The 114,386-nt window shown below is 70.2% G+C and carries 103 protein-coding genes, 5 tRNA genes and 4 pseudogenes (1 of these 112 running past the window's edge); 35 read left to right on the top strand and 77 right to left on the bottom strand.

Annotation, left to right across the window (positions count from 1 at the left end):
- The 5 genes in view from AC068D_RS33660 to AC068D_RS33640 are tightly spaced (at most 49 nt apart) and all read right to left on the bottom strand, a layout consistent with a single transcriptional unit that may run on beyond the window.
- Positions 1-287, bottom strand: the start of a protein-coding gene (locus AC068D_RS33660; protein WP_478826925.1) for an ABC transporter permease. It extends 511 nt beyond the left edge of the window; only the first 287 of its 798 coding nucleotides appear in the window; its start codon is at positions 285-287; its stop codon lies off the left edge, out of view.
- Positions 287-1,222 carry an ABC transporter permease gene (locus AC068D_RS33655; RefSeq protein WP_478826924.1) on the bottom strand — a complete coding sequence of 312 codons (936 nt, stop codon included), beginning with the start codon at positions 1,220-1,222 and terminating at the stop codon, positions 287-289. Before AC068D_RS33655 ends, AC068D_RS33660 begins: the two co-directional genes overlap by 1 nt.
- Positions 1,219-2,370: an ABC transporter ATP-binding protein gene (locus tag AC068D_RS33650; protein WP_478826923.1), complete on the bottom strand. Its 1,152-nt coding sequence runs from the start codon at positions 2,368-2,370 to the stop codon at positions 1,219-1,221. Before AC068D_RS33650 ends, AC068D_RS33655 begins: the two co-directional genes overlap by 4 nt.
- Before the next feature lie 45 nt (positions 2,371-2,415).
- Positions 2,416-3,666, bottom strand: a complete 1,251-nt coding sequence (locus AC068D_RS33645) for a polyamine ABC transporter substrate-binding protein (protein ID WP_478826922.1) — start codon at positions 3,664-3,666, stop codon at positions 2,416-2,418.
- 49 nt (positions 3,667-3,715) lie between these two features.
- On the bottom strand, positions 3,716-5,230 hold the full coding sequence (locus tag AC068D_RS33640) for a gamma-aminobutyraldehyde dehydrogenase (RefSeq protein ID WP_478826921.1): 1,515 nt from the start codon (positions 5,228-5,230) through the stop codon (positions 3,716-3,718).
- Positions 5,231-5,405: 175 nt separating this feature from the next.
- Here AC068D_RS33640 and AC068D_RS33635 point away from each other — a divergent pair, with 175 nt between their 5' ends.
- Complete coding sequence (locus tag AC068D_RS33635; RefSeq protein WP_478826920.1) at positions 5,406-5,993, top strand: NADAR family protein; 588 nt, start codon at positions 5,406-5,408, stop codon at positions 5,991-5,993.
- Between the two features lie 115 nt (positions 5,994-6,108).
- Here AC068D_RS33635 and AC068D_RS33630 read toward each other — a convergent pair whose 3' ends face one another.
- Positions 6,109-6,888 carry a DUF4190 domain-containing protein gene (locus tag AC068D_RS33630; protein WP_478826919.1) on the bottom strand — a complete coding sequence of 260 codons (780 nt, stop codon included), beginning with the start codon at positions 6,886-6,888 and terminating at the stop codon, positions 6,109-6,111.
- A gap of 128 nt (positions 6,889-7,016) precedes the next feature.
- Between AC068D_RS33630 and AC068D_RS33625 the strand changes: the two genes are divergently transcribed.
- The 6 genes from AC068D_RS33625 (at position 7,017) to AC068D_RS33600 (ending at position 12,742) form a co-directional block, all read left to right on the top strand.
- On the top strand, positions 7,017-8,042 hold the full coding sequence (locus AC068D_RS33625) for an adenosine deaminase (protein ID WP_478826918.1): 1,026 nt from the start codon (positions 7,017-7,019) through the stop codon (positions 8,040-8,042).
- A gap of 12 nt (positions 8,043-8,054) precedes the next feature.
- On the top strand, positions 8,055-8,762 hold the full coding sequence (locus AC068D_RS33620; RefSeq protein ID WP_478826917.1) for a glycerophosphodiester phosphodiesterase: 708 nt from the start codon (positions 8,055-8,057) through the stop codon (positions 8,760-8,762).
- A complete protein-coding gene (locus AC068D_RS33615) occupies positions 8,750-9,544 on the top strand; it encodes an SAM-dependent methyltransferase (RefSeq protein ID WP_478826916.1) in 795 nt (264 codons plus the stop codon). The genes AC068D_RS33620 and AC068D_RS33615 overlap by 13 nt, the downstream gene beginning before the upstream one ends.
- A 56-nt stretch (positions 9,545-9,600) precedes the next feature.
- Positions 9,601-10,743 (top strand): sensor histidine kinase, encoded by a 1,143-nt coding sequence (locus AC068D_RS33610; protein WP_478826915.1) that lies wholly within the window; start codon positions 9,601-9,603, stop codon positions 10,741-10,743.
- Entirely contained in the window at positions 10,740-11,462 is a 723-nt protein-coding gene (locus AC068D_RS33605) for a response regulator transcription factor (RefSeq protein WP_478826914.1), read from the top strand. Before AC068D_RS33610 ends, AC068D_RS33605 begins: the two co-directional genes overlap by 4 nt.
- Positions 11,463-11,557: 95 nt before the next feature.
- Positions 11,558-12,742, top strand: coding sequence for a serine hydrolase domain-containing protein (locus AC068D_RS33600; protein ID WP_478826913.1), 1,185 nt, complete (start codon positions 11,558-11,560; stop codon positions 12,740-12,742).
- Between the two features lie 5 nt (positions 12,743-12,747).
- Here AC068D_RS33600 and AC068D_RS33595 read toward each other — a convergent pair whose 3' ends face one another.
- Genes AC068D_RS33595 through AC068D_RS33585 form a run of 3 tightly spaced genes read right to left on the bottom strand, consistent with a single transcriptional unit; the run spans position 12,748 to position 15,039 of the window.
- Positions 12,748-13,296: a hypothetical protein gene (locus tag AC068D_RS33595; RefSeq protein WP_478826912.1), complete on the bottom strand. Its 549-nt coding sequence runs from the start codon at positions 13,294-13,296 to the stop codon at positions 12,748-12,750.
- 32 nt (positions 13,297-13,328) lie between these two features.
- Positions 13,329-13,853, bottom strand: a complete 525-nt coding sequence (locus AC068D_RS33590) for an HXXEE domain-containing protein (RefSeq protein WP_478826911.1) — start codon at positions 13,851-13,853, stop codon at positions 13,329-13,331.
- A 13-nt stretch (positions 13,854-13,866) separates the two neighbouring features.
- Entirely contained in the window at positions 13,867-15,039 is a 1,173-nt protein-coding gene (locus AC068D_RS33585) for a polyamine ABC transporter substrate-binding protein (protein ID WP_478826910.1), read from the bottom strand.
- A 165-nt stretch (positions 15,040-15,204) separates the two neighbouring features.
- Between AC068D_RS33585 and AC068D_RS33580 the strand changes: the two genes are divergently transcribed.
- Both AC068D_RS33580 and AC068D_RS33575 read left to right on the top strand, forming a co-directional pair.
- A complete protein-coding gene (locus tag AC068D_RS33580; protein ID WP_478826909.1) occupies positions 15,205-15,567 on the top strand; it encodes a DUF1304 domain-containing protein in 363 nt (120 codons plus the stop codon).
- Positions 15,564-16,121, top strand: a complete 558-nt coding sequence (locus tag AC068D_RS33575; protein WP_478826908.1) for a TetR/AcrR family transcriptional regulator — start codon at positions 15,564-15,566, stop codon at positions 16,119-16,121. The genes AC068D_RS33580 and AC068D_RS33575 overlap by 4 nt, the downstream gene beginning before the upstream one ends.
- 370 nt (positions 16,122-16,491) lie before the next feature.
- Here AC068D_RS33575 and AC068D_RS33570 read toward each other — a convergent pair whose 3' ends face one another.
- A complete protein-coding gene (locus tag AC068D_RS33570; RefSeq protein WP_478826907.1) occupies positions 16,492-17,931 on the bottom strand; it encodes a gamma-aminobutyraldehyde dehydrogenase in 1,440 nt (479 codons plus the stop codon).
- Positions 17,932-18,132: 201 nt separating this feature from the next.
- On the opposite strand from AC068D_RS33570, the gene AC068D_RS33565 reads away from it, so the two are divergent.
- The 6 genes and pseudogenes from AC068D_RS33565 (at position 18,133) to AC068D_RS33540 (ending at position 24,331) form a co-directional block, all read left to right on the top strand.
- The gene (locus AC068D_RS33565) at positions 18,133-18,624 is read left to right on the top strand and encodes an Lrp/AsnC family transcriptional regulator (protein WP_478826906.1); all 492 of its coding nucleotides are present in this window, start codon (positions 18,133-18,135) and stop codon (positions 18,622-18,624) included.
- Positions 18,609-19,997, top strand: a complete 1,389-nt coding sequence (locus tag AC068D_RS33560) for an aspartate aminotransferase family protein (protein ID WP_478826905.1) — start codon at positions 18,609-18,611, stop codon at positions 19,995-19,997. Before AC068D_RS33565 ends, AC068D_RS33560 begins: the two co-directional genes overlap by 16 nt.
- 277 nt (positions 19,998-20,274) lie before the next feature.
- A pseudogene (locus tag AC068D_RS33555) lies at positions 20,275-20,919 on the top strand (ABC transporter ATP-binding protein); the annotation flags it as partial.
- Positions 20,901-22,055 (top strand): hypothetical protein, encoded by a 1,155-nt coding sequence (locus AC068D_RS33550; RefSeq protein WP_478826904.1) that lies wholly within the window; start codon positions 20,901-20,903, stop codon positions 22,053-22,055. The pseudogene AC068D_RS33555 and the gene AC068D_RS33550, both read left to right, overlap by 19 nt.
- A 42-nt stretch (positions 22,056-22,097) precedes the next feature.
- Positions 22,098-23,243 carry an LOG family protein gene (locus AC068D_RS33545; protein WP_478826903.1) on the top strand — a complete coding sequence of 382 codons (1,146 nt, stop codon included), beginning with the start codon at positions 22,098-22,100 and terminating at the stop codon, positions 23,241-23,243.
- Positions 23,244-23,401: 158 nt separating this feature from the next.
- Positions 23,402-24,331, top strand: coding sequence for a DMT family protein (locus tag AC068D_RS33540; protein ID WP_478826902.1), 930 nt, complete (start codon positions 23,402-23,404; stop codon positions 24,329-24,331).
- A gap of 45 nt (positions 24,332-24,376) precedes the next feature.
- Here the strand turns inward: AC068D_RS33540 and AC068D_RS33535 are convergent, their stop codons facing one another.
- From AC068D_RS33535 to rlmN, 4 genes are all read right to left on the bottom strand, one after another.
- Positions 24,377-25,402 (bottom strand): ABC transporter ATP-binding protein, encoded by a 1,026-nt coding sequence (locus AC068D_RS33535; RefSeq protein WP_478826901.1) that lies wholly within the window; start codon positions 25,400-25,402, stop codon positions 24,377-24,379.
- Positions 25,402-27,027 carry an ABC transporter permease gene (locus AC068D_RS33530; protein ID WP_478826900.1) on the bottom strand — a complete coding sequence of 542 codons (1,626 nt, stop codon included), beginning with the start codon at positions 27,025-27,027 and terminating at the stop codon, positions 25,402-25,404. Before AC068D_RS33530 ends, AC068D_RS33535 begins: the two co-directional genes overlap by 1 nt.
- Before the next feature lie 80 nt (positions 27,028-27,107).
- Positions 27,108-28,196: a thiamine ABC transporter substrate-binding protein gene (locus tag AC068D_RS33525; RefSeq protein ID WP_478826899.1), complete on the bottom strand. Its 1,089-nt coding sequence runs from the start codon at positions 28,194-28,196 to the stop codon at positions 27,108-27,110.
- A 241-nt stretch (positions 28,197-28,437) separates the two neighbouring features.
- Positions 28,438-29,544, bottom strand: a complete 1,107-nt coding sequence (gene rlmN, locus AC068D_RS33520) for a dual-specificity RNA methyltransferase RlmN (RefSeq protein WP_478826898.1) — start codon at positions 29,542-29,544, stop codon at positions 28,438-28,440.
- A gap of 492 nt (positions 29,545-30,036) precedes the next feature.
- Here rlmN and AC068D_RS33515 point away from each other — a divergent pair, with 492 nt between their 5' ends.
- On the top strand, positions 30,037-30,336 hold the full coding sequence (locus tag AC068D_RS33515) for a hypothetical protein (protein WP_478826897.1): 300 nt from the start codon (positions 30,037-30,039) through the stop codon (positions 30,334-30,336).
- A gap of 102 nt (positions 30,337-30,438) precedes the next feature.
- Here the strand turns inward: AC068D_RS33515 and AC068D_RS33510 are convergent, their stop codons facing one another.
- A complete protein-coding gene (locus AC068D_RS33510) occupies positions 30,439-31,038 on the bottom strand; it encodes a TetR/AcrR family transcriptional regulator (protein ID WP_478826896.1) in 600 nt (199 codons plus the stop codon).
- A 186-nt stretch (positions 31,039-31,224) separates the two neighbouring features.
- Here AC068D_RS33510 and AC068D_RS33505 point away from each other — a divergent pair, with 186 nt between their 5' ends.
- Together AC068D_RS33505 and AC068D_RS33500 are read left to right on the top strand one after the other, a co-directional pair.
- A complete protein-coding gene (locus AC068D_RS33505; protein ID WP_478826895.1) occupies positions 31,225-31,854 on the top strand; it encodes an ATP-binding protein in 630 nt (209 codons plus the stop codon).
- A gap of 128 nt (positions 31,855-31,982) precedes the next feature.
- Complete coding sequence (locus AC068D_RS33500; protein WP_478826894.1) at positions 31,983-32,792, top strand: hypothetical protein; 810 nt, start codon at positions 31,983-31,985, stop codon at positions 32,790-32,792.
- A gap of 148 nt (positions 32,793-32,940) precedes the next feature.
- Here AC068D_RS33500 and AC068D_RS33495 read toward each other — a convergent pair whose 3' ends face one another.
- From AC068D_RS33495 to rpsB, 5 genes are all read right to left on the bottom strand, one after another.
- Entirely contained in the window at positions 32,941-34,068 is a 1,128-nt protein-coding gene (locus AC068D_RS33495) for a phosphatidate cytidylyltransferase (RefSeq protein ID WP_478826893.1), read from the bottom strand.
- Positions 34,068-34,625 carry a ribosome recycling factor gene (gene frr, locus AC068D_RS33490; protein ID WP_478826892.1) on the bottom strand — a complete coding sequence of 186 codons (558 nt, stop codon included), beginning with the start codon at positions 34,623-34,625 and terminating at the stop codon, positions 34,068-34,070. The genes AC068D_RS33495 and frr overlap by 1 nt, the downstream gene beginning before the upstream one ends.
- A gap of 189 nt (positions 34,626-34,814) precedes the next feature.
- The gene (gene pyrH, locus AC068D_RS33485) at positions 34,815-35,597 is read right to left on the bottom strand and encodes a UMP kinase (protein ID WP_478826891.1); all 783 of its coding nucleotides are present in this window, start codon (positions 35,595-35,597) and stop codon (positions 34,815-34,817) included.
- A 159-nt stretch (positions 35,598-35,756) separates the two neighbouring features.
- Positions 35,757-36,593: a translation elongation factor Ts gene (gene tsf, locus AC068D_RS33480; RefSeq protein ID WP_478826890.1), complete on the bottom strand. Its 837-nt coding sequence runs from the start codon at positions 36,591-36,593 to the stop codon at positions 35,757-35,759.
- 100 nt (positions 36,594-36,693) lie between these two features.
- Positions 36,694-37,608, bottom strand: coding sequence for a 30S ribosomal protein S2 (gene rpsB / locus AC068D_RS33475; RefSeq protein WP_478826889.1), 915 nt, complete (start codon positions 37,606-37,608; stop codon positions 36,694-36,696).
- 256 nt (positions 37,609-37,864) lie between these two features.
- Here rpsB and AC068D_RS33470 point away from each other — a divergent pair.
- Positions 37,865-38,266 (top strand): annotated as a pseudogene (locus AC068D_RS33470) (peptidoglycan DD-metalloendopeptidase family protein); the annotation flags it as partial.
- A 571-nt stretch (positions 38,267-38,837) separates the two neighbouring features.
- Here the strand turns inward: AC068D_RS33470 and AC068D_RS33465 are convergent.
- From AC068D_RS33465 to proS, 18 genes and pseudogenes are all read right to left on the bottom strand, one after another.
- On the bottom strand, positions 38,838-39,398 hold the full coding sequence (locus tag AC068D_RS33465) for a TetR/AcrR family transcriptional regulator (protein ID WP_478826978.1): 561 nt from the start codon (positions 39,396-39,398) through the stop codon (positions 38,838-38,840).
- Between the two features lie 120 nt (positions 39,399-39,518).
- Entirely contained in the window at positions 39,519-40,355 is an 837-nt protein-coding gene (gene whiG, locus AC068D_RS33460) for an RNA polymerase sigma factor WhiG (RefSeq protein WP_478826888.1), read from the bottom strand.
- Between the two features lie 246 nt (positions 40,356-40,601).
- Positions 40,602-41,768 (bottom strand): DNA-processing protein DprA, encoded by a 1,167-nt coding sequence (dprA, locus tag AC068D_RS33455; protein WP_478826887.1) that lies wholly within the window; start codon positions 41,766-41,768, stop codon positions 40,602-40,604.
- Positions 41,769-41,841: 73 nt separating this feature from the next.
- A complete protein-coding gene (locus AC068D_RS33450) occupies positions 41,842-43,467 on the bottom strand; it encodes a YifB family Mg chelatase-like AAA ATPase (protein ID WP_478826886.1) in 1,626 nt (541 codons plus the stop codon).
- Positions 43,467-43,844, bottom strand: coding sequence for a YraN family protein (locus tag AC068D_RS33445; protein ID WP_478826885.1), 378 nt, complete (start codon positions 43,842-43,844; stop codon positions 43,467-43,469). The genes AC068D_RS33450 and AC068D_RS33445 overlap by 1 nt, the downstream gene beginning before the upstream one ends.
- An 84-nt stretch (positions 43,845-43,928) precedes the next feature.
- The gene (locus AC068D_RS33440; RefSeq protein WP_003965949.1) at positions 43,929-44,237 is read right to left on the bottom strand and encodes a DUF2469 domain-containing protein; all 309 of its coding nucleotides are present in this window, start codon (positions 44,235-44,237) and stop codon (positions 43,929-43,931) included.
- Between the two features lie 55 nt (positions 44,238-44,292).
- Positions 44,293-44,826 carry an NUDIX hydrolase gene (locus AC068D_RS33435; protein WP_478826884.1) on the bottom strand — a complete coding sequence of 178 codons (534 nt, stop codon included), beginning with the start codon at positions 44,824-44,826 and terminating at the stop codon, positions 44,293-44,295.
- Positions 44,827-44,832: 6 nt separating this feature from the next.
- The gene (gene lepB / locus AC068D_RS33430) at positions 44,833-45,585 is read right to left on the bottom strand and encodes a signal peptidase I (protein ID WP_478826883.1); all 753 of its coding nucleotides are present in this window, start codon (positions 45,583-45,585) and stop codon (positions 44,833-44,835) included.
- A 97-nt stretch (positions 45,586-45,682) separates the two neighbouring features.
- Positions 45,683-46,780: a signal peptidase I gene (lepB, locus tag AC068D_RS33425; protein ID WP_478826977.1), complete on the bottom strand. Its 1,098-nt coding sequence runs from the start codon at positions 46,778-46,780 to the stop codon at positions 45,683-45,685.
- Positions 46,725-47,756 (bottom strand): annotated as a pseudogene (lepB, locus tag AC068D_RS33420) (signal peptidase I); the annotation flags it as partial. The gene lepB (AC068D_RS33425) and the pseudogene lepB (AC068D_RS33420), both read right to left, overlap by 56 nt.
- Positions 47,749-48,525 carry a signal peptidase I gene (gene lepB, locus AC068D_RS33415; protein WP_478826882.1) on the bottom strand — a complete coding sequence of 259 codons (777 nt, stop codon included), beginning with the start codon at positions 48,523-48,525 and terminating at the stop codon, positions 47,749-47,751. The pseudogene lepB (AC068D_RS33420) and the gene lepB (AC068D_RS33415), both read right to left, overlap by 8 nt.
- A 72-nt stretch (positions 48,526-48,597) precedes the next feature.
- Positions 48,598-48,948 carry a 50S ribosomal protein L19 gene (rplS, locus tag AC068D_RS33410; RefSeq protein ID WP_269728163.1) on the bottom strand — a complete coding sequence of 117 codons (351 nt, stop codon included), beginning with the start codon at positions 48,946-48,948 and terminating at the stop codon, positions 48,598-48,600.
- Positions 48,949-49,079: 131 nt separating this feature from the next.
- On the bottom strand, positions 49,080-49,901 hold the full coding sequence (gene trmD, locus AC068D_RS33405; protein ID WP_478826881.1) for a tRNA (guanosine(37)-N1)-methyltransferase TrmD: 822 nt from the start codon (positions 49,899-49,901) through the stop codon (positions 49,080-49,082).
- The gene (rimM, locus tag AC068D_RS33400; RefSeq protein WP_478826880.1) at positions 49,898-50,449 is read right to left on the bottom strand and encodes a ribosome maturation factor RimM; all 552 of its coding nucleotides are present in this window, start codon (positions 50,447-50,449) and stop codon (positions 49,898-49,900) included. The genes trmD and rimM overlap by 4 nt, the downstream gene beginning before the upstream one ends.
- Before the next feature lie 102 nt (positions 50,450-50,551).
- Entirely contained in the window at positions 50,552-50,791 is a 240-nt protein-coding gene (locus tag AC068D_RS33395; RefSeq protein ID WP_018850017.1) for an RNA-binding protein, read from the bottom strand.
- 2 nt (positions 50,792-50,793) lie between these two features.
- Positions 50,794-51,234, bottom strand: coding sequence for a 30S ribosomal protein S16 (gene rpsP / locus AC068D_RS33390; protein WP_478826879.1), 441 nt, complete (start codon positions 51,232-51,234; stop codon positions 50,794-50,796).
- 230 nt (positions 51,235-51,464) lie between these two features.
- Complete coding sequence (locus tag AC068D_RS33385; protein ID WP_478826878.1) at positions 51,465-52,094, bottom strand: hypothetical protein; 630 nt, start codon at positions 52,092-52,094, stop codon at positions 51,465-51,467.
- A 235-nt stretch (positions 52,095-52,329) separates the two neighbouring features.
- Positions 52,330-53,745 carry a proline--tRNA ligase gene (gene proS, locus AC068D_RS33380; protein ID WP_478826877.1) on the bottom strand — a complete coding sequence of 472 codons (1,416 nt, stop codon included), beginning with the start codon at positions 53,743-53,745 and terminating at the stop codon, positions 52,330-52,332.
- 212 nt (positions 53,746-53,957) lie between these two features.
- On the opposite strand from proS, the gene AC068D_RS33375 reads away from it, so the two are divergent.
- Complete coding sequence (locus AC068D_RS33375; RefSeq protein WP_478826876.1) at positions 53,958-54,827, top strand: SAM-dependent methyltransferase; 870 nt, start codon at positions 53,958-53,960, stop codon at positions 54,825-54,827.
- 18 nt (positions 54,828-54,845) lie between these two features.
- Here AC068D_RS33375 and ftsH read toward each other — a convergent pair whose 3' ends face one another.
- The 6 genes from ftsH to nsdA form a co-directional block, all read right to left on the bottom strand.
- Complete coding sequence (ftsH, locus tag AC068D_RS33370; RefSeq protein ID WP_478826875.1) at positions 54,846-56,768, bottom strand: ATP-dependent zinc metalloprotease FtsH; 1,923 nt, start codon at positions 56,766-56,768, stop codon at positions 54,846-54,848.
- Positions 56,769-56,953: 185 nt separating this feature from the next.
- Positions 56,954-58,504: a signal recognition particle protein gene (gene ffh, locus AC068D_RS33365; RefSeq protein ID WP_478826874.1), complete on the bottom strand. Its 1,551-nt coding sequence runs from the start codon at positions 58,502-58,504 to the stop codon at positions 56,954-56,956.
- Positions 58,505-58,614: 110 nt separating this feature from the next.
- Positions 58,615-61,065 carry a [protein-PII] uridylyltransferase gene (locus AC068D_RS33360; RefSeq protein WP_478826873.1) on the bottom strand — a complete coding sequence of 817 codons (2,451 nt, stop codon included), beginning with the start codon at positions 61,063-61,065 and terminating at the stop codon, positions 58,615-58,617.
- A gap of 14 nt (positions 61,066-61,079) precedes the next feature.
- On the bottom strand, positions 61,080-61,418 hold the full coding sequence (locus AC068D_RS33355; RefSeq protein WP_338673182.1) for a P-II family nitrogen regulator: 339 nt from the start codon (positions 61,416-61,418) through the stop codon (positions 61,080-61,082).
- The gene (locus AC068D_RS33350) at positions 61,415-62,770 is read right to left on the bottom strand and encodes an ammonium transporter (RefSeq protein ID WP_478826872.1); all 1,356 of its coding nucleotides are present in this window, start codon (positions 62,768-62,770) and stop codon (positions 61,415-61,417) included. Before AC068D_RS33350 ends, AC068D_RS33355 begins: the two co-directional genes overlap by 4 nt.
- A 424-nt stretch (positions 62,771-63,194) precedes the next feature.
- Positions 63,195-64,670, bottom strand: a complete 1,476-nt coding sequence (gene nsdA / locus AC068D_RS33345) for a transcriptional repressor NsdA (RefSeq protein ID WP_478826871.1) — start codon at positions 64,668-64,670, stop codon at positions 63,195-63,197.
- Between the two features lie 444 nt (positions 64,671-65,114).
- Between nsdA and AC068D_RS33340 the strand changes: the two genes are divergently transcribed.
- Positions 65,115-65,816 (top strand): bifunctional DNA primase/polymerase, encoded by a 702-nt coding sequence (locus AC068D_RS33340; protein WP_478826870.1) that lies wholly within the window; start codon positions 65,115-65,117, stop codon positions 65,814-65,816.
- A 708-nt stretch (positions 65,817-66,524) separates the two neighbouring features.
- Here the strand turns inward: AC068D_RS33340 and ftsY are convergent.
- Entirely contained in the window at positions 66,525-67,739 is a 1,215-nt protein-coding gene (ftsY, locus tag AC068D_RS33335; protein WP_478826869.1) for a signal recognition particle-docking protein FtsY, read from the bottom strand.
- 209 nt (positions 67,740-67,948) lie between these two features.
- Here ftsY and AC068D_RS33330 point away from each other — a divergent pair, with 209 nt between their 5' ends.
- Positions 67,949-68,920 carry an LLM class flavin-dependent oxidoreductase gene (locus tag AC068D_RS33330; RefSeq protein WP_478826868.1) on the top strand — a complete coding sequence of 324 codons (972 nt, stop codon included), beginning with the start codon at positions 67,949-67,951 and terminating at the stop codon, positions 68,918-68,920.
- A gap of 40 nt (positions 68,921-68,960) precedes the next feature.
- On the opposite strand, the gene AC068D_RS33325 is transcribed toward AC068D_RS33330, so the two are convergent.
- The 4 genes from AC068D_RS33325 to AC068D_RS33310 form a co-directional block, all read right to left on the bottom strand.
- Complete coding sequence (locus AC068D_RS33325) at positions 68,961-70,388, bottom strand: sugar porter family MFS transporter (protein ID WP_478826867.1); 1,428 nt, start codon at positions 70,386-70,388, stop codon at positions 68,961-68,963.
- 236 nt (positions 70,389-70,624) lie between these two features.
- The gene (smc, locus tag AC068D_RS33320; RefSeq protein WP_478826866.1) at positions 70,625-74,215 is read right to left on the bottom strand and encodes a chromosome segregation protein SMC; all 3,591 of its coding nucleotides are present in this window, start codon (positions 74,213-74,215) and stop codon (positions 70,625-70,627) included.
- A gap of 191 nt (positions 74,216-74,406) precedes the next feature.
- A complete protein-coding gene (locus AC068D_RS33315) occupies positions 74,407-74,625 on the bottom strand; it encodes a hypothetical protein (RefSeq protein ID WP_474299335.1) in 219 nt (72 codons plus the stop codon).
- 391 nt (positions 74,626-75,016) lie between these two features.
- The gene (locus AC068D_RS33310) at positions 75,017-75,298 is read right to left on the bottom strand and encodes an acylphosphatase (protein ID WP_478826865.1); all 282 of its coding nucleotides are present in this window, start codon (positions 75,296-75,298) and stop codon (positions 75,017-75,019) included.
- A 177-nt stretch (positions 75,299-75,475) separates the two neighbouring features.
- On the opposite strand from AC068D_RS33310, the gene AC068D_RS33305 reads away from it, so the two are divergent.
- Positions 75,476-76,501 carry a CAP domain-containing protein gene (locus tag AC068D_RS33305; protein WP_478826864.1) on the top strand — a complete coding sequence of 342 codons (1,026 nt, stop codon included), beginning with the start codon at positions 75,476-75,478 and terminating at the stop codon, positions 76,499-76,501.
- Between the two features lie 277 nt (positions 76,502-76,778).
- Here AC068D_RS33305 and mutM read toward each other — a convergent pair whose 3' ends face one another.
- From mutM to recG, 8 genes are all read right to left on the bottom strand, one after another.
- Positions 76,779-77,651: a bifunctional DNA-formamidopyrimidine glycosylase/DNA-(apurinic or apyrimidinic site) lyase gene (gene mutM, locus AC068D_RS33300; protein ID WP_478826863.1), complete on the bottom strand. Its 873-nt coding sequence runs from the start codon at positions 77,649-77,651 to the stop codon at positions 76,779-76,781.
- 180 nt (positions 77,652-77,831) lie between these two features.
- Positions 77,832-78,632: a ribonuclease III gene (gene rnc, locus AC068D_RS33295; RefSeq protein ID WP_478826862.1), complete on the bottom strand. Its 801-nt coding sequence runs from the start codon at positions 78,630-78,632 to the stop codon at positions 77,832-77,834.
- Positions 78,633-78,651: 19 nt separating this feature from the next.
- Positions 78,652-78,825, bottom strand: a complete 174-nt coding sequence (rpmF, locus tag AC068D_RS33290; RefSeq protein ID WP_026165248.1) for a 50S ribosomal protein L32 — start codon at positions 78,823-78,825, stop codon at positions 78,652-78,654.
- 2 nt (positions 78,826-78,827) lie between these two features.
- On the bottom strand, positions 78,828-79,478 hold the full coding sequence (locus tag AC068D_RS33285; protein ID WP_478826976.1) for a YceD family protein: 651 nt from the start codon (positions 79,476-79,478) through the stop codon (positions 78,828-78,830).
- Between the two features lie 117 nt (positions 79,479-79,595).
- Positions 79,596-80,666, bottom strand: coding sequence for an ATP synthase F0 subunit B (locus AC068D_RS33280; RefSeq protein WP_478826975.1), 1,071 nt, complete (start codon positions 80,664-80,666; stop codon positions 79,596-79,598).
- A gap of 137 nt (positions 80,667-80,803) precedes the next feature.
- A complete protein-coding gene (gene coaD, locus AC068D_RS33275) occupies positions 80,804-81,313 on the bottom strand; it encodes a pantetheine-phosphate adenylyltransferase (RefSeq protein WP_478826861.1) in 510 nt (169 codons plus the stop codon).
- The gene (gene rsmD, locus AC068D_RS33270; RefSeq protein WP_478826860.1) at positions 81,310-81,894 is read right to left on the bottom strand and encodes a 16S rRNA (guanine(966)-N(2))-methyltransferase RsmD; all 585 of its coding nucleotides are present in this window, start codon (positions 81,892-81,894) and stop codon (positions 81,310-81,312) included. The genes coaD and rsmD overlap by 4 nt, the downstream gene beginning before the upstream one ends.
- 86 nt (positions 81,895-81,980) lie before the next feature.
- Positions 81,981-84,188, bottom strand: coding sequence for an ATP-dependent DNA helicase RecG (gene recG / locus AC068D_RS33265; RefSeq protein WP_478826859.1), 2,208 nt, complete (start codon positions 84,186-84,188; stop codon positions 81,981-81,983).
- A 169-nt stretch (positions 84,189-84,357) separates the two neighbouring features.
- On the opposite strand from recG, the gene AC068D_RS33260 reads away from it, so the two are divergent.
- Positions 84,358-86,193: an HSP90 family protein gene (locus tag AC068D_RS33260; protein ID WP_478826858.1), complete on the top strand. Its 1,836-nt coding sequence runs from the start codon at positions 84,358-84,360 to the stop codon at positions 86,191-86,193.
- Positions 86,190-89,051, top strand: a complete 2,862-nt coding sequence (locus AC068D_RS33255) for a tetratricopeptide repeat protein (RefSeq protein WP_478826857.1) — start codon at positions 86,190-86,192, stop codon at positions 89,049-89,051. The genes AC068D_RS33260 and AC068D_RS33255 overlap by 4 nt, the downstream gene beginning before the upstream one ends.
- A gap of 171 nt (positions 89,052-89,222) precedes the next feature.
- On the opposite strand, the gene AC068D_RS33250 is transcribed toward AC068D_RS33255, so the two are convergent.
- On the bottom strand, positions 89,223-90,890 hold the full coding sequence (locus AC068D_RS33250) for a DAK2 domain-containing protein (protein ID WP_478826856.1): 1,668 nt from the start codon (positions 90,888-90,890) through the stop codon (positions 89,223-89,225).
- A gap of 233 nt (positions 90,891-91,123) precedes the next feature.
- Here AC068D_RS33250 and rpmB point away from each other — a divergent pair, with 233 nt between their 5' ends.
- Entirely contained in the window at positions 91,124-91,309 is a 186-nt protein-coding gene (gene rpmB, locus AC068D_RS33245) for a 50S ribosomal protein L28 (protein WP_003957616.1), read from the top strand.
- A 403-nt stretch (positions 91,310-91,712) separates the two neighbouring features.
- On the opposite strand, the gene thiD is transcribed toward rpmB, so the two are convergent.
- Both thiD and AC068D_RS33235 read right to left on the bottom strand, forming a co-directional pair.
- Positions 91,713-92,531 carry a bifunctional hydroxymethylpyrimidine kinase/phosphomethylpyrimidine kinase gene (gene thiD, locus AC068D_RS33240; RefSeq protein WP_478826855.1) on the bottom strand — a complete coding sequence of 273 codons (819 nt, stop codon included), beginning with the start codon at positions 92,529-92,531 and terminating at the stop codon, positions 91,713-91,715.
- Entirely contained in the window at positions 92,528-93,490 is a 963-nt protein-coding gene (locus tag AC068D_RS33235) for a thiamine-phosphate kinase (RefSeq protein WP_478826854.1), read from the bottom strand. The genes thiD and AC068D_RS33235 overlap by 4 nt, the downstream gene beginning before the upstream one ends.
- Positions 93,491-93,702: 212 nt before the next feature.
- On the opposite strand from AC068D_RS33235, the gene AC068D_RS33230 reads away from it, so the two are divergent.
- Together AC068D_RS33230 and AC068D_RS33225 are read left to right on the top strand one after the other, a co-directional pair.
- On the top strand, positions 93,703-93,936 hold the full coding sequence (locus AC068D_RS33230; RefSeq protein ID WP_017947604.1) for an Lrp/AsnC family transcriptional regulator: 234 nt from the start codon (positions 93,703-93,705) through the stop codon (positions 93,934-93,936).
- Between the two features lie 23 nt (positions 93,937-93,959).
- The gene (locus tag AC068D_RS33225) at positions 93,960-94,442 is read left to right on the top strand and encodes a DUF3515 domain-containing protein (protein ID WP_478826853.1); all 483 of its coding nucleotides are present in this window, start codon (positions 93,960-93,962) and stop codon (positions 94,440-94,442) included.
- Between the two features lie 12 nt (positions 94,443-94,454).
- Here AC068D_RS33225 and AC068D_RS33220 read toward each other — a convergent pair whose 3' ends face one another.
- The 3 genes from AC068D_RS33220 to AC068D_RS33210 form a co-directional block, all read right to left on the bottom strand.
- Positions 94,455-95,627, bottom strand: coding sequence for a D-alanine--D-alanine ligase family protein (locus tag AC068D_RS33220; RefSeq protein WP_478826852.1), 1,173 nt, complete (start codon positions 95,625-95,627; stop codon positions 94,455-94,457).
- Positions 95,628-95,944: 317 nt separating this feature from the next.
- Positions 95,945-96,955 carry an NAD(P)H-dependent glycerol-3-phosphate dehydrogenase gene (locus AC068D_RS33215; RefSeq protein WP_478826851.1) on the bottom strand — a complete coding sequence of 337 codons (1,011 nt, stop codon included), beginning with the start codon at positions 96,953-96,955 and terminating at the stop codon, positions 95,945-95,947.
- Complete coding sequence (locus tag AC068D_RS33210; protein WP_478826850.1) at positions 96,952-97,704, bottom strand: lysophospholipid acyltransferase family protein; 753 nt, start codon at positions 97,702-97,704, stop codon at positions 96,952-96,954. The genes AC068D_RS33215 and AC068D_RS33210 overlap by 4 nt, the downstream gene beginning before the upstream one ends.
- A 154-nt stretch (positions 97,705-97,858) precedes the next feature.
- Here AC068D_RS33210 and cofC point away from each other — a divergent pair.
- Positions 97,859-98,476 (top strand): annotated as a pseudogene (cofC, locus tag AC068D_RS33205) (2-phospho-L-lactate guanylyltransferase); the annotation flags it as partial.
- Between the two features lie 451 nt (positions 98,477-98,927).
- On the opposite strand, the gene AC068D_RS33200 reads toward cofC, so the two are convergent.
- The 4 genes from AC068D_RS33200 to leuC form a co-directional block, all read right to left on the bottom strand.
- Complete coding sequence (locus AC068D_RS33200) at positions 98,928-99,563, bottom strand: HU family DNA-binding protein (protein ID WP_478826849.1); 636 nt, start codon at positions 99,561-99,563, stop codon at positions 98,928-98,930.
- 171 nt (positions 99,564-99,734) lie between these two features.
- Positions 99,735-99,962, bottom strand: coding sequence for an SCO5555 family protein (locus tag AC068D_RS33195; RefSeq protein ID WP_478826848.1), 228 nt, complete (start codon positions 99,960-99,962; stop codon positions 99,735-99,737).
- 104 nt (positions 99,963-100,066) lie between these two features.
- Positions 100,067-100,660: a 3-isopropylmalate dehydratase small subunit gene (gene leuD, locus AC068D_RS33190; protein WP_478826847.1), complete on the bottom strand. Its 594-nt coding sequence runs from the start codon at positions 100,658-100,660 to the stop codon at positions 100,067-100,069.
- 5 nt (positions 100,661-100,665) lie between these two features.
- Positions 100,666-102,090 (bottom strand): 3-isopropylmalate dehydratase large subunit, encoded by a 1,425-nt coding sequence (gene leuC, locus AC068D_RS33185; protein ID WP_478826846.1) that lies wholly within the window; start codon positions 102,088-102,090, stop codon positions 100,666-100,668.
- Positions 102,091-102,265: 175 nt separating this feature from the next.
- Here leuC and ndgR point away from each other — a divergent pair, with 175 nt between their 5' ends.
- On the top strand, positions 102,266-102,982 hold the full coding sequence (gene ndgR / locus AC068D_RS33180) for an IclR family transcriptional regulator NdgR (RefSeq protein WP_266383737.1): 717 nt from the start codon (positions 102,266-102,268) through the stop codon (positions 102,980-102,982).
- A gap of 462 nt (positions 102,983-103,444) precedes the next feature.
- Here ndgR and AC068D_RS33175 read toward each other — a convergent pair whose 3' ends face one another.
- Entirely contained in the window at positions 103,445-103,942 is a 498-nt protein-coding gene (locus AC068D_RS33175; RefSeq protein WP_478826845.1) for a DUF4188 domain-containing protein, read from the bottom strand.
- 85 nt (positions 103,943-104,027) lie between these two features.
- Between AC068D_RS33175 and AC068D_RS33170 the strand changes: the two genes are divergently transcribed.
- A complete protein-coding gene (locus AC068D_RS33170) occupies positions 104,028-104,666 on the top strand; it encodes a MerR family transcriptional regulator (protein WP_478826844.1) in 639 nt (212 codons plus the stop codon).
- Positions 104,667-104,724: 58 nt separating this feature from the next.
- Here AC068D_RS33170 and AC068D_RS33165 read toward each other — a convergent pair.
- The 9 genes from AC068D_RS33165 to AC068D_RS33125 all read right to left on the bottom strand — a co-directional run bounded on the left by AC068D_RS33165 (position 104,725) and on the right by AC068D_RS33125 (position 109,063).
- A tRNA-Glu gene (locus AC068D_RS33165) sits at positions 104,725-104,797 on the bottom strand.
- A gap of 28 nt (positions 104,798-104,825) precedes the next feature.
- Positions 104,826-104,897 (bottom strand) — tRNA-Gln (locus AC068D_RS33160).
- 18 nt (positions 104,898-104,915) lie between these two features.
- Positions 104,916-104,991, bottom strand: a tRNA-Glu gene (locus AC068D_RS33155).
- 62 nt (positions 104,992-105,053) lie between these two features.
- Positions 105,054-105,126, bottom strand: a tRNA-Glu gene (locus AC068D_RS33150).
- A gap of 21 nt (positions 105,127-105,147) precedes the next feature.
- Positions 105,148-105,219: transfer RNA gene (locus AC068D_RS33145), tRNA-Gln, on the bottom strand.
- Positions 105,220-105,311: 92 nt separating this feature from the next.
- Positions 105,312-106,031, bottom strand: a complete 720-nt coding sequence (locus tag AC068D_RS33140; protein ID WP_478826843.1) for an HAD family hydrolase — start codon at positions 106,029-106,031, stop codon at positions 105,312-105,314.
- Positions 106,032-106,438: 407 nt separating this feature from the next.
- Positions 106,439-107,914 carry a glutamate--tRNA ligase gene (gene gltX / locus AC068D_RS33135; protein WP_478826842.1) on the bottom strand — a complete coding sequence of 492 codons (1,476 nt, stop codon included), beginning with the start codon at positions 107,912-107,914 and terminating at the stop codon, positions 106,439-106,441.
- Positions 107,907-108,692: a fumarylacetoacetate hydrolase family protein gene (locus tag AC068D_RS33130; protein WP_478826841.1), complete on the bottom strand. Its 786-nt coding sequence runs from the start codon at positions 108,690-108,692 to the stop codon at positions 107,907-107,909. Before AC068D_RS33130 ends, gltX begins: the two co-directional genes overlap by 8 nt.
- Positions 108,693-108,889: 197 nt before the next feature.
- The gene (locus tag AC068D_RS33125) at positions 108,890-109,063 is read right to left on the bottom strand and encodes a hypothetical protein (protein ID WP_478826840.1); all 174 of its coding nucleotides are present in this window, start codon (positions 109,061-109,063) and stop codon (positions 108,890-108,892) included.
- Between the two features lie 549 nt (positions 109,064-109,612).
- Between AC068D_RS33125 and AC068D_RS33120 the strand changes: the two genes are divergently transcribed.
- The 4 genes from AC068D_RS33120 to AC068D_RS33105 all read left to right on the top strand — a co-directional run.
- A complete protein-coding gene (locus tag AC068D_RS33120; protein WP_478826839.1) occupies positions 109,613-113,137 on the top strand; it encodes a sensor histidine kinase in 3,525 nt (1,174 codons plus the stop codon).
- 9 nt (positions 113,138-113,146) lie between these two features.
- Positions 113,147-113,560: a roadblock/LC7 domain-containing protein gene (locus AC068D_RS33115; protein ID WP_478826838.1), complete on the top strand. Its 414-nt coding sequence runs from the start codon at positions 113,147-113,149 to the stop codon at positions 113,558-113,560.
- Positions 113,561-113,715: 155 nt separating this feature from the next.
- Positions 113,716-114,123: a DUF742 domain-containing protein gene (locus AC068D_RS33110; protein WP_478826837.1), complete on the top strand. Its 408-nt coding sequence runs from the start codon at positions 113,716-113,718 to the stop codon at positions 114,121-114,123.
- Positions 114,104-114,386: GTP-binding protein (locus tag AC068D_RS33105; protein ID WP_351189814.1), on the top strand; the 283-nt coding region annotated here is incomplete at its 3' end. The genes AC068D_RS33110 and AC068D_RS33105, both read left to right, overlap by 20 nt.

The following is a 114,386-nucleotide window of genomic DNA, read 5'->3' as shown; positions in this document are numbered from 1 at the left end:
GCCCGGAAGCGGTAGCGGACCAGCGCGAAGGCGATCATCGAGCCGAGGACGGTGGCGCCGATCGTCGCCCAGAGGGCGATCCACAGGGAGAGGCTGAGCGAGTCGCACATGCCGGCGACCCCGCACGGGTCCTTCCAGGCGTCGGTGGAGAACTCCCGCCAGGAGTAGTTGAACCGCCCGGCCGGCTTGTTGAAGGAGAACACCATCACGACGATGTTCGGCAGAATCAGATACGCGAGCGTGAGCAGACCCACGATCACGACAAGGTTGCGTCGTATCCAGCGCATCAGACGAGGTCCTCCGTCCCGGCCCGGCGGATGTAGACGGTCACCATGATCAGCACGACCGCCATCAGAATGAACGACAGCGCGGCCGCGGTCGGATAGTCGAGCACCCGCAGGAACTGCGACTGGATGACATTGCCGACCATCCGGGTGTCGGTGGAGCCGAGCAGTTCGGCGTTGACGTAGTCGCCGCTGGCCGGGATGAACGTCAGCAGCGTTCCGGAGACCACACCCGGCATCGACAGCGGGAACGTCACCTTGCGGAAGACGGTCGACGGCTTGGCGTACAGATCCCCGGCCGCCTCGTGGAGCCGCGGGTCGATCCGCTCCAGCGAGGTGTACAGCGGAAGGATCATGAACGGAAGGAAGTTGTACGTCAGACCGGTGACGACCGCGAGGGGGGTGGCCAGCACCCGGTTGCCCTCGGTCATCCCGAGCCAGCTGGTGACGTCCAGGAAGCCGACGGTGTTGAGGACCTCCACCACCGGTCCGCCGTCCGCCAGGATCGTCTTCCAGGCGAGCGTACGGATCAGGAAGCTGGTGAAGAACGGCGCGATGACCAGGACCAGCAGCAGATTGCGCCAGCGGCCCGCCCTGAACGCGATGAGGTACGCGAGCGGATAACCGAGCAGCAGACAGAGGACCGTGGCCGTGCCGGCGTACAGCACGGACCGCAGGAAGTGCGGGTAGTACTCGGTCAGCGCGTCCCAGTAGGTCTGGAAGTGCCAGGTGACCTCGAAGCCCTTCTCCAGGGAGCCGGTCTGCACCGATGTCGATGCCTGGTAGACCATCGGCAGCGCGAAGAAGACCAGCAGCCACAGGATGCCCGGCAGCAGCAGCCAGTACGGGACGAGCTTGCGTCGGACCGGTGGCTTGCGCAGGACCGGCTCCGGGCCGGTCGGCGCCGGCGAGGCGGGAGGTGCCTCGGTGACGGTCATGCTGCCTCCTCCACCGTCTCCACACCGGCGTCGATGTCCTGGGCGGCGTCGAGGCCGAAGGTGTGCTCCGGGTTCCAGTGCAGGACGACCTCGGCGCCCGGCACGAAGCGCGGGTCCCGCTCGATGTTCTGGACGTAGACCTCGAGCTCGGGGCAGACCGGGCTGTCGATGACGAACTGGGTGGAGACACCGATGAAACTGGAGTCGGCGATCTTCCCGGTGAACCGGTTGCGGCCCTCCGCGATGCTTCCCGCGTCGTCGGCGTGCGCGAGCGAGATCTTCTCGGGACGTACTCCGACCAGCAGCTTGCCGCCGGTGCGGGGCTGGGTGGCGACCCGGCCGGCCGGCAGCCGCAGCTTGGCGTCGGCGGCGGTGACGAGGATGTCGCTGCCACCGGCCTCGGCGACCTCGGCCTCGATGAGGTTCGACGTACCGAGGAAGTTCGCGACGAACGTGGTCTGCGGGTTCTCGTACAGCTCGGCGGGCGCGCCCAGCTGCTCGACCCGGCCGCCGTTCATCACCGCGACCGTGTCGGCCATCGTCATGGCCTCCTCCTGGTCGTGGGTGACATGGATGAAGGTGATGCCGACCTCGGTCTGGATGCGCTTCAGTTCGAGCTGCATCTGCCGGCGCAGCTTGAGGTCGAGGGCACCGAGCGGCTCGTCGAGCAGCAGCACCTGGGGGTGGTTGATCAGCGCGCGGGCGACGGCGACTCGCTGCTGCTGGCCGCCGGAGAGCTGGTGCGGCTTGCGATGGGCGAAGTCACCGAGCTGCACCAGGTCGAGCATGTCGCCGACCTGCTTCTTCACGGACTTCACGCCGCGGCGGCGCAGGCCGAAGGCGACGTTCTCGTGGATGCTGAGGTGCGGGAAGAGCGCGTAGCTCTGGAAGACCGTGTTGACCGGCCGCTTGTACGGGGGGAGGTCGGTGACGTCCTTGTCACCGAGGAAGACGGTGCCGGAGGTGGGGTCCTCCAGTCCTGCGATCATCCGCAGGGTGGTGGTCTTGCCACAGCCGGATGCGCCGAGCAGTGCGAAGAAGGAGCCCTGAGGCACGGTCAGGTCCAGCGGGTGTACGGCGGTGAACGAGCCGTAGGTCTTGCTGATCCCGGAGAGTCGGACGTCGCCGCCCGCTGTCTTGTCTGTCATGGGTTCGCGATCCCGGTTTCTAAGGGGGGCAGGGAAGCAGGGACGTCAGGCGCCGATGAGCTTGGCGAACTTCTCTTCGTACGCCGTCTCTTCCTCGCTGCTGAGCGAGCGGAAGGCGTGGGACTTGGCGGCCATGGCCTTGTCCGGGAGGATCAGCGTGTTCTTCGCGAGTTCCGGGTCGATCTTCGTGAGTTCGGGGCCCACGCCCTCGACCGGGCACACGTAGTTGATGTAGGCCGCGAGCTGGGCCGCCACCGGGAGCTCGTAGTAGTAGTCGATGAGCTTCTCGGCGTTGGACTTGTGCCGCGCCTTGGCCGGGACCAGCAGATTGTCGCTGGAGGTCATGTATCCGGCGTCGGGAATGACGAACCGGATGTCGGGGTTGTCGACCCGCAGCTGGACGAGGTCACCGGCCCAGGCCAGACAGGCCGCGATGTCGCCCTTGTCGAGGTCCGAGGTGTAGTCGTTGCCCGTGAAGCGCCGGATCTGCTTCTTGTCGACGGCCTTCTGGACCCGCGCGACGGCCGCGTTGTAGTCGTCGTCGGTGACCTTCGCCGGGTCCTTGCCCATGTCGAGCAGGGTCATGCCGATGGTGTCGCGCATCTCGGAGAGGAACGCGACGCGGCCCTTGAGCTGCGGGTCCTCCAGCAGCTGGGAGACACTCTCGATCTCTCGGCCGCCGGTCGCCTTGGAGTTGTACGCGATGACGGTGGAGATACCGGTCCAGGGGTACGAGTAGGCCCGGCCCGGGTCCCAGTCCGGGCTGCGGAACTGGGGCGAGAGGTGCGCGAAGGCGTTCGGCAGGTTGGACGGGTCCAGCTTCTGTGCCCAGCCGAGCCGGATGATGCGTGCTGCGAGCCAGTCGGTGACGCATATGAGGTCGCGCCCGGTGTCCTGGCCCGCCGCGAGCTGGGGCCTGATCTTGCCGAAGAACTCGACGTTGTCGTTGATGTCCTCGGTGTACTTGACCTGGATCCCGGTGCGCTTGGCGAACGCGTCGAGCGTGGGGTGGCTCTTCTCGTCCTCGCTGATGTCGATGTACTGCGTCCAGTTGGAGAAGGAGATCTGCTTCTCCTGGGCCGAGTGGTCGTCCGAGGCCGCGGCGCCTTCGCCCTCGCGCTTGGCGGGCGGGATCCCGCAGGCGTTCAGGGCGCCCATGCCGCCGATGGTGAGCGCGCCGACGCCGGACGCACGCAGTAGGGAACGGCGGGAGAGGGCGCCCCGGCCGTTCGTCATGCTGCGCCGTATCGCGGCTTCCTGTGCCGCGGAGAGGCGCTCGGGCTCGTACTGCTTCATGCGCTGTGCCCTTTCGGGGATGGTTCGCCGCCGTGGCTGCGGCGAGGGCCTATCGGTCTCCGAAGATCGTGCGGTGCCAGTCCTTCCTGGCAACCGCGGTGTTGTCGTACATCACATGCTTGACCTGCGTGTATTCCTCGAAGGAGTACGCCGACATGTCCTTGCCGAACCCGCTGGCCTTGTATCCGCCGTGGGGCATCTCGCTGATGATCGGGATGTGATCGTTGACCCAGACGCAGCCCGCCTTGATCTCGCGGGTGGCGCGGCCCGCGCGGTACACGTCGCGGCTCCATGCCGAGGCCGCGAGACCGTACGGGGTGTCGTTGGCCAGGGCAATACCCTCGTCGTCGGAGTCGAAGGGCAGGACGACGAGGACCGGGCCGAAGATCTCCGACTGGACGACCTCGCTGTCCTGCCCGGCACCCGAGATCAGGGTCGGCAGGTAGTACGCGCCGTCCTCGAGTGCGCCGCCGGGAGCCCGGCCGCCGGTGACGACGGTGGCGTACGAGCGGGCGCGGTCGACGAATCCGGCGACGCGGTCGCGCTGGGTGTGCGAGACGAGCGGGCCGAGGTCGGTGGACGGGTCGAAGGGGTCACCGAGCCGCACCGTCGCCATCACATCGGCGACTCCGGCGACGAACGCCTCGTACAGCGGACGCTGGACATAGGCGCGGGTGGCGGCGGTGCAGTCCTGGCCGCTGTTGATCAGCGCGCCCGCGACGGCGCCGTGCACGGCGGCGTCCAGGTCCGCGTCGTCGAAGACCAGGAAGGGGGCCTTGCCGCCGAGCTCGAGGTGGAGCCGCTTGACGGTGGCGGTGGCGACCTCGGCGACGCGCTTGCCCACCGGGGTCGAGCCGGTGAACGAGGTCATGGCCACGTCCGGGTGCCCCACCAGATGCTCGCCCGCCTCCCGGCCGGCGCCCGTCACGATGTTGATCACGCCGTGGGGGATGCCGGCCCCGGTGGCGGCCTCGGCGAACATCAGGGAGGTCAGCGGGGTGATCTCGGCAGGCTTGAGAACGATCGTGTTGCCCGCGGCGACGGCGGGGAGCACCTTCCAGGCGGCCATCTGGAGCGGATAGTTCCAGGGGGCGATGGAGCCGACGACTCCGATGGGCTCACGGCGTACGTAGGACGTGTGGTCGCCGCTGTACTCGCCCGCGGACTGGCCCTGGAGATGGCGCGCGGCTCCGGCGAAGAACGCGGTGTTGTCCACCGTGCCGGGCACGTCGAACTCACGGGTCAGCTTGATCGGCTTGCCACACTGCAGCGACTCGGCCTGGGCGAGGTCCTCCGCCTGCTCGGCGAGCACGGAGGCGAAGCGGTGCAGGGCGTCGGAACGCTCCCCAGGGGTCGCGCCCGCCCAGCCGGGGAACGCCTCGCGGGCGGCCGTGACGGCTGCATCGACGTCCGCCGTGCCGGCCAGCTCGTACTCGAGGACCTGCGCTCCGGTGGCGGGATCGACGATTGCGTGGTTACGTCCTGATGTGCCGGGCCGCAACTGGCCGCCGATGTACTGCGTGCCTTCCTTGAAACGGTCCTGCACCTGGAAGCGGTTGCCCATGACGCTCTCCGTTGCTCCAGCTCGAAGTGAGTGCCGATCCTGACAGAGGGATACTCCTCCAACAAGGGATTCCGTAGTTGCCTTTTGGTTACGCGACGGATTCGGTCGACCATGTGTCGCGCCAGCGCTGCGATACCGGTACGGAGTGTCAGTGGTGGCTGTCACACTCGCGTGCATGGCGATCACCAGCACGACCACCGAGGCCCTGATCGAGCAGATCAGAAGCGGGCAGCGGGTCAGATATCTGCACTTCTGGGGACACAGGCCACGGCCGGACGGCACCATCGGCGCCAGTTGTCTGAGTCAGTGGTGGCCGGCGCCGTTCACCGTGGATGGAATCGAGTATGCGACGGCCGAGCACTGGATGATGGCCGCAAAGGCACGTCTCTTCGGCGACACGGACGCCGAGCGCATGGCCGTGGAGGCGGCGAATCCGGCACTCGCGAAGAAGGCGGGCCGTCTGGTGCGCGGGTTCAGCGAGGAGATATGGGAGCGCGAGCGGTTCGGGATCGTGCTCGCCGGGAGTGTGCAGAAGTTCGCGCAGCATCCGGGGCTGCGGGACTTTCTGCTGACGACCGGTGACCGGGTGCTGGTGGAGGCCAGTCCGCTGGACCGGATCTGGGGGATCGGGCTCGCCGCGACCGATGCAGGAGCCCATGATCCGCGGCGCTGGCGCGGGCTGAATCTGCTGGGCTTCGCGCTGATGGAAGCGCGTGAGCGGCTTCGGAGCGGGGAAATCGAGGACCCGCGTACCGAGGCCTGAAAGGCCGAATGTGCCGCAGGCCGGGCCCCGCGCGCTCGCGGAGGAGGGACCCGGAGGCCGGGCGGCGCGGGGGGCCGCCCGGCCGGTCCGTCCCCGTCGGAGTCGGACCGGCCGCTCAGCGCGGAGCGGCGTCGACGACGAGCGTCGTCGCCCAGGGGTCCTCGTCGACACTGCTCTTCTCGTCCAGCTCGTCGGCGTGCGCGAAGAGCCAGGCGAGACCCACGATGAACAGCAGCCCCAGCACGATACCGATCGGACCGAGGATCATCCCCGCGAGGGCCTGGCCCTTGTTGGTCGCCTCGCCCCGCTGGTACCGCTTGCGGCCGATGATGCCGAAGATCAGGGCAAGCGTGCCGAGGACCACGCCCGGCAGGCCGTAGCACCAGCACATACAGACGGCGAGGATGCCGAGCACCATCGCGGCCGTGCCCATGCCGTTCTGCTGCGGGGTGCCACCCATGCCCCAGGTGTTGCCGTACCCCGGGTATCCGGGGTAGCCCGCCGCACCGGGGGCGCTCGGATAGCCGTACCCGGTACCCGCTCCGGCTGCGGCACCCGGAGCGGCCGGGTAACCGTAGGGACCGGGGACGGGCTGCTGCGGCCCGCCGGGGGCTATCGGCGGCGGCGGTACGGCAGCACCGGCGTCCCCGCCGGGAGTCACCGGTCCGGCACCCGGCCCGCCCGCGGGTCCCACACCCGGCATCGATGTCACCGTGAGCTGCTCATGGACGGACGGCCCGGAAGGCCCGGACGGCTGAGCACCCGGCGTGCCCGGCTGCGCGGTCTTGCCGAGCTCGACCCTGCCCTGCTGGTCCTGGGGCGCACTGCGCTCCGGCGGGGCCCACGGGTCGTTCGGCTCGTGTCCGCCGGGCGGCTGTTCGCTCTGGTCTGGCATGGGCCCTCCCCCATCGTGAACTGGTCATGCCCATCGTGAACTGGTCATGCTACGGGCTGCACACCACGTGGTACCCACCCCGCCTACGATGATCCCTGACCCGGTCGGCTCAGCACACGGAGGACCCGATGACCGATCTGAACCCCTTCATCGCGGGGCTCCCCAAGGCCGAACTGCATGTCCACCATGTGGGTTCGGCATCGCCGCGCATCGTGTCCGAGCTCGCCGCCCGCCACCCCGACTCCAAGGTCCCCGTCGACCCTGACGCCCTCGCCGACTACTTCACCTTCACGGACTTCGCGCACTTCATCGAGGTCTATCTCTCGGTCGTCGATCTGATCCGCACCCCGGAGGACGTCCGGCTGCTGACCTTCGAGGTCGCACGGGACATGGCCAGGCAGAACATCCGGTACGCGGAGCTGACCATCACGCCGTTCAGCTCGACCCGGCGGGGTGTCCCGGAACAGGGCTTCATGGAGGCGATCGAGGACGCCCGCAAGGCGGCCGAGGCCGAGCTCGGTGTCGTTCTGCGCTGGTGCTTCGACATCCCCGGTGAGGCAGGACTCGACGCGGCCGAGGAGACCGCGCGGCTCGCGGTCGATCTGCGCCCTGAGGGACTGGTCTCGTTCGGCCTCGGCGGGCCGGAGATCGGGGTGCCCCGGCCTCAGTTCAAGCCGTACTTCGACCGGGCCATCGCCGCCGGGCTGCGGTCCGTACCGCATGCGGGCGAGACGACCGGACCGGGCACCATCTGGGACGCCCTCAACGACCTCCGGGCCGAGCGCATCGGCCACGGCACCAGCGCCCCGCAGGACCCGAAGCTGCTGGCCCACCTCGCCGAGCACCGCATCGCCCTGGAGGTCTGTCCCACCTCCAACATCGCCACCCGGGCCGTCGCGAACCTCGACGAGCATCCGGTCAAGGAGATGGTCGAGGCGGGTGTTCTGGTGACCATCAACAGCGACGACCCCCCGATGTTCGGTACCGATCTCAACAACGAGTACGCGGTCGCCGCCCGGCTGCTGGACCTGGACGAGCGCGGTGTCGCCGCGCTGGCGAAGAACGCGGTGGAGGCATCGTTCCTCGACCCGGCGGGGAAAGCCCGCCTGTCCTCCGAGATCGACACGTACACCGAGCAGTGGCCGGCGAAGTGAGGACAGGCGCCCATGCGCACCGTCACGCTCGTAGGCCACCGCGGTGATCCGTACATCGCCCGCGAGAACACGATCCCGTCGTTGCGCGCCGCGATCGAGCGCGGCGCGGACGCCGTCGAGGTCGATGTCCGGCTGACCCGCGACGGGGTGCCGGTACTGCTCCACGACGACACGCTCAAAAGGCTGTGGGGCCACGACCGCCCGCTCGTCCGGCTCACCCATGCGCAGCTCACCGAGTTGACGTCCGGCGGAGTACCGACGCTGCGCGAGGCACTGGCCGCGGTGGACGGTCATCGGCTGATGCTCGATCTGCCCGGTGCCGACGGGGCCGCCGTGCACACCGTGGTCGGCACGGTCCGGGACTGCGGTGCGCAGGAGCGTGCCTACTACTGCGGCGGCCTGGCCGGGATGGTCGCGGTGCGGGAGGCCGATCCGGGCGCGGAGATCGCCCTGACCTGGACGACTCTCGCCCCGCCCCGGCCGGTCCTGCTGGACGTGGTGCGGCCGCGCTGGCTCAACTACCGCTTCGGGCTGGTGAGCCGGGAACTCACGGACCGGGTCCATGCCGACGGTCTCCTCGTTTCCGCCTGGACCGCAGACATGCGGCGTACGATGCGCAGACTCGTGAACCGGGGCGTCGACTCGATCACCACCAACCGGGTCGCCACCCTTGCCTCCGTACTCCGCAAGTCCCGTGCCGGGAAAGGATGCGCAGCGTGACCGGGAACGACAGGATCCGCACCGACATCGCCCACAACGCCAGGGTCTGGAACTACTGGCTCGGCGGCAAGGACAACTATCTGGTGGACCGCCGGGTCGGCGACCACGTGACGGGCTTGTATCCGAGCATCGGTCAGGTCGCCCGTGCCGACCGGGCGTTCCTGGGCCGGGTCGTGTCCCATCTCGCGGGTGAGGCGGGGGTGCGGCAGTTCCTCGACATCGGTACCGGGCTGCCGACCGTCGACAACACGCACGAGGTCGCCCAGAGCATCGCCCCCGAATCACGCATCGTGTACGTCGACAACGACCCGATCGTGCTGACACATGCCCGCGCGCTGCTCACGAGCACGCCCGAGGGCCGCACCGAATACATCGACGCGGACGCCCACCGCCCCGAGGACATCCTGAGGGCCGTCGAGCCGACACTCGATCTGTCCCGGCCGGTCGCGGTGATAATGCTCGGCATCCTCAACTTCGTTCTCGACACGGACGAGGCCACGTCGATCGTCCACCGCATCATGGACGCCGTTCCGTCCGGCAGCCATCTGGCACTCACCCACCCCACGCTCGAGCTCGGCGGCGAGGGGAACGCCGAGGCGATGGCTTTCTGGAACGAGAACGCGACCCCGCCGATCACCGCCCGCAGCCGCGCCGATTTCGCGCGCTTCCTCGACGGCCTCGAGGTACTGGAGCCGGGCATCGTCTCCTGCGCCCGCTGGCGCGACGGCGGAGCGACGACGGTGGAGGTCGCCCAGTTCGGCGCGGTGGGACGCAAGCCGTAGTGGACGCACCCGGGGCCTGGGAGCGAGTACGGGGGCTGCGCATCAGGAGCCCTTGGGTGGCTGACATCGGACTCGCCGTGCTGGTGCAGGTGGCGTTGACCATGCCGTTCGTGGTGCCGCGCGCACCCGGGCTGCCGGAGGCCACCTGGGCTGCCTACGGGCTGACGACGCTGAGCGCCGTGCCCCTGGTGTGGCGGCGCAGGGCGCCCGTCACCGTGTTCCTCGCCGTGCTGGCGGCGGGTGCGCTGTACCGGTTCACGCTCGACGGCCCGGGTCAGCCCCTTCCGTACCCGGGTCTCGTCGCGGTCTGCACGGTGGCCACACTTTCGCCGCCGCCGAAACGACTGGCGGTCGCGCTCCTGATGTTCGTCGTCATCTTCCCGTCCGTCGCCACCAACTCCGGTGAGGCCAAGGAACTTCTGTTCTCGCTCTTCGTGTTCGGCGCGGCGTATGTCTTCGGCCGGCTCACCGCCACACGGCAGGCGTACCTCAGGGCGGTGGAGGACCGGGCCGCCCAGCTGGAGCGTGCCAACCGGATCGAGGCCGAGCAGGCCGCCGCCCGTGAACGGGCCCGTATCGCACGGGAGATGCACGACATCCTGTCGCACGCCGTCAGCCTGATGATCGTCCAGGCGGAAGCGGGTCCGGTGGCGGTGCGTACGGCGCCGCAGCGCGCCGAGGCGGCCTTCGACGCCATCTCCGAGACGGGCAGGGACGCGATGACCCAGCTGCGCCGGATGCTGGGGGTGCTGCGTGACGGCGATCCCGATCCCGGCCGCGCACCGCGCGAACCGCAGCCCGGGCCGGCCGAACTGGCCGGACTGGTGGAGCGAGTGCGGAGCAGCGGCCTGGACATCGTGTACGAGACGTCGGGTGATGTCCGCCCGCTGCCCGCGGACACCGGGGCAACGGCCCACCGGGTGGTGCAGGAAGCGCTGACGAACGTGGTCAGGCACGCGGAGGCGACCAGGGTCCGGGTGCATCTCGCGTACGGGAGGGATCTGCTGGAGATCACCGTCAGCGACGACGGCCGGGGTCCCACGGCCGCGGGGGACGGCGGTGGCCACGGCCTGATCGGGCTGCGCGAGCGGGCTGCCGCCCACGGCGGCACGGCACGCACCGGGCCGGGACCGCACGGTCGCGGCTTCGAGGTCGCCGTTGCCCTGCCCATAGGATCACCTGCGGAGGTGGGGAGTTGACGATCCGTGTGGTGGTGGCCGACGACCAGGAGCTGGTGCGCAGTGGCTTCGCGATGATCCTGGACGTGCAGCCGGACATCGAGGTCGTCGCCGAGGCGGGGGACGGCGCGGGGGCCGTGGACGCGGTGCGCCGCCTCTCCCCCGATGTGGCCCTGCTGGACATCCGCATGCCCGGTGTGGACGGGATCGAGGCCTGCCGCACGATCAGTTCGGCCTCCCGGTGCCGCACGGTCATGCTGACGACCTTCGACTCGGACGAGTATGTGTTTGAGGCACTGCACGCGGGCGCGAGCGCGTTTCTGCTCAAGGACGTCCGGCGGGACGATCTGGTGCACGCGGTCCGGGTGGTCGCGCAGGGCGATTCGCTGCTCGCTCCCTCGGTGGCCCGCAGGCTGATCGAGGAGTACACCCAGCACACCGCCCGCCCCAGGGCAGCGTCCGCCGGCAATCTGGACGCCCTCACCGCACGCGAACGCGAGACGCTGCTCCTGCTGGGGCGTGGTCTGTCGAACGCGGAGATCGCGGCGTCCTTCGTCGTCAGTGAGCACACCGTCAAGACGCATGTGGGCAATGTGCTGTCCAAGCTCGGTCTGCGGGACCGGATCCAGGCGGTCATCTGCGCCTACGAGACGGGCCTGATCGCCGCCGGGGAGGCGGCAGGGCCTCCCCCTGCCGGGGGAGGCCGCTTGGGTGCATCCCCCGCACCGGCGAGGAATTGAGCGCGGCAGGACCACTCTCACCGGCGATCCGCGCGCAGGACCCGGTCAACAGGATGGAGCCGTAGGAACGACGGTTCACATCACAGGAGTTGACCATGAGAAATCGCATCCGTGGCCTGATCGCAGCCGCGCTCGTACTGGGCGTCACGGCCGGCCCCGCCGCCGTCCCGGCCGTCGCCGGCTCCCCCGCGGCCGCCCGCGCCGACCGGGCCGAGGGCCCGGACGTGCAGGCCCTGCGCACGGCGATCGCCGGACTGCCGAACGCCGGTGCGACGGCCGCGCTGGTGCGGGTCGGGGGCACCGACGGCAGCTGGCGCGGCAGCTCGGGGGTGCACGATCTGGAGTCCGGCCGCCCGGCCGACCCGGACGCGCGTTTCCGGGCCGGTTCGGTGACGAAGGTCTTCACGGCCTCGGTGGTGCTCCAGCTGGCCGCCGAGGGGAGGGTCGGGCTGGACCGGCCGGTCCGCTCGTACCTCCCGGACCTGATCCCCGCGTCCTACGGCGGGGTGACGGTCCGCCAGCTGCTCAACCACACCCATGGCATCCCGGCCGCCGACATGCCCGGCGGGACGGTCGAGGACTGGTACGAGAACCGTTTCGCGGTACACGACCCGCGCGTGATGGTCCGGTCGGCGACGGGCAGGGCACCGGAGTTCGCACCGGGCACGAAGCAGCACTACCTCAACATCGGCTACACCATCGCGGGCCTGCTGATCGAGCGGGTGACGGGTGAGCGCTACGAGGACGAGGTCGCCCGCCGCATCATGAGGCCGCTCGGCCTGCGCGGCACCTCCTTTCCCGGCAGCGATCCGCGGATCCACGGCCCGCACAACCACGGCTACCAGACGATGAGGCTGGACGACGGTACGACCGGGTTGCGCGATGTGACGGTGTGGGGTGTGACGGACGGCTGGGCGGCGGGCGACATGATCTCCACGACCGCCGATCTGGAGCGGTTCCTGAGGGCGCTGTTCGGGGGGAAGGTCGTGCGGGGCCCGCTGCTGGAGGAGATGTTCACACTGCCGGGCCGGGATGTGCGCGACTACGGGACGGGGGACCCGGCCGCCTACTCCGTCGGTCTGTCCATGCAGAAGCTCGGCGGGCGTGAGGTGTGGGGCAAGACGGGCGGCCGCTGGGGCTACAACGCGGCGATCGCCGCCACCCGCGATCTCTCGCGCACGCTCGTCCACAGCGTCAACTCCACGGACGCCAAGGGCCAGGGCATGAATGCCGTGGCGACGAGCGTCGCCGTGGCGGCCTTCGGCGCGCCGTCCTCGTAGTCGGGTCAGACGGCGGCGGTGGTGGAGGCCTCCGCCGCCCGCTCCCCGTCGGCCGGGCCGAGCGCCTCCAGACGCTTGATCATGCGGCGCACGACGAGGAGCGGGATCACCCCGAGGACCCCGAAGGACATGTCGATGACCGACCACCAGAAGGGGATTCCCCGGATCGGACCACAGATCAGTGCGAGGGGGATGATCCCTGCGCAGGCGATCATGCCGAACTCGATGACCCAGATGTTGCGTACGGGGTCGCGGTAGGGCCCGTAGAAGGCGACCGCGATGACGAGGTGGGCAAAGGCGAGCCAGTCGGTGCCGTACAGCAGGAAGGGATACTTCTCGTCGGCGGCGTCGAGGCCGTGGCGGACGCGCTCGATCCAGTCCAGCAGCCCGGGGAGGGCGTCGCCGACGGGCGACGCCCAGGACGTCAGCGCGCTGTGCGCGAAGCGCAGCTCGGTGACGAGGGGGAAGGCCGTCAGCCCGCTCAGTGCCAGGCAGACGATGAAGACGACCAGCCACACGCGTATGCGGCGCAGAAGCGCTCTTCGCTCGCTCATGTCCGCAGCGTACGCCCGCGTTTACGAGCCCTTTACCAGACCCCGGTGATCTTTCTGGCGACGGCGTGCGAGACGATGACGGCACCTGTGGCCGTCGCCAGGCCGGTCAGTACGTCACGCGTCCGGGTGGGCCGCAGCACACCCGCCTTGCGCAACCTGCCCCGCGCCCAGAGGGTGAAGGGCAGCACCAGCAAGGGGGACGTGGCGGAGCCTGGGGTGTAGCCGCGGAATGCGGCTGCCTGGGCCATATGGACGAGGCCGTGGAGTCCGAAGCCGTTCAGCGCCCCTTGATAGAAACCGGACCGGCCTCCTGAGCGGTGCCCGGCCACGGCGGCGGCGCCGACGATCGTGGCCATGGTCCCCACCGCGACGGCGAATTCGCGGTCGTCGACGGACTCCATGGTGCGCCAGAGGCTCTCGGGCGCACCGGGGAAGCGTTTGCGCAGCACCGGCACGTTCTCCCGGATCCAGCGCGGCCCGGAGATCAGCTCCTCCGCGTCGTGCACGGCCCAGGCGGCCAACAACCCATAAGTGACAAGTGAGTTCACTTTTTCCATGATCGCCAGTCTGCTACAGCCCGACGATCGCGTTCCACCGCTTCGTGAATTCCGCACGCTCCTGCGATGTGATGTCCCGGGCGATCGCGAGCCGTTCGCGCATCGCATCGTCGGGGAAGATCAGCGGATCCTCCGCAAGTGCGGCGACTTCCTCGTCACTGGAGTCGGCGAGCACATCGCGGGCGGCCGGCACGGGGCACACGTAGTTCACCCAGGAGGCGAGTTCGGCCGCGACCTCGGGCTCGTAGTAGTAGTCCACCAACGCCTCGGCGTTGCGTTTGTGCCGGGCGAGGTTGGGGATCATCAGCGACTCGGCCCAGAGTTCCGCGCCCTCTTCCGGCACCACGAACTCGATGTCGGGGTTGTCCGCCTGGAGTTGGATGACGTCGCCTGAGTAGGCCTGGCAGGCGAGAACGTCGCCCGTGGACAGGTCCTTGATGTAGTCGTTGCCGGTGAAGCGGCGGATGTGCTTCTGCCGCACCAGCTTCTCGACGCGGTCGCAGACCGTGTGGAAGTCGTCCGGCGTCCAGCGGGTGACATCGACACCATCACCCTGCATCAGCAGAGCGAACGACTCGTCGAGCCCGGAGAGGAGCGTCACCTTCCCGCGCAGGTCGGCGGCCCACAGGTCTGCGATGTGCCGGATTTCGCGACCCAGCTCGCGGCGGTTGTACGCGATGCCCGTGATACCGGACTGCCAGGGGACGCTGTGCCTCCGGCCCTTGTCGAAGTCGGGCGAACGCAACTGCGGATCGAGGTACTCGGCGACGTTGGGCTGTCGGTCGCGGTCCATCTCCTGGACCCAGCCCAGTCGTACGAACCGGGCCGCCATCCAGTCGCTGACGACGATGAGGTCCCGCCCGGTCTCCTGATGGTTCATCAGGGCCGGGCCGATCTTCCCGAAGAACTCGTCGTTGTCGTTGATCTCCTCGGTGTAACGGACGGAGATCCCGGTGCGGTCGGCGAAGGCGTCGAGGGTGGGGCGTCTGGACGTGTCCTCGTCGTCGGTGTCGATGTAGAGGGGCCAGTTCGCGAAGTCGAGGGCCCTGTCCCTGCCCGACAGATCGCGTCCGGCGCGGTCGCCCGGCGCGACGTAGGCCGCGGGCACCCCGCAGCCGGTGAGCGTCAGACCTGCGGCACCGGCCCCGGCGGCGCCGAGCGCGCCCAACAGAGAACGGCGGGACATGAGGTGGCTCCGGGGCGTCACTGGCACACGGGCAGGATGCCGAGCGACCGGTACGGCGGGCAATGGACGGTGCGTCGAGCGGGAGACACCGACCCCGACCATCCTGTCGATCATGGACGCCTGTCTATAATTCATGGACACCTGTCCATGAAGGGAACGGCGGTCATGAACGCTACGGCGAATGTCCTGGTCGGCCTGGTGGCCGCACTGCACGTCTACATCCTGGTTCTGGAGATGTTCCTGTGGGAGCGGGCACCGGGCCGCGGGCTATCGGGGTTCGACGCGGAGATGGCCCGGGCGACGGCGCCCCTGGCCGCGAACCAGGGGCTGTACAACGGGTTTCTGGCTGCGGGACTCGTGTGGGGGCTGATCGCAGCGGATCCGACCGGGTTCCGGGTGCAGGTGTTCTTCCTCGGATGCGTGGTGGTCGCGGGGCTCTACGGCGGGGCCACCGCGAACCGGCGCATCTACGTGGCCCAGGCCCTCCCCGGCGCGCTGGCGCTGGCCGCGGTGCTGGTGGCGCGATGAGCGGGGACCCCCGCGCGGAGCGCACCCGGGAGCGGCTGCGGCACGCCCTGCTGGAGGAGTGCGCCGAGCGGCCACTGGCGGAGGTCAGCGTCGCGGGCCTGGTCCGGCGGGCCGGCCTCGGCCGCGCCACGTTCTATCTGCACTACGCGGACCTGGACGCGCTGGCGGTGGACGCCTGCGCCGAGGTGGTCCGGGATGCGGTGGACGCGCTGCACGCCTGGCGCGGAGTGCCCGGTCCGGCGGCTGTGCCCGCCGCTCTGACGGACTTCTTCACGGAGATCGCCCCGCATGCCCCGCTCTACCGCACCCTCCTCCGCGAGGGCGGCGGCGGCCCGCTCGGCGACCTTCTCCACCGTGAACTGCGCGAGCGCAGTCGCCGGGAACGCGAGCTGGCCGGTGCCCCGGCCGCCGACCTGATCGCCTCGGCCGTGGCCGCGACCTTCACCGGGCTGCTGGCCGACTGGCTGCATGCCCGCATCCCGGGCTCACCGGAGGCCATGGCCTCCCACGTCTGGCGCCTGCTCCTGGCCCTCCACACCACACCGTTGGCCTGAGCCCGACGACGCCAGCCCGGGCCCCGGTGCGCACCGACCGGCAGAGGGCGGGGCCGTGCCGCCCCACGCCCCGGGCCCCGCAGGGACTCCCGACGCCCCACCGACCGGTGGCGTCGGCCGTCACGCCGTGGCCAGCGGCGCGCCGGCCGCGGCCCGGTGGAACGCAGGAGGAGTCGCCGTGCGGCGCTGCGGCGGGCGACGCCGCCGGTTCCGCCCTGCGCCTCTTCCGCAGGGACCCGGCGCACCGCGCGGAGCGCCCGCGAACGCCGAAGGGCGGCCCGCAGGCCCGCCCTTCCCGTGCCGACCCCGCGGGGAGCCGGGGCACGCTCGGGACGACCCCGGCGCCCCAACCCGGCTCCCGCCGGGGACGCTATGCGTCCAGGGACGTCATCACGTGCTTGACGCGCGTGTAATCGTCGAAGCCGTACGCCGACAGGTCCTTGCCGTAGCCCGACTTCTTGAAGCCGCCGTGGGGCATCTCCGCCACGAGCGGGATGTGGGTGTTGATCCACACACAGCCGAAGTCCAGCGCCTTGGACATACGCATCGCCCGCGCGTGGTCCTTCGTCCAGACCGACGACGCGAGCGCGTACTCCACGCCGTTCGCGTACTCGAGCGCCTGCTCCTCGTCGCGGAACGACTGGACGGTGATGACGGGCCCGAAGACCTCGTTCTGGATGATCTCGTCGTCCTGCTTCAGGCCGGAGACGACGGTCGCGGCGTAGAAGTAGCCCTTGTCACCCACCTGGTGGCCGCCCGCCTCCACCTTCGCGTGCGCCGGCAGCCGGTCGATGAAGCCGGACACCTGCTTCAGCTGGTTGGCGTTGTTGAGCGGGCCGAAGAGCACGTCCTCGTCGTCCGGCAGGCCGCACTTCGTGTCCTTCGCCGCCTTCGCGAGCGCCGCCACGAACTCGTCGTGGATCGACTCGTGCACAAGCACGCGCGTCGCCGCCGTACAGTCCTGGCCCGCATTGAAGTAGCCGGCGACCGAGATGTCCTCGACCGCCTTCGCGATGTCGGTGTCCTCGAAGACGACGACGGGCGCCTTGCCGCCCAGCTCCAGGTGGACGCGCTTGACGTCCTTGGCCGCCGACTCGGCAACCTGCATTCCGGCCCGTACCGAGCCCGTGATGGACGCCATCGCCGGAACCGGGTGCTCGACCATCGCACGGCCCGTGTCGCGGTCACCGCACAGGACGTTGAAGACGCCCTTCGGCACGACGGAACCGATGATCTCGGCGATCAGGACGGTGGACGCGGGGGTGGTGTCCGACGGCTTGAGGACCACTGTGTTGCCCGCGGCCAGCGCCGGGGCGAACTTCCACACCGCCATCATCATCGGGTAGTTCCACGGGGCGACCTGCGCGCAGACGCCGACCGGCTCACGGCGGACGATGGAGGTCATGCCCTCCATGTACTCACCGGCCGAGCGGCCCTCGAGCATCCGGGCCGCACCCGCGAAGAAGCGGATCTGGTCGACCATGGGCGGGACCTCTTCGGTGCGGGTGAGCTCCAGCGGCTTGCCGGTGTTCTCCGACTCGGCCGCGATCAGCTCCTCCGCGCGCTCCTCGAACGCGTCCGCGATCTTCAGCAGCACCTTCTGACGCTCCGCGGGCGTCGTGTCGCGCCACGCCGGGAAGGCAGCGGCTGCAGCGGCCATGGCGGCATCGACGTCGGCCTGGCCGGACAGCGGCGAAGTCGCGTACACCTCGCCGGTGGCCGGGTTGACCACCTCGATGGTCCGCCCGTCCGCGGCGTCCCGGAACTCTCCGTCAATGTAGTTGCGCAGACGACGCAGTTCGGTGGTCACAGCCACTCCTCCTGTCAGATGTCCAATGGGTGAGACACCCCGATCACCCCAACCTTACGTCTTCGAGGCTAGTTCGCTAGGCGACGTTTTCGACAGACCCGATGCCACTCAACTTCGAAATCAGTGAAATTCTGATTCAAGAACGACGAATTTCATCGCTTGCGGGTTGCGGGATCGACGACTCCAGTGCACAGTGTGCTCGTGGCCAGCCGAAGCACAGACTCCAGGACCGGGAGCGGGTCGTCCCCGACGATCGATGCCGTCTCTCTGGCGATCATCGAGCAGCTGCAGGAGGACGGGCGCCGTCCGTACGCCGCGATAGGCAAGGCCGTGGGCCTCTCCGAAGCGGCGGTCCGGCAACGCGTCCAGAAACTGCTCGACCAGGGCGTGATGCAGATCGTCGCCGTCACCGACCCGCTCACCGTGGGTTTTCGACGTCAGGCGATGGTCGGGATCAACGTCGAAGGCGACCTGGATCCGGTTGCCGAGGCGCTGACGGCCATGCCCGAGTGCGAGTACGTCGTCATGACGGCGGGCTCGTTCGACCTTATGGTGGAGATCGTCTGCGAGGACGACGACCACCTGCTGGAAGTGATCAACCGGCGCATCCGCACCCTCCCCGGTGTGCGCTCCACCGAGAGCTTCGTCTACCTCAAGCTCAAGAAGCAGACCTACATGTGGGGAACCCGATAGCCGTGAGCAAGGACCGCAGCGACCTCTCAAAGTCCGCCTACGACCACCTGTGGATGCACTTCACCCGCATGTCGTCGTACGAGAACTCGCCCGTTCCCACCATCGTGCGTGGTGAGGGCACCTACATCTACGACGACAAGGGCAAGCGCTACCTCGACGGCCTCGCGGGCCTGTTCGTGGTCCAGGCCGGGCACGGCCGCAAGGAACTCGCCGAGGTCGCCGCCAAGCAGGCGCAGGAGCTCGCCTTCTTCCCCGTGTGGTCGTACGCCCACCCGAAGGCCGTAGAGCTCGCCGAGCGCATCGCCAACGAGGCCCCGGGCGACCTGAACAAGGTCTTCTTCACCACCGGTGGCGGCGAAGCGGTCGAGACCGCCTGGAAGCTGGCCAAGCAGTACTTCAAGCTGACGGGCAAGCCGAACAAGTACAAGGTCATCTCCCGTGCGGTCGCCTATCACGGCACCCCGCAGGGCGCCCTGTCCATCACCGGCCTGCCGGGCCTGAAGGCCCCGTTCGAGCCGCTGGTGCCCGGTGCGCACAAGGTGCCGAACACCAACATCTACCGCGCCCCCCTCTTCGGTGACGACCCGGAGGCCTTCGGCCGCTGGGCCGCCGACCAGATCGAGCAGCAGATCCTCTTCGAGGGCCCCGAGACGGTCGCCGCGGTCTTCCTGGAGCCCGTGCAGAACGCCGGTGGCTGCTTCCCGCCGCCGCCCGGGTACTTCCAGCGGGTCCGCGAGATCTGCGACCAGTACGACGTGCTGCTCGTCTCGGACGAGGTCATCTGTGCCTTCGGCCGGCTCGGCACGACCTTCGCCTGTGACAAGTTCGGCTACGTACCGGACATGATCACCTGCGCCAAGGGCATGACCTCGGGCTACTCCCCGATCGGCGCCTGCATCATCTCGGACCGGCTCGCCGAGCCGTTCTACAAGGGCGACAACACCTTCCTCCACGGCTACACCTTCGGCGGCCACCCGGTGTCCGCGGCGGTCGGTCTCGCCAACCTCGACCTGTTCGAGCGCGAGAAGATCAACCAGCACGTCCTCGACAACGAGGGCGCGTTCCTCCGCACGCTGCAGAAGCTGCACGACCTGCCGATCGTCGGCGACGTCCGCGGCAACGGCTTCTTCTACGGCATCGAACTGGTGAAGGACAAGAACACCAAGGAGACCTTCAACGAGGAGGAGACCGAGCGCGTCCTGTACGGGTTCCTCTCCAAGGCTTTGTTCGACGCGGGTCTGTACTGCCGGGCCGACGACCGCGGCGACCCGGTCGTCCAGCTCGCCCCGCCGCTGATCTCCGACCAGTCGACCTTCGATGAGATCGAGCAGATCCTGCGGTCGGTCCTCACCGAGGCGTGGGCCAAGCTGTAACCGGCGGCAACAGCTCGGATTGTCGGCTTTTCGACGGCCCGGATGCACCCTTTCGAGTGAGAAGGGAAGCATCCGGGCCGCGTGCTGTCCGCACACTCGGTCCCGAGTCCCTACGGTGCTGTGACCGATCGGCCTCGACGTCGTTCCCCCGTACGGGGGAACAGACCACTGGATCTGAACCGAGGTGTACGCCATGGTGGCCCCGCCGGACAACGACGTGCTCTGGGCACGTTCCCTGCACCATTCCCTGGGCGGCTCGCCCGCCCTCGGCGGCGTGTCACTCGGTGTGCGCGAGGGCGAGATCCTCGCCGTCAACGGCCCGCGCGGCTGCGGGAAGACGACTCTGCTGCGCTGTCTCTCGGGCCAACTCGTCCCGCAGGAGGGCGAGGTCTGGTTCAACAGCACCCCCGTCCACACCATGGGGGCACTCGCCCGCGAGCGGCTGCGCCGCGACCGCTTCGGCTGGATCGGCCATGAGCCCCAACTGGTCCCCGAACTGAACGCCTGGGAGAACGCTGCCCTGCCGCTGCTGCTGCGCGGCTTCTCGCACCGCAAGTCGAAGGCCGCTGCCATGGAGTGGCTGGAGCGGCTCGACATCGGCATGTGTGCGCGCAAGCGGCCCCGAGCGCTGCTGCACGCCCAGCGGCAGCGCATCGCCCTCGCCCGCGCACTCGTCACCACGCCCGTGGTGCTCTTCGCCGACGAGCCCACCGCCGCGCTGCATCTCGCCGACCGCGCCCAGGTGCTGCGTACGCTCACCACCGCCGCGCGCTCGCACCGCATCACCCTCGTCCTCGCCACCCACGACGCCGAGGCGGCGACGCTCGCCGACCGTACGGTGACGCTGGTCGACGGCCGGCGCGTCAACTCCGTCCAGGGTGCCGGCACGGAAGGCCTGGCCGCGTGCTCGCTCTCCGTCTAGCCCGCGGCACCCACCCGCTGATCCTGCTGCGCCGGCTGCTGGTCGCCGCCGCATCGGGTGGTGTCGGATTTCTGCTGCTGTGCACACTGGCGGGCGCCGTGGCGCAGCGGGAGCCGTCCCCCGCACCGCTGCTGCGGCTGCTGTGGTGCCTGGTACCGCTCGCCGCGACGGCGTACTTCGCGGTCGCAGTGGCGCGTACGGACCCGAGCACCCGGCCCCGTCAGGGGCTGTCCGCGGTCGGCCTGGGGCCCGTACGGCTCACCGCGCTGGCCGCGGTGTCGACCGCCGTCGCGTGCACGCTCGGCAGCATGCTGGCGCTGCTGGTCTTCCTGCATCTGCGCGGTGATCTGACCGGGCTGCCGTTCGACGGTGCGGCTCCCGAGCTGCTCGCCGCCGGACAGCCGATCCCGCTGGGCGCCGCGCTCACACTGCTCGCGCTGCTGCCGGTGACCGCGGCCGGAGCAGCGGCGATCGCGCTGCGTCCACGGCGCAGGAAGCAGGGCGACCGTTTCGAGGACGAAGGCATGGAAGACCGCGGCGGGACGGCACCCGTCGGCCTCCCCTGGGGCGTCGCGCTCACCGCCGCGGGGCTCGCCGTCGAGGCGTACACGGGTACGGAAGCAGTCGTCGGCAGTGGATTCCGCCCGCCTGCCGGAGTGCTCGCCGGGTGGGCCCTCACCACCCTGGGGCTCGCGGTGGCGGGCCCGGGCATTGCCCATCTGTGCGGGCGCGTGCTGCAGTCCGTGCGCCCCGGCGCGGTCCGGCTGCTCGCCGGGCGGGCGCTGATGGACGACGCGGTCCGCATCGGCAGACCGCTCGGCGTCCTCTCGGCCACCGCGTCCGCCATGATCGCGGCCACCGCACTCTCCGTCGCCGGAAGCAGTCCGCGACCGCTCGGCGCACTGACCGGGCTCGGGGCCGGACTCGTCCTGGCCTGCACAGCGGCAACGCTGTTCACCTCGGTCCTGGAGGCCAGACACGCCCGCGCGGTGAGCAGGGCCGGACTGCGCGGCCTCGGCACTCCCGCGTCCTTCCTGCGCGCGTCGGCGCTGCTCCGGACACTGGTCCTGCTGTCGGTCTTCGCTCCGCTCACCTGGGCGGTGGCAGAGCTGGCCGCGCTGCCGCTGAGGCGCTGACCCGGACGCGGCAGCCCGTCGGCCGCCCCCTATCGTGTGCGCATGGCGCAGGGACAGAGGCACAGGCTGGGTTCGTCCATGGACGACGACCGCGAGATCGAGACCATCGAGGAGTTCGACCAGGTCGTCGGTCAGGGAACGCTCGCGGGACGGCGCGTCCAGTCCGTCGACCTGACCGAGCGCACCTTCGCACTGCTGTCGTCCGACACACTCGGCGCCGTGTTCCTCGGCTGCCGCATGGAACCGGACGCCGTGGCCAAGGTCCGCGCGGACGGCGCACTCGTCTTCCCGCCCCTGCCGGACCTCCCCTTCGATCCGTACCGTGGCCTTCTGTACTCCCCCGGCGAGCTGTTCGACGGTCTGGCCGACGGCGGCTACGAAGTCACCTCCGACGCCCTCGCGTACGAATGGTTCCAGCAGACCAAGGACGACCGGGACATCTACGCCTCGATGCTCCGGTCGATACACGACGACGCCATATCGGACGCCCTCGACGAGCTCCTCAACGGCGTCCCGGTCGTGGGTGTCATGGGCGGACACGCGATGAGCCGGGGCACGGACGCCTACGCGGGAGCGGCGCGGCTCGGCCGCGCACTGTCCCGGGGCGGGCTGCTGGTCGCCACCGGCGGCGGGCCCGGCGCGATGGAGGCGGCGAACCTCGGCGCGTACGCGGCTCCGTTCCCCGACGAGATGCTCGACGAGGCCCTTGAGCTCCTGGCCAAGGCTCCCTCGTTCGACCCTTCCGTCACCGAGTGGGCGTCCGTCGCCTTCGAGGTCCGCTCGCGCTGGCCGCAGGGCGGTGACTCGGTCGGCATCCCCACCTGGTTCTACGGGCACGAGCCGCCGAACCCGTTCGCGGGCCACATCGCCAAGTACTTCGCCAACGCCACCCGCGAGGACGGCCTGCTCGCCCGCTCCAACGCCGGCGTCGTCTTCCTCCCCGGCGCGGCAGGCACTTTGCAGGAGATCTTCGACAACGCGACGCCGAACTACTACGAGTCCCGCGGCGAGCCCACCCCCATGGTGCTGGTCGACCGCGCCCACTGGACGCAGAAACTCCCGGCGTGGCCATTGCTGCGGTCGCTCGCTGCCGGCCGCTCGATGGAATCGCGTATCGCCCTGGTCGACTCCGTGGACGAGGTCCCCGATGCCCTGGCCCGGCTGTCCGAGGGCCGTGCCGCAATCTGACCGGGACGGGACCCGATCCGCCGCCGGGCGGATGCCACCCGGCGTCCGATCTGCCGGGATCTGATCCGGGAAAAGCAACTTCCCCACCGAAACTCACGTCTGCCAGTCGGAACGATCGGGGCTGAACCCCACCGACCCATACGTGAACGGAGCTTTCGGTGCTCATAGGACTGCTGACGGCCGTGGCGGCGTCGATCTGTTACGGCACGGGCTCGGTCCTACAGGCCGTGGGATCGCGCAAGTCCGCCCGCCGGGACGCCGACGCCGGTGTCACCCAGCATGGCGGGCCGAGTCTCGCCTCCACCGCCAAGGCCGCGATGACCTGGGAGTTCATCGTCGGTACGATCCTCGACTTCGTGGGCTTCGGGCTGGGGGCGCTCGCCGCCAGGCTGTTGCCGCTGTTCCTGTCCCAGACGGTCATCAGCGCCAACCTCGTGATCACGGCGGTGCTGTCCGTCAAACTGCTCGGCATCCGGCTCAACCGCGCGGAGTGGACGTCGATCGCCGTGGTCTGCTCCGCCCTGGTGATGCTGGCGACCGCTGCCGGGCCCGAGGGCAGCGGCCACACCCCGATCAGCACACACTGGTGGCTGCTGGCGATCTCGCTGCTGCTGATGGTCGGCGGCACCGTCGTCGTGCGCCTGCTGGGGGCGCGCGCCGCGATCCTGGCCGGTCTGCTGTCGGGGCTCGGGTTCGGCGCGCTCGGTGTCGGGGTGCGGGTGCTGAACGGCATCGACCCGTTCGACCTGGGTGCCCTGCTCTCCGACCCCGCGCTCTACGCAATTCTGGTCGCCGGTGTCGGCGGCATGTATCTGCACACGGTCGCCCTGCAGATCGGCTCGGTCAACGGCGCGACGGCGGCACTGGTCGTGGGCGAGACGGTGCTGCCGGGCATGATCGGCGTGCTGTGGCTGGGTGATGCCTCGCGTCCCGGTTTCGCCTGGGCGGCGGTCATCGGGTTCGTTCTCGCCGTGGCGGGCGCGGTGGCGGTGGCCTGGTTCGGCTCACCGGAGGGACATGGTGGCGACCCCGCGCCGGAACATCCCGAGGTGCCCGCCGAACCGGCGCGAACGCCGGTCCGTCTCTGAAACTCCGTGTGCGGGCCGGCCCGGGCGCGGGGACCTGAGGCCGGTTCAGCCCTCGGCGGCCAGCACCACCACGTCATCGGCCGCGAAGGCGACCCCCACGACCGATCCCGCCTCGGGCGCGTCCTGCAGCCGGCACTCGGCCTCCAGCGGCGGAGCGTCCGCCGGCTGCAGCCGTACGGCGACATGGTGGCCCCTAAAGGTGAGCGACTCGACCGTGCACCTCAGACCCGCATCCGGGGTGCCGAGCCGGACGGCCGACGGACGCACCAGCACCCGGCAGGCGCCCTGGGCGGAACCGGACGGGACGGGGACCTTGCCCCAAGGGGTGTCGGCGGCCTCGCCGGTCACCGTCGCCGGCACCACATTGTCGAAGCCGAGGAAACGGGCGACGAACTCGGAAGCGGGCCTCCGCCACACCTCGCGCGGAGTGCCGCTCTGCGCGACCCGTCCGTCGCACATGACCACGACCCGGTCGGCGAGCGCAAAGGCCTCGCCCTGGTCGTGGGTGACGGCGAGCACGGTCGTCCCCAACCGCTCGAAGAGGTCCCGTAGTTCGACGACGAGCCGCTCCCGGAGCGTACGGTCGAGCTGGCCGAGCGGCTCGTCGAGCATCAGCAGCCGGGGGCGGGGCGCCAGAGCGCGGGCGAGGGCGACACGCTGCTGCTCGCCACCGGAGAGCGTGGCGACGGCCCGCTTCCGGGCGCCGGGGAGCCCGACGAGTTCGAGCAGCTCCTCCACCCTGTGCTGCTGTTCGGCCCTCGGTACGCCGTGCATGCGCAGGCCGAAGGCGACATTCCCGCCGACGTCGCGCTGCGGGAAGAGCTGATGGTCCTGGAACATCAGGCCGACCCCACGCCGGTGCACCGGCACTCCCGCCTGGTCGGCCCCGCCGAGCAGCACCCGGCCCCCCGCCAGCGGCTGCAGACCGGCCACGGCCCTGAGCAATGTCGACTTGCCGCTGCCGCTCGGCCCCAGCACACAGACGATCTCGTGGTCGGCGACCTGCAGGTCAACGGCAGCCAGCGCCTCCCGCCCCCCGAACCGTACGGTCGCCTCCTCCAGCGTCAGCATCAGAACTCCCCTGAGGAACGGTCGGGCCGGATCCGTTCGAGCAGCAGCAGGGCCACCGCGCAGACCAGCATGAGGATGGTCGAAAGGGCCATTGCCTGACCGTAGTTGAGCTCACCAGGGCGACCAAGCAGCCGGGCCACGGCCACCGGAAGCGTGGGATTGTCGGGCCGGGCGATGAAGACGGTCGCCCCGAACTCGCCGAGCGACACGGCGAAGGCGAAGCCCGCGGCGACGAGCAGTGCCCGGCGCACCATCGGCAGGTCGACCTCACGCCAGGCACGCAGCGGCGACGCGCCGAGGACGGCTGCGGCCTCCCTCAGCCGCGCATCGACCGCGCGGAGCACGGGCAGCATGGTCCGCACCACGAACGGCACCCCGACGAGCGCCTGCGCCAGCGGCACCAGGATCCACGACGTACGCAGATCGAGCGGCGGCTCGTCGAGGGTGATCAGAAAGCCGAATCCCACGGTGACGGCCGAGACCCCCAGGGGCAGCATCAGCAAGGCGTCGAAACCGCGGACCAGCCGGCCGGCCCTCCGGGTGAGAGCCGCGGCGGCGAGCCCACCGACCAGCAGGGCGATGGCGGTGGCGGCGAGCGCGTACTGCAGGGAGTTCCAGACCGCCTCCAGCGGCGGTACGAGGAAGGTGCCGCCGCTCGCTTCCGCCGATCGCAGAGCTTCGTAGAAGGAGAATCCGTATCCGCCGGGCCCGTCCGCCCCTGTGAACGACCGCTCGACCAGCACGGCGAGCGGGGCCAGGATCAGCAGAACGACGGTGGCGAGGACGGCTGCCAGCAGCGTCCACTGTCCCGCGCCGTGCGGCCGGTGCGCGGTCCGCGCCGGGTCGACGAGCCGCAGGGCGGTCTCCCGCCTCCGTACGGTCCATGCGTGCACGGCGAGGATGGCGCCGACGGCCGCGAACTGCACCAGTGTCAGCACGGCGGCGGTCGAGAGGTCGAGCCGGTCGGCGGTCTGCCGGTAGATCTCGACCTCGATCGTGGAGTACGCGGGCCCGCCCAGGATCTGTACGACGCCGAAGGAGGTGAAGGTGAAGAGGAACACCATCAGGGACGCCGCGGCCACGGCCGGGGTCAGCGCGGGCAGGGTGACCTTCCGCCAGGCGGCGAACCGTCCCGCTCCGAGGACCCTTGCCGCCTCCTCCTGACGCGGATCGAGCTGCGCCCACAGACCGCCCACGGTCCTGACGACGACCGCGTAGTTGAAGAAGACATGCGCGAGGAGGATGGCCCAGACGGTCGTGTCGAGTCGTACACCCCACACCTCGTCGAGCAGTCCGCCGCGCCCGAGAAGCGCCAGGAAGGCCGTGCCGACCACCACCGTGGGCAGCACGAACGGCACGGTGACGACCGCGCGCAGAAGCTGCCGGCCCGGGAAGTCGAAGCGGGCGAAGACGTATGCGCCGGGGATCGCCAGCAGCAGCGTCAGCCCGGTGGAAGCGAGCGCCTGCCATGCCGTGAACCAGAAGACGTCCAGGATGTCCGGCCGGCTCAGCACCTCGCCGACACGGCCGAGGTGCCAGACGCCCTCGGTCCTGAACCCGCGGCCGACGATCGCGGTCACGGGGTAGGCGAAGAAGACCGCGAAGAACGCGACGGGCAGGGCCATCAGGCCGAACCGCGCCGCGCCCCCGCGGAGTGTCCTGCTCGTGCTTGCTGCGGGACCCTTCGATCTTCCGGAACGCCTGCTTACTTCAGGACGAGAGAGGACCACGACTGGATCCACTGGTCACGGTTGTCGGCGATCTTCTCCGGCGCCATGGTCCCGGGCTTGTCGACCACCGCGCCGAACTCGGTGAACAGGGCGGGCACCTCGGCATCGTCCGCCACCGGGTTGACGAACATGTTGAGCGGCATGTCCTCCTGGAACTTCTTGCTGATCAGGAAGTCCAGCAGGGCCTTGCCCCCGGCCTCGTTCTTCGCTCCCTTGAGCAGACCGGCGGCCTCGGTCTGCCGGAAGCAGGTACCGGTGGCGACGCCGGTCGGCGCCTCCTTGGGCTGCGGCTTCGCGTACAGGACCTCGACCGGCGGGCTGGAGGCGTACGAGACGACGAGCGGCCGGTCGCCCTTGGCTTCCTTGCCGCCGGCAGAGCCCGAGAACTCCTGGTTGTAGGCGAGCTCCCAGCTGTCGACGACCTTGACACCGTTCGCCTTCAGCTTCTGCCAGTAGTCCTGCCAGCCCTTGTCGCCGTACGCGGCCGCCGTGCCGAGCAGGAATCCGAGGCCGGGCGAGGAGCGCTCGGCGTTCTCGACGACGAGAAGGTTCTTGTAGGCGGGCTTGGCCAGATCATCGAAGGTCCGCGGCGGGGCCAGCTTCTTGTCGGCGAAGTACTTCTTGTCGTAGTTGACGCAGATGTCGCCGGTGTCGACCGGGGTGACCCGATGCTTGTCCTTGTCGAGCTGTACGGCCTCCGGAACGCGGTCCAGGCCCTTCGCCTCGTACGGCGTGAAGAGGTCGTTGTCCAGCGCCCGGGAGAGGGTGGTGTTGTCGACTCCGAAGAAGACGTCGCCCTGCGGGGAGCCCTTGGTCAGGATCTCCTTGTTGAGTGCCTCCACCGCGTCGCCGCTCTTCAGCACCTTGACCGTGTATCCGGTCTGCTTCGTGAAGTCCTTGAGCACCGCCGGGGTGGCGCTGAAGGAGTCGTGGCTGACGAGCGTCACGGTCTTGGACCCCTTGCCGGAGGCGGAGTCGTCGGACTCCGCACCACAGGCCGCGAGCGCGCCGACGCCCAGCGCGACGGCAACAGCCGTGACCGTGATCTTCTTGGTGGTGCTCACTGACTTTCCTCCTGGGGGTGACCAGGAAGAGACGCGGCCCTGCCCGGCTCCGATCCATCGGTCCGGAGCCGGGCAGGGCGCAACAGCTTGAGTAACGTCCGAACTTCCTACCCGGAATGACCCGGGCGAGGTTCAGAGGGTCTGCGGTCTGACGGTCACCGCACTCTCAGCGCTGTGGCGCTCCCCTGTCGGAATATGCAAATGTTCGAGCCCAGCGTACATGGGCCCTTCGGGCCACTCGCTAGCGCTCGGAGGCTGCGAGCTGTCCGCACGCCCCGTCGATCTCCTGCCCCCGGGTGTCACGGACGGTGACGGGCACTCCATGGGCGGCGATCGCCGCGACGAACGCCTTCTCGTCCTCGGGGCGGGATGCCGTCCACTTGGAGCCGGGGGTCGGATTGAGGGGGATCAGATTGACATGGACCCGCTTGCCCTTGAGCAACCGGCCGAGCAGATCACCGCGCCATGCCTGGTCGTTGATGTCGCGGATCAGGGCGTACTCGATGGAGATCCGGCGACCGGACTTCTCCGCGTACTCCCAGGCTGCGTCCAGCACCTCCCGGACCTTCCAGCGCGTGTTCACCGGCACGAGGGTGTCGCGCAGCTCGTCGTCGGGAGCGTGCAGCGAGACGGCGAGCCGGCACTTGAAGCCCTCGTCGGCGAACCGCAGCATCGCCGGAACCAGGCCGACGGTGGAGACGGTGATCCCGCGCTGCGAGATCCCGAGGCCGTCCGGCTCGGGGTCGGTGAGCCTGCGGACGGCACCGACGACCCGCTTGTAGTTGGCGAGCGGCTCACCCATGCCCATGAAGACGATGTTGCTGAGCCGGGCCGGCCCACCCGGGACCTCTCCGTCCCTCAGGGCCCGCATGCCGTCCACGATCTGGTGCACGATCTCGGCCGTGGAGAGGTTGCGGTCGAGCCCGGCCTGGCCGGTGGCGCAGAACGGGCAGTTCATGCCGCAGCCGGCCTGCGACGAGATGCACATCGTCACCCGGTCCGGGTACCGCATCAGCACGGACTCGACGAGCGTCCCGTCGTGCAGCCGCCACAGCGTCTTGCGGGTCGTGTCGTCGTCGCACGAGATGTGCCGGACGACGGACATCAGATCGGGCAGCAGCTCCGCCGCGAGCCGCTCACGCGCGGCGGCGGGAATGTCCGTCCACTGACCGGGGTCGTGGGCGTACCGCGCGAAGTAGTGCTGCGACAGCTGCTTGGCGCGGAACGGCTTCTCGCCGATGGCGGCGACGGCCTCCTTGCGCTCGGCGGGCGTGAGGTCGGCGAGGTGCCGCGGGGGCTTCTTGGCTCCGCGGGGGGCGACGAAAGTGAGTTCTCCGGGCTTAGGCATGGCTGTACCAGTGTCGCAGATCCCCTCTCGTGACCTGCGACCTCATGTCCTGGCAGTGGTGACTGACGGTCCTGATCGAGACCGCCGGCCGCCCCCGGGCGGCCCCGGGCGGCCCCGGGACGGCACGGCAATCCGCTGAGCTGCCGGTATCCAGGGCTCGGCAGTCCCGCTGCGTGCACGACCACGGGACCCCGACGCCGCATCGCAGGACGGCCGGCCGTCGTTCGCCGCCCCGGGACATGCTCCGTCACTCCCGCCCACAAGCGTCCGACATGCGGCTCTGATCCGGGAGGCGGCACGACAGGACAACCGGGCCCCGGAGTCCGCCCGCCTACCCCCTCGACGCCGCCTCCGACGTGGCGTGCGCGCTGCTGAGCGACCGCATGTTCCGCATCCCCTCCTACCGCGTCGCCGAGACCCGCCGCGATCACCGACGCCGCCCCCGCCTACGTGTACGAATTCGGCCGGCGTTCACCGGTCACCCCGGACAACGTGCAGGTCAAGATCGGCGCCTGCCACAGCGTCGACCTGCCCTTCGCCTGGGACTCCCTCGCCCTGGCCGACAGCATGAAGCTCACCGGACCCAACCCGCCCCAGGCCCTGGCCAGCGCCCTCCATGGAATCTGGGTCGACTTCGCCAAGACGGGACAGGCCTCCTGGCCTGCCTATGACACCGCCGACCGCCCGGTCATGACCTACGCCCGCAACAACAACGCCACCACCGACGAGGTGGTCGAAGACCCTCGCAGGAGCGAACGCGAATGGTGGGACGGCCACCCCGCCACCCACTGAACACCGCAGGGCAACCGTCCGCAGCCTCGACCACCACGCAGTGGCCCCGCCATTGGCGGGGCCACCCGGCCGCCACGGGAGGCAGACGGCGGCGCGTGCCGTTCAGTCCGCTGCCTGCCAGCCGGGCTCGAGGCGGTCCAGAAGGATGCGGAAGGCGGCGTCGGCCCGGTCCCAGTCGTCCTCGGCCAGCGCGGCAAAGAGCAGTCCGACGATCGTGTCGACCAGCAGCGTGGCCTCGTTGTGTGCACGCTCCTCCGCCATGCCCAGGCGGACGAAGAGGGGGATGAGCACCTGCCTCCACTCACCGAGCAGGTCGCGCAGGAAGGGCCCGTAGCGTTCCGGGTGGAGCAGGCTGGTGGTCAGCATCTCGAAGTAGAGCGGGAGCGAGGCACGACGGTCCTGCGTGCAGAACTCCCGCCACAGCTCCTCCACGAAGCGCCGCAGGCCGGCGGCGTCCTGCGGCGAGCCGACGCTTTCCAGCACTTCGCGGACCCTGAGGAACGGACGCCTCTCGTCCAGGGCAATGGCCTCCGTGACCATGCGTTCCTTGGTGCCGAAGTAGTAGAGGAGCATGCGGTCGCTGGTGCCGAGCTCCCGGGCGAGCGGACGCAGGGAGAGGCCGGCCAGGCCGTTGCGCATCACGTACTCACGGACCTGGTCGAGCAGGTCCCGCCGTCTGGCCGGATCGGCCGTGCGCGCCATGAAGACTCCTCGGGTCACGCAGGGGGCGAGATCCCCTCACCCCTTGGGCGTTTCATCCTGATCTTTACCGTAGCACCCGCTACATGTATATTTGTTCTTGTAGCGACTGCTACAAGAATGAAAATCGCCCGGGCGACGTGCCCGGACCATTCACAGGCGGCTTCTGCCGGAAGGGACTGATTCCCCATGGCCCCCAAGGCCATCGGTCACTGCAAGACCCTCCTCGCGTCACATTCCGGGCTCCCCGCCCTGCGCCAGGCCGGGGCGGCCGGCACCGACGGCCCTCCCAGGAAGGATCAACTCCTGGCACACCCCCCGGCGTCTTGGCTCTCACGGCATCTGGCGCTGTGGTCACGCACCTTCGCACCCCTTCGGCCGCTGGACGCGCCTGCCGGCCGGGCAACCGCCTGGGAGGCCTCCTGGCCCCTGGCCCGTGAACTGTCATCGGCCCGGCGGGCGCGGCGGCTGGTGACGGAACAACTGGGTGCATGGGACCTGGACGACCTGGCCGACACCGCGGAGCTGCTCGTCAGCGAGCTGGTCACCAACGCGCTGCGCCACGCGCGCGGCCCCGTGCGGCTCAACCTCCGGCTGCGAGGCTCCCATCTGCGCTGCGAGGTCGAGGACACCAGCCTCGACAGCCCGGTACGCCGCGCCGTCGCCATCGACGCGGAAGGCGGGCGCGGCACTGAGCTCCTCGATCTGCTGTCCGAGGCGTGGGGAAGCTTCGGCACCGGCACCGGCAAGACCACATGGTTCGAGCTGGCCGCTCCCGCACTCGACCGGATCTTCGCGCACACCCCCGGCCCGGCCTGAGGTCCCGCGCCGCACAGGACACGTGGGCGCCCGTTCGCGTGTCCGTACGCCCTCGGCGCTCACGTCGCGAACCAAGCACTCAGGGGCCAGGCTGGAGTTCTGGCTGTCGTGATCCGGAGGGTTCGCCCATGAAGGCCGTGGCCGATTCCGCAGGGGGCAGATGGCTGGCGGGCTTTCTCGAGCAGCCGGTCGTGGGAATGGCGCCGTGGATCATCTTCGCGGTGCTTTCCGGTCCCGGACGCTTCGAGATAGCCGTACTCGTCGCCCTCGCCATTTCGATCGTGTTCGTCATCGCGGGACGGATTCTCCATCCCGGCACCTCGTTCAAGATCATCGAAATCGCGGATGTGGCCTTCTTCGCGGTCCTGGCCATCATCGGCGTCCTGGCCAGCGAGGCCACCCACGAGTGGCTCGAGACGTACGCGGACGAGGTCGCCAACCTCACTCTGGCACTGATCGCCTTCGGTTCGATGGCGTTCAGGGTGCCCTTCACCGTGCAGTACGCCCGTGAGCGCGTGGGCCCCGAGTACTGGAACACCCCGGCCTTCCTGCGGACCAACTATGTGATCACAGGCGTATGGGGACTGACCTTCCTGGTGAGCACCGTCGCAGGCCTGTACGGCGACCTCGTCCTCCGTGAACCGGACAACATCTGGACCGCGTGGGTCGTCCCCCTGGTGGCGATCGTCGTCACGATCCGTTTCACCGAGTGGTACCCGGACTACGTGCGGGCCAGGACGCGCGGCATTGAGGACGTGCCGACCGTCAGCGGCATGCTGCTGCCGCTGACCGGGCTGCTCATCCCCGTGGGGATCGTCGTTCTCGTCGTCGAGGACGCCACCTGGGTGGGGATCGCCCTGATCCTGCTGGGCGTGCTGGCGGCCAAGGCGCTGAAAAGTGACTCGCAGCAGCCGTCCCAAGGACGCGGTGCGGAGTGACCGCACACAGGTGCTGTGGGAACCCCGATCGGCGAAGACGACGAGAGAACGGAGGAGGGGCTCACCGTACGGTGAGCCCCTCCTCGTACAACCTGCAGCGTGCGAACCACCGCCCCACGGGGGCTGAAGGCGCACCGCACCCCAGCGGTCAGCCGGACCCCACGAAGACCACCAGCAGCAGCCACACCACCGGTGCCGTCGGCAGCAGCGAGTCCAGCCGGTCCATGATGCCGCCGTGGCCCGGCAGCAGCGTGCCCATGTCCTTGATGCCGAGGTCCCGCTTGATCATCGACTCGCCGAGGTCGCCCAGCGTTGCGCTGACCGCGACCGCGAGGCCCAGCAGCAGGCCCTGCCACCAGGTACCGCCGTCGATCAGGAGGGGCATGCACACCGCGCCTGACACCATGCCGAACGCCACGGCGCCGAAGAGGCCCTCGCGGGTCTTCCCCGGGCTGATACGGGGAGCGAGCTTGTGCTTTCCGAAGCGCCACCCGATCGCGTACGCACCGGTGTCGCTGACCACGGTCAGCAGCAGGAACGTGAACACCCGCTGCGGCCCGTCGTCGGCGGTGAGCATCATCGCCACGAACGTGGCCAGGAACGGCACGTAGAACACGGCGAAGAGCCCGGCCGTCACATCCCTGAGGTAGCCCTCGGGCGGCTCCGTCATCCGCCAGACCAGCACCGCGAGCCCGGTGAGCGCCGTGGCGACCCACGCACCCTCCGCACCACGCACATAGCCGGCCACAACCATTGCGGCTCCGCCCACCGCGAGCGGGATCAGGGGAGCCTTGATCCCCTTGCGCTCGTCGAGCCGGGAGGTCAGCTCCCACAGTCCGACGACGACGGCGACCGCGATGACGCCGACGAACACGGCCTTCACGATGAAGAGAGCCGCGATGATCACCGCGCCGAGCCCGACACCGACACCTATCGCGGCCCGCAGATTCCGGCCCGCGCGCTTCTTCTGCGGCGGTCCTGAAGGCTGCGGCGGCTCGGAAGCCGCAGACGGCGGAGGGATGGGCATGGGCTCCTGCAGCATCTCGTCGCGGACCGGGGGGCCACTCCACTGAGCGGCCCCCCGGTCGCGTTCGTCGCGGTCTGCTACGTCTCTACCTGCGTCGGGAACGTCCGGCACGACAGGCATGGGCCGAGTCTGCCGGCCGTCATGCACATCGTAAGCGGGACCAGCCGGGGCGGCCCCCCGGTCGGGTGGCGCCCAGTAGCCGGGGCTGTGGCCCGCGCTCGGCGGAGCCCCCCAGGAAGAGTCGTTCATCAGACCTCGAGCAGCTCGGATTCCTTGTGCTTGAGCAGCTCGTCCACCTGCGTCACGTACTTCGCGGTGGTGTCGTCGAGCTCCTTCTCGGCGCGGCGGCCCTCGTCCTCGCCGACCTCGCCGTCCTTGATCAGCTTGTCGATGGCCTCCTTGGCCTTGCGGCGCACGGAGCGGATCGAGATCCGGGAGTCCTCGGCCTTGCCCTTGGCGACCTTGATGAACTCGCGGCGGCGCTCCTCGGTCAGCTCGGGGAACACCACACGGATGATGTTGCCGTCATTGCTCGGGTTGACGCCCAGGTCGGAGTCGCGGATGGCCTGCTCGATGTTGCGCAGCGCGCTCTTGTCGAACGGGGTCACCACCGCCATCCGCGGTTCGGGCACCGAGAACGAGGCCAGCTGGTTGATCGGCGTCAGCGCACCGTAGTAGTCGGCCACGATCTTGTTGAACATCGCCGGGTGCGCACGCCCGGTGCGGATCGCGGCGAAGTCCTCCTTGGCGACCACGACGGCCTTCTCCATCTTCTCCTCGGCCTCGAGGAGGGTCTCTTCGATCACCACTTGCTCCTGCGTGTCTTGAGTAGGCCCGGCGTGTACGTGTGACGGTTCACTCTACGAATCCGGCCGCATGGGCGGATCCGCGGGACGAGCGTTACGAGTACGAGGCCGGCGAACTTGGCGGCGCATTCCCTGCACGGTGTCCGACCGGCAGGGCTTTGTCCATCCCCTCTCGGGGGCGGTGGGCGGTCAGCCCCGGGTGCCCTGGTCGCTCACGAGCGTGCCGATCTTCTCACCCCTGACCGCCCGCGCGATATTGCCCGCGGCGAGCAGTTCGAAGACGAGGATCGGCAGATCGTTGTCGCGGCAGAGGGTGATGGCCGTTGCGTCGGCGACCTTGAGGTTGCGGGCGAGCACCTCGCCGTACTCCAGCGCGTCGAACTTCACGGCGTCCGGGTTGGCCTTGGGGTCGGAGTCGTAGACACCGTCAACACCGTTCTTGCCCATGAGGAGCGCTTCCGCGTCGATCTCCAGGGCACGCTGTGCGGCGGTGGTGTCGGTGGAGAAGTACGGCATGCCCATACCTGCGCCGAAGATGACGACGCGGCCCTTCTCCAGGTGCCGCACGGCCCTGAGCGGGATGTACGGCTCCGCGACCTGCCCCATGGTGATGGCGGTCTGGACGCGGGAGTCGATGCCCTCCTTCTCCAGGAAGTCCTGGAGCGCGAGGCAGTTCATGACGGTGCCGAGCATGCCCATGTAGTCGGAGCGGGCCCGGTCCATGCCGCGCTGCTGGAGCTCCGCGCCCCGGAAGAAGTTGCCGCCGCCGATGACGACCGCGATCTCCGCGCCGTCACGGACGACCGCCGCGATCTCCCGCGCGATGGCGTGTACGACGTCGGGGTCGACGCCCAGACCGGTGCCGCCGGAGAAGGCTTCACCGGACAACTTCAGCATGAAGCGGCCGGCTTTCTTGCCGGTGTGGTCGCTCTTGTCGTCGGCAGCCTGGTTGGCGTCCGCGCCCTTGTTCATGGAGATCTCCTCGTGCACATACGAAGAAGGCCATTGCCGGTGGGTGCTGGTGTCCCTGCGGCAATGGCCTCCTCGTCAGATCTGCGGTCGTCCGGCGATTTACGCGGCCGACGACTGCTGAGAAACCCTAGCGGGCTCCCTTGTCGATCGCGTACCGGCTCAGATGCCGACCTTGATGCGCGAGAAGCGCTTCAGGGCGACACCGGCCTCGTCCAGGATCTGCTGGACGGACTTCTTGTTGTCGAGCGCGTAGGGCTGACCGAGGAGGGTGGCCTCCTTGAAGAAGCCGTTGACGCGACCCTCGACGATCTTCGGGAGGGCGGCCTCGGGCTTGCCCTCGGCGCGGGTGGTCTCCTCGGCGACGCGGCGCTCGGACTCGACGACCTCGGCCGGAACGTCCTCGCGGGAGAGGTACTTCGGCGCAAAGGCGGCGATGTGCTGAGCGACGCCCTTGGCGACCTCGGGGTTCACCTTGTCGAGCTCGACGAGAACACCGATCTGCGGGGGCAGGTCGGGCATGGTGCGGTGCATGTACGCCGTGACGTAGGCACCGGAGAACTGCGCGAAGCGGTCGAGGACGATCTTCTCGCCGAGGTTGGCGTTGGCCTCGTCGACGTACGCCTGGACGGTCTTGCCGGGCTCGATCTCGGAGGCGAGCAGCGCCTCGATGTCGGCCGGGTTCGTCGCGGCGACGTGGGCGGCGAGCGCACCCGCGACGGCCTGGAACTTGTCGCCCTTGGCGACGAAGTCCGTCTCGCACTTCAGCTCGAGGATGACACCGGAGGTGTTGTCGTCGGCGATCAGGGAGACGACGGCGCCGTTCTCGGCGGAGCGGCCCTCGCGCTTGGCCACACCCTTCTGGCCCTTGATGCGCAGGGCCTCGACGGCCTTGTCGACGTTGCCGTCGGCCTCGTCGAGCGCCTTCTTGCAGTCCATCATGCCCGCGCCGGTGAGCTCGCGGAGCTTCTTCACGTCAGCGGCGGTGTAGTTCGCCATGTCTGTCAATTCTCTCTTGAAGTCGAAGAGTCGAACGATCTACGGGTCAACGGCGGGGGCTTCGTAGGCCCCCGCCGTCAGCATCCGAACCTGTGTGGTGTCAGGCCTGCTCGGCGTCCGCGGCCGGAGCCTCGGCAGCGTCCGTGGCCGGAGCCTCAGCAGCGTCCGCGGCCGGAGCCTCGGCGACGGCCTCGGCCGGCTTCTCGGCCTCGGCGGCCGGGGCTTCGTCAGCCTTCTTCTCGCCCTCGAGCAGGTCGCGCTCCCACTCGGCCAGCGGCTCGCCCGCAGCCTTGTCGCCGGGCTTCGAGTCACCGGTGGCGACGCCGGAGCGGGCGATGAGGCCCTCGGCAACCGCGTCGGCGATCACACGGGTGAGCAGCGTGACGGAACGGATCGCGTCGTCGTTGCCCGGGATCTTGTAGTCGACCTCGTCGGGGTCGCAGTTGGTGTCGAGGATCGCGACGACCGGGATGTGGAGCTTGCGCGCCTCACCGACGGCGATGTGCTCCTTCTTGGTGTCGACGATCCAGACGGCGCTCGGCACCTTCTGCATCTCGCGGATGCCACCGAGGGTCTTCTCCAGCTTGGCCTTCTCGCGCGAGAGGACCAGGAGCTCCTTCTTGGTGAGGCCGGAGGCGGCCACGTCCTCGAAGTCGATCGCCTCAAGCTCCTTCAGACGCTGAAGGCGCTTGTAGACGGTGGAGAAGTTGGTGAGCATGCCGCCCAGCCAGCGCTGGTTGACGTACGGCATCCCGACGCGGGTCGCCTGCTCGGCGATGGCCTCCTGGGCCTGCTTCTTGGTGCCGACGAACATGATGGAGCCGCCGTGCGCGACGGTCTCCTTGACGAACTCGTAGGCGCGGTCGATGTACGACAGCGACTGGAGCAGGTCGATGATGTAGATGCCGTTGCGCTCGGTGAAGATGAAGCGCTTCATCTTCGGGTTCCAGCGACGGGTCTGGTGACCGAAGTGGACGCCGCTCTCCAGCAGCTCCCGCATCGTGACGACGGCCATGGCCGTATCTCCTTGGGTTTCTCGGTTGTGTCCTGACGCCCCGGCGCGCCGTGCCACAAGGACCGAGAGGCGCGGCCACCGACCGCTGATGGAGGTGGTGGCGGGGCGTGCGAAGTCGACCCGGTGACCCGGATCGCCAGAAGAAGTGTACGGGACCGGCGCAGTGCCGGGTGACGGCGATGTCCACAACTGGCCGGTTGTCCACAGATCCGGACCATGATCAGCGCGGGGGCCGCTCGTGCGGGACGGTCCGGACATGAATCGCGTACGAATCGTGACCTCGGCCGTGGCCCTGAGAGCGACGGTGGTCGCCTTCCTGTGGGCGCTCACGGGAGGGACGGCCTGGGCAGGCGCCTGGCCGGTGGGGCCGCCGCGCCCTGCGGTGGTGAGGGGGTGGGAACCACCGGCCGGCCCCTATGCACCGGGCCACCGTGGTGTGGACCTGGCTGCACCCCCGGGCACCGAGGTGCGGGCTGCCGCTGCCGGCCGGGTGTCGTTCGCGGGGACGGTGGCCGGCCGCGGGGTGCTCTCGATCGCCCTGTCGGGTACGGGGGAACCTCCCCTGCGCACCACCTATGAACCGGTGCGCCCCCTGGTCGGGCCGAACACCGAGGTCGCCGAGGGTCAGGTGGTGGCCGTCCTGACCGCCGTGCCCTCGCACTGCCCCCAGGGCTGTCTGCACTGGGGGCTGCGCCGAGGGGATGAGTACCTCGACCCGCTGTCGATGCTGCCCCGGTCCGAGCTGCGCCGTGGGCCCCCACGGCTGCTGCCGGTCTTCGGGGTGCCGGTGCCGCCTTCGGGGCCAGTGCCCTCAGGATCGGCGCCGCCGGGACCTGTGCCGGCCGTGGCGTTGGCGACGGCCACCGGTACCTCGGACGCGTCGGACACCCGGGCACACTCCGCGCAGGCGTTGGTCCTGTCGGCGTCGGCGGTCTGGTCGCATCGGGTGCACCGTCTGCGCGGGCCGCTCGGGCCGCTCGGGCCGCTCGGATCCACTCTGACGGTGCGCGCCGTGCGGGCCCTCCGGTGGACGAGCCGTGCGCCGGGCAGCGGCAGCGGCAGCGGCAGCGGCAGCGGCAGCGGGGAACGACGCCCGGGTCGGCCCGGCACGGGCGCCTGCAGCTCTGCTGGGCTCCTCCCGGGCAGCAGCACACCCGGACAGCGCGGGCACACATCCACCGACCGACGGCCTCAACCACGGCCGGGGCCGTCGACGCGCACAGCCGAGGTCAGCCGCCCCGGACGCCTCGCAACGCCATCGACACGGCGGCGTCGGCGATCTCGGAGGGATTCTCGGCTGCGCCCAGCTCGATACGGCGGACCGCGGCGTCCACGATGCCCTGCAGAAGCATCGCGGCCAGGCGGGGCTGCTCGTGGCCGAGGTCGCCGAGGGCCTCCACGATCATCGCGACGAGGCCGCCGTGCGCCGCACGGATCTTCTCGCGGGCACCGTCGTCGAGCTCGCTCGCGGAGATCGCGACAACAGCTCGGTGGCGTCGGTCGCCGACCAGCACGAGCTGTTGGCGCACATACGCCTCGACCTTGCCCTCGGGCGTCGCGGACCGCTCCATGGCGACTTCCACCTCGGCCGCCCAGACCGGGAAGTCCACGGCACAGAGCTCTTCGACGACGGCGGCACGCGACCGGAAGTACTCGTACACCGAGGACCTGGCCAGGCCTGTGCGCTCGGCGAGGGCGGGGAAGGTCAGCGCTTCGGTGCCGCCCTCGGACAACAGGGATCGCGCGGCATCCAGCAGGGCGCCGCGCTGCATGGTCCGGTGCTCGGCCACGGAGGCCGCTCGAATCCTTGGCACGGATCCACTTTAAGGGTGGGGCGGTCCTGGCGGGCGGGGCCGGGTGGATTCGATGCCCCGGCCGGGGGTCACCGGCCGGGGGTCACCGGCCGGGGGTCACCGGCCGGCGTCCGCAAGCTTCGCCCGGAGCTGCAGCACCGACTTGGTGTGGATCTGGCTGACCCTGCTCTCGGTGACCCCGAGCACGTTGCCGATCTCGGCGAGGGTGAGGCCTTCGTAGTAGTAGAGCGTGACGACGGTCTTCTCCCGGTCGGGGAGTGTGTTGATGGCACGTGCCAGGAGCCGGCGCAGCTCCCGGTCCTCCGCGACCTCGACGGGGTTGTCCGCCGCCGTGTCCTCCAGCGTGTCCATGAGGCTGAGCCGGTCGCCTCCCTCCCCGCCGACATGGAGCAGCTCTTCCAGGGCCACCACATTGGCGAGGGACAACTGGCTGAACACGGAGTGCAGTTCCTCCAGTCCGATGCCCATCTCTGCAGCGACCTCGCCCTCGGAGGGCGTGCGCCGAAGCTGTGCCTCGAGCGTGGCGTAGGCGCGCTCGACGGCACGGGCCTTCTGCCGCACCGAACGGGGGATCCAGTCCAGCGCCCGCAGTTCATCGATCATGGCGCCACGGATCCGTGTGATCGCGTACGTCTCGAACTTGATCGATCGCTCGATGTCGAACTTCTCGATGGCATCGATGAGTCCGAACACCCCGGAGGAGACGAAGTCCGCCTGTTCGACATTGGGCGGCAGCCCGACGCTCACCCGGCCCGCGACGTACTTCACCAGCGGCGAGTAGTGCAGGATCAGCTGCTCCCGCAGCCGCCCGTCGCCCGTCGCCTTGTACGACCGCCACAACTCGTCGAGCGACGAGGGCGCGGGCGGCCGCACCGTGCCACGGGCAGCTGGGGGCACCGCCGCGCGGTCAGACCCGGAGGTGTGCTGGGGCATGCGTTGCCTTGAGCCGTTCTGCTGGGTGTGAGGGGATGTGTTTCTTGGCGGATTGCTGGTGGGGGAACCTGGAGCGTAGCGTGACTGGACGGTTGCAGTGCGCGAAGACCGGCGGATCGCGCCTGCGCGGGTAGGACCGTCGGCCACACCTTCGAACGGGGTCCGCGCCCTGTACGTCGGCCCCAGGGTGTCGCCGGGCGGGCCGGGACGGACATCGGCATCACCCTGTCACCCGAATGCTCCAGGTCAAGCACCGCCTCGCCGGAAGTTCGACGGGCGTCTCGCGGCCGGTACCAACTGCCAGCCGTCGCCGTGCCGTTCGACGAAGCCGAGGGAGTGCAGTTCGTACAACCTGCCGAGTGCCTCGTCCGTGGTGATCCCCGCCCTCCGGGCGACATCCTGTCCGTCGATGGATCCGCCTGCCGGGAACACCTCCAGGAGCTTTGACTCGATGGGGCCGAGAAGGTCCCTGGGCAGCACGGGTCCGCGGCGCGCGGGGGCGAGGTCGCCGATCTCCCCCACGAGCTCGACCACTTCGTCGGCATCCGTGACGAGCAAGGCTTCGCCGCGCAGAAGTTCATGAACCCCTGCCGAGAGCCCGCTGGTCACAGGCCCGGGGACGCCCATCGTGACCCGGCCGAGACGCTGGGCGGCATGCGCCGTGACCAGCGAGCCACTGCGGTATTCGGCCTCCACGACAACGGTGCCCCGGGTGAGGGCAGCGATGACACGGTTGCGCAGGACGAACCGGCTGCGTGTCGGGTGTCCGCCCGGCGCCAACTCACCGATCACCAGGCCCTGTTCCGCGATTCGGCCGATCAACTGGGCATGTGAGCGCGGGTAGACCACATCGACCCCGCAGGCGAGCACCGCGACCGTGGCCCCACCGGCCGCCAGAGCACCTCGGTGCGCGGCGCCGTCCACGCCGTGTGCCGCGCCGGAGACGACGACCCAGCCTCGTTCGGCAAGCCCTGTTCCGAGGCTCGCCGCCATATGGGCGCCGTACGGCGTGCAGGCCCTGGCACCCACCACGGCGACCGAGCGCAGCGCCCATCTCCGCAGGTCGGCGCAGCCTCGCAGCCAGAGCCCGACCGGTCTCGCATCCCCGAGGTCGTCGAGCTGGCTCGGCCACTCCGGATCGCCCGGGCACAGGAAGCGTCCGCCGATCGCCGCCATCTTCTCGAGATCGCGCTCCGGACACGCCGCCGCCGCCCGTGTCCGGTAGCCCTCGATCCGCCGGCCCCCGGCACCGGGCAGTGTGTCCCTGGGGAACACGGGGGCGGTGAGCCTCGCCAGCAGTTCCACAGCGCCGTGCTGTCGCAGCCATCGGCCACCGTTTTCGTCACCCGGTTCGACGACCCTGGTCAACGCGGCTCGTGCCCGTCGCTCCTCGATGCTCACCCCTGTCGTCATCGGCGGGCCCCACTCCTCGCGCCCGCCCGGCAGCGCCCGGGTGGGACGGCCAGCCTCAAGGTGTCACCCCCGGTCACCGCACGGCTCCGCGCACTGCCGGGACACCCCTCGCGATACCGGTGCGCAGCTGCAGGGCGAGTCCGACGTCGTCGGCTCCCGGGCGTGCGTGGCCGGTGAGGTCGGCGATGGTCCAGGCAACACGCAGGACCCGGTCCATGCCGCGGGCGGTGAGCAGGCCCCTCTCCATGTCGCGCTCGGCGGCGGCGAGAGCGCCGGGGGCCGTCGGCCAGCGAGTGCGGAGCTCATGCCCGGGCACCTCGCTGTTGACGCTCCACGGCGTACCACCGAGCCGTGCCGCGGCCCGGGACCTGGCCTCCAGGACGCGCTCGGCAACCGCCTCCGTGGACTCCCCCCGCCCGCCGTGCCCGAGCAGATCGGAGCGGCTGACCGGCTCGACCTCGACGCGCAGATCGACCCGGTCGAGGAGGGGACCCGAGAGCCGTGACTGATAGCGCCTGATCACCGCAGCCGGGCATTCGCAGCCGGCACCGTGCAAGGTGTGCCGGCCGCACGGGCACGGATTGGCGGCGAGCACCATCAGAAAGCGGGCGGGCAGCCGCACCACTCCGGCGCTGCGGGCTACGACCACATGTCCGGACTCCAGTGGCTGCCGCAGGGCGTCGAGCACCTTCCCGGAGAACTCCGGGGCTTCGTCCAGGAACAGCACACCACGATGGGCGAGGGACACTGCACCGGGTCGCGGCAGGCCCTGTCCGCCGCCCACGAGGGACTGCATCGTCGCGGAGTGGTGCGGCGCGCAGTACGGCGGCGTCCGCACCAGGGGCTCGCCGGGCGGCAGGATGCCCGCAACCGAATGGACGCCCGTGACCTCGAGGGACTCCTGCCTGGTCAGCGGTGGCAGCACCCCCGGCAGGCGCTCCGCGAGCATGGTCTTTCCCGCGCCCGGTGGGCCCTGCAGAAGCAGATGGTGAGCTCCTGCCGCGGCGATCTCGAGGGCGGTGCGGGCGGACTGCTGGCCGGCGACATCGGCCAGGTCGGGTCTGTGCCCTTCGCTGCACGCCCCACTGTCCGCCAGTCCCGTGCCGACACCTGCTCCGGGCACCGCGAGGCCCGCAAGCATGGCGTCCGGCCGCCCCTCTGCCCAGCGCTCCTCCTCGGGCACCGGCTCGTCGTTCAGCACGGCGATCAACTGGCGCAGACTGCGCACCCCGAGCACGGACACACCAGGCACCAGCGAGGCCTCACCCGCCGTCTGCTCAGGCACGACCACCTGCCGGTATCCCGCCTCGGCCGCCGCGAGGACGGCGGGCAGGACACCCCGCACCGGGCGCACGCGGCCGTCGAGACCCAGTTCCCCGATGAGCACCAGATCGGCGATCGCCCTGGGGTCGATGCGCTCGGCCGCCCCGAGCACGGCGCAGGCCACTGCCAGGTCGAAACCGGAGCCGCTCTTGGGCACGGAAGCAGGACTGAGGCCTACCGTGAGCTTCTTCTGCGGCCACTCCGCGTCGGAGTTGACCACGGCCGCCCTGACCCTGTCCCGGCTCTCCACCAGGCTCTTGTCGGGCAGCCCCACCAGGGTGAAGGCCGCGACACCGGGCTCCAGGTCTGCCTGGACCTCGACGACCACCCCCTCGACGCCGAGAAGCGCCACCGAGCACGACCGCGCGAATCCCATCAGGCCACCCCCCGCGCATGCTCGATGCGAGGCGCGCCTCGCGGGGGCACCACCACCCCGACGAGATCGATCCGCACTCCGCCCGGTGGCGGCCCTCCATGGCGGTCGAGCCAGCATCCGGCCAGCCGTCTGAGCCGCTCCGCCTTGGCGGGCGTGACTGCGGCCATCGGGTGTTCGAAGGGCACCGCACCCGGCGGTGCACCCCTACGGGTCTTCACCTCACAGACGACCACCACATCGCCGTCCCGGGCCACGATGTCGATCTCGCCCGCCCGTCCACACCGCCAGTTCCGTGCCAGCACGGCCATTCCGGCCTCGGTGAGCAGGCGTACCGCCAGCTCCTCGCCGTACCGGCCCAGTGCCCCCGTCGCGTTCATCCCGGCACCACCTCCGGCACCGACTCTTACGCGTCACACCCCAGTCTGTGGATCTTGGTGGACAACCCGGCCGTTGTGGATAACTCAGCCACCCGGAAGCTCGAGGTCGCTCTTGTTGAGCTCCTCGATGTTCACGTCCTTGAACGTCAGTACGCGGACCTGCTTGACGAACCTGGCCGGCCGATACATGTCCCAGACCCAGGCATCCGCCATCGAGACCTCGAAGAAGACCTCGCCCTGGACCGAGTGCACCTGCATCTCGTAGTCATTGGTGAGATAGAAGCGTCGCTCGGTCTCGATCACATATTTGAACAGACCGACGACGTCGCGGTACTCCCGGTAGAGCTTCAGCTCCATCTCGGTCTCGTACTTCTCGAGGTCCTCGGCGCTCATGGCATGTTCCCCTTCAGCCGTGCGTCCCCCTATTGTGCGCCAGCCACCTGCGTCCTCAGACGATTTCCGGGGCCAGGACCACCGGCGCACCCGGAGGACCTTCGTCGAGCAGCGTGCGCAGCAGCTCGGCGAGTCTGGTCGGGTACACCGTCTCACGCGCCGCCGACAGTTCCGCGGAGGTCCACCACCGCAGGCCGGCAACGCTTCGCTGCTCGAGTCCGGTCAGTCCGGTGAGGCTGGTCACGGTCTGGCTCGTACGCGCCAGGTAGTACCACTCGTCCTGGTCCCAGCGCCGCCCGTCGAACGGGAACGAGCAGATGCGCTGCCAGATCACCGGACCCAGCTCGACATCGGTGATCCCGGTCTCCTCGGCGACCTCCCGCAGCGCCGCCTCCTCACGGGTCTCCCCACCCTCGATCCCCCCGCCCGGGGTGAACCACCAGCTGTCCGAGGGATCGTCCGGCTCGTATCCGTGCAGGAGCAGAACGCGGTCATCGGGGTCGAGGAGAATCACCCTCGCGACCTTGCGCAGCTCCTCCGGGGGCACGGGCCGGTCCCCGGGTCCGTGCGCGGGAATCCGCTCATGCATCCGCCGTCACCCCGTCCCCGTCGTCACCCTGCCCCGCGGCTCCGCGGCCTTCCGCCGCCCCAGGAGGCGCGCGACCGGCCCGTAGGCGCCGCCGCCCAGGATCAGCGCGGCTCCGAGCACCACCGCGCCCACGACCAGCTTCACCGGCCCGGGCTGCGACACCCCTCCCGGGAGGTCCTTGAAGGCCTGGGGCCGCTCCAGCAGACCGCCCAGCGGCCATGCCACGGCGTCCAGCCGTGCGGTCACCGCCGAGCGGGGCACCGAGCCCTGCCCGGGGTCCCGCAGATGCACCCGGGAGTCCAGTGAGCCCATGCGCTCGTCACCGAGGAGAAAGATCTGTCCCTCGGGGACGCGGGCGCTGAACGACTGGGGCGAGGCCGGACCGGTCCCGCGCAGATACGGTTCCTCGATCGCCTTGCCGTTGATACTCGTCCGGCCGTCCGCGTCGCAGCACTCGATCTTGTCACCGCCGACCGCGACGACCCGCTTCACCATGGGCATGTCGCCCCACACCTCGTCGGTGAAGACGACGACATCGCCGCGCCGCACCTCGGAGCCGTCGATCCGCTGCGCCAGCACCCGATCGCCCGCCTGGACGGTCGGCGACATGGAATCCGTCGGCACCGTGTACGGCTGGTACTCGACCGCTCCCCAGACGAACCCTCCGAGGAAGAGCACACAGCCGACGGCCATGGCCAGTCCCGACAGCACGCTGCCGAGACGGCCGGGGCCGCCTTGCCTGCGTTCCGTTTCGCTCATCCCAGCGCTCCCCACCTCGGAGATCGACGATCGCTGATCCGAGCGGCACATTACCCGCCGGTTCGCCGCGGGTCAGCCCTCCGCCGGAGGGCGGTGCTCAACCGGAGATCATTCCGGCGGGCTTGGCGGAGTTCGTCCCTTCGGCCGCCCGCCGCCTGCGCACCAGCATCACGGCCGGCACAGCCCCCGCCAGCCCCAGTGCACCCGGCGCAACGGCGGCCGCGGCCGCGGAATTCAGGCCGGGCTGGTCGAAGGTGCTGGGCACAGGAAGCGTGGACCACCGGCTGAACGGCCAGGCGACCACGACGGCCCTGCCGACGACATCGTCGTTCGACACGGTGCCGTTGCCCGGGAGCTCCTGGTGGTAGCGGGAGTCCAGCGAGTTCTGACGGTTGTCGCCCATCACCCAGATCCGTCCCTTGGGCACCTTGATCGGCCCGAACGGCTCGTCGTCGCAGGGGGTGCTTCCGGGGTGGATGTACGACGTCTCGTCCAACGCCTTGCCGTTGACCGTCACCTTGCCGCCGCGCTTGCACTCGACGGTGTCGCCACCGACCGCGATCACCCGCTTGATCAGGTCCTTCTCCTCGGCGGACGGCATCAGGCCGATGAAACTGAGGAACTGCTGGATCGCGTTCGGCTCGGGGGCGACCGTGTTCTCCAGCCAGCCGCCCGGATCGTGGAAGACGACGACCTCGCCGCGCTGGGGCTCCGAACCGAACCAGGGCGTCAGTTTGTCGACCAGGACCCGGTCGCCCCGCTGCAGCGTGTTCATCATCGAGTCGGAGGGGATCGAGAACGCCTGCACCAAGAACGTCTTGATCAGGAGAGCGAGAAGCAGGGCGATACCGATCAGCAGCGGCAACTCCCGCAGGAAGGAGCGGTGCTTCCTCGCCCCCGCGAAGCCGGCCGACGAGCGGCCGTCCCCGGCGTCCTCGTCTCCCGGGCCGCCCGGGATGGAGCCACCTCCGGACGCACCGCCGCCGGACGCCGGGTCGTGATCCGCGGGCCCCTGGCCCCAGGAGCCTCCCTCAGCGCCCCGGGAGGCGCCGCCGGACCCGCCGGGACCAGGGGATCCCGCTGAGCCGCTGGAGCTGCCGGAGGCGCTGGAGCCGCCAGGTCCGGGGGACGGCGCGGTGCGCCGCTCGGGCCGATCCTCCGGCTCGCCGTGTCCGGATCGTGCGCCGACCGCCAAGTCCCCCACATCCACTCCTCACTCCTTGCGACTGCCTGCGCCGGAGGAGACGCAGGCCCACTACTCCCATAACGAGCGGGAGTTCCGCAGGGCTCGGGAGCAGGATCGTTCCGTTGAGATCCTGGGAGGACACACTATGCGACCGCCCGTGTGCCGTGGTTGACCCGGCACGCGCATCGGGGACCGAGGCGTACGTCTCCCGCTCCTCCAGTTTGCTCCAGTGCTCGAAGGGCCACGCGATGACGACCGCACGGCCGACGACGCCCCCCTCCGACACCGTGCCGTTGTACTGCTCCTCGAGGTGGGAGCGGGAGTCGGCCGAATTGGACCGGTGGTCCCCCATCACGAAGAGCCGCCCGGTCGGGACCTGCACTTCGAACTTCAGTTTCGAGGGGACGTTGTCGGGATGGAGGTACGGCTCGTTGAGCGGCACGCCGTTGACCGTGACCCTGCCGTTCGCATCGCAGCACTTGACGTTGTCGCCGCCGACGGCGACGACCCGCTTGATCAGGTCCTGCTCGTCCTCGGACGGGAGCAGTCCGATGAAGGTCAGCACCTGCTTGACCTGCTTGACGACCACTGGATCGTCCTGCCTGGGCGTCTGCTCCTGCTGGAGCCAGCCGCCCGGGTCCCTGAACACGACGACGTCGCCGCGCTCCGGCTTCGAGCCGAACCACGGCGTGAGCTTGTCCACCAGCACCCGGTCCTCGATCTGGATCGTCTGCTCCATCGAGCCCGACGGGATCACGAACGCCTGGACCAGGAACGTCTTGAGGCCCAGTGCGATCATCAGCGCGACCACGATGAGGATCGGTATCTCCTTGACGGCCGAGCGCTGCCGCCGTCGCTTCACCCTTCGCGCCAGCTTGCGCCGTTCGGCACGCCCGGGGAGGGTCCGGGCCCCGTCGGTGGGTCGGGTGCCGGTGGGCAGCCGGGTGTCGGACCGATGGCTCGCGCGCCGTCCACGGTTACCCATGGGCGCCGCCGGGTGCGGGTACGCGGTCGAAGGCCGCGGGCGCCTCCAGCGAGGCCCAGCGGCCGGCCGGCCAGCCGATCCACTCGGCCCGGCCGATCACGTTGTCGAGGGGCACCATGCCGCCGCCGGGCTCACCGAGATGGTCTCTGGAGTCACGGGACTTGCTGCGGTGGTCGCCCATGACGAACAGCGTGCCCTGCGGTACGACGATGTCGAAGGGCACCCGGGACGGGGCGTCGCCAAAGTAGACGTAACGCTCTTCGACGGATACGCCGTTCACCTCGAGTCTCCCCCTTTTGTCGCAGCACACGACGCGGTCGCCGCCGACCCCCACCACCCGTTTCACGAAGTCGGTCTCGGCCGGCTCGGCCAGACCCAGCGTCGCGGCCACCCCCTGCGCCAGCCCGGCCACCCCGTTCCGGCCCGGCGCTTCCCTCACGAACGATCCCGTGCCGTCGAACACGACGACGTCGCCGCGCCCCGGCTCGGAACCGAAACGGTACGCCAGCTTGTTCACCAGCACCCGGTCGCCGACCTCCAGGGCGGGCTCCATCGAGGTGCTGGGGATCAGGAAGGGCTGCAGTACGAAGTGGCTCAGGAGCAGCAGGACGACCCCGCCGAGGACGCCGAGCACTCCGGCCCGGCGGAGCGAGAGCCGGTGCAGGCCACCGGACATACGCATGGAGCGCGGCCCCTCCTCCGGCCGGGACTCGTCGGTCCCTGACTCGGAGGAGCGGCCGCGCTCCGTGTGCTGTGCTTCGGTGTCCATCGGTGCCAGATGCTATCCGGCCGCCGTATGAACTCTGTTAGTCCACAGCTGGGCGCGGGTGTGAGCCGGAGCTCAGTTCTCGCGCTTCTCCTTGATCTTGGCGGCCTTGCCGCGCAGCTCACGCAGGTAGTACAGCTTGGCGCGACGGACGTCACCACGGGTGACGAGCTCGATCTTCTCGAAGATCGGGCTGTGCACCGGGAAGGTGCGCTCGACGCCGACGGAGAAGGAGACCTTGCGGACCGTGAAGGTCTCGCTGACGCCGGAGCCCTGGCGGCGGATGACGACACCCTTGAACTGCTGGATGCGGGAGCGGTTGCCCTCGATGACGCGAACGTGGACGTTCACGGTGTCACCGGGACGGAACGCCGGGAGGTCGGTCCGCAGCGAGGCGGAGTTGACGGCGTCGAGCACGTGCGACATGTTCGTCTGCTTTCTTCACCGATGCCACAGGTCATCAGCGGTATCCGGAGAGATGAGTTGGGGGCCGTGGCGTCGGAGCGGGCGTCGTGTCCCCCTGTGGCAGGGGCGCACGCCGGACGTACGGCAGCGGCCTATTCTTCCACGGCCTGCGGCCTGCGCCAAAATCGGCCGTCGGGCGAAGGCGCCCAGCCCAGGATGGAGAGGGTCTCCCGGTCCTTCTTGTCGAAGGAGGACGGGTCACAGCGCTCGATCAGATCGGGCCGGTTCATGGCCGTGCGGCGGAACGCCTCGTCACGGCGCCAGCGTGCGATCTTCCCGTGGTGTCCGCTGAGCAGGACGTCCGGGATCTCCCGGCCGCGCCACACGGGCGGCTTGGTGTAGACGGGCCCCTCCAGCAGGTTGGCCATGGCGCCGGGTGCGAAGGAGTCGTCGCGGTGGGATTCGGCGTTCCCGAGTACGCCCGGCAGCAGCCGCGCCACCGCCTCGGTGATCACGAGGACGGCCGCCTCGCCGCCCGCCAGGACGTAGTCCCCGATGGAGACGTCGTACACCGGTATGCGGGTGGCGTACTCGTCCATGACGCGCCGGTCGATGCCCTCGTAGCGGGCCGGGGTGAAGATCAGCCAGGGCCGCTCGGAGAGTTCGACGGCGAGTTCCTGGGTGAAGGGCCTGCCGCTGGGTGTGGGGACGACCATCACCGGACCGTGCGCCCCGGCCTCGTAGCCGTCGGCAACGGTCTGGTCGAGGGCGTCGCCCCAGGGGCCCGTCTTCATGACCATGCCGGGGCCGCCGCCGTAGGGGGTGTCGTCCACGGTGTTGTGCCGGTCGTACGTCCAGTTCCGCAGATCGTGCACATGGACGTCGAGCCGTCCGCGCGCGCGTGCCTTGCCGACGAGCGAGACGTTCAGCGGCTCCAGGTACTCGGGAAAGATCGTGACGACGTCGAGCCTCATCGGGCTTCGTCCTCGTCCCTGGCGGAGGCGATCTCGGCACGGTCGTCGATCAGCCCCGGCGGCGGGGTGATGACGGCCTTCTGTTCCCCGAGATCGATCTCGGTCACGATCTCCTCGACGAAGGGGATCATCACCTCGCTGCCGTCGGGCCGCTCGACGATGAACAGGTCCTGCGAGGGGAGGTGGGAGATCTCGGTGATCCGGCCGACCTCGGTGCCGTCGGCAAGCACCACGTCCAGGTCCATCAGCTGGTGGTCGTAGTACTCGTCGGGCTCGTCCGGTGTCTCGTCCGGATCGACCTCGGCGATGAGCAGGACGTTGCGCAGGGCCTCGGCGGCGTTGCGGTCCCGCACTCCCTCGAAGCGCAGCAGCAGCCGTCCGCTGTGCACGCGCCCCGTCTCGATGGTCAGCGGTCCGGCGGAGGCCGGGTCGGTGCCCAGGACGGCTCCGGGCGCGAGCCTCAGTTCCGGCTCGTCGGTACGTACTTCGACGGTGACCTCGCCCTTGATGCCATGGGCACGGCCGACCCGTGCGACTACGAGCTGCACGCTCACTGCTCCTGTCGTGTGCCTGACGGCACTACTGCGTCGACGACGACGGGCCGGGGCGGACCCGTAGGCCCTCCCCGGCCCGCGCCGGTGTTCAACGAATCAGTGGACCTGGTCCACATCGACGAGGTCGACACGGATACCACGGCCGCCGATGGCGCCCACGACGGTGCGCAGGGCGCGCGCGGTGCGGCCGTTGCGGCCGATCACCTTACCGAGATCGTCGGGGTGCACCCGGACCTCGAGCACGCGACCGCGGCGCAGATTGCGCGAGGCCACCTGCACATCGTCCGGGTTGTCGACGATGCCCTTCACGAGGTGCTCGAGAGCCTCCTCGAGCATGCTCAGGCCTCGGTCGACTCGGCGGGAGCGGCCGGCTCGTCCGCCTTCTTCTCGGTCTTCTTCGCCTTCTGGGTGATGGCCTCACCCTTGGCGTCGTCGCCCTCGAGGGTCTTGGCGAAGGCCTCGAAGGAAGCGCGCTTGTCTTCCTTCGTCTCCGGCTGGAGCAGCGGCTTCTCCGGGGCGGGCAGGCCCTTGTGCTTCTGCCAGTCACCGGTGAGCTTCAGGATGGCGAGGACCGGCTCGGTCGGCTGGGCGCCGACGGACAGCCAGTACTGCGCACGCTCCGAGTCGACCTCGATGCGCGACGGGTTGTACGTCGGGTGGTACAGACCGATCTCCTCGATGGCCCGGCCATCACGGCGGGTACGGGAGTCGGCGACGACGATGCGGTAGTGAGGCGAACGGATCTTGCCCAGACGCTTCAGCTTGATCTTGACTGCCACGGGAGTGGGTTCTCCTGATTTTGACGTGGTTGAGCACAGCAGGTTGCCGCGTGGGGTTGCGGTACCCGATGGCCCGATGGACGCGTCAGCCGGAGGAGAGAGGGGTCCTGTGCGACTGTCGAGTACAGCTAGCCATTGTGCCACAAGGATCGCGCGGGGCAGACCGGAGGCCGGTCCGGCCTCCGGGCCACCCACGGGATCATGCTCCTGTGGCTGCGCCGCACGCCTTCTCAGCTCGCCGCGGCCACCGCTTCGGGAATCCGGAACGGCTTCCCGCATCCGCCGCAGACGATCGGAGCCTGGGCGAGGACCGACGGCACGACTCTTACGTTGCGCCCGCAGTCGCAGACCGCCTTGACCCGCACGCCGCCGCCGGACGAGCCGTGGCGGGCAGCCGGGCCCCGGAAGGTCCGCTTGGTGTCCGTGGCGGTCGCGACGGTGTGCGCGGCAAGGGCACGATGCAGCCGCTCGATGGTCGGCCGGTAGCGCCGTTTCGCCTCGGGGTTCAGGGTGACCAGCGAGAAGCCGCTGCTCGGGTGCGGCTCCTCGGGGTGATCCAGGCCCATCTCCTCCGCGATCGCCAGGAACCGGCGGTTGTGGTATCTGCCGGCGCGGGAGGTGTCACGGACCCCTCGGGCGGCGGCAATGCCGTGGACTGCTTCATGGAGCAGTCGCTCGAAGGAGAGCTCGTGGCCGCACGCGGACGAGGACTCTCCGATCAGGGACTCTGGCGCGGCAAGATCGGGCAGCTCGGGGTGGTGCCGCTGAATGTCGGCCCACGCCTGTGCCAGCTCTGCGGCGAGAACAGGTGGTGTCGTGCTCACGTCGTGATAACGAGCCTGGCGGCCGACGGGTTCCATTCCGGGGCATCCCAAATAATTTGCACGTACCCGTCAGTTAGGGTTGATGCGTCCTGACGAGGGCGGGTGCGCTGATCTGCGGAGAAGCCTCGCAGCTCGCAACAAGCTGGTACGTAGTGGCGCGTACGCCCCGGCGCGTGACCGGGGTCCGCACGCCCGGTGCAGGGCCACCACGAGAGGACGTTGGCAGCCTCGGGGGTCCGGCGGGGCCACCGCCGAGGGCACAGCGCACCTCTCAGTAGGCGCGCGCCACGATCGCGAGCGTACCCGGGGCGTCGTCGGCCTCCGGCACCGACCCGTCCTCCGCCACCAGACACCGCACGGACACCGCACGGTCGGCGAGCAGGGCCTCCCCGTCGGGGCCGAGCGTCGCCCAGGGGATGCGCGCCCAGCCGCCCGCGACCGCGGCCTCGGCCGCCTCCCCGATCGTGCTCACATCGGCCGTGCGGGCCTCGCGGCGTTCACGCGACTGGCCCAGCAGCAGCGCCTGATCCTCCTCGAGGACCTGGGGCAGCAGCCCGGCGAGCGTGTCGATCGCGACCGGCTCCTTGCCTCCGGGGATGCGCCGGACCAGCATCGCCGTCCCGCCTTCCAGGTCGCGCGGCCCGACCTCGATGCGCACCGGCACCCCCTTCAGCTCCCAGTCCACGGCACGACGACCGAACGGTGTGTCCGTGCGGTCGTCGACATGGACGCGGATGCCCGCGGCCCGCAGTCGCCCCCCGATCTCCCGCACCTTGGCCAGCACCGCCTCGTCCCCCTTGATGGCGAGGACGACGGCCTGGACGGGCGCCAGACGCGGCGGCACCCGCAGCCCGTTGTCGTCACCGTGCGACATGATCAGGCCGCCGACCATCCGGGTGGAGCAGCCCCAGGAGGTCTGCCAGGCGAGTTCCTGTGTGCCGTCCTTCGACAGATAGGTGGTGTCGAAGGCCTTGGAGAAGTTGGTGCCGAGCTCATGGCTCGTGCCCATCTGGAGGGCCTTGCCGTCACCCGTCATGCCTTCGAGGGTGAGGGTGTTGACGGCTCCGGCGAAGCGCTCCCGGGGTGTCTTGCGGCCCAGCACCACGTCGATGCCGAGGACGTTGACCATGAAGTCGGCATAGACCTCGCGGTGGATGCGGGCGGCGTAGTCGCGAGCCTCCTCGTACGTGGCGTGCGCTGTGTGGCCCTCCTGCCAGAGGAACTCGGTCGTGCGCAGGAACACTCGGGGACGCATCTCCCAGCGGACCACGTTCGCCCACTGGTTGATGAGCAGCGGCAGATCGCGGTAGCTCTGCACCCACTTGGAGAAGTATTCGTTGACGATCGTCTCGGAAGTGGGGCGGACGACGACCGGCTCGTCGAGTTCCTTGCCCCCGCCGTGCGTGACGACCGCGAGTTCCGGTGCGAAGCCCTCGACGTGCTCGGCCTCCCTCGTCAGATACGACTGCGGGATGAAGAGGGGGAAGTACGCGTTGGACGCCCCGGCCGCCTTGATGCGGGAGTCCATCTCCTGCTGCATCCGCTCCCACAGCCCGTAGCCGTACGGACGAATCACCATCGTGCCCCGCACCGGGCCGTTGTCGGCGAGCTCGGCCTTGTTGATCAGGTCCTGGTACCAGCGGGGGAAGTCCTCGGCCTGCGGCGTGAGGACAGGTGCCTTTGCCATGGCGCGAATCGTACGGCGGCTGCACCCTGGATGAGGACTCGTTCCGGGCGCGGGGGCGCACGACCGGGGCACGCCCAGGCTTTGCGGCGCGACCCCTGGACGTACGGACGGATGGGGAGTTCCCTGGCATACGGGGGGAGCACGAGCGCACGTACACGGGGGGCTGTCACTCAGGGCACAGCTGACCTCTCGGCGGATTGGGGCGCTTCTCGATGACACCTACGCTCGTCCGGCACCATCCCAGTGCGGCCTGTGCACCCCCGGCCGATCCAGCGGCACGCATCCGCGACTGGGCGGAGATCCAGGAAAGGATGCTGGTGCCCCTCTACGAGGCGGTGTACGAGCATCTGGAGGTCGGCAGGGGCTCACGGTTGCTGGGGCTCGGCTGCGGCACGGGACTCGCCCTCCTGATGGCTTCGGCACGCGGGGCGCGGGTCACCGGTGTGGACAGGGACCGTTCGAGGATCTCCCTGGCCCGGGAGCGGCTCGCCCCCGGGCCCGACCGTGCGCGTGTGCCCGACGGGGCAACGGGCGGTGGGGCACCGCAGCTGGTGGAGGGCAGTCCCGAGGAGGCGGCGGATCCCGCACTCCCCCGGTTCACCGTGATCACTGCGTTTCAGCCGATCGGGTGTACGGCAGGTGATGCGGAAGGGCTCGTGCCCGCGCTGCGGGCAGCGGTTCCGCTGGCCGAGCGCGGCAGTCCGGTCGTGCTGGCGGGCTGGGGCCCGCCGGAGCGCTGTGCCACCTCGACAGTGCTGCGGGTCGCGAGCCGGCTCACCGAGCGGCTGCGCGACTCGGGCGGCTGGCGGGCGACTCGACGGGACGACCTGGAGGAGGTGGCGATGAAGGCCGGGCTCAAGCCGGACGGCTCGGGCCGGGTCGCCTGCCCCTTCGGCTACGCGGACCCGGAGAGCGCGGTGCGGGGGCTGCTGTCGACCGGCCTGTTCGACGCGGCGGTCCGGGCGACCGACCAGGCGCAGGTGGAGAAGGAGGTCACCGAGGCGCTGCACCCGTACGTGCGCGCCGACGGGACGGTGTGGATGCCCAACGTGTTCCGCTATCTCATCGCCCGCACACAGTGACCGGTTCACCCGGGTGGCCTACTGGTTCGCGTCCGCGCCGTTCTTGCCGAGCCGGGCGATGCCCGCGGCCCTGTACGCCGCGTCCTCCTCCAGGGTCTCGTTGGCCAGCAGGGCTGCCGCGAGCGCGTCCAGCCGGTCGCGGTTGTCCCGCAGTTGCCGGCAGGCGCTCTCGTAGCACTCGTCGGCGATCCGGCGCATCTCGTGGTCCACGGCGTCCAGCGTCGCCGGAGCGGCCATGAGTCCGTACGGCTCCTGCGCATCTGCGGGCATCGCGGTGAAGCGGCCCACGCGTTCGCTCATGCCCCAGCGGCCTGCCATGCCCCGGACCAGTCGGGTGACCTGCTCCAGATCGCTCTCCGAACCGGTCGTGACGACTCCGAAGACGACGTGCTCGGCGGCCATTCCGCCGAGCGCGCCGATGATGCGGCCGCGCAGGTACTCCTCCGTGTAGGCGTACCTGTCGGCGTCCGGTGTGGAGAGGGTGACGCCCAGCGCGCGGCCGCGCGGCACGATCGTGATCTTCCGGACCGGGTCCGCGCCCGGCTGGAGCATGCCGAGCAGTGCATGGCCGCTCTCGTGATAGGCGGTCCTGCGCCGCTCCTCCAGGGGCATCACCAGTGACCGCTCCGCTCCCAGCTGGACCTTCTCCAGGGCGTCGGAGAGATCGCTCTGGGTGACCTCGCGGCGGCGTCGCTTGACCGCGAGAAGCGCGGCCTCGTTGGCGAGATTGGCCAGTTCGGCGCCGGTCATTCCCGGCGTCGTGCGCGCCACCTGGGCGAGGTCGACGCTCTCGGCCAGCGGGATCTCCCGGGTGTGGATCCTCAGGATCGCCTCGCGCCCGCCCCGGTCGGGCGGGCTGACATGCACGATGCGGTCGAAGCGGCCGGGCCGGGTGAGGGCGGGGTCGAGGACGTCCGCCCGGTTGGTGGCGGCCAGCACGACGACACCCTCGGAGCCGGTGAAGCCGTCCATTTCGGTCAGGATCTGGTTGAGCGTCTGTTCCCGTTCGTCGTGGCCTCCGAGCGCCGCACCTCCACCGCGCACCCGGCCGATGGTGTCGATCTCGTCGATGAAGACGATGGCCGGGGCGACCTTGCGGGCCTCGGCGAAGAGTTCCCGTACGCGCGAGGCGCCCACACCCACGATCATCTCGATGAACTCGGAGGCGGACGCGGAGAAGAAGGGCACTCCCGCCTCGCCCGCCACCGCGCGCGCGAGCAGGGTCTTTCCGGTGCCGGGCGGCCCTGCGAGCAGCACTCCGCCGGGCATCCGGGCGCCCATGTCCCGGTAGGCCGCCGGGTTCTTGAGGAAGTCGACGACATCGTTGAGCTCGCCCTCGACCTCGTCGATGCCGGCCACGTCCTCGAAGGTGGTGCGCCTGCCCTCCAGCACCTCCACCGGTCTCGGTGGCGTCTTGCGCCCGAACGGGCCGCCCACCCCGGCGCCCGTCCGCCGTGCGATGAACACCCACAGGAGGACGAGCAGCAGGATCGGAGCGAGTGAGATCAGCAGATTGACGAGAAATCCGCGCTGGACGACAACCGGCTCGGCCGTCACCGTGACGCCCTGCCGGGTCAGCTGCTGCCACAGGTCGTCATCGGCGAACGCGGGCCGCTGCGTGGTGAACTTGGTGTAGTCGCCCTTGTCGTCCGGCAGCGCCCGTTCCTTCTTCAGCTCGCCCTGGATCGCATCGCCCTTGGCATAGATCCTGGCGACGTTGCCCGCCGTGACCTGTTTGCTGAATTCGGTGTACGAGATCGTCGGCTCCTCGGACTCGCCGACGTACGACAACACCAGGAAGGCGATGAGGAAGACGACGACGGCGGAGACGAGCAGCCCGATCCAGCCGCCGGGCATCTTCCTCCTGCGCGGCGGGGGCGGCGCGCCCTCGGAGCGCCAGGGCTGGTCGGTGCGATCGCGCGGGGGTACGGAATTGGCCACGCCTGCCCTCCTGCTCCGGTGCGCTCGATCCGGCCGGCTCTCTGCCCATGACCGCACAGCCCCCGGGCCCACGCCACCCGGGCGCGCCACATGGCAGAGGGCCCCGCGGTCCTTCGACCGCGGGGCCCTCGCCCACCGTGGAGCCGGACGCGTCACCGCATCGGACCCATGAACTTCCCGGGATGTCAGCCCATGAACTTCTTGAACTCGTCCGGGAGCTCGAAGTCCTTGCCGGCACCGCCCGCGGGGAGGCCGAACGCACCGCCCTGAGCCGCCTGTTCACGGCGGGCGGCGGCGGCCTGCTCCTCGGCCTTGCGCTTCATCGGGTTACCGCTCTTGCGCTTGCCCTTCGCCTGCTTCTGCTGCTTCTTCTGGCGACCAGGGCCGCCGCCCATGCCCGGGATCCCCGGCATACCAGGCATACCGCCGCCCTGCGCCATGCGCGACATCATCTTGCGGGCGTCGAAGAAACGCTCGACCAGGCTCTTCACCGCGCTGACGTCGACGCCCGAACCCTTGGCGATACGGGCACGGCGCGAGCCGTTGATGATCGTCGGGTCCTGGCGCTCGCCCGGGGTCATCGACTTGATGATCGCGGCCGTACGGTCCACGTCACGCTCGTCGATGTTGTTGATCTGGTCCTTGATCTGCCCCATGCCGGGCAGCATGCCGAGCAGCTTGGAGATGGAGCCCATCTTCCTGACCTGCTCCATCTGGGCCAGGAAGTCGTCGAGCGTGAAGTCCTTGCCCTTGCTGCTCGCCAGCTTGGAGGCCATCTTGGCGGCCTCTTCCTGGCTGAAGGTCTGCTCGGCCTTCTCGATGAGCGAGAGCATGTCGCCCATGCCGAGGATGCGGGACGCCATGCGGTCCGGGTGGAACGCGTCGAAGTCGTCCAGCTTCTCGCCGTTGGAGGCGAACATGATCTGCTTGCCGGTGACATGCGCGATGGAGAGCGCGGCACCACCGCGGGCGTCGCCGTCCAGCTTGGAGAGCACGACACCGTCGAAGCCGACGCCGTCGCGGAAGGCCTCCGCGGTGTTGACCGCGTCCTGACCGATCATCGCGTCGACGACGAAGAGCACCTCGTCGGGGCTGACCGCGTCACGGATGTCCGCGGCCTGCTGCATCATCTCCTGGTCGATACCGAGGCGGCCGGCGGTGTCGACGATGACGATGTCGTGAACCTTCGACTTCGCGTACTCGATCGACTCCTTGGCGACCTGGACCGGGTCGCCCACACCGTTGCCCGGCTGCGGGGCGAACACGCCGACGCCTGCGCGCTCGGCGACGACGGCCAGCTGGTTCACGGCGTTGGGGCGCTGAAGGTCACAGGCGACGAGCAGCGGAGAGTGGCCCTGGCTCTTGAGCCAGAGGCCGAGCTTTCCGGCGAGGGTGGTCTTACCGGCGCCCTGGAGACCCGCGAGCATGATCACGGTGGGCGGCTGCTTGGCGAACCGCAGCCGCCGGGTCTCACCGCCGAGGATACCGACGAGCTCCTCGTTGACGATCTTGATGACCTGCTGGGCAGGGTTCAGCGCCTGGGACACCTCGGAGCCCATCGCGCGTTCCTTCACCTGCTTGATGAAGGAGCGGACGACGGGGAGCGCCACATCCGCCTCGAGCAGCGCGATCCGGATCTCGCGCGCGGTGGCGTCGATGTCCGCCTCGGACAGGCGGCCCTTGCCCCGGAGGTTCTTGAATGTCGCTGCAAGGCGGTCGGAGAGGGTATCGAACACGGTGGTCGCGGATCCTCAGGTCTCGGGGGCGGGCGGACAGATGTCTCCCAAGGGTATCCGTACGCGCGGTATGGGGTCTGCCCCCCTGTCCGCCCGCCGGCCGGGGCCCGTCATTCGCGCAGGGTGGCCTCGAGCGCACGGGCCACGGCGGCGGCCTCCGCGGAGGTGAGCGGGGCTCCGTCGGGGTGTGTGACGTAGAACGCGTCGACGGCGTTGGCGCCGAGCGTCGACACATGCGCGCTGCGCACCCGCACGGCCGCCGATTCCAGGGCATGACCGATGCGGTGCAGCAGCCCCGGGGCGTCCTGGGCACGGACCTCGATGACCGTGGCGGAGCGTGAGGCCGCCGGGGCGACCGCGACCCGCGGTGGCGGGGCGGTCGCACCGCGCCTGCGCGGGTACGCCGCATCGCGCTCGGCGAGCCTGGCGGGGACGTCCAGCGAGCCGTCGAGGACGCGCACGAGGTCGGCGCGGAGCCGGGCTGCCTGCGGCAGGGATCCGTAGGCGGCCGCGACCCGCCAGTCGAGCACGAGAACGGCGCCCGGCCCCACCTCGTTCGGCAGCTCGATCGCACACAGGTCGGCGGCACGGACGGTGAGCCGGTGCAGGGCGAGGACGCCGGCCACCGCGGGCAGCACTCCGGGCTGGTCGGGCACGGCGATCAGCAGCTCCACCCCGACGGGCTCCGGCTCGCCCTCCGTCTGCGGGGTCTCGGCCTGTGCGTGCAGGGCGAGCACCGGCCCGCCGGTGCGCAGCGCCTCGATCGCGAGACGCTCCTGCTCGGCGCTCGGAGCCGTGGGCTCGGGTTCGGCCGGGGCCTCCCCGGCGAGTACTCCGGCGACCCGTTTCACCAGGTCGGCGACGAGTGAGCCGCGCCAGGCCGACCAGGCGGCCGGCCCGGTGGCGAGGGCGTCGGCCTCGGTGAGCGCGTGCAGCAGTTCGAGCGTCCCCTCCGTGCCGACGACCGAGGCGACCGCCCGCACGGTCGCGGGATCGTCGAGATCGCGCCGGGTGGCGGTCTCGACGAGGAGCAGATGGTGGCGCACGAGCGTGGCGATGACACCCACGTCGTGCTTGTCGAAGCCGATACGGGTGGCGACGTCACGGGCGATGGTCTCGCCTGCCACCGAGTGGTCGCCCGGCCAGCCCTTGCCGATGTCGTGCAGCAGCGCGGCGACCAGCAGCAGGTCGGGGCGGCCGACCCGGCGGGTGAGCGCCGAGGCGCGTACGGCCGCCTCGACGAGGTGGCGGTCCACGGTCCAGGTATGGACGGGATTGCGCTGGGGCCGACAGCGCACCCGCTCCCAGTCCGGCAGCAGCCTGGTGATCAGCCCCTCGGCCTCCAGCGCCTCCCATACGGCGACGGTGGACTCGCCCGCACCGAGCAGGGTGACGAGTTCCTCACGGGCCTCGGCCGGCCAGGGCACCGGCAGGGGGCCGGCGGCCGCGGCGAGATGGCGTACCGCATGCAGGGAGAGCGGCAGCCCGGACTGGGCCGCGGCAGCTGCCGCCCGTAGCGGCAGCACCGGGTCGCGTTCGGGCCTGGCCGTGCGGGCGAGGACCGCCTCGCCGTCCATCTCGACGACTCCCTCGGCGAGCGGGGTGCGCTCGGGCTCCGGGCGGCGGCCGCCGAACACGGCCCGCAGCCGTGGCCGCCCGGACCGGGACCGGAGGACCCGGGTCACTTCCCGCCAGGTGACGTCGGAGGCGTACGAGACGGTCCGCGCGGCTTCGTACACCTGCCTCAGCAGTGTGTCGGCGTCGAGCAGGCCGAGCTCTGCCGCGACCTGGTCCTGTTCCTGGAGCGCGAGGCGGTCGGTGGCCCGCCCGGTGGTGAGGTGGAGCGCGTCGCGGGTGTCGAGGAGGACGCGTCGCGCCTCCGCGAGCCCCTCACGCGGCGCGTCGGCGACCCAGGAAGCGGCGACGGCGCGCAGTGCGGTGGCGTCGCGCAGCCCGCCGCGCGCCTCCTTGAGGTCGGGCTCGAGCAGGAACTGCAGCTCGCCCTGGCGTTCGGCCCGCTCACGGCACAGTTCGTGGAGATCGGGGAGCCGCTTGGGTGCCTGATTGCGCCAGTCGGCGAGCACGGTGGTGCGCAGCCCGGCCACGAGTCCCAGGTCGCCCGCGACACCACGGGCGTCGAGCAGGCCGAGTTGCACCTTGAGGTCTTCGCCTGCCGTCTTGCGGGCCTCGCCCGGGGTCCGGACGGAGTGGTCGAGGGCAAGGCCCAGGTCCCAGACCGGGTACCAGACCCGGTCGGCGAGGGAAGCGATCGCCCCGGCGTCCGCGCTGCCGTCGTGCAGCAGCAGGAGGTCGAGGTCACTGCGCGGGGAGAGTTCGCCGCGGCCGTATCCGCCGACGGCGACGAGGGCGGCTCCGCGCACGCCGGTGCTGCGGGCGGCGGCGGTGAACAGCGCGGCGAGCCAGTCGTCGGTCAGCCGCGCCAGGGCGGCACGGCGCGGCGGCCCTGGCTGCGCCTTCTCCTGGAGAAGGCGCAGCCGGGCCGCCGCATAGCCGCTGGGTCCCGAGTCTTCTGCTTCGGTGGTCACATCGAGGCTCGTCACCCAGCTACTCCCGTCTACAGTGCGTCCGGGCCGCGTTCGCCGGTGCGGACCCGTACCGCGGTCTCGACCGGAACGCTCCACACCTTGCCGTCTCCGATCTTGCCGGTCCTGGCCGCCTTCACCACCACGTCGATGAGCTGTTCGGCGTCGTCGTCCTCGGCCAGCACCTCGATGCGGATCTTGGGGACCAGGTCGACGGTGTACTCGGCGCCCCGGTAGACCTCGGTGTGGCCGCGCTGCCGTCCGTAGCCACTGGCCTCCGTGACCGTGAGCCCCTGGACGCCGAAGGCCTGCAGGGCCTCCTTGATCTCGTCCAGCCGGTGCGGCTTCACGACTGCGGTGATGAGCTTCATGCGTCCACCTTCTTGTTCTTCGGTGCAGCTGCCACGGTGTCGACGGGTGCGGTTGCGGCCTTGCGGGACCCGGCCCCGCCGCCCGCTCCGCTGAAGTCGTACGCGGTCTCGGCGTGCTCGACCTGGTCGATGCCGGAGATCTCGTCGTCCTCGGTGACCCGCATGCCGATCGTCTTGTCGAGGACGAAGGCGAGGATCGCGGAGACGATCAGAGAGTAGGCCAGTACGGCGAAGACACCGATGGCCTGCTTGCCGAGCTGGTCGAACCCGCCACCGTAGAACAGGCCCTTGGCGTCGGACTGGACACCACCGGTGGCGAAGAAGCCGACCAGCAGGGATCCGATGACACCGCCGACGAGGTGGACGCCGACGACGTCGAGGGAGTCGTCGTAGCCGAACTTGTACTTGAGGCCGACGGCCATGGCGCACACAAGACCGGCGATGGCTCCGATACCGATGGCACCGAGCGGGGAGCAGGAACCGCCGGACGGGGTGATGGCGACCAGACCCGCGACCGCACCGGACGCGGCGCCCAGGGTGGTGAAGGAGCCGTGGCGGATCTTCTCGTAGGCGAGCCAGGCGAGCATGGCCGCAGCGGTGGCGACCTGCGTGTTGACGAACATCACCGCGCCGACGCCGTCGTCGTTGCCGAGCCACGAGCCGGCGTTGAATCCGAACCAGCCGAACCACAGCAGGCCCGCACCGAGCATCACCAGCGGCAGGCTGTGCGGACGCATCGGGTCCTTCTTGAAGCCGACCCGCTTGCCGATGACCAGGATCACGCCGAGCGCCGCGGCTCCGGCGTTGATGTGGACGGCGGTACCGCCGGCGAAGTCGATGACGCCCATCTCGAAGAGCCAGCCACCGGCGCCCCAGACCCAGTGCGCGACCGGGAAGTAGACCACGGTGACCCACAGGGTGATGAACAGCGCCCAGGCGGTGAACTTGACCCGGTCCGCGAGGGCGCCGCTGATCAGCGCCGGCGTGATGATCGCGAACATCAGCTGGAAGACGGCGAAGACGTACACCGGGATGGTGTAGCCGTCCCACAGTTCGGTGATCCCGATGCCGCTCAGTCCGACGTAGTCGGAGGACCAGCCGATCAGTGAGCCCGAGTCGGTGCCGAAGGCGAGACTGAAGCCGAAGAGGACCCACAGGATCGTGACGATCCCGAGGCTGATGAAGCTCATCATCAGCATGTTCAGGGTGCTCTTGACGCGGACCATGCCTCCGTAGAAGAAGGCCAGGCCCGGTGTCATGAGCATCACCAGTGCGGAGCAGATGAGCATGAACCCGGTGTTGGCGGCAGACAGCGTGGGTGCTTCTGCGGCAAGCGTGATGCCTGGGGGCATCGGCGTCTCCTCGTCGTCGTTCGGCCTGTGCGGGGCGGGAGCCTGTAGGGCTGGACAGCCGGTGGGGGCGGTATCCGGTGCGGCTGCCTGTGGAGTCGGCCGGTTATGCGCCAAGAGATTGGCGCGCCGCGGTTTCCGCCGATGCCGCACGATGTTTCGCCGTAGTGACGAAGAGGTCGGGCGTGTTACGCGCCGATGAACTGCCCGTCGCGACATGAGTACCGGACATATGGTCCCGAAACCGCGAGGAGCGACGGCCGGGAGCCGCGAGGAACCGGCCTGCCGGGGAGCGGCAGCGGTCCTGACGAGTGGGACCGGCCGCACACGGGACCGGCCGCGACGGCACCCGGTTGACCTGGCGTGGGGGGCCGAGTCGGGCTGTTTCGGGTGGTCGTCGCGGCCGGGGTACTGGGTGGTTGCCCGGTCAGACCGCTTCGGCGGTCTCGGGCAGCTGGGCGGTGAGCAGATCGGTGAGGCGGACGACCTCGGCGACGTCGCCGAAGTCCCTGGCCGCGGTGTCGACGGTCTTGCGCAGCCTGGTGTTGACCCGCTCGGAGCGGACCCGCTTGGCGATATGGAGAGCCTGCTCGGCGAGGTGTGTGGACTGCTCGGGTTCCCTCTTCAGCAGATGGACCGTGGCCATGCCGATCAGGTTCAGTGCATACGAGCGCTGGTGCTCGTCGTCCTGTCCGAAGAGCTCGACGGCGCGCTCCATGGTCGGCTCGGCGAGCGAGGCATATGTGGGGCTGCGCCCGGCGACGTAGGCAAGATCCCGGTACGAGTGGGCGTTCTCGCCGTTGAGCTCCGCCTCGGAGAAGAAGCGGATCCAGTCGGGCTCGGGCTCGTCGGCCTCCAGCGCGTCCGCGAAGGTGTCCTCGGCCATGCGGACGGCCCGCTTGGTCTTGCTCGGCTGTCCCATGTTGGCGTACGCGCGGGCCTCCATCGCATACAGCATCGCCTGGGTGCGCGGGGTGGCGCAGTCACGGCTGCCGTACTGCGCGAGATGGATGAGCTCCAGGGCGTCGTCGGGCCGGCCGAGATGAATCATCTGGCGGCTCATGGAGGAGAGGATGTACGAGCCCAGCGGCTTGTCGCCCGCTTCCTTGGCGGCATGCAGGGCGAGGACGAAGTACTTCTGCGCGGTGGGCTGGAGGCCGATGTCGTAGCTCATCCAGCCCGCAAGCTCGGCCAGCTCGGCGGCGCAGGTGAACAGCCGCCGGGACGTGGCCGCGGGCTGGGGCTCCTGAAGCAGGTCGGTCACTTCGTGGAGCTGGCCGACAACGGCCTTGCGCCGCAGTCCGCCGCCGCACTGCGCGTCCCACTGGCGGAACATCGCGGTGGTGGACTCCAGCAGGTCGAGCTCCGGCTTGGAGAGCCGGCAGGGGCTGTCGCCGGACCGCACGGACCCGGCCGTCCCGCTCTCGACGGCCGTGGTGGGGACCAGCCAGCGCTGCATGGGCTCGATGAGGGCGGGACCGGCGGAGAGGGCGAGGGAGGTCCCGAGGAAGCCACGGCGGGCCAGCATCAGGTCACTGCGGGAGAACTCACTGAGCAGCGCGACGGTCTGCGGTCCGGCCCAGGGCAGGTCGACCCCGGACACGGACGGCGACTGGTGGGCGGTGCGGAGACCCAGGTCCTCAATGGCGACGACGCTGCCGAAGCGCTCCGAGAACAGCTCGGAGAGGATGCGCGGAATCGGCTCACGCGGCTGCTCGCCGTCGAGCCACCGCCGCACGCGCGAGGTGTCCGTGCTGATGTGATGGGCACCCATCTGGCGTGCCCGGCGGTTGACCTGTCGCGCGAGTTCGCCCTTCGACCACCCGCTGCGCACGAACCACGAGCTCAGCTGTTCATTCGGGCGCTTGCCGGTCGTCGTACCGTCTGCGCCGCTGCCGTTCACCGGAACGCCCCCATCCGAATGTTCTGCCTCCGTCGCGCGAACCCGTACCAGAATGCCGTGAGTTACTGCCCCCCGTACGGAGGTTGCACCCCATCGAACAGGAAACCGAGTTGCCTCCGGCATACCCGCGAGTGCGGCAGTTCCCCCAGGGTTCGTGCACCGAACGTAATCCTACGATCACTGCTTCGGCCATGGCGGTTCCGGAAACGCCACCATTCGCCACCCCTTCGAACGAACCCGCCGCCAGCCAGGCACGATTCACTGGACATGCGACGAGCAGGGAGTGGGCGGAGCGTTGCGCGCCAGGGCGCGCGGATCGACACGCACCACCCCGGACACCGGGGAGCGCCGCGGGGCCACACCTCGAATCCGGGCAGGGCGACTCTGTGTCACCGAAACGCTCCCGTTCGTAACCACCGGCGAGTTCGACCCGTTGGAGGGGGCATGGGCTTCACGATCGGCGGCAGCCGGGGGGTCCGGGAGATCCGGCCCGGATCACGGCGCCGCGGCCGCACGGCCGAGTGCACAGCAGTGGCCGAGTACACAGGACTGTGGGGCTGGGACGTGGCCCCGGGGGCGAGGGCCTCGGCGGGCCGCTGCTCCTGCGGCGACGCCTCGTGCGCCGCCCCCGGGGCACACCCGTTGGGCTTCGCGCCGGAACTCCCTGCAGGGTCGACGCTCGACGATGTGACGAAGGCGTGGTCGCAGGTACCGGGGGCGGCGATCCTGCTTCCGGTGGGCCGCACCTTCGACATCCTGGACGTCTCGGTCGAGGCAGGCCGTCGCGCCCTGGTCCGCCTCGAGCGCATGGGCATCCCCCTGGGTCCGGTGTGCGCCACCCCGACGGGCCGCGCGCAGTTTTTCGTGGCCACGGGCGCCTCGTCCGAGCTCCCCGAACTCCTGTACCGCATGGGCTGGGACGACGCGGGCCTGGACCTCCACTGTCCGGGAGCCGGTACCTTCATCGTGGCCCCGCCGTCGGACCACGCAGGCCTGGGCCCGGTCCGCTGGCTTCGTCCGCCTTCCCTGGACACCACGGCCACCCCGCCCCCGGCCAGGCTGCTCCTGGGCACCCTGGCGTTCATCTGCCACCGCCTGTCCGCGGCGTCACGCGGTAGCGCACCCACCGGCCCGACCGGCCCCTGACCGACGCAGCACCGGGTGCCGGAGGTGGGCCGGCCCGGTACGGCCGCACGCGCGGACTTCAGGTGACGTCGTGGCCCGTGCGGCCGTCATGCCGTCCCTCGGCGGCGTCCAGGTCACCGGCACGCCCAGGACCTGATGGCGATCGACATGCCGGCCGTGGATGGCCGACCGGCGCCGCGCGGGCGGGCCGGGGTCATCGGGCGCGTCCTCACCCCGATGACGGACGCGTGCGGTCACCGACGTTGGGCGTCACCGATGTGGCGGATCGACTTCCGTGCCATCGAGGACGGAAGCCGCGGCCGGGGCAGCCCGGTGGCGTCGATCCCCGATCTGCTCGACGGCGGCGGATTCACGGCGGAACGCGCCGGGCCGTCCGCGCCTCGCTCACGGCCGCCCGAGCTCGCGCCCCCGTGCTCACCGGGGTTGGGAAGACCGCCCCACGCGGCAGGTGAGCACCGGGGCGTCCCTCCGGCTGCAGCAGCGGCATCCCGAGTTCGGAGGCATCCGGACGGCGGCCCGAGCCCGACCGGTCCCGGAACTGCGACCGCAGTGCGGGCCCCGCGCCGGCCCTGTTGACGGCCCTGTCGACGGCCCTGTCGACGGCCCCGCGCGAACGGAAACGCCGCCCGCCGCGACACGGGACAGGCCCGGACACGGCGGACGGCATGGTTCGGGGAGTGGGCACTCCCCCAGTGGTCCCTTGATCGACTAGTCGCCGATGAGGGCGTCGACGAACGCCTCCGGCTCGAACGGGGCCAGGTCGTCCGGCCCCTCGCCCAGCCCGATCAGCTTGACGGGGACACCCAGCTCACGCTGCACCGCAACGACGATGCCGCCCTTGGCCGTGCCGTCGAGCTTGGTGAGGACGATGCCGGTGATGTCGACGACCTCGGCGAAGACACGGGCCTGGACCAGGCCGTTCTGGCCGGTGGTCGCATCGAGGACGAGCAGGACCTCGTCCAGCGGACCGTGCTTCTCGACAACCCGCTTGACCTTGCCGAGCTCGTCCATGAGGCCGGTCTTCGTGTGCAGACGGCCGGCCGTGTCGATGAGGACGACGTCCGCACCCTCGGCGATGCCCTCCTTGACCGCGTCGAAGGCGATCGATGCCGGGTCGCCGCCTTCGGGCCCGCGAACCGTACGCGCGCCGACACGCTCGCCCCAGGTCTGGAGCTGGTCGGCCGCGGCGGCCCGGAACGTGTCCGCGGCACCGAGCACGACCGAGCGGCCGTCGGCCACCAGCACCCGCGCCAGCTTGCCGGTCGTCGTGGTCTTGCCGGTGCCATTGACACCGACGACCATCACGACGCCCGGGGTGTCCAGACCGCTCTCGGTCTTCACCGCGCGGTCGAAGTCCGTGCCCAGCAGCCGGAGCAGCTCCTCGCGGAGCAGCGTGCGCAGCTCGTCCGGAGTACGTGTACCCAGCACCTTCACCCGCTCCCGCAGATGCTCGACCAGTTCCTGGGTCGGTGCGACTCCGACGTCGGCGGTGAGGAGCGTGTCCTCGATCTCCTCCCAGGTCTCCTCGTCGAGGTGCTCGCGCGACAGCAGGGTCAGCAGACCCTTGCCGAGCGTGTTCTGCGAGCGGGCCAGCCGGGCCCGGAGCCGTACGAGACGGCCGGCGGTCGGTTCCGGGACCTCGATCGCAGGGGCGGCGGGAGCCTCCGGCTCCGCCACCTCGACGGGTGCCTCGGCGGCCGGTGCCTCGGGGAGGCCGACCTCCTCGATGGTGCGGCGTGGTTCTTCCCGCGGGGTCTCCGCCTCCTCGCCGACGTGCGGCTCGGCTGGCGGAGCGGTGATGGTCGGCGTACTCGACGGCGCAGATGGCGGCAGCTGCTTCTTCTTGCGGCTGCTGACCACGAGCCCGCTGATCACGCCGACCGCGACCAGAGCGATGACTACAGCAAGGATGACGATTTCCATAACCCACCCAGTATCGGCCACGGTCCGCGCGGAAAGCCCTCTCGGAGGATCACACAAGCCGATGGCTCACCGTATGCGCCTTTTGAGGAGAACGTACGACAGGCGAGCCCCCAAGGACGCGAGCCCGCCACTGTTTCCATCTGACACGACGTCAGCTAACGTCCCCCCTCGCCACGTCATGTCGTGTCCGGCGGAGGGGACGTTTCGTCATGGCCTTCACAGTCGTACGGTTCAACCTCGTGGACCCCGCGGCGACCCCCGAGTCCCTCGCGGACCGCTATCGCGCGGCGCTGGAAATGGCCGCGTACGCCGATGACCGGGGCGTCGACACGATCCAGACCGAGGAGCACCACGGCGCCGCCGACAACTGGCTGCCGTCGCCCTTCCTCTTCGCGGGCGCGGTCTTCGGCGCGACCCGGCGCATCGCGGTCACGGTGTCCGCGATCATCGGTCCCTTGCACGACCCGCTGCGGCTCGCCGAGGACATCGCCGTTCTCGATCTGCTGAGCCGGGGGCGGCTGGTCACGGTCGCGGGCATCGGCTACCGCCCCGAGGAGTACGCGGCCCATGGCATCGACTGGAAGCGGCGCGGGGCGCTCCAGGACGAGCTCCTGGACACCCTGCTCGCGGCATGGACCGGGGAGGAGTTCACCCATCGGGGGCGCACGGTACGGGTCACCCCGCGGCCGTACACCCGGCCGCATCCGATGCTGCTGGTGGGCGGATCCTCGAAACCGGCGGCCCGGCGCGCCGCGCGTCTCGGGCTGCCGTTCTTCCCGAGCGCGCATCTGCCCGAGCTGGAGGCGTACTACCACCGGTTGCGCGAGGAGTACGGCACGGACGGGTTCTGCATGATGCCGGCGGCCGAGACCCCGCTGCTGCACATCGCGGAGGACCCCGACGAGACCTGGTCACGGTACGGGCAGCACTTCCTGCACGAGGCACGGACCTACGCGTCCTGGCAGTCCGGGGACATCCGGTCGGCGGTGAGATCGACGGCCACGACGGTCGCGGAGCTGCGGGCCGAGGGCGTGTACCGGGTGGTGACACCGGACGAGTGCGCCGAACTGGGCGGCGACAGTCTCGTCCTGCATCCGCTGTGCGGCGGGATGCCGGTGGACGAGGGCTGGCGCAGCACCCAGCTGTTCTGTGAACAGGTGCTGCCCCGGCTCAAGGGCTGAGCCGGGGCAGTACCGCGTCCGAGAAGAGGGGCAGCGGGGATTAGCCCATCTCCTCCAACGCCTTGCCCTTCGTCTCCGGCACCCACTTGAGGATGAAGGGGATCGAGAGCAGGGCGAAGAACGTGTAGATGACATACGCACCCGACAGGTTCCAGGCGGAGAGCGTCGGGAACGTCACGGTGATCAGCCAGTTGGCGATCCACTGGGCCGAGGCGGCGACACCCAGGGCGGCGGCGCGGATCTTGCCGGGGAACATCTCGCCGAGCAGCACCCACACCACGACGCCCCAGGAGAGGGCGAAGAAGAGCACGAAGAAGTTGGCGGCGAGGAGGGCGACCGTGCCCTGGAGGCTGGGCAGCGAGACCACGTCGCCGACCTGGGTCTTGTACGAGAAGGCCCAGGCGGCGAACCCCAGCGAGATCGCCATTCCGGCGGAGCCGATGAGTGCGAGCGGCTTGCGGCCGATCCGGTCGACGAAGATCATCGCGATCACCGTGCCGATGATGTTCACGATGGACGTCTCGAACGAGTAGAAGAACGAGCTCTCCGGGTTGATACCGACCGACTGCCACAGCGAGGAGCTGTAGTAGAAGATCACGTTGATGCCGACGAGCTGCTGGAAGACGGACAGGCCGATGCCGATCCAGACGATCGGAAGGAAGCCGAACCGACCACCGAGAAGATCCTTGAACGACGGCTTGTGCTCGTGCCGCATGTTCTGCTCGATCTCCGCAACCCGGACGTCGAGGTTCACTTGCTTGCCCTCGACGTCGAGCAGGACCTTGCGCGCCTTGTCCTGGCGGCCGACCGAGATGAGGAAGCGCGGGGACTCGGGGATGACGAGGGACAGCATCCCGTACAGCACGGATGGAACGACCATGACGCCGAGCATCCACTGCCAGGCTTCGAGGCCGCCGATCTTTCCGCGCTGCTCACCGTCGGCGATGGCGAGGATGGCGTAGTTGACGAGCTGTGAGACGGCGATACCGGTGACGATGGCGGCCTGCTGGAACGAGGCGAGCCGGCCGCGGTAGGCGGGCGGGGAGACCTCGGCGATGTAGGCGGGGCCGATGACCGAGGCCATACCGATGGCGACACCGCCCAGGACGCGCCAGACGGCCAGGTCCCAGAGGGCGAACGGGAGGGCCGAGCCGACCGCGCTGACCGTGAACAGGGTCGCGGCGATCTGCATGACACGGATACGGCCGATGCGGTCGGCGATGCGGCCGGCGGTGGCGGCGCCGATGGCGCAGCCGATCAGCGCGGCGGCGATGACCTGGGCGAGGAGCTCCGGACCGACGTCGAAGCGGTCCCGGATGGCGACGACGGCTCCGTTGATCACCGAGCTGTCGTAGCCGAAGAGGAAGCCACCCATCGCGGCCGACGCCGCGATGAAGATGACATGGCCGAGATGTTCCGGCCTGGCCTTCCGGCCTTCGGGCGACTGCGCCTGCGGTGTGCTGGTCACGTGTACTCCTGGGGCCGCCCGGCGGCGCCGGACGTGGGGGGCGAGCACCTTCAAGTGGCGCACAAGATCACGCCACCCACCACTTGAAGGTAAAAACAACGTTGCAGAGACTATGCCTTCAAGTTTCGAAGTCAAGACCTGGCCCACGATCCGAAAAGCCAACGTCCCGGTTTCCATTCGTTCAAGTTTTGAAGATCAGATGGAGGTCCCGTGACGGCCGTCGGGGAGATCGGAGCTCAGCGGAGCCGTTGGCTGATGACCTTGGAGACGCCGTCGCCCTGCATGGAGACGCCGTACAGCGCGTCCGCGACCTCCATCGTCCGCTTCTGATGCGTGATGACGATCAGCTGCGAACTCTCCTGCAGCTCCTGCATGATGCGGATCAGCCGCTGGAGGTTGGTGTCGTCCAGCGCGGCCTCGACCTCGTCCATGACGTAGAAGGGGCTGGGCCTGGCCTTGAAGATCGACACCAGCATGGCCACCGCGGTCAGCGACCGCTCGCCGCCCGAGAGCAGGGAGAGTCGCTTGACCTTCTTGCCCGGCGGGCGCGCCTCGACATCGACGCCCGTGGTCAGCATGTTCTCGGGGTCGGTCAGGATGAGCCGTCCCTCGCCGCCGGGGAAGAGTCTCGAGAAGACACCCTCGAACTGAAGCGCGGTGTCCCGGAATGCCTCCGTGAACACCTGCTCGACCCGCTCGTCGACCTCCTTGACGACCTGGAGGAGATCGGCGCGGGTCTTCTTCAGGTCTTCGAGCTGCTCGGACAGGAACTTGTGCCGTTCCTCCAGCGCCGCGAACTCCTCGAGGGCGAGCGGATTCACCTTTCCGAGCTGCTGATACGCCCGTTCGGCTGACTTGAGCCGCTTCTCCTGCTCGGTACGGACGAACGGCCGTGGCTGGTTGCGCGGATGGTCCGGGTCGTCAGGGAGTTCCTCACCCTCGGCCGGCGGCGAAGGCGGTACGAGCTGGTCGGGTCCGTACTCGGAGACCAGCCCGGCGGGCTCGACCCCCAGCTCCTCCAGGGCCTTGGTCTCCAGCTGCTCGATGCGCAGGCGCTTCTCGGCGCCGAGGACCTCGCCGCGGTGGACGAAATCGGTGAGCTTGTCGAGCTCGCCCTTGAGGTCGCGGCCCGCGGAACGGGCGGCCGTCAGCTCCTGCTCGCGCGCGGACTTGGCGGCCTCGGCCGCAACGCGCTCCTGTTCGGCGCGTACCAGTGAGACCTCGACGTGGGCGAGGAGCTGGCGCGCACCGTCGGCCACGGCCTCGGCCACGGCGGCCTCGTGGCGCAACCGGGCACGGCGCTGTTCGGCACGCGCCCGTGCCTCACGCTCGGCACGCGCCGCGCGGTCGAGCGAGTCGGCCCGGCCGGCGAGGCCCTTGACACGCTCCTCGTGGGTACGGACCTGGAGACGGGCCTCCATCTCGGTCTGGCGGGCGTTGGCGCCGTCCGCTGCGAGCCGGTCACGCACGGAGGTGTCCGGCTCCTCCTCGCCGCCGTCTCCGAAGGGGGACTGCTCCTCCGCCACGGCCAGCCGCTCGGCCAGCTCCTCCACCTCGGAGAGCGCCTTCTCCAGCGCCTCCTCGGCACGGACGGCGGCCGCGGTCGTGCGCTCGGCCTCCCCCGCGGCCCCTCGTGCCTGTCCGGCGAACCGGCCCAGCTGCTGGGCGATCCCGGCCTTCTCCTTCTCGGCCGCTCGCCGCCGCTCCCCGAGCTCCTCGACGAGGCGGGCGCACTCCTTGCGCCGCTCTCCGGCCTCCTGCTGCCGCCCGGCCAGGTCATCGCACCGCCCGGCCAGCTCCTTGAGCTCGGCCGCAGCCTCGTCGACCGACACCTGGACCTCCAGCAGGCTCGGCGCACCCGCGGAGCCTCCGTGGGCGAAATGCGCTCCGAGCAGATCTCCTTCCGCGGTCACGGCGGTCAGCCCGGGGCGGGTGTGCACGAGTTCCTCGGCGTCCTCGAGCGTGCCGACGACCACGACAGCGTCCAGCAGCCGCCGCACCGCCGGCATCAGCTCCTCCGGCCCGCGCACCAGGTCGGCCGCACAGGGGAACCCGTGCGGAGCAGCCTCGGCACGCCCGGCCGGAACCCCGGGAGGCAGGAGGTCGGGAGCGCCGCCGAGCAGTATGGCCGCGCGGCCGGCGTCGGACTTGCGGAGCAGGCGCAGGGCTTCGGCGGCCGTGGCAGGGTTCGACACCGCGACGGCGTCGGCGGCAGCCCCGAGCGCCGCCGCGATCGCGACTTCGTGGCCGGGGGACACCGTGAGCAACTCGGCTGCGGGCCCCAGAAGGCCCGTCAGCCGGTCCCGGGCTCCCAGAAGCGCTCCGGTGCCGTCCTTGCGGCGCAGGCCCTGGGCGAGCGCCTCGTGCCGGGCGGCGAGGGCGGCGCGTCTGCGCTCCGCGGCCGTGGATGCCTCCCGGGCCTCGGACAATGCCGCCTCCGCCGCGGCCAGTTCACGCTTCGCGGCCTCGTGCTGCTCGGCCAGGGCCGAATCGTCCGCGTCCAGGCCGTCCACCTCGGCCTTGAGCTGCTCGTACTCCTCCTGCGCCGCGGTCGCCCGTTCCTGTGCCTCGTCGCGGGCGGCAGCGAGCCGGCCGATTTCGGCCTGGGCAGAGGCGGCGCGCGAACGGGCAGCGTTGACCTGCCCGTTCAGCCGGGCGAGGCCCTCGCGACGGTCGGCGATCGCCCGTGCCACGTCCTTCAGCCGGCGCTCCTCGACGGCCAGCTCGCGCTCCAGTTCGGAGCGGTGGGCGACGGTGTCGTCCAGCGCCCGTTCCGCCGCCTCCAGAGCCGCCTCCAGCTCCGCCTCCTGCGCGCGGATCCGGGCGGCTTCACGCTCCATGTCGTCGGGGTCCCGGCCGCGCCGCTCGTCCGTGGGCGCCGAGGTTGCACTCTTCACACGCGCGTCGGCCAGTGACACCGTGCCCCGCACACGCTCGGCCAGCTGGGACAGTTCGTACCAGGTCTGCTGGGCCCGCTGGAGCCGCGGAGCCAGCCGCCGCACCACGTCCTCCAGCTCCGCCTCACGCGCCAGCGCCGCCCTCAGCTCCGTCTCCGCCGCTTCCTTGCGCTCCTTCAGCGCGGCCTCGTCGGCGATCTCCGACTTCAGTGCCTCGCGCATCCGCATGAGATCGTCGGCGAGCAGGCGCAGCCGGGCATCGCGCAGATCGGCCTGGATGACCGCGGCCCGCCGCGCCACCGCGGCCTGCCGCCCCAGCGGCTTCAGCTGGCGCCGCAGCTCGTCGGTGAGGTCCTGCACGCGGGCGAGATTGGCCTGCATCGCGTCCAGTTTGCGCAGCGCCTTTTCTTTGCGCTTGCGGTGTTTGAGGACTCCGGCGGCCTCTTCGATGAACGCGCGCCGCCCCATCGGATCGGCGTGCAGCACCGAGTCGAGCTGTCCCTGCCCGACGATGACGTGCATCTCGCGTCCGATACCGGAGTCGGAGAGCAGTTCCTGAATATCCAGCAACCGACAGGTGTCGCCGTTGATCTGGTATTCGCTGCCGCCGTTGCGGAACATGATCCGCGTAATCGTGACCTCGGCGTACTCGATGGGGAGCGCGCCGTCGGAGTTGTCGATCGTCAGTGACACCTCGGCCCGGCCGAGCGGCGGCCGCCCGGTCGTCCCGGCGAAGATGACGTCCTCCATCTTGCCGCCGCGCAGTGATTTCGCGCCCTGCTCGCCCATGACCCAGGACAGCGCGTCCACGACATTGGACTTGCCGGAGCCGTTCGGCCCCACGACACAGGTGATACCCGGCTCGAAACGCAGCGTCGTGGCGGACGCGAAGGATTTGAACCCGCGCAGGGTCAGGGCCTTGAGATGCACGCCCGCGGACTCTACCTTTTCGGTCTCGGTTTCACCTATGAAGGTGCAGGGCACATCAGACGGTAAAGCACCGTAAACGCAACGCGACAGCGGGCCCAACTACCGGGGGGACAAAGAAGAAGGGACGCCGAAGCGTCCCTTGCATACCTACTTGCGAGAGTGTTTCTCACCTGATCCCGACAGGGCTGAGATCAAGTGAGCGCCGGCTCGCCCTTGGGTACGTCGATGTCGATGCCTTCGAGCAGCGACTCGCCATGGTGCTGTGCGGCGGCAGCACTCAGCGCGTCATTCTCGGTCTGGATCCGTACGAGCTCGGACTCCAGATCCTGGACGCGCTGCTGCAGCCGTCGCATCTCGGCGAGAAGTCGCGGGTCGGAACCGCCGACGTAACCGAGAAGCGCCTTTGCCATGATGGATGGTCCTCCACACTGAGTGACCGACCGATGCGGTGTGGGTCGTGAGGGATTCGCACCCGCGGTGCTCGGCAGCGGTTGTCATCACTGCGGTTCGTACTGCCAAACAGCTAAGGTGCGCGGGGCTTCCAGCGTCTCACCAAAAAGTTTGACGGTCAACACGATCACGCCCCGTATCAACGGGCACCCCGGCGCTCACGGCCGTACAGGACACGGCTGCGGCTCTCCATCGGGGCCCTGGGGGCGAGGAGATCATCCTTACTGCGGCAGCCTGGCACGGCGGGAGGGTTATTGGCAACCACCAGGCAATTTCCGCCGAACATATGCGCCGACGGCAGTCATGTGAACACACCGCGTGGCCTACGGACCGGCCCTCTCGGCCCCTCCCTCAGCGGATCGCGAATCCGTCGTAACCGCCGCGTGGAACGCCCCAGATTTCGGTCACACCCTCGACTTTTCCGGGCGTGTCGGACGAGCGGAGCCAATCGAGCAGAAGGTGGCAATTCTCACGTGGCCCCTCCGCCACAACCTGCACTCGACCGTCGTCGAGATTGAGGGCGAAGCCGTGGAGGTTGCCGATCTCCAGGGCATTTTCCCTGGTGAACCAGCGGAAGCCCACTCTCTGTACTCGGCCGCGTACCCAGGCGGTGAGCCGTGCGTGTTCATTCATGCACGCACGCTAACGGGTCAATTCATCTCAGATCACATCGCCCCCTCCCATATTCGCGTACAGTCCCGACCCATTGGCCCTCACTCGTTCAGGTGAATCGGATGGGCCCTGTGCATGACGTGCGAGTCGCGCATGTCGTGCAGGTCGAATTGACGTCGAACGCAGAGAGGGCGAGCGATGGGACGCCACAGCCGGAAGAAGCGGGTCGAAGCACCCGTACGCACCGGACTGCTCGGAGCCTCCGCCGCGGTTGCGGTGGGTGCCGTCATCGTGGCCTCCGGTCTTCTGCCGGGCGGCGACGAGTTCATCCTGGGCGGGAGCAGCTCGAGCAGCCAGCAGGTGCGCGAGTCGGGCTCCGCGCAGTTGAACGCCCAGGGCGGTGCCTCCACCGCACCGTCGGACCGGTCGGACCGTCCCTCGGCGACCGTGTCCCGTGGCGCGGAGCGCCCGGCCGGACCGGCCAAGGGGGCGTCGTCGACGTCCGACAAGGCGTCCACCACGCCTTCGAAGCAGCAGGCCGAGAAGCCCGAGGCGAAGAAGTCCGAGGCGAAGAAGTCCGAGGCCAGGAAACCCGAGACCAGGAAACCCGAGGCGAGGAAGCCCGAGGCCAAGAAGCCCGCTGCTCCGGCACAGCGCGCCCCTGAAGCGAAGGCCCCGGAAGCGAGGACGCCCGAAACGAAGGCGCCGCAGACCAAGGCCCCGGAGCAGAGCGCACCGCAGAAGAAGGCCCCGGAGCGAGCCGCGAAGCAGCAGACCAAGGCCCCGGTGCGGACGGTCGCGCCCGCCCCGTCGAAGGCGCCGGTCAGGTCCCAGGCCCCGGCCGGCGAGGCCGCGGCGGAGGCTGCGGTGCTGGCGCTGGTCAACGAGGAGCGCGCGAAGGTGGGTTGCAGCCCGGTGCACCTGGATGCGTCGCTGGGGGCGCTGGCCGGCCGGTTCAGCGAGGACATGGCAGGACGCGGCTTCTTCGACCACACCGACCCGGAGGGCGACGACCCCTGGAAGCGGGCCGCGCAGGCCGGTGTCAGCGGACTCGGTGCCGAGAACATAGCCCGTGGCCAGGCGGACGCCGAGACGGTGATGCGGTCCTGGATGAACAACGACGGCCACCGCGCGAACATACTCAACTGCGACTACCGGACGCTGGGCGTGGGCGTGTCCTTCGCAGCCGGCGGCCCGTGGTGGACCCAGGACTTCGGCTTCTGAGTCTTCCCTGAGGTCAGCGACCTACGAGCCTCTTCGGGCCGTCTCGGGCCGTCATCGGCCACCGGGGCGGCCCGAACGGCGTCCACGACGGGACCGGCCCCAAGGACCAGATGCGGGCAAGAGCTCGGGCGGGGGCGGTTGCATGCGTCTCCGCCCCCCTGGGGTTCGCGCACGGCGGGCGCTGGCCGGCCCCTGCTGCCGGGACGGCGCTCCGCGGCTTTGCCGCTGCGCCGTGAGCCCCTACGCGACATGGGCGCCGACGGGGCCCACCGCATGATCAGCCGCGTATCTGCCGTACCGCGCGGGGTGGGCGCTGGCAGCGCGGGCAGAAGTAGCTGGACCGGTTCATCCAGGGGCGGCGGCGCATGGGCGTGCCGCAGCGGCGGCACGGCTCGCCCTCGCGTCCGTAGGCGTCCAGGGACCGGTCGAAGTATCCCGATTCGCCGTTCACATTGACATAGAGGCTGTCGAAGCTGGTGCCGCCGACGGCGAGCGCGGCGTTCATGACGTCCCGCACATGCCCGAGAAGCTCGGCGGAGCGGGGCCGGGTCAGGCTTCCCGTCGGGCGGTCGTAGTGCAGTCGTGCGCGCCACAGGGCTTCGTCGGCGTAGATGTTGCCGACCCCGCTGATCAGCGACTGATCGAGCAGGGCACGTTTGACCGTCGTTCGGCGCAGACGCAGGGCGGTGACGAAGACCATGTCGTCGAAACCGGGGTCGAGCGGGTCACGCGCGATGTGCGCAATGACGTCCGGGAGGCCGTCGGGGCCGGTGTCGTGGAGCGACAGCCCGCCGAAGGTGCGCTGGTCGACGAAGCGGAGCTCGGTGCCGAGGTCGTCGTCGAAGCGGATCCGGATACGAAGATGCTTCTCGTCGCCGGCCGCCTCGGGGCGGACGAGCAGCTGCCCGCTCATCCCCAGATGTCCGAGCACTGCCGCGCCGCTGTCCTCCAGCGGCAGCCAGAGGTACTTGCCTCGTCGCCGTGCGGCCCCGATCCGATGCCCCTTGAGGCGGGCCGCGAAGTCCTCGCCGCCGCCGAGATGACGTCGCACGGCGCGCGGATGCAGCACCTCCACGTCCGCGACGACACGCCCGGCGACCCAGGTCTCGAGCCCTCGCCGCACGACTTCGACCTCGGGCAACTCGGGCACGGGGCTCCTCCGCTCCTGCTGGGACGACGCCCGCAGCGTACCTCCGCGGAGGACGGCCTCCGATCACGGCCTCCGGGCCGGACACACCGGTGCCCGGACGAGCGTGCGTCCGGGCGAGGGCAGGGCGGGCATGCGAAGACCCCGTTCGCGCCGAGGCGCGAACGGGGGCCGGAAGCGGAGTCAGGCCGTGGCCTGGGGCGAAGGGGTGTCGGCGGCCCCTTCGGCATGGAGCGCGGCCTTCTCGGCCGCGGCACGCTCGTCCGCGGCCGCGCGGATCGCGCGCCACGCGGACTCGGCTGCCTGCTGCTCCGCTTCCTTCTTGCTGCGGCCGGTGCCGGTGCCGTACGAGACACCACCGACGCGGGCAGCAGCAGTGAACGTCTTCTCGTGGTCCGGACCGGTCTCGGTGACCAGGTACTCGGGCACGCCAAGGCTCTCGGCCGCGGTCAGTTCCTGGAGACTGGTCTTCCAGTCCAGGCCTGCACCGAGGTTCGAGGACTTCTCGATCAGCGGGTCGAAGAGCCGGTGCACCAGCTCGGACGCCGCTTCGAGGCCCTGGTCGAGATAGACCGCACCGATCACCGCTTCAAGGGTGTCGGCAAGGATGGACGCCTTGTCCCGGCCGCCCGTGCCTTCTTCACCCCGGCCGAGCCGGATGAATGAGCCCAGGTCCAGGCCACGCCCGACCTCCGCCAGCGCACGCGAGTTGACCACCGCGGCCCGCAGCTTGGCCAGTTGGCCCTCGGGCAGGTCCGGGTGGGTGCGGTAGAGCGTGTCCGTCACCACCAGTCCGAGCACCGAGTCCCCGAGGAACTCGAGCCGCTCGTTGGTGGGCAGGCCGCCGTTCTCGTATGCGTACGAACGGTGGGTCAGCGCACGCACCAGAAGGGCGGACTCGAGCTGATACCCGAGCCGCCCTTCCAGAAGCGTGTGGGGCGAGGCTGCGCTTGTGTTGTCTGCCTGCTTACTGGCGTCAGACATGGAGCCTCTCACCAGCCGCTCAGACCTCGAGGACCTGGCGCTTGTTGTAGGTGCCGCAGCTCGGGCACGCGATGTGCTGCTGCTTCGGCTCCTGGCAACGCTCACACGAAACCAGGGTGGGGACCGCAGCCTTCCACTGCGACCGGCGGTGGCGCGTGTTGCTGCGCGACATCTTCCGCTTCGGAACAGCCACGGCTACTTCTCCTGCTTCTCGTCGACGCCCGCTTCGGCGCCGCTCATGTTGTCCTTCTCACCGGTTCCGAGTGAATCGGTGAGTCCCTGCAGTGCCGCCCAACGGATGTCGACGGCGTCATGGTGGTGGTCCGGGTCGTCGTTCAGGCCGGCCCCGCATTCGGGACACAGGCCTGCACAGTCCTCCCGGCACACCGGCTGCATCGGCAGTGCGAGCACCACCGCATCACGCAGCACGGGCTCGAGGTCGAACAGGCCGTCCTCGAGGAAGATCACGTCCTCCTCCTCGGCGTCGTCGCCGGGCTCCGCAGCACGGCTGCGGCGGCCCCGGTCGTCGGCGTCGGGGTACGAGAACATCTCCTGGAAGTCCGCCGTCACCTCCTGGTGCAGCGGCTCCAGACACCTTACGCACTCCCCCTCGGCCGTGGCACGGGCGGTGCCTGTGACAAGCACACCTTCCATGACGGACTCGAGGCGGAGGTCGAGCTCCACAGGTGCGCCCGCAGGCACACCGATGACCCCTTCGATGCCGAAGACGGCCGGCGAACCGGGCGCCTCGACCGAGCGGGAGAGCCGCTGGAGCGCGCCGGGCCGCCGGCCCAGCTCGTGCGTGTCGAACACGAGGGGGTTGCGGTGGTCGAGGCGGGCGTTCAGGGCTCTTCCTGTCCTTCGAAATCGAGTGGGGGGTCACGGTACCGGCGCAGCATCAGCTCCACGCACGCGTGACCGAAGAGCCAGGATACTGGACCGTTCGCTGTTGGCCCAATCCGGTCAGCGACCCTGCTCGTAGCGGCGCAGCTGTTCCATGTCGATCATGCTCGTGTCGAAGAGGCTGGTCTCGTCGAGCTGGGGCTGCATCTGCGGCTGTCCCTGGGGGTGCGCCTGGCCCTGGGCCTGCTCGTGCTGCAGCTGCTGCTGGTCGTACGTGTACTGCTGGGCGTAGCCCTGGTCGTACTGCTGGGCGTAGCCCTGCTGCTGGTAGGCGTAGGGATCCTGCTGGTACGCGTACGCCTCCTGCGACGGGGTCTGGGGCTGGTAGGCGTACGGGGCGGCCTGGGCCGGGATCTGCACCGGTGCCTGCTGAACCTGCTGTACCGGCTGCTCGGGCTCCGCCAGCTCCGCGAGGCCCGCGAGATAGTCCGCGTCGCTGGTGTGCTGCGTCCCTGCCGCGTCCTGGGCCGCGATGTGCGCGCCCAGCTCGTCCGTGGCGATGCGGCCGTGCAGCTTCTGCCTGCCCCGCCCCACGGCCTCAAGGGTCTTGGCGAGCACGGCCTCGAAGGCGCCCAGCTTGGCGTCGACGTACTCGTCGGCGCGCTGGATCAGGGTGCCCGGGTCGGCGCTGTACTCGGGGGCGTCGTCGTCGGCGGGGTCGGCGTACCCCTGCTCGCCGAGGCCCGGGGCCCGGCCGAGGAGCTTCTCGCGGCCGCGGTCGACCGAGCCGATGGTCTTGTTGAGCACGACCTCGAAGTTCGCGAGCTTCGAATCGACGTAGTCGTCGGCCTCGGCACGGATCTCCTCGGCATCCCGGCGGGCCTCGGCGAGGATGCGGTCGGCCTCCTCCTGGGACTGCTGGGCGATCCGGGTGCCGGAGATCAGCGAGCCGCGCTCGGTGTGGGCGGCCTGGATGATCCGTTCGGCCTCCTGGCGGGCCTGCTCGACCATCTGCTCCCGGCCGCCGATGAGTTCCTGGGCCTGGGCGAGTGATCCGGGAAGGGCCTGCCGTACCTCTTCGAGCATGGCGAGCAGCTCGGCGCGGTTGACCACGCACGACGCCGACATGGGCATGGACCGGGCGTTCCCGACCGCTTCGACGATCTCGTCGAGCTTCTTCTGCACGTCCACCTTGTGCTCGCCACTCTCTACAGTCACTACAACAGCCGATATGGAGACGGACGGGTCGACTGTACGGGCAGTCGGCGCCCTCCCCCTACCCCTTGGGCGGGGGACTCCCGGACACCGGGTGACGGCCGGTCAGGACGTCACTTCCGCGGAAGGCGGTCGGTCAGCGCTGCCAGCACCGCGGGCGGCACCAGGTGCGACACGTCGCCGCCCCAGGCCGCGACCTCCTTGACCAGGGAGGACGACAGGAAGCTGTAGGTAGGGCTGGTGGGCACGAAGAGGGTCTCGACGCCCGACAGGCCGTTGTTCATCTGCGCCATCTGCAGCTCGTAGTCGAAGTCGCTGACGGCGCGCAGGCCCTTGACGATGGCGGGGATGTCCCGTTCCTTGCAGTAGTCGACGAGCAGGCCGTGATAGGCCTCCACCTCGACGTTTCCGTACTCGGCGGTGACGCCGCGAATCAACTCGATCCGCTCCTCCACCGTGAACAGGCCCTGCTTGGCCTGGTTGATCATCACCACGACGTGCACCACGTCGTACAGCTTGGAGGCTCGGGCGATGATGTCGAGGTGTCCATTGGTGATGGGGTCGAACGACCCAGGACAGACGGCACGGCGCAACTGATGTCCCTCGCTCTCCGGTCCGGTCATGGTGCGTCTTCGCACGTAGAGGCGGCGCGACCGTACCAAAGCGTTCCTTCGCCGTAGCGACGGGCCCTCAGCGGCTCGATACCGTCCGGCCAGCTGAACTCACCGCCTCTGGTGCTGCGCTCCACGGTGACGAGAGCATCCTCCGCGAGCCAGCCCCGGGTGCGGAGTGTGAGGAGAATCTCCCGAAGATCGTCATCGGTGACGGCGTAGGGCGGATCGAGGAACACGATGTCGTACGGGGCGGTCGGCGCCGGTCCCTGGACGATCTGCTCGGCCCGGCCCGAGCGGACCTCGGCACCGGGCAGGGCCAGCGTCCGTACGTTCTCCCGGACCGTCCGGGCCGCGCGGCTGTCGGCCTCCACGAGAAGCGCGTGGCAGGCCCCCCGCGAGAGCGCCTCCAGACCCACGGCACCCGAGCCCGCATACAGGTCCGCGACCCGGATGCCCTGCAGTGTGCCCAGCAGCGACTCCCAGGTGGAGAACAGGCCCTCGCGCGCCCGGTCGGAGGTGGGGCGGGTGCCGTTGCCCGGCGGCACGGCCAGGCGACGTCCGCCGGCCGCACCGGCGATCACGCGGGTCATCTGAGTCCTTCATGGAGACGTACGGTTCGTTCCGGTCCGCTTCGGTCCGGTCACCTCCACGATATGGGCTCTCCGCGGCCCGGGCGTCAGCCCTTGTCCAGGTACTGCTCACGGTCCTTGTCGAGCAGTGCGTCGAGCGCGGTGCGCAGCTCGGGCAGCGCCTCCAACTCCGGGTCGGCGCTGACGACCGCCACCGCCTCCTCGCGTGCGGCGGCGATGACCTCCTCGTCGTCGATGACCGCGAGGACCCGCAGCGACGAGCGGGCACCGGACTGGGCCTGGCCCAGCACATCGCCCTCGCGCCGCTGCTCGAGATCGATACGGGACAGTTCGAAGCCGTCGAGCGTGGCGGCGACCGCGCCGAGCCGCGCCCGGGCCGGACTCGCCTCCGGCATCTCCGTGACGAGCAGACACAGTCCCGGGGCCGAGCCGCGGCCGACCCGGCCGCGCAGCTGGTGGAGCTGGGAGACGCCGAAACGGTCGGCGTCCATGATCACCACAGCGGTCGCGTTCGGCACGTTGACCCCGACCTCGATGACCGTCGTGGCCACGAGCACGTCCACCTCGCCCGCGGCGAAGCGGCGCATGACGTCGTCCTTGTCGTCGGGCGCCATCCGCCCGTGCAGCACCTCCACACGAAGGCCGCCGAGCGGACCCGCCCGCAGCTGCTCGGCGACCTCCAGGACGGCGAGCGGAGGCCGCTTCTCGGCCTCGTCCTCCGGGGATTTCTTCTTCCGGTCCGCCGCGTCGTCGAGGGAATCGCCGATCCTCGGGCACACGACGTACGCCTGGTGGTCGCCCTCGACCTCCTCTCGCACCCGCTCCCAGGCCCGCGCCAGGAAGTGCGGCTTGTCCGCGGCCGGGACGACATGGGTGGCGATGGGGGAACGCCCGGCGGGCAGCTGGTCCAGCACGGAGGTCTCAAGATCGCCGAAGACCGTCATCGCGACCGTGCGCGGAATGGGCGTGGCCGTCATGACCATCAGATGGGGTGTCCGCCGCTCCCCCTGCGAGTGCCCCTTGCCCCGCAGGGCGTCACGCTGTTCGACGCCGAAGCGGTGCTGTTCGTCGACCACGACGAGCCCCAGGTCGTGGAACTGCACCACGTCCTCGATCAGCGCATGTGTGCCGATGACGATCCCGGCCTCGCCGGTGACCAGATCGAGCAGCGCCTGGCGGCGGGCTGCGGCGCCCATGGAGCCGGTGAGCAGCACGACCTTCGTCGCGTGCTCGGCGCCACCGAGCATGCCGCCCTCGGCGAGATCGCCCATCATCTCGACGATCGAGCGGTGGTGCTGCTGGGCGAGGACTTCGGTGGGTGCGAGCATCGCGGCCTGGCCACCCGCATCCACGACGGCGAGCATGGCGCGCAGGGCGACCATCGTCTTGCCGGAGCCGACCTCGCCCTGCAGCAGGCGGTGCATGGGGTGTTCGGTGGCCAGATCGCCGAAGATCTCCGCCGAGACCTTCTGCTGGCCTTCCGTGAGGGTGAACGGCAGCCTGGCGTCGAAGGCTTCGAGCAGTCCGCCGGGGGCGGGCCGGCGCGCCACCGCGGGGAGCTGGGTGTCCGCATGACGCCGCCGGGCCAGGGCGACCTGGAGGACGAAGGCCTCGTCCCACTTGAGGCGCTGCCTGGCGTCCTCGATGTCCGCCTTGCCGGCCGGGCGGTGGATCTTGAGCAGCGCCTCGGGGAGGGAGACGAACCCACGGCCCTCACGCAGCGCGGGCGGCAGCGGGTCAAGAGCCTCCCCCGCCCGGGGAAGCACGGCGTCGACGGCCTTGGCGATCTTCCATGACTCCAGGCCCTTGCAGGCGGGATAGATCGGAATCAGCTTGCCCGCGAAGGCACTGACCGCACCCTCCCCGGTGTCCGCGTCCAGCCGCTCGTACGTGGGGTGGGCGAGCTGGAGCTTGCGGTTGAACATGGACACCTTGCCGGCGAACATCGCACGGCTGCCGGGCGGCAGGTCCTGGTGCGGCTTGTGGACGCCCCGCCCGAAGAAGACCAGTTGGAGCCGGCCGCTGCCGTCGGTGATGGTGATCTCCAGGCGCCGGCCGCGCCCGGCGTTGAAGGTGTGCACACGCGCGTCGGCGACCTGGGCCACGACCGTGACGTGCTCGTCCAGCGGCAGGTCCGAGAGCCGGGTGAGCTGCCCCCGCTCCTCGTAGCGCCTGGGGTAGTGATGCAGCAGATCACCGACGGTGCGCAGGTCCAGGTTCTCGGCCATGACCTTCGCGGTCGCCGGGCCGAGGCTCTTCTTCAGTGGCTCATCCAGTGCGGACACGCGATCCATTGCACACCACCACACCGACACCCGTCGCGCACCGAAGGATATCCCCTGGTCACAACGGTGCCGCGGCCCCTAGGATGACGCGGTCCTCCCCGCCTTCCCACGCCGCGATCACCGACGACGGGATCGCCCGACCCGCGCCGCCGCTCGGCCCCCCACCGGCGCAGCGACGATGACATCTGAGACCTCTGCGACATCCGAGACCACACCACACACCTTCCAGGTCGATCTGCGAGGCCTGGTCGATCTCCTTTCCCACCACCTCTACTCCAGTCCCAAGGTCTATGTGCGCGAGCTGCTGCAGAACGCCGTGGACGCCATCACCGCGCGCAGGGCGGTCGAGCCCGAGGCACCAGCCCGTGTGCGCCTGTTCGCCGAGGACGGCCGGCTGCGCGTCGAGGACAGTGGCATCGGACTGACCGAGGCGGACGTGCACAGTCTGCTCGCAACCATCGGACGCAGCTCCAAGCGCGACGGCGGCCTGGAGTCGGCGCGGGCCGAGTTCCTGGGCCAGTTCGGGATCGGGCTGCTCGCCTGTTTCGTCGTCGCGGCCGAGATCCGTGTCGTCAGCCGTTCCGCGCGGACGCCGGATGCCGTGCCGGTCGAGTGGGTGGCGCGTGACGACGGTTCGTACACCGTGCGCACGCTCCCGGACAGCGCCCGCAGTGAGCCGGGTACGACCGTTGACCTCACCGCCCGCCCGGGCAGCGCCGACTGGTTGACACGTGACCGGGTACGTACGCTCGCACGGGACTTCGGCTCCCTGCTGCCCTACGACGTGCGTGTCGGCGACGAGCCCGTCACCGATCTGCCGGCGCCGTGGGACCGCACCTACCCGAGCCCCGCCGCGCGCCGTGTGGCGCTTGCGGGCCACTGCCACGAGCTGTTCGGCTTCGCCCCGCTCGACTCGATCGAGCTGAATCTGCCGCTCGTGGGAGTCCGGGGCGTGGCCTACGTCCTGCCTTCGGCGGTGAGCCCCGCCCAGCGCGCGGTCCATCGCGTGCACCTCAAGGGCATGCTGCTCACCGACCGCGCCGACGAACTCCTGCCCGACTGGGCATTCTTCGTACGCTGCGTGCTGGACACCGACGCCCTGCGGCCCACGGCCTCGCGCGAATCGCTCTACGCGGACGAGACCCTCGCGGGCGTACGGGACGCACTCGGCGCCCGCATCCGCGACTGGCTGACCGGGCTTGCAGCGGGCGATCCCGAACGGCTCGGGCAGTTCCTCTCCGTGCACCACCTCGGGGTGAAGTCGCTGGCCCGGCACGACAGCGACATGCTGCGGACGATGCTTCCGTGGCTGCCGTTCGAGACGACCGACGGCAGCCTGTCGCTCGAGGAGTTCGCACAGCGGCATCCCGTGGTGCACTTCACGCGCACCGTCGAGGAGTACCGGCAGGTTGCGCCCATCGCGTCCGCGCAGGGCATCGGCGTCGTCAACGGCGGCTACACCTACGACTCCGAGCTGGTCGAGCGGCTGCCCGCAGTCCGGCCCGGGACGGCGGTCGCCGAACTCGACGCGGACACCGTCACCGCGCATCTCGACCCGGTCGAGCCGGCCGACGAACTGGCGCTGGCGGGCTTCCTGTCGGTGGCGCGTGCCACGCTGGATCCGCTCGGCTGTGACGTGTCCCTGCGTTCCTTCCACCCCCTGACCGTGCCCGCGCTGCATCTCGACGACCGGGCGGCCCGGCACGAGCAGGCCCGCGCGGAGGCCGAGGAGCAGGCGGACGACCTGTGGGCGGGAATCCTCGGCTCGTTGCGGGGCAGCGCGCCGCGGGCCCGCCTCGTGCTCAACCACCTCAACCCGCTGATCCGCCGGATCAGCACCCTCGGGGACCCCGGGCTCGCGGGCACGGCCGTCGAGTCGCTGTACGGGCAGGCGCTGCTGATGGCCCAGCGTCCGCTGCGCCCGGCGGACACGGCTCTGCTCAACCGTGCGTTCATGGGCCTGCTCGAATGGGCCACCCATCCCGCCGGAGACCCTGAGGAGGACAGCCGATGACGCTGACGTTCCAGGCCCTGCGCGAGGCGATGCGGGACAACTACGCCCAGCCCGAGGGACCGGCCCGCAATGCGCGAGCCGAGGTGCTGCTCGCCGAGGCCGAGCGGATCGGCGAGCCGCTGGCCGTCATCGAAGCCCTCGGGCACCAGCTGCAGGTCTACAACTACAGCTCCGAGAAGGCCAGGATGTTCGTCCCGTTCGCACGGCTGCTGCGTATGTGGGACGAGCACCCGGGCGACTTCGACGACTACGAGACCCATTCCCTGCACTGGGTCTTCAAGTGGGTGTCCAGCGGCATGCTGGACCAGCCGCACATCCCGCTCGCCTCCATCGAGAAGTGGCTCGGCGAGATGGAGCACCGCTACCGGCTTGCCGGCCACTCCGAACGTGCCGTCCGGCAGGGTGAGTTCCGGGTCGCCCGGCATCTGGGCGACCATGAGCGGGCCCAGCGCGCCTACGCGGCCTGGCTCGCCGCGGACAGGGACACGATGAGCGACTGCCATGCGTGCGAGCTGCACGGGCAGGGCTCCTGGCAGGCGCACCTCGGTGACGACGCCCGTGCCCTGGAGATGTGGCGCCCGGTCCTGGAGGGGGAGCACACCTGCGCCCACGAGCCGCATGCCGTTCTGGCGTCCTCGCTGCTGCCTCTGGTCCGGCTCGGCCGCACGGAGGAAGCCCGCGCCAACCATCTGCGCGGCTACCGGCTGGTACGCCCGATGGAGAGCATGCGGAGCTCGGTCTCGCTCCATGTCGAGTTCTGCGCGCTGACCGGCAACGAGGCGCGGGCGCTGGAGATCCTTGCCGACCGGCCGGCGCACTTCACCGACGACGGCGACCCCGACTCCCTGATGGACCATCTCACCGTCACCGCCCTGCTGATGGACCGGCTCGTCTCGGTCGGGCACGGCGAGCAGGACGTGCCGGGGCCGTCCGGGACGTCCTGGACGGCGCGCTCCCTCGCCGGGCATGCGCGTGCGCAGGCGCTCGCCGTCGCCGCGCGCTTCGACGGGCGCAACGGCACGACCGCGGTGAGCACGCTCGTCAGGAGACGCCTGGAGCAGCGTCCCCTGCTGGAGCGGCTCCCGCTGGGCGTGAAGGCCGTGCGGCTCACGGCCGCCGACCGGCCGACGGTGCCGTCCCCGCAGCCGGCCGCCGGACCCGAGGAGCTGCTCGCCGAGGCACGGCGGCTCTCGGCCGCACGGCACCCGGGCGCGGGGGCCGCCTGGGCGGCGGCCGCCGAGGCGACGGGCGACATGGAGCACGACGAGCGGACACTCGCCGAGATCGACGACCATCGCGCCATGTCACGGGCGACCGAGCCGTCGGAGTCCGTCGGGCTCTTCCGGCGTGCGGCCGAGCGGTACGAAGCCGCAGGCGATCCCGGCGAGGCGGCGGCCGCGCTGGCGCGTGCCGCATACGCGATCGCGCGGGACGGCCGTACGGACGAGGCCCTCGCTGCCGTGGCGGAAGCCTGCGCCCGCGCCCTCGCTCTGCACGCCGAGGGATCCACCGGTCCGCGGCAGCCCGCCGGGGCACTCCTCAACCGGGTACGGATCCAGCTGGTCCGGCTGGACGCCGAGGACGACACCGGAGCCCTTGAACGGGCCGTGGACGAGCTGCTCGCCTTCGCCGGGCCCCATCGGACCGATCCGCTCGTGGCCGACCGCGTCGCGGAGGCGGAGTCGGTGCTCGGCGACCTCGCCTTCCACCGCGGGGACGCCGCGGCCGCCGCCAGGCGGTACACCGCCGCGGCGGCGCTGTTCCACGAAGCCGGGCTGCCCTGGTACGCGGTGGAGCCCGAATCGCGCCTGGTCCCGGTGGCACGGCAGCTGGACGACCTGGAGACGGCGGAGCGCGCCGCGCGCGCTGCCCTCGAGCATGGTGCCGCGTACGTCGAGGCCGCCGGGTCCACCCGGCTGCATCTTCAGCTCGCCGAAGTGCTCGGTGCGACGGGCCGGTTCGAGGAGGCGGCGGAGCACGCGCTCGAGGCCGCGCACTGGGCCGACGAGGCCGGGGAGAGCACGGGCATCGGCGCGTACGCCAGGCATCGGCTGGGCGGCTGGCTGCTGCGCACGGCGCGCTCTGCGGAGGCGGCGGCCGTCCTGGAGGCCGTACTCCCCGACCTGACCGCCGACGATCACGGCGAGGGCGTGGTCGTACAGACCCTGTGGTGGCTCGGCGAGGCCCTGACCGAGCTCGGGGAACCGCGCGCGGCGGCCGAACACTGGCTCAGGGCGGCCGACATCGCCCGCGGCTGGCCCGAGCAGCGCGACCACGCGATGCTCGCCACCCTCGCGGGGCAGGCACTGTTCGGGGCCGGTCTTCACGCCGAGGCCGACCGCGCCTATGAGCGCGCGTGCTCGCTCTGGCGCGACCTGGGCGATGTCCACGCGGTCGTGCGCGCACTGCGGGTGCGTGCATGGATCGCGGTCCGCGAGGGCCGGGCCGGGCAGGATGCGGCCCTGGCCTTCATGTCGTCCGCTGCCGGAGCGTGCGAGCGGGCACTCCCGGACGCGGACGGTGCTCCTGCCCGCGCCCGGCTGCACGCGGAACTCGCCGACACCCATCGGCAGACGGCTGAACTGATCGCGGAGCAGGGACCGGGCACGGAGGCGTACGGCGAAGCCCTCCCCTACGTCGAGCGGGCGATCGACGAATTGCTGGAGGCGGGCGAGGACTTCACGGACCTGCGCACCGCGGCGGAGCTGATGGCCGCGTGGCTGGAGGCCGATCTGGGCGCAAAGGCGGCGGCGAAGCGGCGTGCGGAGGCGGTTCTGGCCACCTACGGCTCCGCGTCGGGCGAGACGGCGGAGTCCCGCCGGGCGGAGGCGGAGTCCGTCCTGAAGTACCTGTCCTGAGGGCTGTCCTGAAGGTTGCGCCGGGGCCGGTCGCGGCCTCCGGGCCGCGCCTGCGCGCCGCGCCCCGCTCCGGGGCCGCGTTCCGCCACCCGGAGCCGGGCGGGAGGCCACGGACGGCTGCACCGGACGGGCGCCCGGTGCGGCCGTCCGGCGGCAGCCGAGGACGGGACGCTATTCCACCCCGATCAGGAGCGTCGCTCCCCGGCCGCCGTGATGGACCACCGTGTCCACCGCGAGGTGGCCCCTGCGGACATGGGACTCCAGGCGGTCGGCCAGCGACGGCGGGGCGTCGTCCGGCAGGACCAGGGTGACGAGTTCGCCGCCCGCCGAGAGCATGCGGTCCAGCACCGTCTCCGCCGTTTCCGCGAGATCCGCGCCGATCACCGCCACGTCGCCGTCGATCAGGCCCAGCACGTCCCCGGCCTGGCAGACCCCGGCCGAGGTGAAGGACTGCCGCTCGGCGACGGCCAGTTCGCCGTAGCGGGTCGCGCCCGCCGCCGAGGTCATCGCGACGACGTCCTCGTCGAATCGGCGGTCGGGTTCGTGGACCGCGAGCGCCGCGATGCCCTGGACCGCCGAGCGGGTCGGGATGAGGGCGACGCGTACGCCCTCGGTACGGGCCTGCTCCACGGCCGCTGCCGCCGTGTGCCGGAGCTCCGCGTCGTTCGGCAGGAGCACCACCTCACGTGCATGCGCCCGCCTGATCGCCTCGACCAGCTCTCCGCTCGCCGGGGGCTCCCCCGGCCGCGCGAGCACCGTGGTGGCGCCGGCTGTCTCGCAGAGGCCTGCGAGCCCCTCTCCGGGCACCACGGCGACGACGGCGCGCTGGACCCGCTCACGCGGCTCGGCCGGACCCGGAGCGCCGAAGTGGGTGATGCGGATCCGGTAGGGCCGCCCCGCCTCGATGCCCGCCTCCACGGCCGCGCCGGCGTCGTCGACGTGCACATGGACGTTCCACAGTCCGTCGCCGCCGACCACGACGAGGGAGTCGCCGAGCCCGTCGAGCCGGGTCCTGAGACGCGTCACGGCGTCGTCGTCGGCCTCGAGCAGGTAGATGACCTCGAAGGCCGGCCCCCCGTCGGCGCACGGTTCGGCTGCGGTGACCACGGCGGGGTGGACCCGGCCGGCCGGGTGCCGCACCGGCGCCTCGCCCGTCACGGCCTCGACCAGGGCGCCGAGCACTGCCAGCAGCCCCTGTCCTCCGGCGTCGACGACACCGGCTCTGCTCAGCACGTCCAGTTGCCCGGGGGTCTTCTCCAGCGCCTGACGGGCGCGCTCGTACGCGGCGACCACAGCGGCGGCATCGTCCGGGCCCGGTGCGTCCGCCGCACGCTTCGCCGCTTCGTCCGCCGCCGCCTCGGCGGCTGCGGACGCCACGCTGAGGATCGTGCCCTCCACGGGATGCGCGACCGCCTCGCGGGCCGACTCCGCGGCCCGCCGAAGTGCCCCGGCCGCCCCCTCGTCCCGCGTCCCGAGCACCTCGGCCATGCCGCGCAGCAGCTGCGCCAGGATCGTCCCCGAGTTGCCCCGGGCGCCGATCAGCGCGCCGTGGGCCATGGCCCGCACCACGTCGGCGAGGGCGGGCGCCCCCGTCTCGTACGCCTCGAAGACGGCCTCCACGGCCCGGGCCGCGGACTCCACCGTGAGATAGAGGTTCGTGCCGGTGTCGCCGTCCGCGACCGGATAGACGTTGATCGCGTCGATCTCTTCACGTTCCCGGCCCAGCGCCTCCAGCGCGAGTGAGCACCAGGCGCGTACTGCCGGGGCATCGAGGGCCCGCCCGTCTCCCGCCGCGGTCCTCGTTCGAGGCCCCGCGGGCCGCCCCTCCTGTTTCGGCAACTGATGTCCTCCTCGAGCGGCCGGCTGCACCGCAGGGTAGACCCGGCACCCGGCCGGGAGCCGGGGCGGGGGCGGGGAAACCCATGGTAGTTTCGTTGTACGGGAGCAGTCGTTGTATGCTGCTCCGGTTGCCCGATGAAAGTCGGGCCATTCCCCCGGCAGGCCACTTCAGATCACTGAATCCGGCACGCCGGATTTCACTGTAAGTGCATCTGAAGTCTTTGGAGTGACCCGTGGCTGCCAACTGCGACGTCTGCGGCAAGGGGCCGGGCTTCGGCAACAACATTTCGCACTCGCACCGCCGTACGTCCCGTCGCTGGAACCCGAACATCCAGCGCGTGCGTGCCGTGGTCGGTCGGACGCCGAAGCGGCTCAACGTCTGCACCTCGTGCATCAAGGCCGGCAAGGTCTCGCGCTAACCGCGACGTTTTGTCGTAGCGCAGCCCGCCGGTTGCCTTGAAAAGCCGGTCCACCTCGGTGGGCCGGCTTTTTGCCGTGCCCGGGGACGTGGACGGACGGCCGCCCGCACCGCCCGCACCATGGGCAGTCACTCCGAGGTGCGGTTGTGCCGCCGCGTGCGGCCGCGCCCCCCGCGTCCGTCCGATGCCGTGACCGGACGGTCCAGCCAGGATGCCCACGAGCTCCGGTGCATGGGATCTCCCCGGGCCGCCGGGGTCGGGAGGGACCGCCGGACGGCGGGGGCCGGGGGCAGATGTCCTCGTACGGGCCGGGCTCGGGTGACTGCGGCCATGCAGCCCGGGGTTGCCTCCCGGCGGGGGCCGAGGGCCGCGCAGGACGTTGCGGGCCGGCGCCCCCTTCGGGTCACCGCCGGCGGAAGCTCCAGCCGTGATCGACCGGGCCGATCCCGCCGCCCAGCGCGAATCCCGCGGCGATGGCGCCGGTGACGTAGTCCTTCGCCGTGTGGACGGCCTCCGGGACGGTGAGGCCCCGGGCCAGTCCCGCGGCGACCGCCGAGGCGAGCGTGCAGCCCGTTCCGTGCGTGTGCCTGTTGTCGTGACGGGGTGCGCGGAGCCAGTGCTCGTCCGTGCCGTCGGTGAGCAGGTCCACGGCGTCGCCCGCGAGATGTCCGCCCTTGATCAGCGCCCAGCGCGGGCCGTACGAGAGCAGTGCGTCGGCCGCGCGCCGCAGATCGTTCTCGCTCTCCACCCGCACTCCGGTGAGCTGGGCGACCTCGTCCAGGTTCGGGGTCGCCACGGTCGCGGCCGGAAGCAGTTTCACGCGCACGGAGTCGAGCGCGGACGCGGCGAGCAGGGCGTCCCCGTGCTTGGAGACGCCGACGGGGTCGACGACCACCGGTGCGTCCGTCCCCGCCAGCAGCTCCGCGACGGTTTCGACGAGTTCGGCCGAGGCCAGCATGCCGGTCTTCACGGCCTGTACGCCGATGTCGTCGACGACGCTGCGGTACTGGGCGCGCACCGCGGCGACGGGAAGCTCCCAGGCGCCCTGCACACCGAGCGAGTTCTGCGCGGTCACGGCCGTGATCACGCTCATGCCGTGGACGCCGAGCGCCAGCATGGTCTTGAGGTCGGCCTGGATGCCCGCGCCGCCGCCGGAGTCGGATCCGGCGACGGTCAGCACCCGGGGTGGCGCATCCGGCCGCACCCGGGACGGAGATGTCATGAGTCCTCGCCGAAGTGGTCCCAGCCGCCCTTGTTCGTCCAGGGCGCCCCGTCCACCGTCACCTGGGGCAGTGCCGACGGGTTGAGCACCTCGCCGATCACCTTCCAGCGGGCGGGCAGCTTGGCGTCCGCGGGGAAGGTGGCGACGATGGCGTGGTCCTCTCCTCCGCTCAGGACCCACTGCAACGGGTCGACGCCGACGGCCTGGCCGATGTCGTTCATCTGCGAGGGAATGTCGATGAGTCCGGAGCGCAGATCGATACGGACCTTGCTCGCCTCCGCGATGTGGCCGAGATCGGCGACGAGTCCGTCACTGACGTCGGTCATGGCCGTGGCGCCGAGTCCGGCGGCCGCAGGCCCCGCGTGGTACGGGGGTTCGGGGCGCCGGTGGGCCTCGACGAAGGCGCGCGGCGAGCGGAAACCGCGCGAGAGCACCGCGTGTCCGGCGGCGGACCAGCCCAACCACCCGGTGTAGGCGACGACATCGCCGGGCTGGGCGCCTGCGCGGGTCACCGGGTCGTGGTTGCGCAGATCGCCCAGAGCCGTGATCGCGACGGTGATGGTGTCCCCTCGCACGACATCGCCGCCGACCACCGCGGCGCCCGCGACCTGGCATTCGTCCCGAATGCCGTCCATCAGCTCGGTGGCCCAGGTGACCGGCAGATCGGCGGGAACCACGAGACCGAGCAGCAGTGCGGTCGGCACGGCGCCCATGGCGGCGATGTCGGCCAGGTTCTGCGCGGCGGCCTTGCGGCCCACGTCGTACGCGGTCGACCAGTCGCGCCGGAAGTGCCGTCCCTCCAGCAGCAGGTCGGTGCTGGCGACGACCCTGCGGTCGGGTGCGGCCACGACCGCGGCGTCATCACCCGGTCCGAGCCGTACGGCGGGAGTGGAGGTGAGCCGGGAGGTGAGCTCCCTGATGAGCCCGAACTCCCCCAGTTCGCCCACGGTGCCCTTCATTCCTGTGCTCCTTCTGCCCCAGTGCGCTTGCGGTAGCGAGCCGTCAACGCTGTCGGTACCGTCGAGTAGGCCGAGCAGGCCGTCAACTTCTGTGCTGCGCGCGCCACGCTGCGCGCACCTCGGGACGCGCGGGTCTCCCCGCGGCCCGCGGCGACGCGATACCGTGGCGTCCCTTCTCCCCACATGATCCTCGTGGCCGCCCTGGAGGTTCCGTGGTACAGGCGTACATCCTTATTCAGACCGAGGTGGGCAAGGCGTCGACCGTCGCCGACACCATCTCCAAGATCCCGGGGGTGATCCAGGCCGAGGACGTGACGGGTCCTTACGACGTGATCGTGCGCGCCCAGGCCGATACCGTCGACGAACTGGGCCGCATGGTGGTCGCCAAGGTCCAGCAGGTGGACGGCATCACGCGAACGCTGACCTGCCCGGTCGTGCACCTGTAGCCCCCGTCTACGCTTGGCCGGTGATGTCCCTTCGCCGGCTTCTGACTCCGCCCGCCGCGGCCGCTGCCCTGCTGGCCGCCGCGGGCTGCTCATTCACCGACGCACCGGCACCGGTCGCGGTTCCCTCTCCCCCTCCCGAGGAGAAGACCCTCTGCCGTGCCCTGCACGAGGCGCTGCCGGAGTCCGTCGCCGGCATGGACCGGAAGGACCCCGAGCCGCGCACCGAGCTGACCGCCGGCTGGGGGGACGCCGCGATCGTACTGCGCTGCGGTGTCCCCCGGCCCGCGGGGATGAGTGATCCGCAGGAGGACGGGGTCGAGGTGAACGGCGTCAACTGGCTCGTGGAGCAACGCGACGACGACGGCCCCCGGCTCACGACCACGAACCGCAGGACGTATGTCGAGGTCACGCTCACGAAGCAGTACGCGCACGACCTCGGTCCGCTGACGGATCTGGCGGGACCGGTCGCGAAGACGGTCCCGCCGCTCTTCCATGAAACACCCTGAGGCGAAAACGGATCAGCGCAGTCCGGTCGCGCGCCCGAGAGCTGCCTGGATCAGCCGGTCGACGAGCTCCGGGTAGCTCACTCCGCTCTCCTGCCACATCCGCGGGTACATCGAGATCGGCGTGAAGCCCGGCATGGTGTTGATCTCGTTGATGACGAACTCGCCGTCCTCGGTGAGGAAGAAGTCCGCGCGGACCAGCCCCTCGCATGAGGCGGCCTCGAACGCGTCCACCGCAAGCCGCCGCACCTCGGCGGTCTGCTCCTCGGTGAGCGGCGCCGGCACGAGGCCGGTTGCCGAGTCGATGTACTTCGCCTCGAAGTCGTAGAAGTCATGGGCGGAGACCGGCGGGATCTCGGCGGGCACACTGGCGCGCGGGCCGTCCTCGAACTCCAGGACTCCGCATTCGATCTCACGGCCGCGCAGCAGCGACTCCACGAGGATCTTCGGGTCGTGGCGTTGCGCCTCGGCGATCGCGTCGTCGAGCCCGGAGAGGTCGTCGACCTTGGTGATGCCGATCGACGAACCGGCGCGGGCGGGCTTCACGAAGAGCGGCCAGCCGTGCTCACCGGCGAAGTCGACGATCTTCTTCCGCGCGGCGGAAGGATCCTGCACCCACTCGCGGGGCCGTACGACCACATAGGGCCCGACGGGCAGGCCGAAGGAGGTGAAGACCCGCTTCATGTACTCCTTGTCCTGGCCCACGGCCGAGGAGAGGACGCCGGAGCCGACGTAGGGAACGCCGGAGAGCTCCAGCAGGCCCTGCAGGGTGCCGTCCTCGCCGTACGGGCCGTGCAGCATCGGGAAGACCACGTCGACCTCGCCGAGCGCCTTGGGCACGGAACCCGGCTCGCTGTAGACCACCTCGCGGCTGGCCGGGTCCACGGAGAGGACGACGCCGCCCTCGGTGGACTCGGCGAGGCCGTCGACGGACGGCAGCCGGCGGTCGGCGATGGCCATCCGGTCCGGGTCGTCGGCGGTCAGGGCCCAGCGGCCGTCCGTCGTGATGCCGATGGGCAGCACGTCGTACTTGGCGCGGTCGATGGCGCGCAGCACGGCGCCGGCCGTCACGACGGAGATCGCGTGCTCGGAGCTGCGGCCGCCGAAGACGACCGCGACGCGCGGCTTGCGGCGCGCCTCGCCTCCGGCGGAGGCGAGGTCGGGGCTGTGGGAGGGGTTCTCGCTCATATCGCGACGAGACTACCTTGCGCCTTCGGCCGGGCGGCAGGCCCGCGCCGCAGCACGTCAGAGGCGTCACTCAGCGGATCCGCCCCGTGGCGCTCAGGACTCGGCGATGCCGAGGACCAGGGCCTGCACGGGGCTCGTGACGCATGCGCCGCGGTACCCCCGAGGGCCCGGCAGCCCACGGAACCCGCTGGGAAGGCCCGGTGAGTCCACCACGCCCGGTGAGTCCACGACGCCGGGGTGAACCCGGCCCTGTGGACCACGGTGCTCGACGGCCCACAGGGTTGTTCTGCCGACGACGGGCCCGGCAGCCCGCGGGCTCAGTGGCGCTCGGGCTTCGCGCTGCGCGACATCAGCTCCTTGAGCGCGACGACCGGCGGCTTGCCCTCGTGCACGATCGACACGACCGTCTCGGTGATGGGCATGTCGACACCGTGGCGCCTGGCCAGATCAAGAACGGACTCGCAGGACTTGACCCCCTCGGCGGTCTGCTTGGTCGCCGCGATGGTCTCCTGGAGCGTCATACCGCGGCCGAGATTGGTGCCGAAGGTGTGGTTCCGGGAGAGCGGGGACGAGCAGGTGGCGACGAGGTCGCCCAGACCCGCGAGTCCGGAGAAGGTCATCGGGTCGGCGCCCATGGCCAGACCGAGCCGGGTCGTCTCGGCCAGGCCGCGCGTGATCAGCGTGGCCTTGGAGTTGTCGCCGAGGCCCATGCCGTCCGCGATTCCCACGGCGAGGCCGATGACGTTCTTGACGGCGCCGCCGAGTTCACAGCCGACGACGTCCGTGTTGGTGTAGGCCCGGAAGTAGGGGGTCATGCAGGCGGACTGCAGCCGCTGGGCGACGGCTTCGTCGGCGCAGGCGACGACCGCGGCGGCGGGCTGGCGGTCGGCGATCTCCTTGGCCAGATTGGGCCCGGTGAGGACCGCGACGCGCTCGGCCGGGGCCTTGGCGACCTCCTCGATGACCTCGCTCATCCGCTTGGCGGTGCCGAGTTCGACGCCCTTCATCAGGGAGACGAGAACGGTGTCGGGGGCCAGCTTGGGCGCCCACTCAGCGAGGTTGTCACGGAGCGTCTGGGACGGTACGACCAGGACGGTGAAGTCCGCGTCACGGGCGGCCTCGGCAGGGTCCGTCGTGGCCCGGACCCGTTCGGGGAGCTGGATACCCGGAAGGTAGTCGGGGTTGGTCCGGCTCTGGTTGATGGCCTCGACGAGCCCGGCACGGCGGCCCCACAGGGTGACTTCGCAGCCCGCGTCGGCAAGCACCATCGAGAAGGCCGTGCCCCACGATCCGGTGCCGAACACGGCGGCCTTGACGGGACGAGTCACTTGGTCCCCTCCTCGGCGGCCCTGCGCCGCTGTTCCGCCCGTGCCTTGCGGTGGTCGAAGAGCTCAGGGGGTGCCTTCTCGCCGCGCACCTCCTCGAGGAGTGCGGTGATCCCGGCCATGATGGCCTCGGTCGCCTCGCGCAGCACCTCGGGGGTGGGGTCCAGGCCGTAGAAGCGTGACAGGTCGACGGGCGGTCCCGCCTGGACGATCAGCGTCTTGCGCGGGAACAGCCGGAGCTTGTTCTCCTTGGCATAGGGCGGCATCGCCAGATTGGCGCCCCACTGGGCGACCGGGATCACCGGGACCTTGGTGAGCAGCGCGACCCTCGCGGCGCCCGTCTTGCCCGCCATCGGCCACATCTCGGGATCACGGGTCAGCGTGCCCTCCGGATAGAACGCGACGCATTCGCCCCGCTCGATGGCGTCCACGGCGGCCCGGAACGCGTCCAGCGCATTGGTGGTCTCGCGGTAGACGGGGATCTGGCCGGTGCCGCGCAGCATGGTGCCGACGAACGCGCCCTTGAAAAGAGCCGCCTTCGCCAGGAACCGGGGGACCCGTCCCGTGTTGTACTGGTAGTGCGCATAGGACAGCGGGTCCAGGTACGAGTTGTGATTCACCACGGTGATGAATCCGCCGTCGGCCGGAATGTGCTCCATTCCCCGCCAGTCCCGCTTGAACAGAACCACCAAGGGCGGTTTCGCGATGACCGCTGCCAGGCGGTACCAGAAGCCGATTCTGCGGCGGGACACTCGGACACCTTCCTCTATGACCTGGTGCAGCCGGCTGCTGCCTGGCTGCTGGGGGTCAAGTGTCGCCCCAGGCCCCTGGTCTGTCGAGAACACCGTACGCCCCGCCCCGGAGCGAGTCCCCCTGGCCGCCGTGCGGGCAGGTGACAATGGGGCCGTGTACTGGTCACTGGTCGTTCCGCTGAAACCCCTCGCGCTGGCCAAGAGCAGACTGACCGGGGCCATGGGCGGAGCACTGCGCCCGCGTCTCGCACTGGCCTTCGCCCAGGACACGGTGGCGGCAGCACTGTCGTGTCCCGTGGTGCGGGATGTGGCGGTCGTCACTGACGATCCGCTGGCCGGTGCGGAGCTGGCCGCGCTCGGCGCCCGGATCGTGCCGGACACACCGGCGGGCGGGCTCAACGCGGCGCTGGCCCACGGTGCGGACGCGGTGCGCGCGGTGCGCCCCGGTGCCGCGGTAGCGGCTCTCAACGCGGACCTGCCTGCGCTGCGCCCTGCGGAATTGGCGCAGGTCCTCGCCGTGTCCGTGCAATTTCCGCGGGCTTTCCTCGCGGACTCCGCCGGAATTGGCACGACTTTTCTGTCGGCCGCGCCGGGCGTGGAATTGCGACCCGCATTCGGCGGGCGTTCGCGAAACCGGCATTTGCGCTCGGGCGCGGCGGAAATTGCCGTGGACGGCGCCGACTCGGTCCGCCGCGACGTCGACACCGCCGACGATCTGCGTGCCGCACTGGCGCTGGGGGTGGGGCCACGCACTGCCGAGCGCTGCGCGGCGCTGCCCCTGCTGCGCGGGGCAGCGCACGAGGGGGCGAGGGCCGGGTCCGGCGGAGGTGCCGGATACGCTCTGGACATGCAGGCGACCGCGTACACGTACGACTCAGAGACCCGCAGCGGGAGTGTCCTGCTCGACGACGGAACTCCGGTGGACTTCGACACCGCCGCGTTCGACGCCGGCGGGCTGCGGCTGCTGCGGCCGGGGCAGCGGGTCCGCATCGAGACCGAGGGCGAGGGCAAGGCCCTGCGCATCACGCTGGTGACACTGCAGACCCTCTGACCGGGCTCGCCCGCACCCGGCGTCCGGGCGGGCCGAGCCGCAGCGCGCGGCTGTCCGGGACTCAGGAACACATCCGGTGCCCTGCGCCGGTTCGGCCACCGACGCACCGCGGGCCGGGCTCCCGGTGGGGAGTCCGGCCCGTCGCGTGAGTGTCCTTGTGGTGCTGCGCCGCTTACTTCTTGCGGGCAGTGGTCTTCTTGGCGGTGGTCTTGCGCGCCGTCGCCTTCTTCGCCGGCGCCTTCTTCGCGACCGCCTTCTTGGCAGGGGCCGTCTTCTTGGCCGCCGCCTTCTTCGCCGTGGCCTTCTTCGCGGTGGTCTTCTTCGCCGCCGCGGTGGTCTTCTTCGCGGCGGTGGTCTTCTTCACCGCTGCCTTCTTCGCCACGGCGGTGGTCTTCTTGGCGGCGGCGGTCTTCTTCACCGCGGCCTTCTTGGCGGTCGCCTTCTTCGCAGCGGCCTTCTTGGCGACGGTGCCGACCTGGAGGCTGCCCTTGGGGGCCTTCTTGACAGCGACTTCGCCACCCCTGGGGAGCTTCTTCGAACCGCTGACCAGGTCCTTGAAGCCCTGGCCCGCGCGGAACCGCGGCACCGAGGTCTTCTTGACCCGTACGCGCTCACCCGTCTGAGGGTTCCGGGCGTAGCGGGCCGGGCGGTCGACCTTCTCGAACGAGCCAAAGCCGGTGACCGAAACCCGGTCGCCGCCGACAACCGCGCGGACGATCGCGTCGAGTACCGCGTCGACAGCATCAGCGGCCTGCTGGCGGCCGCCCATCTTGTCGGCAATCGCTTCTACGAGCTGCGCCTTGTTCACGTCTTCCCCTTCGGAGACATTGCCGGAACGAAACTGTTCAAGCTTTTTCGCACGTTAGGCAGATATATACCGCAAATCAAACACGAAACGGGCTAATCACCCTAGTGCCGCAACGAAGTGGACCGTCGCGGCCATGCGGCGGAGCCACATATCGGCCCAGTCGCCGGGTGGTCAGTCACCTTGGGGGAAACGACCTTCATCGAGGTCCTTCATCAACCGGTCCAGGCGCCTTGCGGCGTCGGCGAGATCGTGCTTCGCCGCGGCCGTCACGGCCAGCAGCTTCCGGGACAGCGCCATCCTTACGCCCTCCGGGACTTGCAGTTCACGCACCCTTGTGTGCGCTTCCTTCAATCGGGCCGCGACTTCCTCGTAGAGCTCGAGTTGGCTGTCGCGTTCCATGCACCGATTGTGCCATCTGGGGCGAGTTGTCGCCCGACAGGGTCTCAACAAGCGACTGCGCCCCCCACCGTCCGGTGGGGGGCGCAGAACGGGAAAAGCCCTGCTCAGACCTCAATTGTACGAGGCTTGAAGGTCGGCCTGGACGCCTCGTAGGCCGCAATGTCGGCTTCGTTCTGAAGGGTGAGGCTGATGTCGTCGAGGCCGTTCAACAGCCGCCAGCGGGCGTTCTCGTCCAGCTCGAAGTCGGCGGTGATGCCCGCGGCGCGCACCTGGCGCTGCTCCAAGTCAACAGTGATTTCGGCCAGGGGATCGGACTCGATCAGGCCCCAGAGCCGGTCCACCGTCTCCTGCGGCAGAACGACGGTCAGCAGGCCGTTCTTGAGCGAGTTGCCACGGAAGATGTCGGCGAACCGGGAGGAGATGACGGCCTTGAAGCCGTAGTTCTGAAGCGCCCAGACGGCGTGCTCACGGGAGGAGCCGGTGCCGAAGTCGGGTCCGGCCACCAGAACCGTGGCGCCCTGCCGCTCCGGCTGGTTGAGGACGAAGTCGTCGTTCTTGCGCCAGGCCTCGAACAGACCGTCCTCGAAACCGTCGCGGGTGACCTTCTTCAGCCAGTGGGCCGGGATGATCTGGTCGGTGTCGACGTTGCTGCGGCGCAGCGGGACGGCCCGGCCGGTGTGCGTGGTGAAAGCGTCCATGGTGTTCAGACTCCGGCGGGCGTACGGGTGTCGGACAGATCGGCGGGCGAGGCCAGATGGCCGAGCACCGCGGTGGCGGCGGCGACCTGCGGCGAGACCAGATGGGTCCGGCCGCCCTTGCCCTGCCGGCCCTCGAAGTTGCGGTTGGAGGTGGAGGCGGACCGCTCGCCGGGGGCCAGCTGGTCGGGGTTCATGCCGAGGCACATCGAACAGCCCGCGTGCCGCCATTCGGCGCCGGCCTCCTTGAAGACCTTGTCCAGTCCCTCCTCGACGGCCTGCAGCGCGACCCGGACCGAACCGGGAACGACCAGCATCCTTACGCCGTCGGCGACTTTGCGGCCGTCCAGGATCGAGGCCGCGGAGCGCAGGTCCTCGATACGGCCGTTGGTGCAGGAGCCTACGAAGACGGTGTCCACCTTGATGTCCCGCAGCGCCTGCCCGGCGGTCAACCCCATGTACTCCAGGGCCTTTTCGGCCGCGAGCCGCTCCGAAGCGTCCTCGTACGAAGCCGGGTCGGGGACGTTCGCGGACAGCGGGGCGCCCTGACCGGGATTGGTGCCCCAGGTGACGAACGGGGAGAGCTCCTCGGCGTCGATGAAGACCTCGGCGTCGAAGACGGCATCGTCGTCGGTGCGCAGGGTCTTCCAGTACGCGACCGCCGCGTCCCAGTCCTCGCCCTCGGGGGCGTGGTCGCGGCCCTGCAGATAGTCGAACGTGGTCCGGTCGGGGGCGATCATGCCCGCCCGGGCACCGGCCTCGATCGACATGTTGCAGATGGTCATGCGCGCCTCCATCGAGAGCTTCTCGATGGCGGAGCCGCGGTACTCCAGGATGTAGCCCTGACCGCCGCCGGTACCGATCTTCGCGATGATCGCGAGGATCAGGTCCTTGGCGGTGACGCCGTCGGGCAGCTCGCCCTCGACGGTGATCGCCATGGTCTTGGGGCGGGCCAACGGCAGCGTCTGGGTGGCCAGCACATGCTCGACCTGCGAGGTGCCGATACCGAACGCCAGCGCGCCGAAGGCGCCGTGGGTGGAGGTGTGCGAGTCACCGCAGACCACGGTGGTGCCGGGCTGGGTCAGGCCCAGCTGCGGTCCCACCACGTGGACGACACCCTGCTCGACGTCGCCCAGCGGGTGCAGCCGGACGCCGAACTCCGCACAGTTCTTGCGCAGGGTCTCCAGCTGGGCGCGGGACACGGGGTCGGCGATGGGCTTGTCGATGTCGAGGGTCGGGGTGTTGTGGTCCTCGGTCGCGATGGTGAGGTCCAGCCGCCGCACCCGGCGGCCGTTCTGACGGAGTCCGTCGAACGCCTGGGGGCTGGTCACCTCGTGCAGGAGGTGCAGATCGATGAAGAGGAGGTCGGGCTCGCCCTCGGCGCGCCGGACGACATGGTCGTCCCAGACCTTCTCCGCGAGTGTCCTACCCATCGCTTTCCCTCCGACCCGGCAGCGTCGCCGGGCCCAACTAGAGATCAATTGCGCCGCCGTCCGCATGTCGGACCAGGCGGGGAACGCGGGCCCTTGTGCGGCCGTACATCCAGGTTCGCAACTTCTCGGAGAAATTGAACTTGCGTTTCACAGAGTGAGACGGGAGTATCGTTGCATGGACAACTCTAGCGGCGTCGGCGTTCTCGACAAGGCAGCTCTGGTACTGAGCGCCCTGGAGTCCGGTCCGGCCACCCTCGCCGGGCTGGTCGCGGCGACAGGGCTTGCACGACCCACGGCCCATCGTCTCGCCGTGGCTCTGGAGCACCACCGGATGGTGGCGAGGGACATGCAGGGCCGGTTCATCCTGGGCCCGCGACTGGCTGAGCTCGCCGCAGCGGCGGGCGAGGACCGGCTGCTGGCCACGGCGGGACCCGTGCTGACCCATCTGCGCGACGTGACCGGCGAGAGCGCCCAGCTCTATCGCCGACAGGGCGACATGCGCATCTGTGTGGCGGCCGCCGAGCGGCTGTCAGGGCTGCGGGACACGGTGCCGGTGGGCTCGACCCTCACCATGAAGGCCGGCTCGTCGGCCCAGATCCTGATGGCCTGGGAGGAGCCGGAGCGGCTGCACCGCGGTCTGCAGGGCGCGCGTTTCACGGCCACGGCACTGTCGGGTGTGCGACGCCGGGGCTGGGCCCAGTCGATCGGCGAGCGTGAGCCGGGGGTCGCCTCGGTCTCCGCCCCCGTGCGCGGGCCGTCGAACCGCGTCGTGGCCGCAGTCTCGGTCTCCGGGCCGATCGAACGGCTCACCCGCCATCCGGGCCGTATGCACGCCCAGGCCGTCATCGACGCCGCGGGCCGCCTCTCCGACGCCCTCCGCCGCTCGGGCTGAACCGACAGGGCCGAAGCCCGCCCCGACCGCCCTGCGATCGGGGCCCCACCCCGGCCCTGCCTGTCACCGGCCCCGGGCATCGTGGGCGCCGCGCCGGTGACGGTCGGAGACCCCCGGGCCGGTGCGTGTTGCCCCCGGCCTGCGCGGCATCCCCGTACCCCGCGTCCTGGCGCAGGGGCGCACCCCCCATGACCGACCACCGGTCCGGAGCGGAGGTCCCGACCGGCTCAGCGAGGCCGCAGCGGACCCGAGGGCCGGGCGGCCGTCCCCACCCGGCGGACCGGCGGCGAGGGCCGGGTACGGGGACGGCGGCTCGGCCCTTCGGGTTCCCCTATCGCGTTCCCGGGGTCGGTCACACCGTGCAGCGAACCGCCCTCGGCCTGTTCCGGGAGCCTGCTTCCGGCTGCCCGCGCCCGGAGCGCGAGCACCGGATGTGCGGACCTCCGCCAGGCCCGCACCCACTCAGCCGCCGGATCGGACCGCCTTCAGGCGGTCGGCGGCACGGTCGCCGCGCTGGGCGACCGGGACGACGCCCGTCGCCGCGCCCAGGCCGAACGCCGGCATGTTCACGTAGACGCTCTCGTACGAGCCCGCAGGAACGATGTACGTCTCGTGCCAGAAGCCGACCTTGCCCCTGCCGTCCCGCATCCGCCGGTTGAACGCCGCCCACGCCGGACGGTGCTGCTTGTCCTGGGCGGTCGCGTACGCGAACAGCTTCTCCTTGGACTCCCAGTACTGGACCGTGTACACGAGCCTCGGACCGCCCAGCAGCAGCTGGTACCCGAGGAGTCCGCTGTCCTTGTCCTGGGACAGCTCCTTCAGCATGCGCGGCATGGCCCTGAGGACGGGCCACCAACTCCGCACCGCAGGGAAGCTGTTGATGCGCATCCCGATGAGGAAGACGACCACTTCCTCCTGAGTCCCCACGGTCATGCGCCCTTGAATCGGAGTGTTTCCCATTGCCCGGTCCCCCTTGCTCCATTCATTGGATAGTTCTGCTATCCATGATTGGATAGTGGCACTCCACAAGGAAAGGCGCAAGTGCATGAGACTGGCGGAACTCAGCGAACGCAGCGGAGTGCCGATACCGACGATCAAGTACTACTTGCGTGAGCAGCTCCTGCCGCCCGGACACCGGATCAGCGCCACCCAGGCCGAGTACGACGACACGCATCTGCGCCGGCTCCGACTGGTCAGGGCACTGATCCAGGTCGGCAGGATGCCCGTGGCGACCGCCCGGGACGTCCTGGCCGCCGTCGCCGATGACACGCTCGATCACCACATGCGGCTCGGTGCGGCCGTCTGGTCCATTCCGCACGGCCCGGGGCCCGACGAGAACGACCCTGCGACCGAGAAGGCCCACCGCACCGTCGACGGACTGCTGCAGCGCCTCGGCTGGGACTTCGGCCGCCAGGCGGGCACGGATTCACCCGCCTACCGGATGCTGGTCGCCGGGATCGCGACGATGCTCCGCCTGGGCTACCCCTGCGATACGGAGCAACTGCTGCCCTACGCCCGGAGTGCAGCCGAACTCGCCGTCGCCGACCTGGACTTGGTGGAGCAGTACGACGGCGAGGAGGAGCAGGTGGAGGCGGCCGTGGCGTTCACCGTGCTGTACGAGCCGGTGCTGCTGAGCCTGCGCAGACTGGCCCAGGCCGAGGAGTCGAACCGCCGCTTCGGCTGAGACCGGCGAGGACAACGCGAAAAGGCCCTCCCCGACTGGGAAGGGCCTTCTCGTTGCGTACCCCCGACCGGATTCGAACCGGCGCTACCGCCTTGAGAGGGCGGCGTGCTAGGCCGCTACACAACGGGGGCAAGATCTCGATCCATCGATACGGATCCGCTGGCCTACCAGGACTCGAACCTAGACTAACTGAACCAGAATCAGTCGTGCTGCCAATTACACCATAGGCCACTGGTGGTTTAGACCAGTTGGTACCCCCGACCGGATTCGAACCGGCGCTACCGCCTTGAGAGGGCGGCGTGCTAGGCCGCTACACAACGGGGGCCCTAGCGATCCTGCATCGACGCCACCAGGGTGCGACCCTGATGGCTTCGCGGGAAGGATCTGTACCCCCGACCGGATTCGAACCGGCGCTACTGCCTTGAGAGGGCAGCGTGCTAGGCCGCTACACAACGGGGGCTTTGCAGATGAGCTCTGCGAGCTGGCCTACCAGGACTCGAACCTAGACTAACTGAACCAGAATCAGTCGTGCTGCCAATTACACCATAGGCCACCAAAACTCAACCCCCCTACGGGGGTTTCGTTCGGGTTGTGCGCTTTCGGTTCCGGGCTTTTCGGCCCGCTCCCCTTGGCGCAGGAAGAACACTACCCGAAGGTGGACGGCGCTCCAAAACGGGTATCCGGCTGCAGCAGCGCATCCAGCTCGTCCAGTGCCGTGATCCTGATCAGCTCCGGCCGGCCGCCCAGTCCGCCGCGGTCCAGCCAGATGCCGACCAGACCGGCCGCGCCTGCCCCGCAGGCGTCGATGTCGGGGTGGTCGCCGACATAGGCAACCTCCTGGGGCGGCAGCCCGAGTGCGTCGCATGCCGCATGGAAGGCAGCGGCCTCGGGCTTGGAGACCCCGAGTTCCACAGCGCACAGCACCGCCTCGAAACGGTCCCGCACACCGAGAATGCGCAGCTTGCGGTCCTGGTTGTGGATCGACGAGTTCGACAGGACGGCATGCCGGTACCGGCCGGTCAGCCTGTCCAGCGTCGGCAGGACGTCCGGGAACAGCGACCAGGCGGCCTCGTAGTGCACGATGTGGCGTCCGAACCAGGCGTCGGCGACCTCGTCGCTCAGCTCTCGGCCGAGGAATTCACGGACCCGGTCGCGCCGCTGCCCCTGGAAGTCCGTCTCCCCGGCGGCGAAGCGCGCCCAGTGGCGGTCGGCCAGCCCGCGCCATCGCTGGAGGGCCCGCTCGGCGGAAGCATCGGCATCGGGCAGACCCTCGTCGTCCAGTGTCCGCCGCAGCCCTTCGCGATCGGCGGTGGTGTAGTCGAAGATCGTGTCGTCGATGTCCCAGAGGACCGCGCGGATCGGCATGCCCCGAGGCTAGCCTCGGGGCATGCCGATCGTCGGGCGCAGTGGGAATCGCTCGCCACGGGATGCGGCGTACCGGGGGTTGTCACAACCGCACCGGCCGCCGGCTCGGCCGGGTGCCGGTCAGCCGGGCCCGGGACGGGGTGGGCAGGTCGGCGTTGACGATGATCTCCTCGACGGCCCGGACTTCCGCCGGTGCGCCTCGCGCAACTCCCCCAGCACCCGGGCGTCCTTGGCGATCATCCCCGACTGGTTCTGCGGAAATGTCGGAACAGCATCCGGCCAGACGGCGCAATCGGAGCAGCAGGGCCGAAAGAGACCACCGCCCCGGAAGGCATCGGTGCGGCGGGGAGAAGCACGGACGGGGGTGGCGGCCGTCGGCCGCCACCCCCGTCAGAGAGGGGTTGTGCCTACGCGGCGAGCTTCGCCAGCGCCGCGTCGATCCGGGCCAGGGTGCGGTCCTTGCCCAGGATCTCCAGCGACTCGAACAGGGGCAGACCCACCGTGCGTCCCGTGACCGCAACGCGGACGGGGGCCTGGGCCTTGCCCAGCTTGAGGCCGTGCTCCTCGCCGGCAGCCAGGACCGCGCTCTTCAGCGACTCGGGGCTGGACCAGTCGGCGGCCTCCAGCTTCTCGCGAGCCGTGCGCAGCAGTGCGTCCGAGCCCTCCTTCATCGCCTTCTGCCAGGACGCCTCGTCCTCGACCGGCTCCTTGCGGAACAGGAAGTCGACATTGGCGGTGATGTCGGAGAGGACCGTCAGACGGGTCTGGGCGTGCGGGGCGATCGCCTCCCACGCGGCCTGGTCGAAGTCCTCGGGAGCCCAGTTGGCGTGCGGGGCCTGCAGCCAGGGACCGCAGGCCTCGGCGAAGGCCTTCACATCGAGCCTGCGGATGTGGTCGGCGTTGATCGCCTCGGCCTTCTTGAGGTCGAAGCGCGCCGGGTTGGCATTGACGTCCGCGATGTCGAACTTCTCGATCATCTCGGAGATCGAGAAGACGTCCTGGTCCGCCGAGAACGACCAGCCGAGCAGCGAGAGGTAGTTGAGCAGGCCCTCCGGGAGGAAGCCGCGCTCGCGGTAGAGGTTGAGCGAAGCCTGCGGGTCGCGCTTGGAGAGCTTCTTGTTGCCCTCGCCCATCACGTACGGGAGGTGGCCGAAGGCCGGGATCTCCTTGGCGATGCCGAGCTCGATCAGCGCCTTGTAGAGGGCGATCTGGCGCGGGGTGGAGGACAGCAGGTCCTCGCCGCGGAGCACGTGCGTGATCTCCATCAGCGCGTCGTCGACCGGGTTGACGAGCGTGTAGAGAGGGGCGCCGCTGGCGCGGACGATGCCGTAGTCCGGCACGTTCTCCGGAGTGAAGGTGAGCTCGCCGCGGACCAGGTCGGTGAAGGTGATCGGCTCGTCCGGCATCCGGAAGCGGATGACTGCCTCGCGGCCCTGGGCCTCGTAGGCGCGCTTCTGCTCGTCGGTCAGGTCACGGCAGTGGCCGTCGTAACCGGATGGCCTGCCCGCGGCACGGGCGGCCTCGCGGCGCTCGTCCAGCTCGGTGACGGTGCAGTAGCAGGGGTAGGCGTACCCGCCCGCGAGCAGCTTCTCGGCCACGTCCTTGTAGACGTCCATCCGCTGCGACTGGCGGTAGGGCGCGTGCGGGCCGCCCGTCTCGGGGCCCTCGTCCCAGTCGAGGCCGAGCCAGCGCAGGGAGTCGAGCAGCTGGTTGTACGACTCCTCGGAGTCGCGTGCCGCGTCGGTGTCCTCGATGCGGAAGACCATGGTGCCCTGGTTGTGCCGGGCGAAGGCCCAGTTGAACAGGGCGGTGCGGACCAGGCCCACATGGGGGTTGCCGGTCGGCGAGGGACAGAAACGTACGCGGACGTTCGCGTTAGCCACGCTTGATCACCTTGTTGGTGAGAGTGCCGATGCCTTCGATGGTGACGGCGACCTCGTCGCCGACGTTGAGGGGGCCGACCCCGGCCGGGGTGCCGGTGAGGATGACGTCTCCGGGAAGCAGCGTCATGGCCTCGGTGATGTGGACGACCAGGTCCTCGATGGAGCGGATCATGTCGCTCGTCCGACCCAGCTGACGCTGTTCGCCGTTGACCGTGCACTGGATGGTGAGGTCGCCCGGATCGAGGTCCGTCTCCACCCAGGGACCGAGCGGGCACGAGGTGTCGAAGCCCTTGGCGCGGGCCCACTGCTTCTCGCGCTTCTGGGCGTCGCGTGCGGTGACGTCGTTGGCGCAGGTGTAGCCGAAGATGACGTCCTTGACGCGCTCGCGCGGGACCTCGCGGCACATGCGGCCGATGACCACGGCGAGCTCGGCCTCGTGGTGGAGCTCGTTGGAGAACGAGGGGTACTCGATGGCGTCGCCGGACCCGATCACGGACGTGGTGGGCTTGAAGAAGGCGACGGGTACGTCCGGGACCTCGTTCCCGAGTTCCGCCGCGTGCTCCGCGTAGTTGCGACCGATGGCCACGACCTTGTTGGGGAGTACGGGCGGCAGGAGCCGGACCTTGCTCAGCGGGACCTTCGTACCGGAGAGCTCGAAGTCGCCGTAGGGAATGCCTTTGATGATGTCCAGGACGAGGCCGGCGGAATCGCCGGTCCCGTCGCCCTCGACCGCGCCGAAGGCGACATTGCCGTCGATGGAGAATCTGGCGATGCGCACGGGATGCCTGCGCCCCTCTGCTTCCGCTGGCTGGAGTCTGACGCTCCAGGCTAACGCGGCCGGGCTCGCCCGATGGCGAGTGAGCCGAAGGGGCGCGCGGCTGCCGGAAGCAGGATCGCGTGCAGACACGATGGCCGACGGGGCCGAGCACGGCAGACCGTCGGGCGGACGCCGGAGCGCCCCGGACGCGGCGGGCCTCAGGAAGCGGCGGGCGCGTCCATCAGGATGGTGCGGCGGGGGTTCGCCGTCTGGGTGGGGAGATCGACCGAGTGTTCCCGCAGGGTCTCCGGCTGCAGCTCGTCCGCGTCCACGAGGTGCACCAGCGTGGTGCGCCGGGGGTTGGCTATGTTGCGGAACATCATGGTCTTCATCGCGTGAATCGGCCCTTGTCAGTTTGGACGTTCGTGTAAAGCGACAGGCTAAACACTTGATTCCCCGCGAACGCATGGAAGCGACAACGATCTACGTGTGAGTTTGCTCACGAACAGGCGGAAAATTCCGTCATTCTGGACAGGTAAATGACCCTCCAGAAACGGACATTGCGTAGCTGAATCAGCCATTCCGCTCCTGATCATCTCGACTGGGACACCCGCCGCCGGTAAACGACTCACCCGGATATGCCCCATTTACCCCTGATCGCTTTCTACTGTTCGTGACACAGTGCTCACAAGGTGTCATTCGGGTCACAGCCCGATACACGGCCCTTGTTGGAGATCCTGCACTGTGCTGGAATTCCACGCACCGCCGCGGCTCTCGGGCCGGCGCGCAGGGGGCGCAACGAAGCGCCGAGTGGCGGCGGGAAGGGGGACAGCGCCGGTCACTCCAGACCCACCCATCGGGGCACCTATCCACCGCCCCACACGCCGACACCGTCCCACCGTGCAAGCGGAGGGACGCCTGGTCCAGAGGTTGCGACGCTAGTGCAGGGACGTTTCAAGAGGGATGGCAGCGCTGCGGCGGAGCAAGAGCCGCACGGCGGGACCGACCGCGGTTCCTCGCCCCAGCACGCCCCGAACCAGGCCCAGCCCCCGACGGGCGACGGCGACGGCCGCGGTACGCGCTCAGGCGCACCCGCGGGCGGCGAGCCGACGGCCACGCCGATGCCCAAGGGCTCCCCCGACACGGGCTCACGAATAGCCCTCCGCAACTGGCGCATCAGCACGCGCCTGGTCTCCCTGCTCACGCTCCCCGTGGTCGCCGCGACCACGCTGGGCGGACTCCGTATCAACGAGTCCATGAACGACATGCAGCAGCTGGAGCACATGCAGCTGCTCACGAAGATGACCCGCGAGGCGACCGCGCTCGCCGAGGCTCTTCAGAACGAGCGGGACCACGCGGCCGGCCCCCTGATGCACAACGGCAAGACCTCGGACTACAAGGTCTCCCAGCCCCGCGACGTCACCGACCAGCGCAAGGCGGCCTTCCTCGACGCGACAGCCGACATCGGTGACACGACGGACGACGAGGCGCTGGAGGGCATCCGCTCCAACGTCGCCCAGATCGCGGCGCAGGTCCACATCATCAACGACATCCGGAAGACCGCGTACCAGCCCGGTGGCGTCTCCCAGACGGTCACCAGCTACAGCCGTCTAATCGGTGCGCTGCTCAGCCTGTCCCAGGACATGGCCCAGGCGACCAACAACCCGGACATGATCAAGCGGACCCGCGCGCTTGCCGCGTTCTCGTCCGCCAAGGAGTACGCCTCCATCCAGCGCGCCATCATCGCGGCCGCGCTCCCGGCGAGCAGCACCGCCGTCGGAAGCATGGAGAACGTCGACCGCCTCACCGGTCTGGACGCCAAGACCAACGAAGACGCGGAGATCAGGTCGTTCAATGCGATCTACACCTCCATCGGCGGCAACGCCGAGGAGCTGACCGCTTCGCTGGACGGCGGCAACTCCGAGATCGACAAGGCCAACCAGTACGCGGCCCGGGTGCTGCGCAGCTCCACCGCCCTCCGCGGCGAGCTCCGCAGCTACCTGGACTGGACCGACCAGGCCGACACCAAGATCCAGGCGATGAACACCATCGAGGAGACCCTCCTCGGTCAGATGGAGAGCCGGGCCCGTGAGCTGAAGCAGGAGTCGCAGCGGGAAGCGATCATCAACGGTGCGCTGATCCTGATCGTCCTCGGCGTGTCGCTCGTCGGCGCCTTCGTCGTGGCGCGCTCCATGATCCGCTCGCTGCGCCGGCTCCAGGACACCGCCACCAAGGTCGCCCAGGACCGTCTGCCCCAGCTGGTCAAGCAGCTCTCCGAGTCGGACCCCCAGGACGTCGACACCACCGTCGAGTCGGTCGGTGTGCACTCCCGGGACGAGATCGGCAAGGTGGCCGCGGCCTTCGACGACGTGCACCGCGAGGCGGTCCGCCTCGCGGCCGAGCAGGCCCTGCTGCGAGGCAACGTCAACGCGATGTTCACCAACCTGTCGCGCCGGTCGCAGGGTCTCATCCAGCGTCAGCTGTCGCTGATCTCGGAACTGGAGTCCCGCGAGGCCGACCCGGACCAGCTGTCCTCCCTCTTCAAGCTGGACCACCTCGCGACCCGTATGCGTCGTAACGGCGAGAACCTCCTCGTCCTCGCGGGCGAGGAGCCCGGACGCCGCTGGACCCGGCCCGTTCCACTCGTCGACGTGCTCCGTGCCGCCGCCTCCGAGGTGGAGCAGTACGAGCGCATCGAACTCGCCTCCGTCCCGGCGACCGAAGTCGCCGGCCGTGTCGTCAACGACCTTGTGCACCTCCTCGCCGAGCTGCTGGAGAACGCCACCTCGTTCTCCTCGCCGCAGACGAAGGTCCGGGTCACCGGTCACGCACTGCCGGACGGCCGTGTGCTCGTCGAGATCCACGACACGGGCATCGGCCTCTCCCCCGAGGACCTCGCGGCGATCAACGAGCGGCTCGCGTCGCCGCCGACCGTGGACGTCTCGGTGTCGCGCCGCATGGGTCTGTTCGTGGTCGGCCGTCTGTCCCTGCGGCACGGCATCCGGATCCAGCTCCGTCCGTCCGACTCGGGTGGTACGACCGCCCTCGTCATGCTGCCCGTCGATGTCGCCCACGGCGGCAAGAAGCCCGCGGCCAAGCCCGGTACGGGTGCACAGAACGGCGGTCCCGGGGCGCCCACCGGTCCCGGTGGCGGCCGAGGTCTGACCGGCGGGCCAGGCTCGGCCGGCGGTCCGGGTGGAGCGCGTCCCGGTCTCGGCGGCAACCCGTCGGGCGGAAGGCTCGGCGCGGGTGCACCGCGTGGCCAGGTCGGTGCCGGATCCGGCGGGCGTGCCGCTCTGCCGGGGCGCGACGGTGCGCCGTTCCAGGGCGGACCCCAGCAGGGCGCCCCGCAGCAGGACCCGTCCCGTCAGAGCGGTGCTCCCGTCGCCGCCTTCGGTGCCGACGGCGGCCGTGGCCGGCCCGGTGCCCAGGACCGCAACGACTCCCGCCAGGGATTCACCGGACAGAGCGGCACCGGCGGCCGTGGCCGCGGCCGCCAGGACGCTCCCGCCGGTGACGACCGCTCCCGCCAGCTCCCGGCGACCGGCGCCCCGCGTGCCGAGCTGCCCGGTGGCGCCCCGGGGTCCCCGCGCCAGCAGCGCCCGGAGAACACCGGCTGGGGCAACGCCCAGCAGTCCGCACCCCAGCGTGCCTCCATGGACGCTCCGCGCGGCCATGAGGAGCCCGAGTCCACCGGCCGTTACGCACGCCCCGCGGGCGCGGCGAACGACCGGCGTCCCGGCTCCCAGGACCCGGCGGCGACCGAGCAGTTCGCCCGGCCGGACTTCTCGGGCCCGGCCCCGGCGGAAGGCTACGGACAGTCGCGTCCGCAGGCTCCCGGGCAGCGGGGTCACGCCCAGGGCGCCCCGGGGCAGCAGGGCAGGGGTGCGGCCGACTTCGGCGCGCCGCGTCCGCCGGCCGCGAGCCTGCCCGCCCAGCCGCAGCCCGAGGCGCTGCCTCCGGCCTCCGGTCCCGGCGACGGCCGCACGCCGCTGTACGACACGCTGGAGACCAACTGGTTCAACCAGAAGAACGGGGGCCAGCAGCCCCCGGCGGTTCCGCAGCAGCCCGCCCCCGAACGCCCGGCTCCGGCGACGCCTCCGCGCCGCCCCTCCGCAGGGCCGGCCGGGCAGACGGGCCAGAGCGGTCAGCACAACGCGAGTGCCCCCGCCTGGCGCACCTCGCCCAACGATGAGCTGGTACGCCAGGCCGAGCGGGTGCGCAAGCCCGCGGCCGGCGGGATCACCACGTCGGGGCTGCCCCGGCGAGTACCGCGCGCCAACCTGGTGCCGGGTACCGCCCAGGAGCAGACCAACCAGTCCGGTCCGCAGGTCTCGCGTGCTCCCGATGATGTACGCGGCCGGCTGACCAACCTCCGCCGAGGTATTCAGCAGGGTCGCCAGGCGGGCAGCACGGGTAACACCGGTAGCTTCAACATCGGCCCCACTCACCAGCAGGAGCGTTAGTTGAGCCCGATGAGCCAGGCTGCACAGAATCTGAACTGGTTGATCACCAACTTCGTGGACAACACCCCCGGGGTGTCCCACACGGTGGTGGTCTCCGCCGACGGACTCCTGCTGGCGATGTCCGAGGGATTCCCCCGCGACCGTGCCGACCAGCTGGCGGCCGTCGCGTCCGGGCTGACCTCGCTGACCGCGGGCGCCTCCCGCATCTTCGAGGGCGGCGCGGTCAACCAGACCGTTGTGGAGATGGAGCGCGGCTTCCTCTTCCTCATGTCCATCTCGGACGGTTCCTCACTGGCCGTCCTCGCGCACCCCGATGCCGACATCGGCCTCGTGGGCTACGAGATGGCTCTCCTGGTCGACCGGGCGGGTACGGTCCTGACGCCGGATCTGCGCGCCGAACTCCAGGGGAGCCTGCTGCACTAGAAGCCCCGGAAGACCGCTGCAGGGGGGTGTGCGCCCCAGGTACACCCCTGACACCCGCATACAGCCCGATCTCACCGTCAGGCCGCCCCAACCGGCCCCCCACCGGCCCAGTCAGACGGCACAGCCGACCACTTGCTGTCACGCCCGGAGGATTCATGACCCCGCCCCCCGCCTCTCACGATCCGTACGGTGTCTCCGTGGACACCGATTACGGACATGAAGGCGACCAGCCGCTGGTGCGTCCCTATGCGATGACCGGCGGCCGGACCCGGCCGCGCTACCAGCTCGCCATCGAGGCACTGGTCAGCACCACGGCCGACCCGGCGCACCTCGCGACACTCCTGCCCGAGCACCAGCGCATCTGCCACCTCTGCCGAGAGGTCAAGTCGGTGGCCGAGGTCTCGGCACTGCTGTCGATGCCGCTCGGTGTGGCCCGGATCCTGGTGGCGGACCTGGCAGAGGCAGGCATGGTGGCGATTCACCAGCCGGGCAACGGAGAGGCCGGCGGCACGCCGGATGTGACACTGCTCGAAAGGGTGCTCAGTGGACTTCGCAAGCTCTAGCGGCGGTGCAGCCCGCTCAACCACCAGCGCGAAGATCGTGGTGGCGGGCGGCTTCGGCGTGGGCAAGACCACGTTCGTCGGCGCCGTCTCGGAGATCAACCCGCTGCGTACCGAGGCCGTCATGACGTCCGCGTCCGCCGGCATCGACGACCTGACCCACACCGGAGGCAAGACCACCACCACGGTGGCCATGGACTTCGGCCGTATCACCCTCGACCAGGACCTGATCCTGTACCTGTTCGGCACCCCCGGACAGGACCGCT

This window comes from Streptomyces sp. NPDC043861 (assembly GCF_056435905.1).
This window is presented reverse-complemented; position numbering and strand designations above follow the sequence as displayed.

Bases quoted from the DNA above. Each gene is read 5' to 3' on its own strand.
- AC068D_RS33505 (WP_478826895.1), top strand. From the start codon at position 31,225: ATGGCCCCCAAGGCCATCGGTCACTGCAAGACCCTCCTCGCGTCACAT.
- pyrH (WP_478826891.1), bottom strand. From the start codon at position 35,597: ATGAACAAGGGCGCGGACGCCAACCAGGCTGCCGACGACAAGAGCGAC.
- AC068D_RS33170 (WP_478826844.1), top strand. From the start codon at position 104,028: ATGAGACTGGCGGAACTCAGCGAACGCAGCGGAGTGCCGATACCGACG.
- trmD (WP_478826881.1), bottom strand. From the start codon at position 49,901: ATGAGGCTCGACGTCGTCACGATCTTTCCCGAGTACCTGGAGCCGCTG.
- AC068D_RS33440 (WP_003965949.1), bottom strand. From the start codon at position 44,237: ATGAGCGCCGAGGACCTCGAGAAGTACGAGACCGAGATGGAGCTGAAG.
- AC068D_RS33330 (WP_478826868.1), top strand. From the start codon at position 67,949: ATGGCCTTCACAGTCGTACGGTTCAACCTCGTGGACCCCGCGGCGACC.
- AC068D_RS33495 (WP_478826893.1), bottom strand. From the start codon at position 34,068: ATGAACGACTCTTCCTGGGGGGCTCCGCCGAGCGCGGGCCACAGCCCC.
- ndgR (WP_266383737.1), top strand. From the start codon at position 102,266: ATGGACAACTCTAGCGGCGTCGGCGTTCTCGACAAGGCAGCTCTGGTA.
- AC068D_RS33435 (WP_478826884.1), bottom strand. From the start codon at position 44,826: ATGCATGAGCGGATTCCCGCGCACGGACCCGGGGACCGGCCCGTGCCC.
- AC068D_RS33385 (WP_478826878.1), bottom strand. From the start codon at position 52,094: ATGGAACCCGTCGGCCGCCAGGCTCGTTATCACGACGTGAGCACGACA.
- AC068D_RS33260 (WP_478826858.1), top strand. From the start codon at position 84,358: ATGACATCTGAGACCTCTGCGACATCCGAGACCACACCACACACCTTC.
- AC068D_RS33175 (WP_478826845.1), bottom strand. From the start codon at position 103,942: ATGGGAAACACTCCGATTCAAGGGCGCATGACCGTGGGGACTCAGGAG.
- AC068D_RS33510 (WP_478826896.1), bottom strand. From the start codon at position 31,038: ATGGCGCGCACGGCCGATCCGGCCAGACGGCGGGACCTGCTCGACCAG.
- AC068D_RS33255 (WP_478826857.1), top strand. From the start codon at position 86,190: ATGACGCTGACGTTCCAGGCCCTGCGCGAGGCGATGCGGGACAACTAC.
- AC068D_RS33220 (WP_478826852.1), bottom strand. From the start codon at position 95,627: ATGAGCGAGAACCCCTCCCACAGCCCCGACCTCGCCTCCGCCGGAGGC.
- AC068D_RS33620 (WP_478826917.1), top strand. From the start codon at position 8,055: ATGCGCACCGTCACGCTCGTAGGCCACCGCGGTGATCCGTACATCGCC.
- AC068D_RS33650 (WP_478826923.1), bottom strand. From the start codon at position 2,370: ATGACAGACAAGACAGCGGGCGGCGACGTCCGACTCTCCGGGATCAGC.
- rsmD (WP_478826860.1), bottom strand. From the start codon at position 81,894: ATGACCCGCGTGATCGCCGGTGCGGCCGGCGGACGTCGCCTGGCCGTG.
- AC068D_RS33590 (WP_478826911.1), bottom strand. From the start codon at position 13,853: ATGGAAAAAGTGAACTCACTTGTCACTTATGGGTTGTTGGCCGCCTGG.
- AC068D_RS33625 (WP_478826918.1), top strand. From the start codon at position 7,017: ATGACCGATCTGAACCCCTTCATCGCGGGGCTCCCCAAGGCCGAACTG.
- coaD (WP_478826861.1), bottom strand. From the start codon at position 81,313: ATGACCGGACCGGAGAGCGAGGGACATCAGTTGCGCCGTGCCGTCTGT.
- AC068D_RS33395 (WP_018850017.1), bottom strand. From the start codon at position 50,791: ATGCTCGAGGAGGCTCTCGAGCACCTCGTGAAGGGCATCGTCGACAAC.
- leuD (WP_478826847.1), bottom strand. From the start codon at position 100,660: ATGGACGCTTTCACCACGCACACCGGCCGGGCCGTCCCGCTGCGCCGC.
- AC068D_RS33655 (WP_478826924.1), bottom strand. From the start codon at position 1,222: ATGACCGTCACCGAGGCACCTCCCGCCTCGCCGGCGCCGACCGGCCCG.
- AC068D_RS33595 (WP_478826912.1), bottom strand. From the start codon at position 13,296: ATGAGCGAGCGAAGAGCGCTTCTGCGCCGCATACGCGTGTGGCTGGTC.
- thiD (WP_478826855.1), bottom strand. From the start codon at position 92,531: ATGACATCTCCGTCCCGGGTGCGGCCGGATGCGCCACCCCGGGTGCTG.
- AC068D_RS33535 (WP_478826901.1), bottom strand. From the start codon at position 25,402: ATGCTGACGCTGGAGGAGGCGACCGTACGGTTCGGGGGGCGGGAGGCG.
- AC068D_RS33615 (WP_478826916.1), top strand. From the start codon at position 8,750: ATGCGCAGCGTGACCGGGAACGACAGGATCCGCACCGACATCGCCCAC.
- proS (WP_478826877.1), bottom strand. From the start codon at position 53,745: ATGGCAAAGGCACCTGTCCTCACGCCGCAGGCCGAGGACTTCCCCCGC.
- AC068D_RS33585 (WP_478826910.1), bottom strand. From the start codon at position 15,039: ATGTCCCGCCGTTCTCTGTTGGGCGCGCTCGGCGCCGCCGGGGCCGGT.
- AC068D_RS33640 (WP_478826921.1), bottom strand. From the start codon at position 5,230: ATGGGCAACCGCTTCCAGGTGCAGGACCGTTTCAAGGAAGGCACGCAG.
- AC068D_RS33530 (WP_478826900.1), bottom strand. From the start codon at position 27,027: ATGGCCCTGCCCGTCGCGTTCTTCGCGGTCTTCTTCGCCTACCCCGTG.
- AC068D_RS33630 (WP_478826919.1), bottom strand. From the start codon at position 6,888: ATGCCAGACCAGAGCGAACAGCCGCCCGGCGGACACGAGCCGAACGAC.
- leuC (WP_478826846.1), bottom strand. From the start codon at position 102,090: ATGGGTAGGACACTCGCGGAGAAGGTCTGGGACGACCATGTCGTCCGG.
- ftsY (WP_478826869.1), bottom strand. From the start codon at position 67,739: ATGGAAATCGTCATCCTTGCTGTAGTCATCGCTCTGGTCGCGGTCGGC.
- AC068D_RS33575 (WP_478826908.1), top strand. From the start codon at position 15,564: ATGAGCGGGGACCCCCGCGCGGAGCGCACCCGGGAGCGGCTGCGGCAC.
- AC068D_RS33125 (WP_478826840.1), bottom strand. From the start codon at position 109,063: ATGAAGACCATGATGTTCCGCAACATAGCCAACCCCCGGCGCACCACG.
- AC068D_RS33140 (WP_478826843.1), bottom strand. From the start codon at position 106,031: ATGCCGATCCGCGCGGTCCTCTGGGACATCGACGACACGATCTTCGAC.
- rlmN (WP_478826898.1), bottom strand. From the start codon at position 29,544: ATGCCTAAGCCCGGAGAACTCACTTTCGTCGCCCCCCGCGGAGCCAAG.
- AC068D_RS33115 (WP_478826838.1), top strand. From the start codon at position 113,147: ATGAGCCAGGCTGCACAGAATCTGAACTGGTTGATCACCAACTTCGTG.
- lepB (WP_478826883.1), bottom strand. From the start codon at position 45,585: ATGAGCGAAACGGAACGCAGGCAAGGCGGCCCCGGCCGTCTCGGCAGC.
- AC068D_RS33500 (WP_478826894.1), top strand. From the start codon at position 31,983: ATGAAGGCCGTGGCCGATTCCGCAGGGGGCAGATGGCTGGCGGGCTTT.
- AC068D_RS33195 (WP_478826848.1), bottom strand. From the start codon at position 99,962: ATGGAACGCGACAGCCAACTCGAGCTCTACGAGGAAGTCGCGGCCCGA.
- AC068D_RS33225 (WP_478826853.1), top strand. From the start codon at position 93,960: ATGTCCCTTCGCCGGCTTCTGACTCCGCCCGCCGCGGCCGCTGCCCTG.
- AC068D_RS33310 (WP_478826865.1), bottom strand. From the start codon at position 75,298: ATGAATGAACACGCACGGCTCACCGCCTGGGTACGCGGCCGAGTACAG.
- tsf (WP_478826890.1), bottom strand. From the start codon at position 36,593: ATGGCGAACTACACCGCCGCTGACGTGAAGAAGCTCCGCGAGCTCACC.
- AC068D_RS33315 (WP_474299335.1), bottom strand. From the start codon at position 74,625: ATGGCAAAGGCGCTTCTCGGTTACGTCGGCGGTTCCGACCCGCGACTT.
- AC068D_RS33645 (WP_478826922.1), bottom strand. From the start codon at position 3,666: ATGAAGCAGTACGAGCCCGAGCGCCTCTCCGCGGCACAGGAAGCCGCG.
- lepB (WP_478826882.1), bottom strand. From the start codon at position 48,525: ATGGACACCGAAGCACAGCACACGGAGCGCGGCCGCTCCTCCGAGTCA.
- AC068D_RS33340 (WP_478826870.1), top strand. From the start codon at position 65,115: ATGGGCTTCACGATCGGCGGCAGCCGGGGGGTCCGGGAGATCCGGCCC.
- AC068D_RS33445 (WP_478826885.1), bottom strand. From the start codon at position 43,844: ATGAACGCGACGGGGGCACTGGGCCGGTACGGCGAGGAGCTGGCGGTA.
- whiG (WP_478826888.1), bottom strand. From the start codon at position 40,355: ATGCCCCAGCACACCTCCGGGTCTGACCGCGCGGCGGTGCCCCCAGCT.
- rplS (WP_269728163.1), bottom strand. From the start codon at position 48,948: ATGTCGCACGTGCTCGACGCCGTCAACTCCGCCTCGCTGCGGACCGAC.
- recG (WP_478826859.1), bottom strand. From the start codon at position 84,188: ATGGATCGCGTGTCCGCACTGGATGAGCCACTGAAGAAGAGCCTCGGC.
- AC068D_RS33355 (WP_338673182.1), bottom strand. From the start codon at position 61,418: ATGAAGCTCATCACCGCAGTCGTGAAGCCGCACCGGCTGGACGAGATC.
- dprA (WP_478826887.1), bottom strand. From the start codon at position 41,768: ATGACGACAGGGGTGAGCATCGAGGAGCGACGGGCACGAGCCGCGTTG.
- rpsB (WP_478826889.1), bottom strand. From the start codon at position 37,608: ATGGCCGTCGTCACGATGCGGGAGCTGCTGGAGAGCGGCGTCCACTTC.
- AC068D_RS33375 (WP_478826876.1), top strand. From the start codon at position 53,958: ATGACACCTACGCTCGTCCGGCACCATCCCAGTGCGGCCTGTGCACCC.
- AC068D_RS33635 (WP_478826920.1), top strand. From the start codon at position 5,406: ATGGCGATCACCAGCACGACCACCGAGGCCCTGATCGAGCAGATCAGA.
- AC068D_RS33580 (WP_478826909.1), top strand. From the start codon at position 15,205: ATGAACGCTACGGCGAATGTCCTGGTCGGCCTGGTGGCCGCACTGCAC.
- AC068D_RS33600 (WP_478826913.1), top strand. From the start codon at position 11,558: ATGAGAAATCGCATCCGTGGCCTGATCGCAGCCGCGCTCGTACTGGGC.
- rnc (WP_478826862.1), bottom strand. From the start codon at position 78,632: ATGTCTGACGCCAGTAAGCAGGCAGACAACACAAGCGCAGCCTCGCCC.
- AC068D_RS33110 (WP_478826837.1), top strand. From the start codon at position 113,716: ATGACCCCGCCCCCCGCCTCTCACGATCCGTACGGTGTCTCCGTGGAC.
- AC068D_RS33545 (WP_478826903.1), top strand. From the start codon at position 22,098: ATGGCGCAGGGACAGAGGCACAGGCTGGGTTCGTCCATGGACGACGAC.
- AC068D_RS33235 (WP_478826854.1), bottom strand. From the start codon at position 93,490: ATGAAGGGCACCGTGGGCGAACTGGGGGAGTTCGGGCTCATCAGGGAG.
- AC068D_RS33305 (WP_478826864.1), top strand. From the start codon at position 75,476: ATGGGACGCCACAGCCGGAAGAAGCGGGTCGAAGCACCCGTACGCACC.
- AC068D_RS33350 (WP_478826872.1), bottom strand. From the start codon at position 62,770: ATGCCCCCAGGCATCACGCTTGCCGCAGAAGCACCCACGCTGTCTGCC.
- AC068D_RS33450 (WP_478826886.1), bottom strand. From the start codon at position 43,467: ATGGGATTCGCGCGGTCGTGCTCGGTGGCGCTTCTCGGCGTCGAGGGG.